Raw genomic sequence first — 115,253 nt, forward strand, 5'->3', positions numbered from 1 at the left:
TGTTGGATATATAAGTAATAATGAGATACCTTCAAAATCTATTTTAATAATGATAATTTACGCTATTATCTTTATATCTATTTCGCTTATTATATCTAAGAATAGAAAACAAGATATTGCTTAATTTTATAAATAATGAGTTAACTAAGTTCAATAAAGTATACTTTATTGAACTGTTTTTGGTTAGTGGTATAATAGGTATTGTAGGTGTTCAATAGACTTGTTCAAAAAAAGAGGTGGAAAATTGTTAGAAAATGAATATTTCGTGTTCACTGGAACACTCACCACAATGACGAGAAAACAGGCGCAAGCTATTATTTCAGGGCTAGAAGGTCATAATCAAAGTAGTGTCACGAAAAAAACCACACGGCTGGTGACAGGCTATTTCCCCATTGATTTAATCAAAGGCTATTCCCCTTCTCAAAAACTGACAGAAGCAGAACAAGCAATTGAATCCGGACAGCCTTTAATTATCATGAGCGAAAAAGAGTTTGTGGACTTTTTAGCACAATTTTTCCAATTACTCGCAAAAGGGCTATAAACAATCATAAAAGAAAGAGAGAAACTATAATGAAAAAAATAATCGCATTGAGTAGTATTGTTCTTCTAGCTATTTTTGGACTTGTAGCATGTGGTACGAACTCCCAAAAATTATCGAAAGAGAATATTGACCGTATTCATTTTACCATTACCAATGGGAGTAACTATCAATTTCAAGAAACGGATATGAATATCAAGGAAAAAGAAATGGTTTCATCAATTGTCGATTATCTTGATGAGTTGGATTTATCCAAAAAAAATGAGGTCAAAGATACTGGCGGTTTAGTCGGTGCTAGTACGTATACACTGGATTTGAACCGTGGAACAAAATTTGTCAGAAGATACATGATTTATGGCGATTACATCACCATTGGTAAGGATAAAAGACAGCAAGTGATTTATAAAGTGAAACATGATAAACTATCTGATTTACTTAAAACGTTGGACGATTTGGCAGAAGCCAATAATGATAAAGAGGGGGAGTAGAAAATGGCAAAAATAGGTTATGCTCGTGTTTCAAGCAAAGAACAGAACCTAGACCGCCAGTTAGAAGCCTTACAGGACGTTTCTAAGGTGTTTTCAGATAAGGCAAGCGGACAATCTACTGAACGTCCTCAATTACAAGCCATGCTGACTTATTTACATGAGGGTGATATTGTCGTGGTGACAGAATTAGACCGCTTAGGACGAAATAACAAAGAATTAACCGAACTGATGAACCAAATTCAACAAAAAGGCGCAACGCTGGAAGTCTTAAACTTGCCATCCATGACAGGGATTGAAGACGATAATTTAAGGCGTTTAATCAATAACTTAATGATTGAATTGTACAAATACCAAGCAGAAAGTGAACGAAAACGGATTAAAGAACGGCAAGCCCAAGGGATTGCCATTGCCAAACAACGCGGACGATTTAAAGGACGAAAAAAGAAATATTCTTTTAAAGATGAGGGATTGCAACATGCCTTTGACTTATACCAACAAGGATTAACAGAAAAAGAAATCGAGCGTAAAACTGGAATTAATCGAACGACTTTTCGACGTTACCGGCCGGTTCCGCGTGTCCGTGAATCAGCCGCTGGCTCCGCCGCGGTTGATGGTGGTTTCGATCTTCTCAAGCTTCCTGATCTTGACCTCGAGCTTTTTCTTCTTCATCGCCATCTCCTCGCTCTCGATCGCAAGCCCGACGGCTCCGAGAACAACCGGCACACGCGCCCGAATTGGACATGAGTCCCGCTCATCACCGCCTTACCAGCCGAGATCATCACATGCGGCGAGCATGGCGGTCAATGCGTACGCTCTCGTGGCCACCCAGCTGGAGATCACCGAACGGAACGGCCGGCCGGGCGTCCGGGACAGTCTCGTCCTCGCATGTGGTGAGCGTGTGGAGCCGTTGTGGAGTCCGCCGCGATCATTGGCCGGGAGGCGATCGCCTCCAGTCGAACGGAGGAACCTGTGGTCAGAATGAGCCTGCGCTATGCCAGGTACGCACTCAGCACCCTGACGACCGCACTGTTCCAACTGCCCTGCAGTTGATGGAACACGGTCGGCCGGTCTCCGGACCGGCCGACCGGCCGTTTCTGTGCCGTCAGATGAATTGAGGCCCCATGCTTGCCACAGCCGCTCGACAGCTCCGCTATGTCGCCACCGTGCTCCGCGGCGGCCGATTCGACGTGGACGCTCTGCGCAAAATGGTGACCGACCTCCGCCAGACGCTCGACGAGCTGGGCGAGCCAGGTGACGGCGCCGACGAGATGCTACCCGGCAGCGGTGTCGACGACCCGGAGATCCGCCGGGCGATGGCGGACCGGCGGCTGCGCCAGGCGATCCGCCAGGCCGCCGAGCACACCGCCTACTACCGGCTCTGGTTCGAGGAGCACGGCGTCGATCCGGCCCGGATCGGTCTCGATCAACTGCACCAGGTCGCCTCCACGCCCAAGTCGGCCCTGCGCGGCGCCGGGCCGGCGTTCATCTCCGACCGGAGCGAACCGGTCCTGATGGCACAGACCACCGGCACCACCGGGACGCCGACCGTCGTCTGGTTCTCGCGCTACGAGCTGGAGCTCTCGGCGGTGCTGTCGGCGATCTCGTACCTGATGGTCGGCGGCGTGCGCGAACACCACGTCAGCATGTCGTGTGTCAGCTCGCGGGCGACGGTGGGCCTGATCTCGGTGCAGCGGGCGCTGGGCCTCGTCGGCGCCGGTTTCGTCGCGCAGGGGCTGGTCGACCCGGGCATCGCGCTGGACCGGCTGGCCACGCCGCTGCACCTGCCGGGGAAGGCGCCGCACATCACCGACCTGTACACCGTTCCCTCCTACCTGGGGGCGCTCGTGCAGCGGGCCGAGCAGGACGGCTGGCAGGCCGGGGACTTCGGGCTGCGCCAGATCCTGACCGGAGCGGAGATCCTGACCGACGCGCTCCGCGAACGGGTGCGCGAGGTGTTCGACGTGCCGGTGTCCGATGTGTACGGAATGACGGAGCTGGTGCCGACCACCGGACTCGTATGCGCCCGGCAGCACCTACATCTGGCCTCCGAGCAGGCCCACTTCGAGGTGCTCGACCGCGCCGCCGACACCCCGGCGGCGGTGGGTGAGATCGGCGAGCTGGTGGCGACGCCGTACGCTCCCTACCGCGACACGACGCTGCTCGTCCGATACCGGACGGGCGATCTCGTCCGCCGGCTCCCGGACGAACCCTACGGCTGCGAGCTGGCCCAGTTGCCGGCCACCTCGCCGATCGTCGGGCGGGCCAAGCACTTCACCGGCGGGCCGACCGCCCGCGACATCCTGGAGGTGCTGCAGGGGGTGCGGGAGGTCCCCTTGCCGACCCGGTACGCGCTGAGCGGCGATCCGCTCAAGCCCGATCTTCACGTCGTCGCACCAGAGGGCGTTCTCGGCCGGATCGAGGACCTGGCGACGGCTCGTTCGCTCCAGGTCGCCGACATCGTGCTCGTCGATGAGGCCCGAGACCTTCCCGAGCCGTGCCGCGTACGCGCGGACCTGTACGAGCACAGCTTCGAGACGTCGCGTTCGTAGCGGCGATCACCCCCCTCGGCGGCCCGGAGACCCCATGTTCACCCTGCAGAACTTCGCGCTACTCGACCTTCTCATCGCTCTGACCGTGGTGCTCGGCCTCGGCTACGCGCACCGGTTCCGGCTGCCACGGCCGCCGGTGGGGCGTTCCACCGCCTCCGACGTGCTCATCATGAGCTGCCTGGTGGTCGTGATGCCCATCACCTACCTCGCCATGCCGGCTCCGGCCGTCTCCGCGGTGTTCGGCGTCATGATCTTCGTCAGCCTGCAACTGGCCCTCGGGCCGTTGGTGGGCGGACGGCCCGCCACGGCCGCCGCCGTCCTGCTCGTCGCCGCCACGGCCGGAGCCGCCATCGCCGGGTACGGCACCTTGGTGCTGGTGCTCAATTCGGCCCTCATCATGATCGTCGTGATCGGTGTGACGACTCTGTGGACGCAGACCGGGATGACCGCCGGCCACGTCGCCGCGTTCGCCGCCACGCTGGCGGTCTACGACCTGTTCGCGACCGGTCTCGGCGACATGACCGATCGATTCCTGGCCCAGGTGGAGGGTTATCCGTTCGCGCCGCTGCTGGCCGTGACGACCGGGGCCGTACCGGTCGCGGCGGGCCTCGGCGACTGCCTGATGCTCGCGTTGTGGCCGATGGTCGCGACCAAGGCGTACGGCAGGACCGCGGGATGGGTCGGGGCGGCCTGCGGCATCGGCCTGATCATCCTGGTGCAGGTCGGATTCGCCACCGGGGTGCTCCGCTCGGGCATGGCGTTCCTCACCGTGCTGGGGCCGGCGATCCTGGTTCAGTATCTGGTCTGGCGCGGGATCCACGGGGCGGAACGCCGTACGAGCCGATGGCTCGGCGGCCCGGCACCGGTGGTCGACACGTCCGGCCGGGTGGATCGGCTGTCGGCCGCCCTCCGCACCGCCCGTACCGCGACCGACCGGCCGGCCGACACCTGGGTGGCCGTCGACGACGACGCGGTCATCGCCCAGGGGCCGACGCCTGGGACGGCGCTGCGCGCCGCCCGCCGGGCCGGTTACCAAGGCGTCCCGTTCATCAGGCAGCTCTAGCGGCTAGGACGGATACAGCAATGCGAATGTCTCACTCTGTTCGGGTACGTCGGCTTTCGTGGCAATGGCGTGGGCGCGTCGCCAGGCCGATCGGGCAGCGTCCTCGCTCCCCGTATCCCGGAGCGCGTACCCCAGAGTGATCAGAGCCCTTGCCTGGGCGAGCCGCTGCCCCGTCCGGCGGAAGATCCGCAGCGCCTCCGTACAGTGCTCCTGGCAGGTGACCGGCTCGCCCAGGCCAAGGTAAGCGGCCGCGATGGCGCTGTGCGCCTTGCCCAGCGCCAGGGGAAATCCGTCGCCGGCCAGGCGCCGGGCGCCGTCGGCGTGGGCCAGCGCCTCCGCGTGCAGCCCCCGGGAGCGGGCCAGCTCCGAGCGCGCCAGCAACAGCTCCACCTGGTTCGGCCGGTGGCCGGTGTGCTCGGTGACGGCCGCGGCGGCGGCCAGATGGTCGTCGGCGTCTCCGGCGTTCCCGCTCCTGATCTTCGCCAGGGCCAGCCCGATCAGCGCGCGCACCTCGATGTCGTGGTTATCGACGCTCCTGGCCACGGAGATCGCCTCCGACAGGGTCCGGAGCGCGGACTCGTGGCGACCGGCGTCGCGGTGCACGCCGCCGAGGGATTCCAGCGCCATCGCCTCCACGTACGGGGAACCGATCTCGCGCCCGACCGACCATGATCCGTTGAGCGTGTCGAGAGCGTCCCCGAGCCGGCCCAGCTCCCGCTGAACCACTCCGAGGTTGGTGCGGACGACGGCCTCAAGCTGGCGCTTGCCGATCTCGATGGCCGCGTCCAGCGCCTGCCGGTGGCGCTCTTCCGCGTCTCGCAGGCGGCCGAGGTCGAGATACAGCGCCGCCAGGTTGCCGAGGCTGGACGTCTCGCCCGCGCGGTTGCCAAGCTCACGGTCGATGGCCAAGGCCCGCCGGAACCGGTTGACGGCCTGCTCGGGCGTCCCGGCCTGGGCGAGGGCCGCGCCACTGGCCCGCAGGGCGGCCGACTCTCCCGCGCGCCAGCCCGCGCGGCGCAGGAAGGGCAGCGCTTGGCGGTAGGCGTCGATGGCGGCGTCCAGGTCGGCGATCCGCCACCGTACGTATCCGACGGACATCAGCATCGCGCCTTGCCCCATGACGTCCTGCTCGGCGCGAGCGGCTTCGAGCCCGAGTTCGGCGATGCGCAGGCACTCGGCGATGGGTCGTTTCCAGGACATGACGTCTCTCAGAGCGTCGGCCAGCCGCCAGGCCATGGCGTGGGGGCCGCGCTCCGCCGCGCGTGCGATCATCGCGGCGATGGTGTCCCACTCCTGGTCGAGCCAGTTCGACGCGTCGGCCGCGGTGCCGAAGGAGAGGGGCGTCGCCTCCGCGGCCGGCCCGACCGGCACCGGCCCGCCCTCCGCCGGCCCGACCGGCGCCAGCCCGCCCTCCGCCGGCCCGACCGGCACCGGCCCGTCCGGCGCCGGTCCGACCACGCGCACATCGACGTGCTCGCCCGCGGAGACGATCGTCCGCAGGTAGAAGTCCAGGTACCGGTTTATTGCGGTTTCGCGCTCGGCGGGCGGGTCCTCCGCCTCGGTCCGTTCGGCGGCGTACGCGACCAGCAGGTCGTGGCAGGTGTAGCGGTCCTGTTCCGCGTTCATCAGGTGGACCCGCGCCAAGCCCTCCAGCAGCTCGGCCGTGCCGGCCGGAGAGTAGTCCGCCAGCGCCGCCGCGCCCGCGACGGTGATGCCGGTGTTCGGCACCAGCCCGATCAGCCGGAACAGCCGCCGTCCCGCCGGGGTCAGCGCCTCATACGATCGGCCGACCGCGCCACGCACCGCCGTACGCCGATCGCCTTCGACCTCCAGGTGGGAGAGCAGGTCGTGCTCGCCGAGCTCGGCCACGTAATGGGCAAGCGTCTTGTACGGGCCGCCTGCCACCCTGGCGCCCGCCACCCGCAGGGCCAGCGGCAGGCGCGCGCAGAGGTCGGCCAGGCGGGCGGCGGCGTGCGGTTCGCCGCGGATCCGGTCGGGTCCCACGGTGTCGGCGAGCAGATCGACGGCCGCGTCGGGGTCGAGCACGTCCAGCGTGATCCGCCCGGCGGACTCCAGCGCCACCAGACCGCTCAGCCGGTCCCGGCTGGTGACCAGAATCCGGGAACCGGTTTCCGGGGGGATGAGCGAACGGATCTGATCCGGCTCGGCGGCATTGTCCAGCACCACGAGAACGCGCTGTCCGGCCAGGATCGACCGGTAGAGGCCGAGCTGGACCTCCAGTTCGACGGGGATATCCTCCGCCGGCCAGCCGAGCCCCTGGATCAGGCGCGGCAACGCCTCGGCCGTGCTCATCGGCTGCGCCTGGTCGAACCCGCGCAGGTCGAGGAAGAGCTGCCCGTCGGGGAACCGTTCCGCCACGCGGTGCGCCCAGTGGACGGCGAGCGTGGTCTTGCCCACTCCAGCTCCCCCGACCACCAGGATGGTCCGCGCGACCGACAGTTCGTCCAGGTGTTTGAGCTCCGTGCGCCTGCCGATCAGCCGGCCCACCGCCGGCGGGAGCTGCCGGGGAACGAGGCGGCGTACGGTCTCGCGCTCGGGAGGGGTGGGCACCGCGTCGTTGCCCAGGATCGCGGCGCGCAGGCGCTGCAGCTCGGCGCCCGGTTCGACACCCAGCTCGCTCGCCAGCAGCGTTCGGACCTGGCTGAACATCTCCAGAGCCTCCGCCCGCCTGCCGGACCGGTGCAGTGCCAGGATGAGCTGCCGCCAGACGCCTTCGTTGAGCGGGTGGGCCTCGGCGAGCGCTCGCAGTTCGCCGATCAGCTCCTCGTGCCGGCCCAGCCGCAGGCGGACGTCGGTCCAGTCAGAGCGGGCCGAGAGCGCCAGCTCCTCCAGCAACGCGACGCGAGGCTCCACGGACGAGGTGAGCAGCGCGTCCTCGGCCGGCCGGCCGCGCCACAACGACAGGGCGGCCCGGTACGCGTCGCTCGCCGCGGCCAGGTCGCCGGCGTCCGCGTGGCCGCGGGCCCTGCTCAGGGTGTCCTCGAAGACGAGCAGGTCGAGCTGGGTCCGCTCCAGGTTCAGGAGATAGCGGTGGTCCTGGGTGACGAGGTGGGGGACGACCGTTCGCCGCAGGCGGGTGACGTAGCTGTGGATGTTCGACACCGCCGACGCGGGCGGCACCTCCCACAGGCAGTCGATCAGGCGCTCCAGGGAGACCGGCGTGTTGGGATAGAGCAGTAACACGCCCAGCACGGACCGCTGCTTCTCCGAGAGCCGCACAGGCTTGCCTCCGGCAAGAGCCTGAACGGAACCGAGAATCCCGAACACGGTCACAGTCGACTCCCGATTCATCACGGTGTGCTCCGGGCCACCGGGGCTGCCCGACTCGGGGTGACTGTAGTACTGACACGTCTTGGAGGGGCGGGATCATGAAAAATCCCGCCCCGGCCTGGACGGTCGGGCCCTGCGGCGACTGACGTGGATCGTCGTTTCCGGTGAGGTGTTGAAGCAGAAGCGGATTCCTGGGGGCTCAAGAACTCGAATCACTTCCGGCACAGAGCCCTTCGTCCGGCGAGCGGAAGGGCTCAGGGCACCGAACGGAGGGCAATTGAGTGCACACCTATTGCATTCATATCCATCTCCGTAAGACCTTCTTAGCCCGCCTGAACAGACGTCACGGGACGATGCTCGGCAGGTAGTGCTCATCGAGAATATGGGACACGAGCTGGCCTCGGCTGCGCACGCCGACCTTGGCGAAGATGGACTTGAGGTGGTCCTGCACCGTGCCGGTGGAGATGCTCAGATCGGTGGCGATTCCGGCGTACGTCGTACCGGCGATGACCCGCTGCAACACTTCCCGCTCGCGGGGGGTGAGGGCGTAGGCGAGCATCAGCAGTTGGGAGATCTCCGAGGCCGGGGCCGCCTGGATGACGACCGAGACCTCCGCCGCGTCGCCCCCGTCGAGCGGGGAGCCCCAGAGCGACAACCAGCGGCCGGTCCGCGTACGGACCCTGGCGTGGGCGCGGGAGCCGTGGCCGGCGCGGGCCGCCGCCGCCACCTCGTGCACGGCGATCCGGAGCGGCGACAGTTCCTCCAGATTGCGGCGGGCGATCTCGTTGGCGGCCAGCGTGCCCCCGCCTCCGTCCAGAATCAGGACCCCGGGACCGCCGGGATCGCCGCTCACCCCCGCCGCCGCGTCCCTGCGGCACGCGGCGGTCCTGAGCGCCACTGCGACGGGGGCGGAGATGGCCTGGAGCAGGTCGGCTTCACCGTCGGTGAAGTCGGCCCGTCCGCCGCCGCGGAACATGGACACCGTGCCCCAGCACCTGCCGTCGGCCACGAAGGCGGCCCGCATCTCGTGCCGCGCCTCAATGAGGGACAGCACCGAGCGGTACCGGTGGCTGGCGGCCAGGTCCCCGCCGGTGCTCTGACTGAGGATCGCCACCGTACGACGGGACCTGGCCAGGTCGGCGAACTTGCCGAAGTCCTCGACCAGGTACTCGTTGAACACGGCTGGGGCGACACCGCTGGCGGGTATCGCGTCGGACACCACGTCGATGCGCAGCAGCGTCCACGGATCGATCGTGCTGAAGCAGTACGCGTCCGTGGGAACGGCGCGCCGCAGCCGCTCGGCGATCCTGCCGCGCAGGGTTCGCGAGTCCAGGTCGAGCCGGCAGATCGCCGTGATGTCGCGAACGGCTTCGCGCTGTGTGACAGAGAGCCTCGTCATGGGCGGGCAGCCTATCGGCCAGAATCCGACAATCCCCTATTTCTGGGATACGCCCGTACGAGACCGCACCCGTATGGTGTCTGTCGATCGACGGCCGCCCACGACCGGCGGCCCGCCACGACAAGGGGGAGCGCCTCCTACCTCGGCCGGGCACGCGGCTGACCGTTCTCGCGCGATTCGAAAGTCTGGAGTTTCACGTTGGGCGGCCTGCCTTCCGGAACCAGAAAGTCCTCGGAGTCAGCCGGGTCTCCTGGCGCTGGGTGCTCGGCGGCCTCGGAGCCGGGCTGGGCGCGTTCCTGGTCGCCCGTCTGGCGGCGCCGTCGTCTTCGCCTTCGCGCACGGCATCAACGCGGTCCTCATCACTGCCCTCGTCGTCGGCCTGGTCGCCGGCGAACTGCGCCGCCACAGCGGATCGATCTGGCCCGGCGTGATGGTCCACATCGTGAACAACTCGCTGGTCGCGATCATCACTTTCGTCCTCGCACCCTCAAGCTGATCTTGAATGACCGCCTGGGGTAGCCTCGGGGAATGCAAGGTTCGCCCCGGTCATACCATTCGCCACGTCGCGAGAGGGATGCGCTGAGGACCCAACAGGAGATCTTGGAGAGCGCTCGCGACCTGTTCATCGCCCGTGGTTACGCCCGGGTGACGATGAACGACATCGCGCGCACCGCGGGAACGGCGTTGAAGACCGTGTACGCCAGCGTGGGCACCAAGACCGACATCCTGCACCGGCTCATCGAGATCGACATGGCCGACTCGATGTGCAAGAAGACCGTGGAAAACCTGCGGGACGCGGCCGACTTCGCAACGTCCATCGCTTTGGTGGCCCGCGGCACCCGTACCGACAACGAACGTTCCCGCTCCACGCTCGACCTGCTGGACGCGTCCGTGGCGAGCGACGACGGCGCGCGGCGGACGTGGGAGCACGTGGTCTCGGGGTACCGCGCCGGGCTGCGGGCGTCTGGGGAGGTCATGCTCGGGAAGGGCTTTCTCGACCCGCGTTACGACCTCGATGGCGTGACGGACCGGCTGTGGTTCTGCTTCGGGCTGAGCGCCTGGCGTACGCTCATCGTCGAGTGCGGATGGACCTACGACGAGGCCGAACGCACACTCGCACGCCAGGCCACCTTCATCTTCGAATGAAAGGCGCGCCCCCCGGCGTCGTCATGAGCCGACCGGCCGGATCGGGTGATTGGCCCTGATGATGTCCAGCGGGTCGTAGGTCTTCTTGACCTCCTGCAGCCTGCCGAGCACGTGCGCGGGCTCGAAGGCGAGCCCCTCGGCACGCCGTTCGGTGAAGTTCCGGTACGAGCTGGGCGCCCGCCAAGGCGTCATGGCCGTGGCAAGGGCGTCGAGGGTGGCGTGCACAACACCGGCGGCGCCGGCGTCAGGCGTGATCCCGGCGGAGAACACGGCGAAGGCGGAGTCCAGCGAGGGCACCGCGCCACCCTCGCTCGCGCCCGGGGCGAGAGCGCCGCCGAGATGCCGCGCCTCAAGGGTCAGCAGCGGGACGTCGCGACCGGGACCGGCCACCGCCAGCAGCGCGGCCAGGGCCTCATCGGGCAACCCGGTGACCTGGAACCCGTCCCCGGTCGCCGGGGTGGGACCGGGCGGGTCGAGATGGAGCAGGTGCAGGCCGGTGACGGGGGTGGGGGCGAAGGTGTCCAGCTCGGGGGCGAGTTCCCGTAGCGGGGCTAGCAGGTCGTCGGCCTGCCGCGGGTCGAGTTGCGCGACCGCTTCCACCGCGACCAGGGAACGACCGCGGAACGGCTGCGGGATCTCCTCCACCGGCGGGAAGCGGAGCAACCGGCCGAGCGAGGTGACCGAGTCCGGGACGGTCCTGGTCCAGTCGCGCCAGCGGGTCAGCACGGCCTCGGCCCGCTCCAGCGGCCAGTACATCGCGCCCGCGTGCACCTGGGAGATGGGGAACAGGCCGAACTCGAGCTCGGTGACCACCCCGAAGCTGCCGCCACCCCCGCGGATGGCCCAGAACAGCTCCGGCTCGTGTTCGGCGTCCACGTGCAGGACGCGGCCGTCGGCGGTCACCACCGTGGCGGCGGTGACGTGGTTGGCGGCCAGGCCGTGGGAGCGGGCGAACCAGGACAGGCCGCCGCCGAGGGTGTAGCCGACCACGCCGACGTCGGCCGCGGTGCCGCTCAGGCCGGCCAGCCCGTGCTCGGCGGCGGCTTCGGTGACCTCCGCCCACACCACGCCGGCACCCACACGCGCCCGACGCCGGCCGGCGTCGATGCGCACCTGTGCCATCTCGGACGTACGCAGCAGAATCGTGTCGTCAAGCGGGCCGAGCGGTGCGGCATTGTGCCCGCTGCCTTGCGGCGCCACCCGCAGCCCCAAGGTCCTGGCCGTGTCCAGCGTGACGGCCACGTCGGCGGCGGACCGGGCCAGCACCACCGCGGCCGGGCGCTGGTCCACGGCCAGTTGCCACGCGGACCGCCCGGCGTCCCAGCCCTGATCGCCGGGCAGGATCAGCACACCGTCGAGGTGCCGAGCCAGCTGTACCAACTCATGAGGGGAAGTGTCAGTCACGGTAATCGGACCTTCCGATCGGGTTCGTTGTCCCGATCAAGGGTGCCGAGGTACGTGAGCGGGCCCCATCCCACAAATGAGGGATGTGTCGCGTGCGTGCCGCGTGAGAACCTGGCGTGACCACGAGGCCGAATGCGACCCACAGCACTGCGGCCACGTCCCTGAAGCTATCGGTCATCCAACTGACGGCGCAGCGACGCTCGCCGCTGTGTGCGGGGGCTCCGGACATCCGTGCAGATGACTTCGGAAACCGACAGGCACCGTCTGCTCCGGAATCTCCATCCGCGACCGCGGCTGCTCGGTCATCCGCGTCCGTGGCCACGCGCAGGGCGGGAGTGCTCGGCGTCAGGCGTCGTGTGGCGGGAGACGGCGTTCGTTCCAGCGCGCCAGCGGCTGGAGGAGGGAGATCAGCTCTTCGGCTTCGGGTGTGAGGGTGTACGTGATCTGGACCGGTGTGCTGGGAATGACCGTGCGTTGGATGAGCCCGCGGCCCTGGAGCTGCTTGAGTCGCAGCGTCAGCTGGGGATCCGAGATGCCCGGAACCAAGGCACGGTACTCCTTGAAACGGCGAGCGCCTCTGGCCGCGGCGAGCAGGATCGGTCCGGTCCAGCGAACCCCGATGATCTCGATCGCACGCAAGATGCGGTGGCAGTTCTCCTCGTCGACAGGAGTGCCCGGCGGCATAGTCACTTATCTAGAGTAAGTAACTTTGGTGGCCTTTGCCAAGGCGGGCCGGTGAGCGGGAGGCTTTCTCTGACCGACGAGAGGGGCATCATGACCGTACAGACGGTGGACCGGCGGGTGGACCGGGTGCTCGACAAGGTGGACCTCGGTCCGACCCCCATGTCCGCTCACAGCGCGCTGATCATCGCACCCAGTAACGACGGCTGGACCGATCCGTTCCTGCTCATGGGAGAGGAACTGGTCAACCAGCCGGGGTTCGAGTGGCATCCGCACCGCGGGATGGAGACCGTGACCCTCATCCTGGACGGGGCACTGGAGCACGGCGACAGCATGGGTAACGCCGGTGTACTCGGGCCGGGAGACGTGCAGTGGATGACCGCGGGGCGGGGTGTCATCCATCGCGAGGTCGCTGCCCGTTCGGAGCACGCCCATGTGATCCAGATGTGGCTCAACCTTCCGTCGCATCAGAAGTCGGTGCCTACCGGCTATCAGGACCTGCGGGCCGGCAAGCACGCCGTGCACACCGAGCCGGGTGTGCTGGTCCAGGTGATCTCGGGCGAGACCGGGGCGGTACGCGGGCCGGCAGTCAACCATTGGCCGATCCTGGGCATGGTGATCACGCTCGATCCGAGGGCCGAGTACCGTCAGGTGCTCGACGGGAGCGAACGCGCTTTCGTGTACGTGATCGCGGGCCGGCTGATCGTCGGTGGCCGGACCGTGCGTGCCGGGCAGATCGCCTGGTCCGATCCCGTGTCCCGGCAGGGCGACCCGACCACGCTGACCTTGGTCGCCGCCGACGCCGACGAACAGGCTGTGGTGATGTTGTTCTCCGGCCGGCCCATCGGGGAGTCCGTTGTCGCCCACGGCCCGTTCGTGATGAACACCCGGGCCGAGATCGCGCAGGCGTACCGCGACTTTCACTCCGGCAGGTTCGGCAGCATCCCGCGACACACGCGCTTGCCCGCCGGGGCCTGATCCATCGAGGCCACGCCCACGTCTCGCGACGATGCTCCGGGCGATCGGCCATCCGCAAGCAAGTCAGACGAAGGAGTAACGGCAATGACGACAGTTCTGGTGGCGGGCGCGACCGGTAGCCTCGGCAGCCTGATCGTGAAGAACCTGCTGGATCGGGGCGCCGACGTGCGTGCGCTGGTCCGGAAATCCTCATTGGACAAGCTGACGGCGCACCCGAATCTGACGCCGTGCGTCGGCGACCTGACAGACGGTGCGGACGCGCTGCAGCACCACGTCGACGGCGTGGAGGTCGTCGTGTCCGCGGTCCAGGGCGGGCCGGAAGTGATCATCGACGGACAGCGGGAGCTGCTGCGGGCCGCGGAGCGGGCCGGCGTGCACCGGATGATCCCGTCGGACTTCTCGATCAACCTCTACGGCTACGGCTACGGTGTCAACATCTTGTCCGACCTCCGCCGCGTGTTCGCGGACTCGTTCGCCACATCGACGGTCGCACGCACGTCGGTGGCGATCGGCGCGTTCCCGGAATACTTCCTTGGCGCGGTCCACGAGGTGCTCGACCCGGCGGCCGGCACGTTCTCGGTGTGGGGTGAGGGCACGCGCCCGATCGACATCACCACCATCCCGGACACCGCCGCGTTCACGGCCGCGATCGCACTCGACCCGAGGACCGCGGGCCGCGACGTGCACGTGGTCGGCCGGCAACTGTCCATGCTGGAACTGCGAAACGAGGTCGAAGCCGCGTCCGGACGGCGGTGGGAACTGGTGCGCAAGGGCACGCTGCAGGACCTGCGTGCGGAAGTGGTGCGCCGACAGTTCACGGCGTCCAGCCCGCTCGGGTACGTGGCCCTGCAGTACCAGGTGGCCATGTTCGACGGAACGGCCTCGCTGCGGGACGTACGCAACGCGGACTACCCGGACGTGACGCCGACCTCGCTGGCGGATTATCTGGCGGGCCCTGGCGCGGCGCACTTCACAGCGCCCGAAACAGCGCGGCGCCCAGATGAGTGGCCGACAGCGGTTTGAGAGGGCTATAAGTGATCTTGTGTCGTGTCGGGGGGTGAGTGGCCCATGGTGGATGAGGTCGTGGCAGGACTGGCAGACACGAGGATCTCCCGGCGGTTCCCTTGTGCCCCGCTGCCATGGGCTGCGCGGTGCCGCGAAGAAGACGCCACCGCCGCCATAGATCTTCTTTCATCGCGTCCAGGGGATGGCCCGCCGCACTTCGATCTCGCCGCCGGCGGACGATGGCCGACGTTCCGTTGCGCATCCGCAAAGCCAGAAAAACGGACACCGTGTGTGAACCATCACATCGAGCACCATTCGCGGACACCGACTACAAGCCGGTGATAAGCATGATCGCGCACCACTGACCATCGAAAGGAACTCCGTGCGCACACGCAAGCTGGCGACCATCCTGGCCGGCGCTGCCCTGGCCTCCGCCACCACCCTGATGGCGGGCGCCACCCCGGCCAGCGCAGCCGGACCCTGCGGCAACAGCTACACCCGCGTCGGCGTCTACAAGATCGGCGTCGAGAAGTACGGCTACCAGACCGGCACCCTGGAGGTCTACTACAGCTCCAGCACCGGCAAGAACTGCGCCCTCACCTACGGCGCCGGCCCCTACGCCAACAAGACCAGTTGGAAGGGCGTCGTCATCTCGCGCGGCGACGGCAGCGGCAAGGACACCGACGCCGGCGACTTCAAGTACTACGCCGGCCCCGTCTACGTCTCGGCGCCCGGCCAGTGCATCGACGTCGAAGGCATCTCACCCTCTTGGACGAGCGTCAAGCTCAACAACGTCCACTGCGGCTGAACCTCCCCCGGCACCCACGGGCACCCGTGGGTGCCGGAGCCCTGACGCCGGGGCTATTTGCGTTTGTGCACGTCGCGGCGGGCTCGGTGGGGCTGCTCGTGCGCGTCGGCGGACGGCGTCGCCGATGACCCGGTCGACGCCGCGGCGTTTGGACACGTGGTCGATGACCATCCGGCCGATCACCCCTCCGGTGATCTTGAGCGGCGTGTCAGGGATGCCCAGGCTTTGGAGCGCCCACCAAAACCATTGGGCGCGCTCCCGCTTCTTCTCCGCTCCGGGGTGCCTGCGTTCGGCCTCCTCGTGCAGCGCTTTCACCCAGTCGCGCTGCCGCTGGAAAGCGGCGGCGCGGAGCATCTCCCAGCCACTCACAGCCCGGGACCGCACTCCCCGCCGCACCTCGGCGAGCGTGGTGCGGGCGAGATCGGCCCGTACGGTCCCTTCAATGTGGTCGTAGACGGCCGGTTGCACGCCCACGCCCACCGCTGCCCGCCGGATTCCGACGTCAGATCTGATAACCGGGGGTGAACTCGACCGGCAGTGCCTCCAGGCTGCGCATCTGAATCGACGACCGCCACTCCAGCGACTCCGGCGGCACCGCCAGCACCACGTCAGGCAGCCGGTCGAGCAGCGTTTCCACCGCGATGTGCGCGATGATCTCGGCGATCTCCGGCGCGGGATGCGGGCAGCCGTGCGCGCCGTACCCGAACGACATGTGCGCGTGGTTGCCCGCGGAGCCCTGGTGGAAGTCGGGGTGTACCTTCGGGTCGAGGTTGGCGGCTGCCAGGCCGGAGATGAGCAGGTCGCCGGCCCTGATGTGACGCCCGCCGACCTGGGTGTCCATGATCGGCCACCGTCCGATGGCGATCTGCCCCGGGGCTTCCTTCCACAGCACCTCGTTCAGCGCCTGACCGACGCTGCGCCGGCCGCCCGACAGGGTCATGGCGAACCGGTCGTCGGTCAGCATGAGCTGGAGCGTGTTGCTGATCCAGGTGGCCGTCGGGTCGTGGCCCGCGGTCATGGTCAGCAACAGGTCCTGGATGAGCTCCTCGTCGCTCAGCCCGGCGGGATGGGCCAGCAGCCGGGAGGGCAGGTCGGGGCCGGGGTTGTGCCGCTTGAGGTCGAGCAGGCCGGCCATGATGGCATGCACGCGGTGGTAGGCCTGCATGGCGGCCGGGCCACCGTTCAGCGTCGTGGCGACCTCGCCGACCAGGGCACGGGTGTCCGAGTCCGGCATGCCCAGCATGGAAGCGAGAACGAGCAGCGGAATCGGGTTCGCGTACTGGGCCGTCAGGTCCGCCCGGCCCGAGCCGATGAAGGTGTTGATCAGCCCCTCCGTGACCCGCTCGCAGTTCGCGCGCAGCTCGAACTGGTCGGCCGCCGCCAGCGCCTCGCTGACCGCCCCCGCCCGGCGATCGTGAGCCGCGCCCACCTCGAACAGCATGGAGGGCTGGTAGCCGACGTACGCCATGAGGGGCCAGTCGGGCGGGATGTTGTCCCACTGGTTCCAATGGCGGGAGTCCCGGACGAACAGCGTGGGGTTGCTGAGCACGTAGCGCAGTTCGCGGTACCCGAGCACCAGCCAGCCCGGGATGTCGCCTTCCAGCAGGACCGGCACCACGGGCCCATGCCGGCGCATCTCCTGGAAGGCGGCGGCGGGGTCCTGGTGGTAGGTCCTGCCGTACATGCGGAAGGCGCCGTTGAACTCGCTCCGTTCCGGCCCTGCTGCCGGTACGGCGAACCAGGAGGCGGCGTCGGAGGATTGCATGGAATCAGTCATGAGGTCACCTACCGGGCGGAGGACAGAGCGTAGAGGTGGTTGACGAGCGTGATCAGCACGGCCTTGCTGGATTCCCGCCGCCGCGCGTCACACTCGACGAGCGGCACATCGGAGGAGAGGTCGAGCGCGTCCCGTACCTGGTCGAGGGAGTGCGTGGGGTCGCCGAACCGGTTGTGGGCCACGACGAACGGCGTGCGGTGGTGTTCGAGCCGGTCGATGGCGTACCAGGAGTCGGCCAGGCGCCGCGTGTCCACCAGTACGACGGCGCCGAGCGTTCCGGTGAACAGGCGGTCCCACAGGAACCAGAACCGTTCCTGCCCCGGCGCCCCGAACAGGTAGAGCACCATCTCGGGGTTCAGACTGATCCGGCCGAAGTCGAACGCCACCGTGGTGGTGGACTTGCGCTCCACGCCGCGCGCGTCGTCGACCTGCTCCCCTGCCAGGGTCAGCGTCTCCTCGGTGCTCAGCGGACGGATCTCACTGACTGACTTGACCATGGTCGTCTTTCCCACACCGAACCCACCGACGATCACGATCTTGAGTCCGGTGGTCGTGGAACCCGCCAAGGGAGTCCGCGCGACCGGTTCAAAGCTGTTCGAGTCCAACGAGCACCTGTCTGAGAAGTTCGGGGTCGGGCAGACGCGATTCGGCCGGTGCCGGGCGCGGGCTCCTGGCGGTGATGCGTCCCATGTCGAGCAGGTCGCAGAGCAGTATGCGCACCACGCTGACCGGCAGCCGCAGCTCGGATGCGATCTCCACGATGGCCATCGGGCTCGTGCACAGCCGGAGGATCCGGACATGCTCGGACTGCATGCCCGGAGTCGGGTCGCACTCGCTCACGATGATCGTGACCAGGTCGAGGCCGTCGTCGGCCACGCTGCTGCGTCCACCGGTCACCATGTAGAGGCGGTCCGGGTTCTCGTCCTCCAGGCGCGGTGCCATCAGGGCCGGCTGCTCGTCTGTGGCGGACGAGGTGGCGCGGTCAGGTGTTCACCGATCTGCTCGACCAGTTCGTTCATGTTGTGGCCGATGACGCCCGGGTCGGCGTCGTCGCCGGCCACCACGGCGAGGTGCGCTCCCTCTCCCGCCTCCACGATGAACAGCAACCCGCCGTGGAACTCGGTCATGGACTGACGCAGGCCGCCCGTGCCGTCGCCGAACTCGACGGAGGCGCCGTACGACAGGCTCTGGATCCCGGAGGCGATCGCGGCGAGCTGGTCGGCGCGATCCACGGACAAAGCGGCGGTATGGGACAGCCGCAGACCGTCTCGCGACAACACCACCGCGTACCTGGCCTGCGGAGTCCTCTCCAGGAGGTTCTCGAGCAACCAGGCGAGTTCCTGATCCGATGTTCTCATCGAGTTTCTTCCTCACCCATCTGACGTGCTTCGCTCGACGGATTCTTTCGTGCCCTGCTTGCTTGGTGGAAGGCGCTGAACTTGCTTCCGGCGTCCGACGGCGTCCGCGTGAGCCTCGGTTCCGGCCCGGCCGCGGGCTGAGGCGGCGTCTGGGCGGAGGCGGTGGCCGCGAACGTCTGTCCCCGGCGGCGGCGCGGCAGGCCGTGCAACTCCCCGTCCCCGTCGGGGGTCACCCGCGCGGGGGCCTCCTGCCTGGCCGGGGTGGGCCTGGGAGATCGCGCCTGCGGCGGCACCGAGGCGTTCTGGCTGATGAGCCGCTGCGGGATCATGACCACCACGCCGGTGCCGCCACGGGAGGACGGGCGGAAGGACACGGTGAGCCCGTGCTTGCGGGCCAGACAGCCGACGACCGCCAGGCCGAGCCGGGAACCGGACAGGGTCGTGAAGTCGATCGGTTCGGCGGAGACGGCCTGTTCCGCCCGGGCCAGCGCGGCCGGGCTCATCACCAGCCCGCAGTCCTCGATCGTGATCACGACACCCGCGGTGATCTCCTCCACGTACACGTGGACCTCTTCGGTGGGCGGGGAGAAGCTGGTAGCGTTGTCCATCAACTCCGCGAGCGAGTGCATGACGCCCTCGGCGGCATGGCCCGCGATCGCGAAAGTGCTGGAGGAGTGGATGCGAACGCGCTGGTAGGCGCTGATCCGGCCGATCGCCCCGCGCAGGATGCTCTCCATCACGATCGGCTTGGTCCAGCGCCGTCCCGAGCGGGCCCCGGTCAGGACGGCGATGCTGTCGGCGAGCCGTCCGGCCTGGGCGGTCGTGTGGTCCAGCTTCAGCAGGTCGCCGAGGGTGATCCGGTCGTGCCGGTCCTCCATCTCGCGCAGATCGGCCAGCATGCTCGTGGCCAGGGCCTGCACCCGGCCGGCGGCGCTGGCACAGGCCGCGGTCGTGGCGGCGCGGATCCGCCCCTGCCTGCTGACCTCGCCGACGAAGGAGTACAGGATCTGCTGCTGAGCCTTGCCGGCGGGCCGTGGAACCTTGGCGAGGACCGACTCGGCCGACACCCCGTCGTGGATGAGCCGCACCGCTTCCTGCATCGTCTCTCCGGCCAGCCTGGTGAGCTCGGCGTCGCCGGCGGTGAGCCGGCCTCGCAACTGCTGGACCTGCTGCCTGTTCGACGCCGCGAACGTGAGCGCCCCGCACACCAGGACGGCCGCGACGCCGAGGGCCCAGGCCAGGATGGTCCGCGTGGCGGGCGGGGCGATGAGCACGGTCGTCAGCGCCGCGGCGCCCGTGACGGCGGCCGTGGCCGTCAGGACGATCAGGGGTTCGCTCAGCCGTGAGTGTGCCGCGCGATGGCGAGTACGTACCGATGCTGACATCTTGACTTCCTCGTCGGCGAGTGGATCACGGTCACCGCGCACGCCACAGGGCCGGACGCGTAGCGACGACCTGTTCTGGCCGATATCCATGATCGCGAAGCGGGTGACACCGGATCCTACGACATTTCACACGATGTAGTCATTAGGTTGCGCATACTCCTCGACATAGTGATCATCTCAAAGTACGGTCCCCTCTTGTCCTCTTTCAGGCGACTTGGGAGTCATCCTCAAATGGCAGGTTCTCTTCTTGATGGCAGAACGGCGCTGATCACGGGCGCGGCGTCGGGCATCGGAGCCGCGACGGCGCTGGTCCTGGCTCGGCACGGGGCCAAGGTCGTGATCGCCGACATCAACGAGGAAGGCGGCAGGCGTACGGTCGCCGCGGTGGAGAAGGCGGGCGGCGAGGCCGACTTCGTGTGGGCGGACGTACGGCAGGCCGACGCCGTCAGGGACATGGTCGCCTTCACGGTGCGGCGGTTCGGCCGCCTGGACTGCGCGGTCAACAACGCGGGCGTGGACACCGCGGGCGACGGCCGGTTCCACGAGGTGAGCGAGGAGTCGTGGGACGCCTCGTTCGAGGTCAACCTCAAGGGCGTCTGGTGGTGCATGAAGTACGAGCTCGCCCAGATGCTGGAGCAGGGCTCGGGCGCGATCGTCAACGTGGCTTCGGTGGCCGGACTGGTCGGCATCGAGGCGCCGCTCGTCTCGCCGTACATCGCGGCCAAGCACGGCGTGGTGGGGCTGACCAAGGCGGCCGCCCTCGAGTACGCCACCTCCGGGATCCGGGTGAACGCCGTGTGCCCGGGCGCGGTGCGTACCGAGATGGTCGACGGCCTCATCGCGCAGGGCATCATGACGCTGGAGCAGACGGCGGCGTACCACCCGCTCGGCCGGTACGCCAACCCCTCGGAGATCGGCGAGGCGATCGCCTGGCTCTGCTCCGACGCCGCGTCATTCGTGACCGGCCTGCCGATGGCGGTGGACGGCGCCATGACGGCACGCTGAGCGTCACGGGACGGTCTCAGTGATGGCCGAGCGGGACCACATCGCCGGCTCGCGACGTCGTCCACGACCCGACCAGAGAGCTCGGCGAAGCGGTTGAGCTCTTGGCGCGTCTGCCCGGGTGAAGACGTACAGGTAGGGGCTGCGGGGGCGGACCTCCGCCGCGGCCTTGGCCAGGGCGAGCGCGCCGTCGGCCGAGGTGCCCAGCGGCGGGACGAAGCAGGCGTCCGGCAGCAGGTCCCGCACGGTGCTCTGGAACGGCTCCAAGAGCGGTAGCCGCGTTGCCCATACATGTCGCCTCCTGGGCGGACGATGCCGTGTCAGCCGTCGTGTCAGTACGGCGACCATGCGCCTGATCGCCGTCCTTGAACGCCAACTCGGCGCTGACACCAGAGTGAGATTCGCACCCGAAGACCGGGCCCTTCTCGCCGCGCTCCTGACCTCACTGCCCCGCGAGGTCCTGCGCCGGCTGCGGCCAGCAGGAGGGTGCCGCACGCGATCCCGCCGCTTACCGCGCTGCTGCGCGAAGGGCTGGACGCGGGACAAGCGTACTTCGTCAGCGAGGAAGAGGTGACCAGGGCCGGCCCCCGCTGACGGTCGCCTACAACCGGACCAGGACGCGGACCGGACGGGTGGCGCTCTGGCTGAGCGTGCGCCGGGGCGCCGGCCGCGGCGCACGCTCCAGCGGCCTCGGATTCGATCTGCTCGATCAGTCGGGGGAGACCGAGCGCTTGGCCTCGTAGACGGCGAGTGCTCTGCGCAGGTCGCGGCGGCTTTCCGCGTTCAGGCCCGGGGCGGCGAGCCACGACTCCGCCAGTCGCGCGCCGCGCGGGTCGCCCTGCCTGGCGAGCATGGCGGCCGCGGTGCGGCGCCATTTCGGGAAGATCGCACGCGAGGTCAGGTCGGACAGCGCGTCGAGGCCGCGGGGGTCGCCGAGTTCGGCCAGGGATTCTGCGACGTAGCACCGGTCCCACTCGAACAGCCGGGAGTCGCAGGCCAAGGAGTACAGGACGTCGGCCCCGCGCGGGTCGCCGGTGCGCGCGAGCGCCTCCGCCACCAGGCGCCGCGGGTAGTGGTCCAGGTCGGGGTCGAGGGCCAGCAGGGCCAGGAAGGGGACGCCGCGCGGGTCGCCCAGCTCATGCAGGTCGCTCGCGGCGTCCTTGCGCTCGTACGGATCGCGCTGCGGGTCGGCGGCCCAGGCGGCCAGGAGTTCCACGCCGCGCGGATCGTCGTGCTCGGTGAGGGATTTGGCGAGTTCCCTGGAGGTGTGGGAGCCCTGCGCGCGCTCGGCCGCCCATTCGGCGAGCCGGTCGGTGCCGCGCGCGTCACCCAGGGCCGCGAGCCTGAGGGCGGCCGCCCTGCGGGTGTGGAAGGGGACGTGCTCGCCGGTCAGGGAGGCCATCAGCTCGGGCCCGCGCGCATCGCCGCGGTCGATGAGCCGGGCGGCGGCGAAGAAGTGGGCGTCGTCCCAGGACAGCGCGTTCTGCGGCCGGGCGAGCAGGATACGCAGGCCGGGCTCTCCCAGCCCGGCCAGGGCCGCGGCGGCGTTTGCGCGCACAAGCGTGCCCAGCGCCGGGTTGTCCAGCAGGGCGTCGAGGGTGGCCGTCGCCGTCCGGATGATCTCGGGGTTGAGCAGTACGGCGTCGGCGACGAGGTCGCCGATGAACCTGCACCCGTCCAGGGTCCTGGCAGCGCGGATCAACTGGCGATCCAGGTCCGGGCGGCCGTTGAGCGCGGCCGCGGCCAGGCGGCGGTAGTCGGTGGGGACGTACGCCGCCCAGGACCGCCAGCGGTCGGTCAAGGCGTGCACGAGCGCGGCGCCCGGCCGGTACGGCCGGTAAGGGGGCCAGTCCGGGTTGACCACGGTCAGTACGGCGGCCTTGGCCCGGCGCGGGTCGGCGATCACCGCCCGTACAGCGAAATACTCGCCGATGCTCTGGTGGATGAAGGCGAAGTCGCCGGCCCGCTCGAACATCAGCCCGCTGCGGCGCAGCGTCTCGCGCAGCAGCGACCGCCAGTGCTCGGGGGTGACCGGTTCGGGCCTGAGGTCCGCCGTCCAGCCAGCCAGGAGGTCGAGCACCGGTCTGTCGTCCTCCATGGTGGCCTTGACCAGGGCCAGCCGGTCCATCAGCCGCACCGTCTGCCCGGGCAGCCGGGCCACGGCCTCCTCCACGCGCTCGCCATACCGGTGCACGGACGCGCGGATCTGCTGGTAGACGCCGCCGGTCGTGTCGCTCTCCATGCGTTCGCGGAGCAGTCCGACAAATGCTTCGTAGACGGCGAAGCGGCCGCCCGGCAGCGGGCCGCTGGAGTCCTGGGCGAAGAGCTGGCACAGCATCGTCGCCATCAGCGGGTTGGCGGCCACCTCGATTGTGTTCGTCCGGTGGAGCACGTCGAGCAGGCGTGCGGCGCTCTCGGCCGGTTCGGGCAGCCCACGCCTGCCGAACCAGGCCAGGGCTAGCTCCTGGAGTTGACGGGTGTCCAGCCCCAGCAGGTCGTAGCGGGCCGGGTCGTCCTTCCTGTCAGTCAGTTCGGGGAGCGGGCGGGTGGCGATGAGCAGCCGATACGGAGCCGCCGGATCGTGCCGGAGGCCCACCAGCTTGTCCAGGACGGCCCGGCGGCGGCCGGGATCGACGATCTCATCCAGCCCGTCCACCATGAGCAGCCAGCGGACGCCAGGAAGGGGCGGGGCGCGGAAGAAGTCCGCGGGCCAGGACTCCATCACGCCCAGCCCGCCCAGCTCCGCGCCGACGCTGGCGGCCACCGCCTCTGGAATCGGCCGGGACGCCACCAGGTCGGCGGCGAGCACCCGCACCGGCACCACTGGGACCTGTTCGCCCCGTGCCCACCCGGCGGCCAGCGTGATCACGCCGGTTCGCAGCAGGCTGGACTTGCCGCTGCCCGGCCCCCCGACCACCATCGCGTCCGCCTCGCCGGCGAAGACCGTCTCTGCGGGGCACGGCTCCTGCTCCTTCTGCCCGACCTGCTGCCGCACGTACACCGCCGACAGCGAGGGCGGCTGGACCCCGGGCAGCACGCCCGGGTACGGATGCGACTCGGCGGCCCGGACCGCGGCCCGCAGGTAGGCCCGCAGCCGGGGTCCCGGATGCCGCCAGCCGCCGCGTCGCAGCTGGTCGTCGTCCAGCGTGTCCAGCCATCGGCGGTCCGCGGCGATCCGCGGGCATCGATCGACGATCGCGGAGGCGGAGATCAGGTGGGCGCTGCCCGCCTGATCGGAGGTGACCAGCATGCCGCAGACCGCCCCGGTGCGCCGGTTCACCACCGCGCTGCCGCTGAACCCGCCGCCCACGGGGGTGCCGCGCAGGCGGGGAAGCGGGAAGTCGTCGGTCTGGCTGCGCCGCGAGGCGCCCTCGTAGACGAACGTGGCGGGCTGGCCCGCGCGGAACGCGCCGTCGGGGTGGCCATACGTCCATAGCTCGTCACCGATCTCCGCCCGGTCGGACAGCAGGACGCTGGCGGGCGACGAGCCGCCCTCGTCCACGACCGTCAGCAGCGCGAGGTCCAGTCCGGTGTCCGGGTCGCGGAACCACAAGCCGGGGTCCAGCCGCAGCAGCAGGTCGCGGCCCTCGGCCACGAGTCGGGCCGACACCGTCGCGGGCAGCGCGTCCGCCCGCGACGCCGCCACGTGCGCGCAGGTCGCCACGATCCCGTCCGCGACGAAAAACCCGGTCCCCAGCATGGGGCCGCCGGGCGCGGACGTCTCCAGGGCCACCGTCGCGGCCCTGAGCAGCGCCTCCCAGCCGCCTAAGGTGCCGGCCTGCTCCATTCCAGCCCCACCTTGAACGTGGACTTCGCGCTCGCCTTTCCGATCACCGCGACGAACGATCCGGACTCCAGCGCAAACTCGCAGCCGAACTCCACAGTCACCTTGTCGGCCTCCGTCTTCCTGAGCTGCGCGCCCAGGGCCCTGGCGATCCCTGTCAGGCCGTCGAGCACCTGCTGCAGCGTCGGACGGCGCGCCGCGATCTCCTCTTCCTGCCCAGGACCGGCGAAACTGGACGCGGACCTGGCCGTGAGATAGACGAGTTGGCCGTCCACCGTCACGGGCACGAGGATCTCGCCGCCGTCCGCGGCGTCCCGGATCGTTCCGTCCATGGCCCCGTCTCTCTCCACGCGATTGTTTGGAGGATAGCGTGATCATGGCGGCGGGCAGAAGAGGACGGTGGTGGGCGTGACGAACGCCCGCCCACCGCACGCCCCTGGGTGGAAACAGTCCCCGGCCCGTAACCTGCTGGAACGCCTGCGGGATCGGGCTAATGAGGTGCTGCGCTTCGCCGACTTCCCCGGCTGGGTGCCGTTCACGAACAACACCGGGGAGCGCGCGCTACGCCCGGTCAAGACGCAGGTGAAGACCTCCGGCTGCCATCAGTCCGAAGACGGTGTCGCGCACTGGCTGACCGTCCGTTCCTACCTCGACAGCGCCCGCAAACAGGGACTGAGCGCCTTCGAGGCGATCCACCGCTCCTTCACCGGCAACCTCTGGATGCCGCCGGTCGCACGCGAGGCCTGATCAGCACCTATCACCCAGCGTCACAGACCCTTCTGATTGCTTACGCTTGATCGGGAATGTCGGTGGGTTGTCCTACGGTCCTGGCTATGACGAATGCCTGGGACGCGGTCCGCGCGGCGATCGACGCCGAGGACTTCTGCACCGTCGCGACCCTGCTGGCCGCCGCGTCCGCGCTGGGGCGGCCGCTGGGCGGCTGATTCAGCTTTGCCTCACATCTGCCCCATGCCGCCGACGAGCCTAACCGCGGCTGGAGTTTCCGCTGATGGAGAAGCGCCCGGCAGGATCCGAACCTGCGACCGTCGGATTAGAAGCGGCTTGAACTGCATGGATGGAGTTTCGGCGAGCGCAGGTCGGAAGCCGCAGACTCGGTAGGCGTGGAGCCTCCACGGCGATCCTTTCCGAGGAGGCTCTGACCACTGCTGGCGGATTTGGTCGGCTATCTCATAGGCGCGGGTCCTGCTGGACCTTCAGGGCGTTGAGGATCGGGTCGCGCTCGCCGATCTCGCGGTGAAGCTCGACCTTCAGATCGCCACCGGCGTGCTCGACAGTGACCGTGTTCACGTCCGCGGTCAGCGCACCCACCTTCGCTTGCACGTCGTGGTCGTGGAGCACGGGTTTGCCGTCGACCAGAACATCGAAGGCACGCTTGCCGATCTTGACCTTCTCGATCTCCGCAAAGTCGAGGCCGATTCGGTACGTCCCGGCGGGCGCGTTCTTGAACACGTAGGCGAACGTCTCGCCGGTCCGCTGGGTGCGGAACAGGTCGTCGTCCTCCGTGCCGCCAATGCCGGCCTTGGTGGCACGCGCCTTGCCGCCGACGTAGCCCCACGGCCGCGAGCCGAGTTTCTGGTCGGGCGACCAGACGAAGCCGTCGGCACCGACGTGCCCGGACCCGCCCGCGTCGACGCCCTTCCAGTAGGCCGAGGTCGCCAGGCGGACCCGCCTGAGCTGGGCTTCGCCCTTACCGGCGTTCGACGCCACGAGCACATCCCCGACGAGCACACCGGGCTCGACGGCGGCGTTGTCGGCCGTTGCCGTGACCGTGGTGGACTCGCCGGCCGCGAGCTTGACCGTGCCGGCCGCGGCCGCGCCCGTGAGGGTCAGCCACGGAAGGTCGGCGGCCTCGTGCCCGCCGTCGCTGGTGCGTTTCTGCTCGCTGAGCCGCACCTCGAGCGGGGCGGAGCCGGTGTTGGTCACGGTCACGTCGGCGGTCGCCTTCTGGTCCGGGCCGACGAGCCAGTCGAGGTCACCTCCCGTGACGGTTGTGACGCCCGTGGTCAACGCCGTGTCGACCACCTCGGCCTGATCCTTCTTGGCGATGGTCACGGGGCGGCCGGCCGTGACATAGTTCGGCGCCCAGACTTGCACGGTGTTCTCACCGACCAGCGCCTGGGCCTTCCACCGGCCCTTCTCGTCGGCGGTGATGACCCGCTCACCGCTCGGCCCCCCGAGCGTGACGATCGCGCCCGCGATCGGCTTGCCGTCGTTCGCGTCGGTGACCGTGCCCTCGATCGTGCCCGCAGCCGGGAGGGTGTACTCCAGCCCCAGACCGGCCGTCAGGATGGGCTGGTTGAAGGAGTACTGGCTCGCGGGGTTGCGCGTCAGGCTCTCCAGGCCGACCGTTGCCGACGACCCGCGGGTGAGGGGGTTGTCGCCGCCGATGCCGTCGCCGTACCCGATCTGGATGCGGCCGTCCGCGATCAGGGTGACAGAAAAGCTCACCCGGGCCGCCCTGTCGCTGTCGAAGGCGGCGTTGCGCCACTCGATGACCTCAGCGGCCAGGCCGTCCACCTCGGTGGTGCCGAAGTAGATGCCCGCCTGGTCGTCGACGACCAGGTCGTCCCAGAGCGGATAGATCGCATCGTACGCGTATGGCGACGGCAGCGCCGTGTTGTTCCTCACGGTGCCGGCCCGGTCGAAGATCAGCGCGCCGTTCGTCGTCACACACACGCCGTCCCAGGCCGTGTCGTAGAACGGGAACAGGAGGCTGGAGTCGAACCACAGCACGCCGCAGACGTCATCGCCGTGCCACCCGGACTCCTCCGTACCCTGGCGGTAGAGCCCGTCGGTCACCTTCATCGAGTACGAGCGACCGGCGGGGGCCACCGGCACGGGGCCCGGCTCCGGCTGCTCGGGCTGGGGCTCCGGCTCCGCCTTGTCTCCGCGCGGATCGAGCGTCACGCGCAGCGCCGCGATGCTCGGAGCCCGCAGGCCCTTCGAGCCCCGCAACTCCACGGTCAGCGGACCGCCGTCGTGCTGCACGACGGCGGTGTGCCAGTCGGCGGTGTTCGGGCCGACGGCTTTCGCGGCGTCGTAGGCGTACTGTGTCAGCTCGCCGTCGATGAGGACGTCGAACACCCGCTTGCCCCGGTGCACCCGCTCGATCTCCGCGAACCCGAGGTCGATGGCGTAGGTGCCCTTCGGCGCGTCGGGGAACCTGTAGAACAGGTCCTTGCCCTGCGTGGTGCGCTGGGACTGGAACAGGGCGTCGTCCTCGGTGCCCGCGATCGCGGCCCTCGTGGAGATCGTCCTGCCCTTTCCGGTATAGCCCCACGCCTTGTCACGGGCCGCCTGGTCGCCGGACCAGGTGAAGCCGGAGGCGTCGGTGAACGAGGGGCCGCCGGCGTTGACGCCGACCTGGTACTTCGTGGTCGTGAGCGTCACTGGGACGTAGGTCTTGGGCTGCCGTCCGGAGTCGGACAACACGACGATGTTCGCGCCGAGAGTGCCCGGGGCGGCGTCCTTCGAGGAGATCGAGACCTTGACCGTCGTCGACTCGCCCGGGGCGAGGGTGCCGCCGGTCGAGGAGAGCGACAGCCAGGGCAGGTCGGTGAGCAGGTCGTCCTCGACGTCGACCAGCACGACGTCATCGGCGATCTGGTCCGCCGCCCACAGCGCCCCGGTCGAGTCGGTCTCGAGGCCGCCGCCCTGGCCCACCTTCTGGCCCGGGAACCACCACGCGTTGACGAGCGAGCAGTCGTCGGGGTCGACCTGCAGCAGGCGGGTGGGCCTGTTCGAGGTGAGGTCGGTGTACCAGATGGTGTCGGAGGCCTGGTTGTAGGCCAGGCCCATCACCTCGGGCAGCGGCGGGGCGCAGAAGGACAGCAGCGCACCCGCGTTGTCGTGCGACGTCCCGGCGACGGTTCCGATCAGGCCGTTCTTCCGGCCGCCGATGTAGAACACGTCCTCGGCAGGGTTGTAGGCGAGTCCGGTCAGCTGCAGGGTGGACCAGTCACCCTTGATCTGCCGGGTTTCCTTCCCGGTCTCCCGGTCGAAGCAGTGGATGTAGCTGGCCGGGCTGTCCTCCATCTGGCACATGTCGCCGGTCTTGGTGTCGAGCGCCATGTCGAACGCCCGGTACTTGGGGTTCCACGAGGCGTCGAAGACCTTGCCGGTCGGCTTGCCCGTCACGGTGTAGGCGGTGTTGGTCCGCGCGGTGTAGTCGTGGACCCAGACGTTGCCGTCGTACCCGATGCCGGAGGGTTCCTTCTCCGCGATCGTGCCCGGGATGTCGATGCGGGTGATGACGTCGCCGCCGGAGGTCGTGCCGACCTTGCCGGCCGCCTGTGTTTCCGCGGCGCTCGCCGTCGCAGCCTTGCCGTCGACGTTCGACGGCTTCATGCCGCTCGCACCGGCCTTCCACGCGGTGAGGTCGATCGTGCTGTCCGCACCCGTCCCGGTGCGCGTGGTGGCGCCGGCGGCGTCGAGCTCGTGGTGGCGCGCGGCCTCGCCCAGCCCGTACGTGAGCGGGGCGGAACCGTTGTTGGTCAGCGTCAGCGAGCCCACACCATTCTGGTCGGTTCCCATCACGGCGTCGAGCCCGCTTGCCTTCAGGCCGGCGGCGCCCGTGGTGAGGCGCGCGTCGATCGTCGCCTTCGCGTAGAGCTTGTCGAGGGTGAAGTCGTACGACCCCGTCACGTAGCTCGGCGCCTCGACGGTCATCGTGTAGCCGGCGACCGGCAGCTGGCGATGCACGACGCCCGTCCCGTTGGTCGTGACGCTCTCGACGAGGCCGTTCTTGCCGGTGATCGAGACCTTGGCCCCGGACACCGGCAGCCCGTCGTTCTTGTCGACGACGGTCGCGTCGAGGTAGCCCCAGTCAGGAAGGTCGTAGGTGACGATCATCCCGTCGTGGAGCACCGGGACGTTGTCGGAGAACCGGATGCCGTCCACACCGGCCCAGCCCTGGATGCCGGTGATGGTGCGGGCGCCGCCGGTCACCGGGTCGTCGGTCCCGATGCCGTCACCGTACCCGAAGATCACCTTGCCCGAGCGGGTGAGCGTGGCCGAGAAGCTGACCGGCTCCGTGTACTCGGACCGGATCGGGTAGGCCCAGATCTTGGCGTCGCGGAACTCGATGACGAACGCGTCCTCGCCATCGACCTTGGTGGCCGTCGTGAAGACTCCCCCGCCGGGGGCGAACTCGACGGGGGACGGGACGTAGAACGGGAAGATGCCCGCACCGCCGGTGCCTGGTCCTGTGGAGGTGTCCGGGGAGATCACGCCGCGCCGGCTGATTCCGAGGGTGTCGTGGCTGCCGTTGTAGAGCGCGATCGGGAACGGCAGGTTCACCGTCGCCCACACGCCGCTCGTGAACGCGACCGGGTCGGTGCCGCGCAGGTACTCCCCCTCAGAGAGGGAGCAGCTGTAGCCGCCCTTGTCGACGACAAGCCCGATCGGGATCTCCAGCGACTTGTTCTCGGCACCGACGGTCAGCGGGACAAGCGTCGGCGAGAAGCAGGCGTTGGGCGTGACGGCGAGCCCGTACTGGCCCTCCGGCACACCGGCGATCGTGAACGCGCCGTTGGCGTCCGTGCGCACGGCGTCCAGCGGCGTGTCCTTGACGGAGACGTCGGCGTTCGGGACGGGCTGCCTCTTGTCGTCGATGACCCTGCCGCTGATGTCGTGGCGGGCGGCGGCGGTGAGGGAAACCTCAACCGAGGTGTCCTGACCGAGGGTGACCGTGGCGCTCGCGGTCGCCGTCAGGTACCCGAAGACCTTGGTGCTGATCTGATAGTCACCGACAGGGAGATTCACCGAGAACCGGCCGTCCTTGTCGGTCCCGATGGACCGGCTGAACGGTCCGCTGATCGTCACGTCGACGGCGGGGACCGGGGCGCCGTCGGCGGTGACGACACCGGTGAGGGTGCCGCCCTGCCGGGGTGCGAGCTCGAGCAGGCGGACGAGGTCGAGCCGGCCTTCGCCGTACTTGTTGTTGAAGTCGGCGGTGCCGCCGCACTCGGTGTCGTCGACGTCGACGGCCGATTCGGCCAACAGGCGGCGGGTCTCCTCGACCTGCCCGATGAGGGTCGGGTCGTAGCTCCACAGGCCGGCGACGGCGCCGGCGACGTGGGGAGCCGCCATCGAGGTGCCGGACATCTCGGTGTAATTGCCGTTCAGGTAGGACGAACGGACGGCAACGCCCGGAGCGGAGATCTCTGGCTTGATCCGGCCGCCTTCGCCCTCGCCCTTACGGGAGAATAACGCGAGCTTGCCGTCCGACGCGTAGGCGCCGACCGAGTAGGCACTCTCGGCGGAGCCGGGCGAGGAGACGGTGTCGCACGCCGCGTACGGCGTGGTGTTGCCCGATGACCAGACGCTGAAAATGCCCGCGGCGCTCCAGGCCTCGTCGATGGCCTGGAAGAAGTCGTCGAAATTGTGCTCGACGCTTTGGCCCCACGAGTTGTTGATGACATGGGGCCGCTTGGACGGGTCGGGGTTGTTGCCGTTGACGTCGGTCGGGGCCAGCAACCACCAGCCGGACTTGAGCAACGACTCGACGCCGGTGCTGTCGCAGCAGCCGTTCGTCCCGATCCACTTCGCGTCCGGGGCGACGCCGACGTGGTTGGTGCCATCGTCGCCGACCATGGTGCCCATGGTGTGCGTGCCGTGTCCGTCGTCGTCGCACGGTGCGCCGGTGCACGTACCCCGGGTGGCCATCCAGTTGTAGTTGTGATCGACGGTGCCGTCGGGCTTCGTGCCGCGGTACTGCTGTATCAGGGCGGGGTGGTCGAATTGAACGCCCGAGTCGAGGTTGGACACGGTGATGCCCGCACCGGTGGCCCCCATGGCCCAGGCTTTGGGGGCGTGAATGGCGTCCAGACCCCACGAGACGGTGCCATCCTCGGCGGGGGCGGCGGGGCGGACGGCCTGGTCGGCCGGCGTCTTCTCGTCCACGGGCTCGACCAGCGCGACCTGTGGCGACGCATGGATCTCGGCGACCTGCCCGACCGAGGCGACGTCGAGCGCGAGCTCCTGCGTGCCGCCCTTGACGAGCACGGCGTTGACCAGCGGGTAGGACGTGTACTTCACGCCCGCCGCGTCGAGCTCGGCGGAGACGGACGCCGCGGAGGCCTTGGCCGAGGCCCGCAGTGCGTCGTAGACGAACTGACCGCGAGCGGTCCAGTCGGCGATCTTCTTCGCCGGCGCGAGGTCGGCCTTGGTGTCGAACGTGATCCAGAAGTCGGAGACCGGCTCCGTGCGGAAGCGGCCCTTCAGGTCCGACGCGATCTTGTTGGCGGGCGCACCGGGATCCGGCTCATCGGCCGACGCCGGTGGTGGCGAGATCATGCTCAGGCCGACCGCTACGGCCAGCCCAGCGACGAGGGCTTTCAGTCTCACGTGGGGGGCTCCTCCGGCCTACAGGGGTTGGTAGGGATCGTGGCTCTCGTCATCGCCGTCATCGCCGTCATCGCGGGCGTCAGGGACGTCAGGGACGTCAGGGGTGCTGACGCGCGGCTCGCGCGACAGCTCAAGTGGTTGCTGGTGCTCGATGAGGGCGTCATCACGCGCGGTAGGTCGCTCAGGCATGCACTGCCCCAAGGCCATGGATCATGGAGTCATGCTCGGGGTGACGAGCGACCTTCGCTATCCGGCGGATACGTCAATTTTCACGACGGGTCGCCGAAGGAATCCTCTTCTGCGAACACTCCGGCCTCTACCGCCTTGACCGCGAGCGCGGTTCGGGAACTCACCTTCAACTTGCGCATGGCCGCACGCAGCTGTTGATCCACCGTGGCCGGTGACTTGGCCAGAATCTGGCTGATCTCCCGGTTCGTCTTGCCGGCGACAACCAGTCGGACCACGTCAAGCTCACGAGGTGAGAGCCGGTCGCCGTACCCCCGTCGACCGCCGCGCCACAATCGCGGAACCTCGGCGCCGTGTTCGCGAAGCCGCTGTGCAACACGATCCGCATCGCCGCGGGCTCCGAGCCTGAACAGTTGCTCATACTGTGCGGCCAGCAGCTCTCGGCCCTGTTCGATCTGGCCTTGCGCCATGAGCGCCTCGGCTTGACGCTCGCGGGCGAGCATGGCGTCGTAGGGGCGCGGCAACGCGTTCCAGGCGCGCGCCGCCCGATCGTACGCCCTCGCCGCGCGGGCGTGGTCTCCGGCGGCGGCGGCCAGCAGAGCACGGCATACGGTGAGGGCGGCGCGAGGCGCAGGCGCCGTACGGCCACGCAGTCCTCTGGCGAACCGGTCGCCCAGGCGTGTCGCAGCCTTCAGGTCTCCCGCGACGAGGTGCGCCTCGATCCGGGCGGGGACGAGATCCGTCGCCCAGACCCAGATGCCTTTTCTCTGGACTGTGTCCATCGGCTCGTTCGTGATCTGCAGCGCCCGGCCGCTGTTTCCGTCCGTCAGCCACAGTCTGGCCAGCGCAGCAGCGGCCTCCATCGTGTCGTCGGCTGCGCCGAGACGGGCAGACTCCTCAAGGACCAGCCGGAACTGCTCCCCCGCGGCGCGCCGCCGTCCGGCTGCGGCCGCCAGCCGGCCCGCGAGGCGAATGCTGCCGAGGTAGTACGCCGGCCGGTCCCGGTCGGCATCGGCGAGCGCCGCGCTTCTCTCCGCGAGACCCTCCCACCGGCCGGTGAACCACGCCAGGTTGGCCTGTTCGAGCCGGACGTTGTGCTGCAGCCGGGACGCTTGCTCGGCCTCGGCAAGGCGCATGGCCACGGCGAGGTGTTTCTCCGCGTCGGCGTACCGGCCCCAGATCAGTGCGCCGGTCCCGACATTTGCGTGGATGCGGGCCACGTCGAGACGCTCCGCCGGGGCCGCGCCGTCGATGGGCAGGTCAGCGACGACGGCCCATGCCTCCTCCTCGCCGAGCATGAGCAACGCAGCGGCTCGGTTGCCGGCCAGGTTCAGCCGCTCTGCGGGAGAATCGACTTCGGCGGTGAGCTCAGCCGCGCGATCCAGCCAACGCCGATGGGTCGACGCCGGCCACGGTCCCGCATAGGCCCATCCCAGATAGGTCATTGCCCGGGCCGCCTCGACCGGGTCATGGTCGAGGTTGGCCGCCGCTTGCTCGAGCTCGCTGAGCGCGGCCTGCGCCTCACCCCCGATGATCAGGAGCCGACCTAAGGGGTTACGGATCTCCGCCTGCTGGCGGGCGGAGAGACCGGGAGTCTCCAGCACCGAGCGCAAGGTACGGATCACGCGGTGGTAGACCTCGTCGACCGGTTCACGACGACCCAGCGCGGCTACTCCGGCGATGCGCGCGACCCGTGCCCGATCCGCCGGCGCCAGCTCGGACCACGACAACAGATCGACCAGCAAGTCGACCGCCTTGGTGTGGTCACCCGAGGCCATGGCCAGCTCAGCACCTTGCTCGGCGTACCGCGCCCAGGACCGCGTCTCGCCCGCCTCACGGAAGTGGTGGGCAAGGCGTGCGACAGGCAGCGGATGGATGTCCTCCAAGGCCCGGCCGGCCAGCAGGTGGAAGTGTCTGCGGTCGGTCAACGGGATCGCTTCGTAGACAGCCGTGGCGGCCAGCACGTGCCGGAATCGCCACTGGCCGCGGTCGTCTCCGTCCAGGAGGCCGGCGTCGGCCGCCTCCGCGATGGCGCCTCGGCACGCAGCTGGTGACAGACCGGCGGTCATGGCAATCGTGGCCACCGATGACCGCTCAGCCAACGTGGCCGCGGCTCGCAACACCTGCTGCGCCGTCGGCGACAGACGGCCCACCCGCTCCCGGGTGGAGTCGCGCACCGTTGGCGGCACCTGTAGCTTGCGCAGCTTCAGCCGGACCCACTGTCCGTCGCGGAAGACGAGGTCGGCACGGTCGCACATGAGGCGAACCGACTCCTCCAGCATCAGAGGAACGCCACCGGTCCGCTCGTGCATGAACGTCGTGAACTCCTGCGACATCGGGTTGCCGTCCAGCATCGAGGACACCAGCGCTGCCGTGTCGTTGGGTCGCATCGGCGCCAGGGCGATCCTCAGCTGGGTCACGCCGGCAGGTAACCGGGACGTCAGCCGCAGCAACAACGATCCGGCGTCCACCTCCTCCGGCCGATAGGAGATCACGAGGCTTGGCCCGTCCGATTGCTGTCGGGAGGCGACGAACAGCAGGAACTCCAAGGTCACCTCGTCGGCCCAGTGAGCGTCCTCGAGCACGAGAACGTCGACACGCAGAGCCCGCAGTAACTCGTCCAGGGCGCGGAACAGGCGATGCCGTGCCGCCTTCGCATCGCCCAAAGGCGGCAATGCGGGCGGCAGGTCCGAGGACCATTCAGGTAACAGGGGCCGTAACGCACCCGCAAGCTCGGTGAGCCGCAATCGCGACACCGGGCGGTCGATCCCACGGAACGCGTCGACGATCGGCCCCAACGTCAGCGACTCGCGAAGCGGTGGACACACCGAGACCAAGGCAGTGCGCTGGTCCGGCGCGACCAACCACTCTCGCAGCAGCCGGCTCTTCCCGATCCCCGCCTCGCCCTCAACCAGCACGATCGCCGGTGGCCGGGCCAAGGCGGCCCGAAGCGCCGCCATCTCCCGATCACGACCCACGAAATGCGGCGTAGAAACCGTCGGTGAGGTCCCATCGTCCTCGGGCAAGGGGTCGAGCATGCGTGATGATCTCGCTTTTCGATGCTCGGACGCAACTACCCGCCCGCCCGGGATCCCGGCCTCGGTGAGGATGTGGCGCTGCCGCAGCAAGGACTGGGTCACGGTAGAGACGCGGGAGTAGACGATCTGCACCGGGCACTCCTCGGGATGGGTTGGAGCCCCGAAAATCCTGTCGCCAATTCATGTGCGGACCCGGCCATCTGGCGTCACGGTTCGTCACTCGATGTCCGGTTTTCGGGAGGGCTGGCGAGGCCCGATCAGAGGGTGTCGTTAAATCTTCTATTCCCGACACCCCCTGACGGCCGCCACGATGGCGTATCGAAACAGGAGGTGGTCCAGGGCGACCGCTTCTGAGGAGGGCTCTGTTCTGCGCCTGCCGTTAGAGGTGCGGTGGATCGCCAACGCGACCACTCGCCGTGTAGTCACCCACCGCTGCCGCACCAATCCCACCACGGAACGGCCGCCAACCGCCGACCACCAGAGTCACCAGCGTTGCGCGTAGGGTCGTCTGCCCCATCAGTCGCTGCGCGCTGCTTCGCCGTCTGTCGGCGGTGGGGCGGCTTCGCGCCGCGCGACTTCCTGGTATGCCGCTTCGAGCCGTTCCAGGGGGCCGGGGCCGTCACGGATGATAGACGCGGCTCCGAGGTGGCGTACGCGTAGTTCGTCCATCAGATCCGCGATGAACGGCGGCCCCTCGGCCCGCATGAGCTCCTGGCGGGTGCGCAGTTCGGGGGTGCCCTCGCGCCAGTCCAGGCCCCAGTTGCCGAGCGCGAACAGGATCGGGAGGGTCTGGATGCCGGCCTCGGTGAGGCTGTAGCGGGCGCGCTGGCCGCGCACGACGTCCTCTTTGGTGAGGATGCCCGCGGCGACGAGCTTCTTCAGCCGGTCGCTGAGGATGTTGGACGCGATGCCCTCGATCGAGCCGGACAGCAGCTCCCGGAAGTGCCGGCGGTCGCCGAAGATCATGTCCCGCAGCACCAGGAACGACCAGTGGTCGCCCAGGGCCTCCACAGCCGCGTTGATCGCGCATCCGGACCTCAGGTCCGAGATAGCTCCTCGGGCCATCTCCGATCCCTCCTTGACGTCGCCGGGCACCGCAAATTACGGTAGTGATTGCATTTTACAATCACTTTGCAGGAGTGGCAATGGGACAGGTACGAGTCGATCTGACTATCTCCCTCGACGGCTACGGCACGACCACCGACCAGACCCCCGAAGACCCGTTCGGCCAGGACTGGAACCGCCTTCAAGGCGCGTACGTGGCGACGCGGACCTTCCGCGAGCGCGTACTCGGCCAGACCGGCAAGGGCACCACGGGCCTCGACAACGACTACGCCGCCGCCTACTTCGAGGGCATCGGCGCCGAGATCATGGGCGCGGGCAAGTTCGGGCTCCACGCCCACCCCGGCGATCCGGACTGGCGAGGCTGGTGGGGGTCGAACCCGCCGTTCCGATGCCCGGTGTACGTGCTCACCCATGAATCGCGGCCGTCGTTGGAGATGGAGGGCGGGACGACGTTCCACTTCGTCCAGACCTCCGCCGAGGAGACCCTTGAGCACGCCAGGCAGGCCGCAGGCGACCGCGACGTGCGCATCGGCGGCGGGGTCCGGGTCGTGCGGTCCTACCTGGCCGCGGGACTGGTCGACCGGCTCCACGTCGGCATCGTGCCGATCCTGCTCGGCCGCGGTGAAAACCTGTGGGCGGAACTGCGCGAACTCGAGCGCGGCTACAAGGTGACCAGCGAGATCGCCGAAAGCGGCACCATCCATGTCACCTTCTCCCGCTGAACCGCCGCAGGGACTGTACGGCTAAGGGCTGTCCCGTAATCGGCCGCGGCGTCTGGTGCAGGAGGTCGCAGGTCATTCCTGGCAGACTCTCGCTCGGATCTACTCTGTCAGGAGTGACATCGCGGCGAACATGTCCCGGGCCTGTAGCGCCCGAGACGGATGCCTCCAGAACGCACACCACATACCTGTCGCGGTCCACGCGCTCTTGGGCGGATCAGGGTGCAACCACAGGCCGTCGCCGCAGTCGCCAGGGAGGGCGCGGTCTCCCCCCAGAACCCTCGCGCCCACCCTCACCTCGCCGCTAACGGCATGGCGCCTGGGGACACGTTCGGGAGCAGAGGGCCGATCTCGAACGCACCGGTCGGCACGGCGGCTGGGCCGACAACCTCGTGACGGGTCTGTAGGCGCCTCTTGTTACCAGCAGCCCGACCTCGACCAGCCGCCGGCGGGGCGCGGCCAGCGCGGCGTCGCGACGGCGGGTGGTCACCAGCGTGGTGCCCACCGGGCAGGCGGGAGGCCACAGCCCTCGCAGGTCCTGCAGCTCGGACAGGTCGTCCAGGACCACCAGCCACGCCGTGGTGGTGTCGGCCCAGATCAGGAACTCCACCCCGGCGCGCTCCGGATCCTCCCGGCCGGACAGGCCGAGCCGCGCTCGGCGCCCGCTGCGGGACGTCAGGGACGGCGTCCGAGAAGATCCTGTGTTCCTGAAGGAGACGCCACCGCTCTCCGCGCCGACATGGTGGCGCGCAGGGCGGCAAATAATGCCTTATGGCAGATTGAGCTGCCAGGAGACGCCGAAACGGTCGTTCACCCAGCCGAACTTCGTGCTGAACCCGTAGGAGTTCAGCGGCATCAGCGCCTGCCCACCCTCAGCCAGCGCGTCGTACAGACGCTGGATCTGCTCCTCGCTGTCGCAATCGACGTACAGCGACAACGACGGCGTGAAAGTGAACGAGTGCTTGGGGACGCTGTCGATGCACATGTACTCCTGGCCCGCCAGCGAGAACGTGGCGTGCTCGACCGTGCCCTCCTCCCCCGCCTCACCGGGGCCGTAGCGCTTGACGGCGACCACCTTGCCGTCGTCGAACAGCGACACGTAGAAGTTCATCGCCTCCTCGGCGTCCTTGTTCTGGAACATGAGGAACGTGGTGATCCGCATCAGGAGTTCTCCTCCTCGAGAGCGTAGAAGTCGGTGTTCGCCGCGACGATGGCGGCGGACTGTTTGGGGGTGGCGCCCGCGGCCTGGTAGGCCGCCCCCGATGCCCGGGCACTGGCGACGATGAAGGCCCGGCCCTCCTCGGTCAGATGGCTGGTACTTCCCGCCCGGCCGGAGGTCGCCGGAGACGGGCAGGAACCAGCGGCTCAGCCGGTCACCGTCGGTGCAGGCCTGCCGCACGCTGGCGAAGCCGTTGTCGCGCCGATCCGCAAGTGCTGGGAGACGGCCGGTTGGGAGATCCCAGCTCGCGCTGGATGGTGGTGGCGACCTCACCGGACCTGCGCTCACCGCCTGCGAGCAGTTCCAGGATCCGACGGCGGACCGGATCGCCGAGAACGTCGAAGGCGTGCACACCCCGCAGTTTTGCAGGGACTGCTTATATAAGTCAAGGCTGAAATATTCAGTTGTCGAGCCCGCAGGACGACTACACCGAGCCGCCATGTGCGTGGGCTCAAAGGAGCGAGGCGAGCAGAGAAGTGGGCTCGCGTTCAGTGGACACCGTCACGCTGCGCCGGTTGTACGTCTTCTTCGTGGTCGAGGTCGGCACCAGGTTCGTGCACGTGCTCGGCGTGACCGCCCACCCTGATGGCCCGTGGGTTGCCCGGCAAACCCGTAACCTTCTCTCCGACTTGAAGGACCGGACCGGGACGTTCCGATTCCTAATACGGGATCGGGACGAGAAGTTCACCAGCACCTTCGATGAAGTGTTCACGAGCGACGACATCCACGTGTTGAAGATCCCGCCGCGAGCACCCCGCGCGAACGCGTTCGCCGAGCGATGGGTCCGCACGGCACGCACAGAATGCACCGATCGACTGCTGATCTTCGGTGAGCGACACCTTCGTACCGCGTTTGACGAATATACCGATCATTACAATCGCCACCGGCCGCATCGCTCCCTCGGCCTCCGAGCTCCCATCGACGACGGGGGTTCCTCCTGGATGGTGGTCAGCAGGGGGAAGTTCTTGGCCACGATCCGCTGCGTTTCGCCGACGAGGCGCATCCTGCTCGACTCCGTCGAGCAGGATGCGCCGCTTCTCGGCGAGCGCTGACCGACGCCTCAGCCTCCTCGCCGCAGGACGATGACCGCCCCAAGCGCACCGGTCCCCGGCTACTACGCCCGGTCCAGCCGCCCGTGCCGCTGTGGTGAAGGGCCGGGCCCCCGCGTCGCGGGGGTCCGGCCCTCTGTCCCGAGCCGGCGTCAGTAACCTTTCACCCACAGCTCGTGGGTACGCCACTCGCCCGGGCCGGCGACCGTGGTCCAGCAGGTGAAACTGCGCCAGGCCCCGCCGTGCACGCCGTCCCAGCCTGCGGCGTGGCACCTGCCGCAGGAGTCCGTTCCGACGAACGCGCCGGCGTAGACGTATCCCGAGCCGGGCGGAGAGCTGGAGCAGTTGGCCAGCAGGGCCAGGGACGTGCCCGCCTGCGGGGAGCCGGAGATCTCGGTTGGCGCGCTCTGCTTGGCCGTGGCGGGCGCGGCGCCCAGGCTCGCGCCGATCAGCATCAGCAGGCTCAGCGTCAGGATTCTGAGCCCGGTCAGCGTTCTCTTGGTCATGAGAGTCCTCTCATTCACCGGACGTCTTTGCAGGCGAGCCCGACCGACGGGCCCAGCGGGGCGTTCTCCAGATCCCACCCCTCCGCGCAGGCCTTGCCGGCTCCTCGGCCGAGAGTCGTCACGACGGGGTTGGAGCCGATGTCCGAGTAGCGGTTGACGCCGGGTCCCCAGATGTGGACGTGGCCGAAGAATCCGTGCCCGCTGCCTTTGATGGTGTATTTCGTGGCGTTTCCGGTGAGCGTGACACAGGTCTGGTAATTACACCCGTGAGCGTCCATCGCGACGGACATGCCTTCGGGAATGACGCGGATGCACACCTGGCCGCTGCAGGTGTATTCGGTGGACTGCTGCGCCAGCGCGGGGCTCGCGGTCGCGGCCCCTCCCGTGAGCAGCGCGAGAATCAGGCCCAGGACGACAAAGAGCGTCTTGCGCCGTGGCGGGATGAATTGTTTCATGGCACCAATGCCTCCTGGTCTGCGAATGTCCGTCCCTCTCACGGCCAGGCGCCGATCGAATATCTCGTGGGGCTGCCGAGGGCGTAGCTCTCGTCGGGGCCCAGTTCGATCCCGCCGGTGCAGTTGCTTCTGGCCGACAGCTTCTGCGGCCATGAGGTGCGGTTGTACGCCGAGCGATAGCCGGGAAGGATGGCTTTGCAGTCGCCCGGCTGGACGCGCAGAACGCGATACATGAGCCCGTCGAAATTCGGGCCCGTCCAGACGCACATATAGCCGCCTGGGCAGTCATTGAGGTCCTGTCGTCCGGCCGTTTCGGCCTGCGCCGCCGACGGGACCACCGCCGGTAATGCCAGTGCGGTGGCGAGCATGAACATCGCACGGATTTTTCTCATCCGCATACGCCTCCATGGGGTTTTTCCAACTTCTGAAGCCATCCACAAGGCTTACGCACCGGCACACGATCAACCAGGACAATCAACCGTCATATGCCGGACATTTCACGATCCTCGGCCGCTCGTACTGGTAGCGCGAATACGCCTCGACCGTGTCGTGCTCCACCGGGATCGGCCGCGGCATACGGGCAGGTCGGCGAGGCGACCGGGGCCGACATGGGGTCGGACCTGGTGTTCGTCAATCTGTTCCATCCCCGCTGGGCGAGCCGATGAAGTATGCCAAACACCTACGAGTTGTTCTGCCGTCTGGCCAGGCGGGCCGCGTTCGGGCCAGGCCGCACATGATGCGGCATAGCGCGATTACGAGGATGCGGCGGGCCAGGGTCGACCGCCGGGTGGTCCAGGAGATCGCCGGCCATGTCTCGGCCTCGTCACAGGACGTGTATTCCCACGTCACCGACTCCGACAAGCGCCAGGCCGTGGAGATGGTGGCCGCCGAGAGAGGGCAGGCGCGGTCGTGAACGGGCCGGACAGCGTGATCGACGGGATGGCGGGCGGCGTGGCCGGCAAGGTGATCGCTCTGCATCGCCCGGCCGGCGAGGGCGGGGCGGCCCCGAGGGCGTTGACGGCGGTGGAGGCCGCGACTTTCGGCCAGGTCCCGGTGGGGCCGTAGTCGATGATGCTGTTGTCCGCGGGCATCACGTGGTCTCCTTCGATCTTGGTTTGCGCCTTCGAAGGATCACGCGATGGCCGTCACCATTTCCTGGCGCCACGCCTGTGACCAGGTCAAACTCGTACACCACTCCCGTGGACGCAACCGTTGCGTCGAACGCTGCGCAAGCCGCCGCCCGCCGGCCCAATTGCCAAGGGGGCGATCAAGACGGCATGGCCACGCCGCCCGACGGCATGCACGGGGGGGCCGGGAGAGCTTCCATCTAATGCGGATGCCCGGCGTTTCTGGCACTGTCGTCAACCACAGGGCAACTGGAACGGTCAGGAAAGCGCACCTCCCCATCCACCGGAAGGGAAGGACCTTGTCCCCTCGTTCTCGCGGCGTACTGAGGATCGTCTTCACCTCCGAAGACCTCGCGCTCACCCGGCTGGTGACCCGGACCGACCTGCTGTGGGAGATGCTGGGCAGCCTGCACCGGCTGCAGGCCCGCGACGGCGGGCCGACCATGGCCGACTGGCGGCGGCAGGCCCGGGCCCGGCTGACCGAAGCCGGCCTTCTGTCGTCCGTCCGCTCGCTGCTGCTGCCGCTGGCGCCCAGGGGGCCGTACTTTCCCGACTTCCTCACCCCGATCGAAGCCCAGCTGGGCGACGAGCAGGCCCTGCGGGCGCTCGCGGACACGCCCGGCACACGGATACGGGCCGAGATGGAGCTGCTGCGCCGCACCGCCGGCCTGCCCTCCACAGAGCTGGCGGACGTCGCGCGCGGCAATCGGCAGGCCATCAAGCGGATCGAGCGGCTCGTGGCCGGCTACTGCGAAGCGGTGCTCACGCCGCACCGGCCGCAGGCCGAGCTCGCCCTCACCCGCGAGCGCGCCCTGCTGCAACGGCACCTCGTCACGGGCGGCGCCGAACAGATGCTCGCCCTCCTGTCGCCGGCGACGCGCTGGCGCCCTCCGGTGCTGGAGGTCGACTATCCGACCGGCCTGGACCGGGAGATCCCCCTGCGGGGGCGAGGGCTGACGGTGATCCCGTCCTACTTCTGCCGGGGCAACCCGGTGGCGCTGGTGGATCCGGCGCTGCCTCCCGTCCTGGCCTACCCGATCCGCCGCCCGGGCCAGCGCCGCGCTGCCGGGAGCGCTGCCGGGGGTGAGGCGCTGGCGGCGCTGCTGGGGCGCACCCGAGCCGAGATTCTGAGCTGCATCGTCCAGGCGCCTGGCTACAGCACCGGCGAGCTGGCCCACCGGGCGCGGGTCTCGCCGTCCACGGCCAGCGAGCACGTCCATGTGCTCCGCCAGGCCAATCTGATCGCCAGCGTCCGGCAGGTCAACCTGGTGCTGCACTACCCAACCGAACTGGGCGCCGACCTGCTCTCCGGGCGGCCGGTCCGCGGATCAGGGTCTTTCGGTGGACGCCGGGACACCCTCTCCCCCTGACGGCCGAGCGCCGATGGTGGAATCCGCCGGGCGCTTGCATGAGCCACGTAACAGGGCCGTGATGCTCGCGCCAACCTTACTTGGCTCACATGGCTGACTACCAAAGTCACGGGACGTGTTCCAGAGCTGGTTGACCTAACGCGGCACCCGCTGCAGCCTCCACTGCTGGTTGGGCGCTCTGTCGCAAGGGAAGATGGCGATGTCGGTGCCGCTGCTGCCGCCCGAAATTCCCATGCACTTCCCGATAGCGGCAAGATTCTGAAGCGCGAAGAACTCGGTTCCGCCACCGAAGGGCACGGCGCTCCAGTCCTGGGTTCCGCTGCCGGACGGATTGGCCAGGAAGACTCGCGTCCCGCTGGAGGTGCCGTTGTAGACGGTGCCAATGTTCTTCTTGGAGTCGTTGTGCTCGAAGGTGACGTAGCCCCGGTCAGGGACCGTATTGAAGTAGCGATTGCCACCGCCGTTCCCGTAAAGGCGGAGCCACGTTCCATCAGCCCCCAGGTACTTGCCATTGGCATTGATGAGGTAGAACGGCCCGTCCAGGAGCATGCGCTGCGATGACGCAGCATGTGCCGCGGTGGGCGCGACGGCCGCGCCCCCCAGGCCGAGCAGCACGGCAGCGCCGATCGCAGCGGCTCGGGATAGCTTAACTTGGGACGGCTTCATTCTCTGACTTCTCTCTGCAGATCAGGCTTCGCGGTTGCGTCCACAGAAGTGGTGTACGAGTTTGACCTGTTCGCTCTGGCGTGGTGTTGCTTCGGCCGTAAACGTTCATGCGATTCAAGGGCGGTAACGCTGCTGGGTAGCGGCGCGGGGCATGCCTCATCCGTGGATGTGGTGCCCGTTGTGACCCTTGGGAACAGGTGTAGTGGTGGCTTGGATTGTCAGGCACCCCCCGGGGTACGCACTCGCATGCTCGTCGCGGATCCCAGCATCGGCGCACGACCGCCGCACGGTAAGAGTGTTTCGCCGTCCGCCGAAAGACGCAGGTCCCAGGCTTCTTCAGATGGCCAGGCATGAGTGGTGACACCCTGTGGGTGCTCAGATATTGTGTCGCCTCATGCGACCTGGGCGTATTCGTGGAGGAGGCCGCCGCGCCGGTCTCGTCGGGAGACCTCGATGTCGGCGTCGACCGGATCGGGTAGCGCCCGCAGAGGGCTGGCTGCTTCAGGGCTCGGTGGACGGCGCGGTCCGGATGGAAACGGTGAGTAAACAGCGGCTGCCGTAGACCTGTCACGGTACAGCTGCTCGCCAGAACACCTCCGGCGAGCGCACTCCTCAAGGAATGGACAGAATTCTCATGAGGGCGTTGAAGAGCCGTCATATCCCAGCGCTGGTGGCGGCATTCGTGTCCGCCAGTGCGGCGACCTTCCTAATCGCTCCGGCCGCCAGTGCGGGAAGCACCTCGAACGCGACGATCCTGGCAGCTCAGCAGAGCGCCGCCGTCATCTGCCCGTACAAGACCACCAAGAAGACTCCGAAATACAAAGGTGCGGACAGCGACAAGCAAGCCGGAAGCTGGTCCAAGGGCGCCAGTATCAAGATCTATCAAGGGTCAGGAAAGAACGGCCGTCTCAAGACGACGACCTCCTGGCCCGAGGGCAATGGCAAATACTGGGCCGACGCGTCGGACATCACCGCCGATGGATCGTGCATGGGTTAGCACACCAGCAAGGGTGAACCCTTTCCCGCAGGTTTGAGCGACCAGAATTGTCAGCAGGTGGTCGACGGGATGCCGATCGGCCAGCCTGACGAAGCGCCAGTCCCCATCACCACGCTGCCGCATCCCCTGCTCCACCGCCTCGCGCAGCGCCCCGCCCAGCGGCGGCGCCTCCTCCGCCAGCAGGTCCAGCGTGACCAGGCAGCAGATTCGCGAGTCCACCTCGCAGGGATCCGTGAGCTGCGCCGCGATCACCTGCTCCAAGGCCGCGTACCAGACCTCAACGTCAAGCGCCGGCGCGGGTTCGGCCCGAACGGCACGCGAGCCCTCGATCGTGACCAGCCCTGCCGCCACCGCGGTCAGCCAAGCCCGCTGCAGCTCCGGCACATCGCTGAGGCGTCGGACCTTGACCGGACACGCCACACCGAGCGCCAGCGCGGCATCGGGCACCAGCGCCGGTTTGATCGCGATCGACGGCGTGACCGCCCGACCGCCCCCTACCCAGGAGGCCAGGGCGCGAGCGGCTGTGAACACCGGACTCTCGGCGACAGAGGGCATGGCCGCGAGCGTATCGCCTCGCCGATCTCAAGGTGCGAACCCGGGACACCCCGAAGGCGTAAGGTCAACGGGTGGCTGCCGAAAGCGCAGGATGCAGTCGGTGTGGACGCCCGGCCCGCATTTCTCTGAACACCGTGGGCATGCTCTGCGACGCCTGCTGGAACTCCTGGATGTCTGACCGTACGGGGCGTGATCCGCTACCGCCGCCTCCGCCACCGGAGAGGTTCATCGATCCGGACGGACGACCGCATGTCCTGGCCTACCGCCTCACTCACGGCGCCACCGGCATCGACGCCGAGCTCACGGAAGTCGACGTCGAGGAAGGGTATGCCTTCAGGACGCTCGCCGACCCTCACGCCGATCCGCAGCGCGCCCTTGACCACGTACGGGAGACCGCCCGCCGCGAGATCGGCAGACAATGCCTGAGGCGCAGCCCCTTCACCGGCGAGATGACCATCGCCGACCGCGAAGTACGTGGCAGGATCATCTGGCGCAGCCCGGATGAGATGGCCGTGGTCGTCGACGGCCGACAGCTGACCTGGAACGAACTCGGCCAGGCGATCCAGAACGAGGGCTGGAACTTCACGATCACTGTCGACGAGCCGGTCGGCCTGGTAGACGGCTACGACCCCGCGTTGATGTCAGAGAGCGGCTGAACGATAGCGGCCCAGACGGCGATCCCTTGCGCCCATCTCGTGTTCCCCCACGGAGATCAGACCCAACAGGGACCAACCGTATCTCTTCTGACCCGCCAAGACAGCGCCCGTAGTGGAGTCGGGCAGATGGCCGTGGCGGTGCCTCTACGCTCGTACGGGTGACGAGCGACAACCTGGTGAGCCAAGCCGACATCGACAGTCTGGGCATGGGCCGCTTCTCCGGGCCAGAGCGGGATGCGGCAGTGGCCCGAGTGCTGGCAGCCGTCGACGATCCCGCTCTGCGCGGTGAGGACTTCGATCGGCCGTACGCGCTGATGGTGGCCTGCGACTTCCTGGCGATGGACGGCGAGGTCGATCGGGCGACAGAGCTGCTACGCCGAGCGGACACCGAAGACATCCGGCGCGAAGGCATGGAGCCGTTGAGCCGCCTGGCCGCGCTCCTGCACGAACAAGGCCGGACCGAGGAGGCCTCCGCGATCTTCCGCCGCGTGGTCAAGGAGGGGCTGGCGGACTGGACCGACTATGACCTTTACGCTGACGCGCTCGGCGAGAGCGGCGATCAGGTCGGCGCCTTGCGGATCCTGGTCGGCGGCCAGGAGCGGCTGACCAGGCGAGGCAACGCGCTGTCCGCCGCTCAGCTGCAACGCTCGATCGACCGGTTCCGCCGCGATATGGGCTTCCCCGACGCGCCCGCGGCGCCGGACCCGGACGCCCACTGGCACGAAGAAGAGGGCGATCCGCGCACTCTGTTCTGGCCCCGTGAGGACTTCGACCGCCTCTCCCGGCGGTGGCCGCGGATCGCTGAAAAGTACGGAACTGACTGGGACAATCACCGCTCCCGCGTCGAGCTGGCCGGTCTCGAACTCGCCGGCGAGGGCTCCAAGCTGCATCTCCTGTACGCCGACTTCACCGCATTCGCCCAGCTCATGATTCAGCGCCCCGACCTTGCCGACCCGATCGACGAGTACTTCGAGGACCCGGCATTGGACACCACAGACTCGCCATGGCGAACGGAGCGGAACGCCCCATGCTGGTGCCGCTCGGGACGGAAGTACAAGCAGTGCTGCCGACGACTCGGTATGGGGAGCCAGTAACGCGGCGTGGTGCCTGACTCTCTTCCCGGGGATGGCACTACCTCCGGACTCCTCGGTGGTGCCGAGCTCGACCGAGCGTTGCGAAAGCACCCGGACGACCTCGACGCCTCGCTGAACTCCTGGAAGTCGCGGCTGCGCCCGTTCGCCACGAAGCACCAGCGCATCGCCCGGTTGAAAGAGTTGTCGCGGTTCGTATGGTCTGAAGGGGTGATGTGGTGTTAGAGGGTGTGGACGAGGTGCCGTGGGGGCGGCTCGGGTACTGGCCCGGAGGTTCGGTCGCAGTGCCCGGCCTGCTGCGAGAGCTCGCGGCGGCGCCGCCGGGTTCGTCGGAAAGGTCGCCGGTGTGGCGGCTGCGGCACGGACTGTTCCAAGGGATCAACGCGCGCGAGGTCTACGACGCGGCCCCGTACCTGGTGCCGTACCTGCTGGAGGTCGTGAGGATCGCACGGCAGCCCCACCGAGGACTGGTCGTGGACCTGATGACCGACATCGCGTTGGCGCAGCCGCACCGAGACATCTCCTGGGATCCCGCCGCCGGACCCGAGCCCGACCACGCGGCACTCGCGCGGGCGGCCATGACCGCCAACGTCGACCCGATCGCGCGGCTGCTGAACGATGTCTCCCCGACGGTCGTGGCGGGGGTAGCACGCCTGCTCGCTCTCTTGCCCGAGGCCGCGCCGAGCAGTTTGCCCGCGTTGCGCGCGCGGGCCGAGAAAGGGGTGAGGCCGGCGGCCGATGCCGGAGCGGTGGCCTGCGTGCTGACCGTGGCGTGGCTCGCGGCGGCCGATCACGCGGAGTGGTTCGCCAGTCTGCGCGATGCCGCCGCCGCGCACCGTGATCTGCGCGCCATGGCCGTGGTGGGGCTCGCGCTGGCCTCCCCCGCGGCGGAACCGGACAGTGACGCCGCGGTCGCGCTGCTGGCCGACGCGCAAGCCGACCCGGCATCAACGTTCGAGCGCGTCCACCGGCACGGCGACGGCATCATGCCCGTCGGTTCGGCTCTGCGGCGCGCCGAGCACTGGCAGCAGGCGGTAGCCCGCGATCTGCTGGCCCGTCCGCCCGGGTTCCGCAGTTCGTAGTCACACAAAGCGAGCGGGCTAGAAGAATGTGCAGGTAGAGGACGCGCAGAGGGCTGCGGGACACCACAAGGGGACGAGAGTGTAGTAACACGACTTCGAAGATTCCGGGCGCACAAGCTCGGGGTTCGTGGTTCTGTGTAGTCATGTACTTGCGGTTCACCCGGCGAACCAACGCTGACGGCAGCGTCGTCCGCTACGTCGCCCTGGCGCACAACCGGCGCGTGGACGGCAAGATCAAGCCGGATGTGCTGATGAACCTGGGCCGGGTCGACCGTCTGGACGTGAACGGCCTGCTCGGGCTAGCGGCCTCCATCCGCAGGCACTTCGGCGACGGCCCGGACGGTCGCGGCGAAGCCGATGACACCGTTGAGGTCGGGCAACATGCCGGTAGCGCCCCCATCGAAGTGGTCGACTCCCGTCCCATCGGCGGCATCTGGCTGCTGGAGGGCCTGTGGCAGCAGCTCACGGTCGCCTCGGCGATCAAGAAGGCGACCGACGGGCGGCGCTTCACCACGAACATGGAACGCGTGCTGTTCGCGCTGGTCGCCAACCGGGCGATCGCGCCGATGAGCAAGCTGTCGGCCGCCGAATGGGTTACCCAGGACGTGATCATCCCCGGCCTGGCCGTCATGGACGACGACCAGGCCTATCGGGCGATGGACCTGCTCGTGGAGGCCGACACCCAAGGCGAAGTCCAGGAAGCGGTCTTCTTCGCCGTCGCCCACCTGCTCAACCTCGAAGTCGACCTGCTGTTCTTCGACACCACCTCCACCTACTTCGAACGCGACGCCGAAGAGGACGGCGAGCAGGCGTTTCGCACCTACGGCAAGTCCAAGGACCATCGAGACGACCTGCCGCAGATCGTCATCGGACTGGCGGTCACCCGCGAGGGCATCCCGGTGCGGGTGTGGTGCTGGCCCGGCCACACCAGCGACCAGAGCGTGCTGGCCGAGGTCAAAGACGACATGCGCGCCTGGAAGCTCGGCCGCGTGATCACCGTGGTCGACCGCGGTTTCTCCTCCGCCGAGAACCTGGCCTATCTGCGCCGCGCGGGCGGCCACTACATCGCCGGGATGCGCATGCGCGACGGCGGCGCCCTGGTCGAGCAGGCACTGTCGCGCCAAGGCCGCTACCAGCAGGTGCGCGACAACCTGCGCCTCAAGGAAGTCCGCCTCGACGGCGCCGGCGACGTGCGGTTCATCATCTGCCACAACCCCGACCAAGAACAGCGCGACCGGCAGCACCGCGAGCAGGCCATCGCCCGGATCGAGGCCGAACTGGAGCGGATCAAGGCCCAGCGCGAACGGGAGGCCAAGCGGGAGCTAAGCGCCACGGCCCGCGACAGGGCCGAGGCCGCCCACGTCCGGGCCGAGTGCGCGCTGCGCGACCATCCCACCCTCAAGCGGTGGATCCGCCAGCAGAAGAACGGACGGCTGGTGATCGACCGGGCCAAGGTCAAGGCCGAAGAACGACTGGACGGCAAGTACCTGCTGGCCACCAGCGATCCCGACATCAGTACCGAAGACGCCGCACTCGGGTACAAAAACCTCCTCGAAGCGGAGCGAGGCTTCCGGGACATGAAGTCCGAACTCCTGCTGCGCCCGGTCTTCCACCGGCTCGAACACCGCATCCGCGCGCACGTGCTGATCTGCTGGCTCGCGCTGCTGCTGACCCGCGTCGCCGAACGCCGATGTGAGCAAAGATGGCCCCGGATCAACCGCGAACTGTCCCGTCTGTCCCAGGTCACCCTCGCCGGACCGGCCGGAACCGTCGTCCACACCACCCCGCTACGACCAGCACAACGAGCCATCTACCAGGCACTTTCCATCACACCACCGGCACGGGTCTCCGTCTTCGAACCCGCCTGACCGATCAGCAACCAGCCGCAGAGGGCGTAGGCACACGACCCTCCCCGGCCCTACACGCGTTCCCCCAGGCCAACACCCAAATCCGGGCTCACGTGTGACTACCAACTGCGGAACCCGGGGTCCGGGACTGCAGAGAATCGTCCGGCAAGAACACCGGCGCCGGCGGCACCGCGCTGGTCAACACCTACGCGGGCAACCTCAACTGGTCCTACAACGCGCTGTCCAACCCCTCACGCGGGCCGCAGACGTTCGTCCGCACCACCTACAACAGCCTCGACACCGCCTCCAGTTCGATGGGGTACGGCTGGTCCTTGCAGACCTCGACGCTGAACCGGCTCGGAACGGCTCTGTCGTTCGAGCCGCGCCGCGAGACCTGGCCGAACAAGGTACGGCTGACCGACGGCGACGGCACCACGCACGTGTGGACGCTGGACAAGCACGGCAACTCCACGTGCAACCCGCAGGTATGTGACTACGTGCATCCCAAGGGCGTGCACCTATACCTGCAGCGGGTGGCCCATCCGGACAACCCGACCCGGATCTCGACCGATCCGCTGCGCCGGTGGGTGTTCACCAAGCCCGACCGCACCCAGTTCTTCTTCGACGAAGAGGGCTACCAGTCGGCGGTCGTGGACGCCAACGGCAACACCATGACCTTCACCTACGAGCGCCGCAACGAGTGCTTCGGCAAGGTGACAAAGTTCCTGCAGCACATCACCGACGCCACTGGCCGCCGCACCCTGAGCCTGGACTACTACAAGAAGGGCCAGGACTACACCTACATCGACGGCAACGGCCAGGAAGTGTCCGGCCGCAAACTGTCTAACAAGCACCTCATCGACCAGGTCGAATCCGCCACTGACATCTCGGGCCGTAAAGTCAGCTTCACCTACACGTCCAAGGGCCTGATGGCGCGCATGGTCGACGGCGCCGGGGACACGGCCGCCAAGACGTTCAAGTTTGGCTACGACGCCGGCTGGGGCAACCAGAACACCAAGCTCACCGACGTCACCGACCCGCGCGGCAACACCACCACCTTCACCTACCACCGGACCCCGGCGCTGTTCTGGTGCAAGCTGCGCGTGGAAAGCATCAAGGACCGGCTCGGCGGCGTGACCCGCTTCGACTACAACGACGGTCCGTTCACCAAGTACGTCCGCACCACGGTCACCGACCCGCTGAACAACGCCACCAAGTACGTGCTGGATGGCTACGGCAGGCCAGAGCAGATCATCAACGCCAAGACCGAGACCACGGCGCTGCAGTGGGACGACGACCACAACGTGGTCAAGCTCACCGAGCCCAGCAACGCCTACGCGACGTGGAAGTACGACCCCAAAACCGGCTACCCCCTCGAACTGCGCGACGCCGAGGCCAACGCCAACGGCACCCCGGCGACCACCCTCGTCTACCAGACCGGTCTCAACGGCTATGTCGCCGACCTGGTCGAGAAGACCTCACCCGAGGGCCGTAAATGGGCCTTCGGCTACAGCCCCCAGGGCAACCTACTGTCGGTCACCGACCCGCTAGGCGTCGCCTCCACCACGGCGGGCGACTACACCACGAAGTACGCGTACAACGGCCACGGCCAGCTCACCACGAGCACCGACGCCAACGGCAACCCCACCGGCTACGGCGACTACGACCCGTCCGGCTACCCCAAGACCATCACCGACGCCAACGGCAAGGTGACCGCCACCGCCTATGACGTGCGCGGCAACGTGCTGTCAGTCACCGACGCGCTCGGCAAGAAGACCACCCAGACCTACGACCTGTTCAAACGGCCGCTGGAGTCGAAGGTCCCCAAGGACCAGGACGCGGGCGTGTTCATCACCACCCCGGCCTCGATCTATGACGCCAACGACAACATCACCAAGGTGACCGCGCCCAACGGCACCGTCTCGACCGCCGTCTACGACAAGGCCGACCAACTGATCGAGTCGCTGCTGCCTAAGGACACCGCCGACTCGCCCGAGCGCAAGGCCACCAACACCTACGATGCGGCCGGCAACATCAAGACGCAGACCGAGCCAAAGGGCAACCTCACCACCACCATCGGTGACTACACCACGGCCTACGTCTACGACCCGATCTACCAACTGACCGACGTCGTCAACGCCGCCCAGCAGAAGATCACCTACAGCTACGACAACGTCGGCAACGTCACCAAGATCGTCGACCCCCGCAAGAACGCCACTTCGGATGCGGCCGACTACACCGCCTCCTACACCTACGACCGCAACCACCAGGTCAAAACCGTCAAGGACGCGGCCGGCCACCAGTCGGCCACCGACTACGACCGCGACGGCCTGCCCGTCAGCCAGACCGACCAGGAGGGCAACAAGACGATCACCGTCTACGACAAGCGCGGCAGCGCGATCGAGACCAAGGCGCCACACTCGGAAACCGACGGCGTGATCAAGTACGTCACCACCCAGTACGCCTACGACCAGGTCGGCAACCAGACCAAGGCCATCACCCCGCGCGGCGTCGAAACCACCGACGACCGCGGCGACTTCCTCACCGAGACGAAGTACGACAAGTTGAACCGGCCGATCGAGGAGGTCTACCCCTACGACAAGGACGACCCCACCTACAACCAACCCGACTCCGTCAAGTACGTCTACGACGAGTTGTCCAGGCTGAAGGAGATCAGCGCCCCGCCGTCGCACGGCCAGACCGTCCGCAACGTCAGCACGATGACGTACTGGGACACCGGATGGAACAAGACCAGCACCGACGCGTGGGGTATCCAGACCAGCTACGACTACAACACGCTCGGCCTGCAGACCAACCGCACCGTCACCTCGGCAGGCGGCTCCTCACAGCGGGCCATGGACTGGTCCTACTACCCTGACGGGAAACTCAAGACCCACTCCGACAACGGCGTCCCGCTCGACATCGACGTCGTACTCGCCGACAACAGCGACATCGGACAGGGCCAGGCGACCGGCACCTTCACCGCCCGGACACCGGCAACCGCACCAGCCGCTACCGGCCCGAGCACCAAGATCCCCGTTACCGGCTACGACTTTGCTGCCGCCCCCGCGGGCGAGGGCAAGTCCGCCTTCACCTGGACCGTGACGCCCAATACCACCGGCACCTACCAGGTCTGGGCAACCTACCCGGCCGGCGCCACCGCCACCAACGCCACCTACACCATCGACGGCGACGACAAAAAGACGGTGGACCAGACCAAACACGCCGGCGAGTGGGTGAAGCTGGGCAGCCACGCCTTCACCGCCGGCAAGCCCGCCACCATCACCCTGACCGACCAGGCGAACGGCACTGTCGCCGCCGACGCGATCAAACTGGTCCGCGACACCGGAGCCGCCGACGTCGAAAAGAAGGACTTCGGCTACGTCTACGACCCCAACGCCAACCTCACCCAAATCCTCGACAACACCACGACAGCCAAGATCGACGACTGGGCGGTCACTTACACCGGCCTGAACCAGATCGACAAGATCGTCGAGAGATTGGACGGGATCCTCAAGAACACCACCACCTACAGCTATAACGAGAACAGCGCCGTCACCGAGCGCACCCACGACAAGACTCGCGCCACCTACACCTACGACGTGCGCGACCTGATCGACTCCGTCACCAACCGCAAATCCGCCACCGACACCAACCCCAAGACCACCCAGTACACTCACACGCCACGCCGCGAACGGCTGAAGGAAACCAAGGCCAACGGCAACACCGTTGACTACGACTACTTCCTGACCGGCCTGCTCCGCCACTCGATCGAAAAGAAGAGCAACGGCACGATCGTCACCGAGCACACCCTCGGCTACCAGGGCAACCTGCAAAAGGCCAGCGACCACGCCAAAATCCAGAACGCCGACAACAACAGCACCTACCTAGAACACAACTACGGCTACACCTACGACCCCCGCGATCGCATCGCCAAGACCGTCAAAACCCCCACCAGCGGCGGCACCGCGGAAACCGAAACCTACAAGCACGACGCCAACAACAATGTCTACAACCAGACCGTCGACGGCAGGCAAACCGCCTTCACCTACGATCGCAACCGCCTGCTGACCTCCACCGCAGGTGGGGCCACAACCAGCCACGCCTACGACCCCTACGGCCGTCTCCGCACCGTGACCGGTGGCGGGACGACCTTGGAGAAGTACACCTACGACGGCTTCGACCATGTCACCAAACACGAAAGACTCGGGGCCGACGGCATCACCACAGTCACTGCCTACACTTTCGATCCGCTTGATCGCACCACGTCGAAGACCGAAAAGGAAGGAACCGCAAGAGCCAAAACCACCGCATACTCGTATCTGGGCCTGTCTGCCGAGGTTCTGGACGAGGAGGTGGCCGGCAAGCTCACCAAGTCCTTCCAGTACAGCGCATGGGGTGAGCGACTGTCGCAGGCGAAGATCAACCCTGACAGTACGGAGGAGAACTCCTACTACGGGGACAACTCCCACACCGACGTCGAGCAGATCACTAGCGAAACCGGTGACACGAGAGCCACGTATGGCTATACCGCGTACGGCAAGAATGACGACAAGCTCTTCACCGGCGTCGACAAGCCCGACCCCGCCGACCCCACCGCCAAGGAGGAGTACAACCCCTACCGCTTCAACGCCAAGCGCTGGGACAACTCCACCGGCATGTACGACATGGGGTTCCGTGACTACAGCCCCACTCTGAACCGCTTCCTCAACCTCGACAGCTACAAGGGTGCTCTTGCCGACCTCGCGCTGAGCCTCGATCCCTGGACCGCCAACCGCTATGCGTTCGCGGGTGGCAACCCAATCGGTCTGATCGAGATCGACGGTCACGAACCACGCCCTTGGCACAACCCCAAGTACGACGGATCGCAGTGCAAGAACAATTTCGGTAAGGAGTGCGACCCATCGGGAGCGAAGGCGGCGGCCGCAGGCAAGCAAACCCTTGTCGTCGCACCGGTGAAGCCTTTCGCACCGCCTGTCGTCCCACAGGGAAAGACATCTACCGGTGGAGGCCGCTTAGCGGGGCTTCTCGGACTGCTGCTGATGTTGTCGGGCGACACAGCGACCGAGGGGGAACCGATCGACCACGAGAAACTCCTGAAGTCGCTCGAAGACGATGGGCGCAGGTGCGACGAGGGAGGGCAGTACGCGCCCAACGAGATCCAGTACCTCCCGCTGGACACTACTGCTCCGCACACTGGTGGCAGGCCCACGGGCGCCATGGCGTGCCTACGCAGCAAACCGGCGATGCCGGACAACTCGACTCGAGTGACGCCAGCCGGATTCGGGCTCTACACCGGTGTCGACAGAACCCACCTCATCGCCCGGGAATTCGGTGGCAGCAATACCGACTCCAGGAACATGACTATCCTTTATGCCAGAGCCAATCAACAGAAGATGCGTGACGTCGAGCGAGAAGTCGGACGTCGTATTGATGCCAAAGAAGCAGTCTTCTATGCTGTCGTACCGGACTACTTCGGCTCTCGGGGCAACTACTTGCCTGCGCGCATGTGGTTGTACGTGTACAGTCGGAGCGGCGGAGGAAAGGCGTACATAGTTCAAAACCATCCGTAACAGTCTCGCCCGGGTCCGCGCTCCGTATCGCCGGCGGCGCGGACCCGGGCAGCACCCCGCACGTTCAGGCACGCCAGGATCGCAGAAACACTCAAGAGGTGCGAGATGCCTATTTCACCAGCAGACTTTTCGGCGATTTTTAAGGAAGGAGCACGCTACCAGTGGCCTAGCGGGGATATTCTCCGAATCGAACTCCGCGAGGCCGGCAAACTTCAACTTCCGACCGGATACCTGGTGGCACGCGATAATAGCACCAGCGTCATCGAGCCGTCCGACGTAACGCAGGCATTCGTTGATCGGGTGAGCAGCGGGGGCTACCCAGTAGTTCTCGCAATCGCGAACTTCGAGAAGCCAGTATACGGTGCGCGCCCCAGAGTCGCCGCTGCGAAGGTAGTGATATCTCAGGCCGTAACAGTCTCCTGGGAGCCAGCGCTGCGGCCAAGTCAGAAAGTTGCCGATCTTGCTCCAGATTCGTTCTATGGGTTCCCCGTAGATAGTGGCCAAGGATGCTATCTGGACGTGTCCCTCCTTCCGTTTTTGCAAGCTGCCCAGCGCGATGAGACACAACTCGATATAGCCCGTGACGAGGTGATGGAGAACTGTCATGCCGAATTGACCGACCCACAGACCGGCGGAAACGTTCTACTCTTTGACTGCGGCATGGGTGATGGCCTCTACCCCACATGGACCGGTCGGGCAGCAGACGGAAGCATTACATGTTTCGCCACTGACCTCGAGCTTCTGTCGCATAGCTCCGGCTCTCTCCCTTAATCCTGTCCCGCTCGGAAATAGAGTTTCGGGCTGTGAGCTGGGATTTCGCTGCGAGGTCAGGGGGCGACTGCCACCATCGCGATGTGGTGTTGTCGCTTGTTTATCGGTTACTGAGGTGCTTGTTCGGCCTGCTGACGGTGCTGGTGCGCGCTGATCTCTCCAAGGACGCCGAGCTGCTGGTGCTTCGTCAGGAGAACCAAGTGCTCCGCCGTCAGCTCGGTGGCCGGCCGCGCTGGGGGCATGTCGACCGGCTCTGGCTCGCGGCGTTGTCCCGGCTGATCAGCCGCTGCCGATGGCCGGAGGTGTTCCCGGTCCCCCCGGCGACGCTCTTACGCTGGCATCGCACCCTGGTGAGGCGTAAGGCGACCTTCACCGACAGACGACACCCGGGACGCCCTTCCACTCGCCGGCCGGTCAAGACACTGATCGTGCGGATGGCGCAGCAGAACCCGACCTGGGGACACCGGAGAATCCAGGGTGAGTTGGCTCGCCTGGGCTACTCAATAGCGGCCTCCACGCTGTGGGAGATCCTGCATGCGACGGCTATCGATCCGGCGCCTCGCCGGGCCGGGCCGACCTAGCGGCAGTTCCTGACCTGTGCGGTGCCAAAAACTCGTCCATGGCATCTGACCTGGCCTTCTATCCTCAGCACTCGTGTTCCTACGCCTGCTGTATCTGCTGATGGTCCGGTTGTTCGGCTGGTTGACGCTACTCGCGCGAGGCGACACCTCCAAGGACGTGGAGATATTGGTGCTGCGTCATGAGGTCGCCGTCCTGCGTCGTCAGGTTTCCCGGCCTCAACCGGACTGGGCCGACCGGGCGCTGCTGGCCGCATTGGCGCGGCTGCTTCCCGCACGACTTCGCCTCCATCGGATCGTGACGCCGGGCACCTTGCTGTCCTGGCACCGCCGGCTGGTCAGCCAACGCTGGACGTACCCGAACGCGGCCGGGCGTCCACCGATCCCAGACGAGCTGCGTGAGCTGGTGATCCGGCTGTGCGCCTGCCGATAATTACATCCGTCCAGGTCTTGGCTCTGCGAGGGCTTCGCGTGGCGTACGCGAGCTCCGGTCACCCGAGAGACGGAAGCGCGTACGGCAGGATGATCCGCTGTGCTCCTTCGCCTGGCCTACCTGACCGTCACGAACGCCTTCGCCGCGCTGCGACTGCTGCCCATGAGCGATCGGGATAAGGACGTGGAGATTCTCGTCCTGCGTCACCAGATCGCCGTCCTTGAACGCCAACTCGGTGCTGACACCCGAGTGAGATTCGCACCCGAGGACCGAGCCTTTCTCACCGCGCTCCTGGCCTCGCTGCCGCGCGAGGTCCTACGCCGGCTGCGGCTCCTCGTCCGGCCCGACACCGCCCTGCGCTGGCACCGCGATCTGATGCAACGGCGCCATGCCCGCACCTGCCGACCGAAGCGGCCTGGGCGCCCGCCCACCGTCCGCTCTATCCGCGCTCTCATTCTGCGCCTGGTTCGGGAGAACCCCGGCTGGGGTTATCGGCGAGTGCATGGTGAACTCACCACGCTCGGCATCACGGTCGCGCCGTCCACGGTCTGGGAGATCCTCAAACAGCCGGGCCTTGACCCAGCGGCCGAACGGGCCTCCACCACGTGGGCCGACTTCCTGCGCTCCCAAGCCGACGCTCTGCTGGCCTGTGATTTCATCGAGACCGTCATCTTGAACGGGCAACGCCAGTACATCCTGACCGTCATCGAGCACGCCGACAGGCGCGTCCGCATGCTGGGCACCACCACCCACCCGACCGCCGACTGGGTCATCCAGGCGATCAGGAATCTGATGATGGATCTGGAAAATGCGGGCCGCCGGGCACGCTTTCTGATCCGAGACAGGAACGGCAAGTTCCCCGCCCTCATGGACGAGATCCTCGCCCAAGCCGGCATCAAGACCGTGCTCACCGGTATCCGGATGCCGCGAATGAACTCGATCATGGAAAGGTGGGTGCAGTCCTGCCGCCACGAACTCCTGGACCGCTGCCTCATCTGGAACGAACGCCACCTACGGCACGCTCCACGCGAGTACGAACACTTCTACAACCACCACCGAGCCCACCAAGCCCTGAACCAAGCCGCCCCGCTGCGTCCCGTCCCGGACCCGATCGCAGACCCCGAACGAATCATCGACCCGAACATACGCCAACGAGACCGACTCGGCGGAGTCCTCCACGAATACTCACATGCCGCTTGACCTGCATGGATGGAGTTTTCGGCAGGCGCAGTGCGAGCACGCACCGAGCACGGCCGCCGCCCTATTCGGCCGTCGCATCATGGCTTCGCGGAGCGGATCTCGCCTTTCAGCCATGCAGGCACTGCCCATAGAGGTCGCGCGCAGTGCTCGGCATGCGCTCCAACCCGTACACAGCTCCTTTGGACACAGCCAGCCGCATAGGCGATTTTCCGACAGATGGCGATCATGTATGCCGATAGAGCATGGGTCCGCAGGTCAGGGCAGCTCCGAGGCCGATAATCGGCGTGGCACACCAGCGCGTCGCGAAAGGCACCCCCACGTATGCCATTGCCGAAACTCGTTTCCACGTTCGCCGCGGCGACGACCTTCTGCGCAGCCGTCCACGCGCCGCCCACCGCCGCCAGTGACCTGAGCGACCTCGACATCATCAAGAAGGCCGTCAGCACCGGGTTGCTCGACCGGGCCACCGCCGCGCTCTGGGTGAAGGACCCCAAGCTCAGACGGCAGATCCCGGTGCGCGGCCGCACCGAGATCTCCAAAGACCGGCTCGCGGGCTCGCGAACCGTCCAGACCAAGCAGGTCACCCGTTACTTCGAGAACTGGCTCGGCAACCGCATACTGAGCAACACGCTGACCAAGCGCTGGTGCTACGACGGCGTCAAGGTCTGCGGCGACATCTCCTCGTCGGTGTCGAGATGGAAGGCCGGCTGGGCGCTGACCTGGACCTGGCACCGCGTGGACCCCGACGACAAGCAGGACTACTACTACACCTACCAGGACCGCGCGAACGGTGGCCACAAGACCCGGCGAGTGGCCGTCTGGCACGCGTTCGGAACACCGGACGCGGCGTGCGTACAGCTCCACATCTGGTCCCACTACGACGGCACCTCCACGCCCACCGGCAGCAGCTCGAACTGCTGACGCCGGTGACGAACCACGAAAGACGAGATGCGATGAGCATGCAGCGGAAAGTCATCATCGGGGCAGTGATAGCGCTGGCGGTCATCTTCACCGTCCTCGTCCTCCTCGGCCACATAGGCGGTCGCTGGACAACGGGGTGAAGGCCGCCCCGTGAGCACGCGTACCCCGGCTCGATCGTCCGGAGCCAGGGTACGCGTGTCAGCCTTCAGACGAGGCCGACGCGTCCGCCAACATCGAGCCTGCCGATAACCACATCTACCCAGGTCATGACTCTGCGAGGGCATCACGTGGCGTACGCGAGCTCCGGTTTCCGGGAGACGGGAGCGGCGCACGGCAGGATGATCCGCTGCGCTCCTTCGCTTGGCTCACCTGACCGTCACAAACGCATTCGCCCCACTGCGGTTGCTCCCCATGGGCGATCGGGGTAAGGACGTGGAGATACTTGCTCTGCGTCACCAGATCACCGTCCTTGAACGCCAACTCGGCCCCGACACCAGAGTGAGATGCGCGCCCGAGGACCGAGCCTTCCTCGAAATACGTCAGGCAACGGATGAGGAGGGAAACGCCGCCGACCCCTATTCGTGGTCGTTCTCGACCGGGTAAGGGCACCTACGGCCTGTACGCCTCCTCTGAGGTCAACGCCCCTGCAGGCGCTGGCCTGCTGCAAGGCCCGGTGCGGACGATGTCCATTGAAGCCCGCTGCGCACCGTCCCCGATCCGATCATGGATCCAGAACGAATCATCGACCTGAATGTACGCCGAAGCGACCGGCTCGGCGGCGTCCTCCACGAATACTCACAAGCGGCTTGACCTGCATGGATGGAATTTTCGGCAGGCGCACAGCCGGCCACGACCATGCTTATCGCTTATCGCTGTTCGGCTGTACCGAGGCTGAGGTTCTGCTGTCCTGACGTTGTCAGGCGTCGGAACTGCCTTCATTCATCCAGCCAGGTGATGCGCACGATGAGCACAAGGCGTAGGTGATCGGCGACGATGAAGTGGAGGAAACCCCGCCCACCAAACAGATCGAGCGTTCGTAGCCCTCCCCCGTACAGGGGGCCTCGGCCTGCGCCGGCCGCGTCCCGTCCAAGGATCGCGAGTTGTCCAGCGAGCCGCTCCACCTCCGCGATGACCATAATGGGCAGCCCTGCAGCAACGTGCTCGTCGTCCGGGTCGTACTCCCAAGTCCAGGCGTCACTCACCGGCGGCGTCACGGCGCGCTGCGTCGGTCAGTTCTCTGATGTCCGCCATGACCGCTTTCAACGTCTCCCGATCCGTGGCCTCCGCCACCTGCCGCTCTAGCTCTTGCATGCGCGCGGCTCTGGCGGGATGGCGGTGGATCGCGACGAACTCGCCCCATTGAGCCAGGAACCCTTGCAACGGCGCCACGGTGCTTTGCCGCGCGGCCTGCTCGGTTGCCTGGTCGAGATGGTCGACGAACTGGCCAAGGTAGGCGGGCGCTATCTGAGCCACCGCAGCCCGCAGAGCAGCCGTTGTCAGCGGTGGACGAGGAATCAGCGCCTCGCCATCGTAGTGCGGTGTGGACACCGGCGACCTCCAACCTGTTAAGCACCCACGGTATCGCCAGCCGCCCACGCCTTCCACACGACCGACCGAGGAACGCCGTACCACCCTCAACCCAGACTTCAGGGACACCGGCCCGGAACTTGGCCACCACCCGCTTCCTCGCCGAGGCCAGCCACCCGCAAGTGCAGGTCGTCCTCGCGGGATGGCGAGCCGAGTCTCATCGGTCCCTGACCCACGTCGCCCCCACGCGCCCCCACATGCAACTGGCGCTGACGGCGGCGTCCTCCACGAATACTCACATGCCGCTTGACCTGCACGGATGGAATTATCGGCAGGCGCAGACTCGTCGGCGTAGATGCGGGCGAACGGGTCGGCATCCGCGGGATCGGCCGCCGCCTTGCCGTGCCGGAGGTGGTCGCCCAGCACCGGCATGCGCCCGGCGGCGCCGGTGACCATGTGCGTCACGAAACCGCCGATATATTTACGGCTACGCCGGTCGACAAAGGGAACAATCTCGTGGGGAACGGCGTACGCGCCATTCTGGCGCCTTTCCACGAGCCCTGCGGCACATAACAGGATCAGCAGGCGCCGGAGCGTTTCCGCGTCCAGCCCGAGAGATTTCGCGATCTCTTCTGTGGTCGCCGCGCCATCAATCAGCGCGGTGAATATCTCATGCTTGTCCGCCATATGCAGGGCATATGTGGTATGAATTCCGTATACGGCTTGTTCCAGGGCAGACGGAAGCATTCCCACTATCCCTCGGCCGGTAAGAACCGCAGCTGAGCCGGTTCGCCACCGCCCTGTCAGGCGATTATCCCGGCCTCTCTCATATGCAGTTCCAGCCTAACCGAGGACAACCCTTTCGATCAACATGAATGTCAGCTTTTTCACCCCCTAATCTACTATGGACCCCCCTTTTTCGGACATTTGGTCAATCGCTGAGCCCGCGGTACCGCCGAATCGCGAGCGGAACAAAGATCACGACCAGCACGAGCGGCCATACCACGGCCATCAGCGTGGCGTGCTCGGCGATCCAGGAAGTGTCGCCCGCCGCCCCCGGATTGCCGAACAGCTGGCGGGTCGCGCTCACCGTGGACGACAACGGGTTCCACGCGGCGATCGCGCCCAGCCAGTCCGGCAGTTGCTGCGGCGACACGAAGGTGTTGGAGATCATGGTCAGCGGGTAGACCGGCGCCAGGACGACCGCGACCGACTCGGGGCTCGGCAGGATCAGCCCGAGATAGATGCCGACCCAGACCAGCGCGAACCGCAGCAGCAGCAACAGGCCCACCGCCGCGGCCGCGTCGATGAGGCTGCCGTGCCACCGCCAGCCGACCAGCAGCCCGCAAGCGATCAGCACGACCAGGTCGACCACCGAGTTGACCATGTCGGCCAGGCACCGGCCGGTGACCACCGCCGAGCGGGCCATCGGCAGGGAGCGGAACCGGTCGGTGATGCCGCGCGCCGCGTCGGCCGTCACCGCGGTCACGGTCGTCGCGATGCCCATCGCCATGGTCATCACGAACAGGCCGGGCATCAGGAACTCGCGGTAGTCGCCACCGCCCGGCACCACCATCGCGCTGCCGAAGACGTATCCGAACAGCAGCACCATCATCCCGGGGAAGACCAGGCTGGCGACGATCCGCCCTGGCTCGGCGACCCAGTGCGTCAGATAGCGGCGGCCGATGGTGAGGCCGTCGGACAGTTCCCAGCGCAGTCGCTCGGCGGCGTTGCGCGGCCGTGACGGCATGGAGAGGGTCACTCGCTCACCTCGTCGTGTCGGCGGCTGGTCAGCCGCAGGAAGACCTCGTCCAGAGTGGGCCGGCGCAGCGCGATGTCCTCGACCTCGAGGTCGGCGTCGGACAGCGCGCGTACCAGGTCGGTCAGGGCGGCCATCCGCCGCTGCACGGGCGCGCTCACCCGCAGCACCGTCGCGTCGATGTCCGGCTCCGTCCCGGTCACCCGGGCGACCAGCGCGGCCGCCTCGGCCAGCCGTTCCGGGCCCGGCAGCACCACGTCGATCCTGTCGCCGCCGAGCCGGCCCTTCAGCTCGGCGGGTGTGCCCTCGGCGACGACCCGGCCGGAGTCGATCACCGCGATCCGGCCGGCCAGCCGGTCGGCCTCCTCCAGGTACTGGGTGGTCAGCAGCACGGTGGAGCCGCCGTCGGCGAGCTGCCTGATCGCCGCCCACACCTCGTTGCGGTTGCGCGGGTCGAGCCCGGTGGTCGGCTCGTCCAGGAACAGCACCTGCGGCGCGAGGATCAGGCCGGCCGCCAGGTCGAGCCGGCGCTTCATCCCGCCGGAGTACGTCCTGGCCGGTTTGCCCGCCGCCTCGGTGAGGGCGAACTGCTCGAGCAGCTCCCCCGCGCGGCGGCGGGCCGAGGCCGCGTCCAGGTGGAACAGCCGGCCGAACATCTCGAGGTTCTGCCGGCCGGTGAGCGCGTCGTCGATCGCGGCGAACTGGCCGCTCAGGCCGATCCGGTAGCGGACCTCGTCGGAGTGGCGGGTCACGTCGAAGCCGGCCACCTCGGCGTGGCCGCCGTCGGGCCGGGTCAGGGTCGCGAAGATGCGGACCGCGGTGGTCTTGCCGGCGCCGTTCGGGCCGAGCAGGCCGTACACCATGCCGGCCGGCACCTCGAGGTCGAGCCCGTCCAGGGCGGTGGTCTCGCCGAAGGTCTTGCGGAGTTGCTCGGCGCGGATCGCGAGTTCTGCCGGGCTCATGCGCCCCCTCCTGTCGATCGGGGCTCGTCGCCCTCTGTCAGTGCGCGCAGCACCTGGGCCTGCTCGACGTCGGTGCCCTCGGCCCGCATCCGGGCCGCCTCGGCGGCCGTGAAGCCGGCGCCGCTCCACGCCGCGACCTCGTCGATCGGCACCCCGGCGCGCCAGAAGTCCGTCATCAGCGCGATCGCGTCGCCGCCTCCGGCGAGGATCCGGCCGGCCTCCCTGGCGGACAGGCCCAGCGCCTGGAAGACGCGGGCCTGGCCGGGCTCGACGGACCGCTTGGCCCACTCCAGCGCGTCGGCGCCGGCCCAGCCGGCCTCGACGTACCCGCGGGCCCGGTCTGCCGGGATGCCGGCCCGGAGCAGTTCCCGCATGCTGCTGGACCGCTTCTCGTCGGCGAACGCCGCGCCCGGCTGCTCGCCGCGGTGCAGCAGCCGCCACAGCCAGCCGCGCGGGTGCGGGCGCTCGCCGGCGAGATGCCTGTCGGCGGCCTCCCCGGGCGAGTAGCCGAGCTCGCGCCAGCGCACCGCGTCGCGCGGGGTCATGCCGGCCCGCAGCCACAGGTCCACCGTGTACGGGGTGGCGCCCGCGGTGCGCCACGGCCGGGCGTCCGCCGCCGTGTAGACACCTGATTTGCGCCACCGCTTCGCGTCGGCGACGGTGAACCCGTCGTCGATCCACTGCCGCGCCTCTGCCACGGAGAACCCGTGCTGCTGCCACTCGTGCAGCGGCTCGGGGCGCGGCTCGTCGGCGAAGTCAGCCGTCGTCATGACTCTCCTCTCCCCCTCGCCCCCGACAGCGCATCGGCCGGGATGCGCGCCACGGAGGCCCAGTCGGGTGCGTGCCCGCCGTCGCCGATGAGGCAGACCACCACGTGCGCGGGGGGCCGCTGCTCGGGCCACGGGGTCTCGCCGTCGGTCAGCACGATCACCAGGTCGGGCCGGGGCCGCAGCGCCAGCGCGGCGTCCACGCCGGCCCGCATGTCGGTGCCGCCGCCGCCGACCAGTTCGATGTCACTCGCCCGGCGCACCACCTGTACGGGGTGCGGGGCGACGTCGCAGCAGAAGGCCCGCAGCCGGCGGGCGGGCCCGGCGACCCCGTCGATGATGCCGGTCACCTCGGCCAGCAGCCGCCGCAGCAGCTCGTTGGTGACGCTGCCGGAGGTGTCGATGACCAGCACCGTGTCGGGCACCGGCCGCACCATCGACGGAGGGATGATGCCGTCGTAAGCCCCTGCCCGCCGCGACGGCTTGTGGTAGCTGAAGTCGACCTGCCCGGCCACGGTGCTCATGCCGCGCCGGATCAGCGCGCCGAGGCGGGCCCGCCAGTTGACCGAGGGGCGCAGGCGTTCCTCGGCCCAGCGCCGCCACCCGGACGGGACCTCACTGCGGGCGCTGATCCGGTCCTGGATGCCGGCCGCGATGCTGCGTTCGAGGAGTTCCCGGTCGAGCGTGGTGAGGCCGTCGCCGGAGCCGCTGTCCTCGTACGTGCGGTCCACGCCGTCCACCGCGCTGCCGCAGTCGATCGACTCGGCGAGAGCCTTGCCGCCGCGGCCGAGGGCGTCGGCCAGCACGTCCAGCATCGGCAGGTACTCCTCGGCGGTGCGGTTGACCGGCAGGCCCAGCTCGGCCGGTGACACCACCCCGGCGGGTCCGTGCAGTTCCTCGGCCTCCAGGTCGTCGTTGATCTCGGCGTCGGCGGCCTGGTTCCAGCGGTGGGCCGCCTCGTCGCGGATCGTGCCGGCGGCGTGGCTCACCTGCTCGCCGGGTCCTGGCCGTACCGGTGAGCGGCCCGCGTGGCCGCGCACCAGATGGCCGACCTGGTGCAGCATCCACCAGCCGATCTCCTCGATCGGGGTGGCCAGCGCGGTGCCCGGCTCGACGTGCAGGTTCCAGCGGGTGTCCGCCGGGAACGCCCGGAAGTCGGGGTCGGCGACCGGCTCGCCGGCGTCGTCGTCGTCGCCGATCGCCGCCTCGAGGATCACCGGACGCAGCGCGAACACCGCCGAGGCCAGGTACGGCGCCTGGTGCGCCGCCCACAGCCGGGCGGCGGCAACGCGCCGGAGCACCGCCTCGTCGGCAGGCGTCGTGCCGCCCGGCCCGGTGGTGGTCATCGCAGCAGCCCTGCCGCCCGCAGCACCGGGGCGAGTTCCAGCATCGTCTTGGGCAGGGTCGCCCCTTCGGGCCGGGACTTGGCGAGCGAGCGGGCCGCGGTGGCGGCGACGTCGGGTGCGGTCTTCGCGACGCGGGCGACGACCGTCCAGGCCTGTTCCCAGGTGGCTGTGGTGCCGTCCGCCCGTACGTGCGACACCACCGCGCCGAGCAGTGCGTGGAGCCGGTCGAGCCGCTCCGGCAGGCGGGCGTTGGGGTCGGCGAGCAGGGTGGCCGGGTCGGGCAGGTCCAGGTTGCGGCGCCAGGACAGCAGCTCGAACCCGGCGGCCTCGCCGACCGCGCCGAGCACCAGCTCGGCGAGTACCGCTTCCTCGGCGTGTACGTGGTCGCACGCCGCGAGCGCGCGGGCCGCCATCTCCCAGCTGCGCGGGCTGGGCCAGCCGCGACCGGCCCGGTCGGTGCTGTCGGGGACCGCGAGCACGAGCTCGGGCCGTACCCGCAGGAACGCGCCGACCAGCGCGCGGGCTCCGGCGACCGCGGCCGGGCCGGCGGTGTCCTTCAGGTCGAACTCCGGGGTCTCGAAGCCGCTGGCGAAGCCCTCGGCGACGTCCTCGGCGCTGATCTGCCAGTTCAGGTGGATCAGCCGGTTGGCCAGCGGCGCGGACAGGTCCCAGCCGTCGGCGGCCTGGTCGGGCGGGTTGGCGGCGGCGACGATGCGTACCGCCTCCGGCAGCACCAGGTCGCCCACCGCGCGCTCCAGCACCACGCGCAGCATGGCGGCCTGCACGGCCGGCGGGGCGGTGGTCAGCTCGTCGAGGAAGAGCAGGCCGTTGCCCTCGGCGGCGAGCCGTTCCGCCCATCGCGGCGGGGCGAACCAGGTGCCGTTGTCGCGCAGCACCGGCAGCCCGGAGAAGTCGCTGGGTTCCCTGATCGAGCCGACCACCACTTCGACCGGCAGGCCGGCCGCGGCGCCGAGCGCCGCGACCGCGGACGTCTTGCCGGTGCCCGGCGCGCCCCACAATATGACCGGCAGGTTGGCCGTCACCGCGACCGCGAGAGCCTCTCGCGTCACCGATGGCACCGCCATCATCGCCCCCTTCGTCCTGCCGCCCGGGCGTTTCCGGGCGGCAGGCATCGGACGCCGGGCCTGTACGGCCGGCGCCTGGTGTGCACTGAGCTGTCTACTTCTGATTGCGGAACAGGCCGCTGCCGCCGTGTTTCTTGTGCACCGCCTGCTTGGAGATGCCCAGCACCGCGGCGATCTCGGTCCACGTGCGGCCCTGGGTGCGGGCGCGACGCACCAGCACCGCCTCCCGCCGCTCCATCTCGCGGCGCAACTCGGCCAGGGCGGCGAGCGAGGCGACGGGGTCGTCGCCGCTCACGGCCTGTGCCAGTACGGCAATGCGGTCGGCCTCCATATCGTCATCCTATGTTGACGACGCACCGGGCGTCAACCTCAATTGACTTCGGCTGCGCGGCGCGGGGCCAGGGGGAAGCCCGCGCGCCGCGGCCTGCTCAGGATCCGTCGCCCTCCATCGCCTTGATCAGGCTCAGCGGGCGCATGTCGGTCCAGTTCTTCTCGATGTACTCCAGGCACGCCTCCCGGGAGTCCTCCTCGTGCGCCACGGTCCAGCCGTCGGGCACGTCGGCGAAGACGGGCCACAGTGAGTGCTGGTTCTCGTCGTTGACCAGCACGAGGTAGCGGCCGTCGGGGTCCTCGAACGGGTTCGTCATCGCAGGTCGTCCTTTCCAATGAGGGGTTCGCCCCCGGATCGCCGGATCCGTTCCGCGAGGATCGGGCCCAGCTCCCGCAGCGGGCCGGGTTGCATCATCTGGTGATGCATGGCGTCGATCTGATGGGTCTCGATGTGGCCGTCGACGTGGCCGGCCCACATGTCCGGTGAGATCACGTATTCGCCGTTGCCGGTCGCGGTGAACAGCAGCAGGTCGGCGCCGACCCGGCGGTGGGTGTACCGGCCGGCGATCGCCACGTTGTTGCGCAGCAGTTCCATGGTGCGCATCGCCCGGGCCTCGTCCACCCCGGCCAGGGCGGTGTTGCCGGCCTGGCGCAGCAGCCGCATCACCTCGTCGTAGGTGAGCGCCTCGTCGCTCTCCGGGGCGGCCACGTCGAACGCCTCGAGCATGCCCCGGTAGATGTTGTCCAGTTCCAGCGCGGCGAACTGTTCCTCGGCCTCGGCCGGCAGCGGGCGGGCCGGGGCGGAGTCCACGATGACCAGCGTCGCCACCCGTTCGCCCAGCTCCTCCAGCCGGGCCGCGAGGGCGTGCACCGCGATGCCGCCGAACGACCAGCCGAGCAGGTGATAGGGCCCGTCCGGCTGCACGCCGCGGATCTGGGCCAGGTAGTCCTCCACCATCTCCTCGAGCGAGCCGGCCGGCCGCTCACCGCCGGACAGGCCGCGCGCCTGCAGGCCGTAGACCGGGACGTCGGCGTCGAGGTGCCGCAGCAGACCGGCGTACGGCCAGCTGAGCCCGCCCGCCGGGTGGACGCAGAACAGCGGGGCCCTGCTGCCGTGCGGGCGCAGCGGCAGCAGCACCCCGAACGGGTCCTCCCGTACGTCGGTGTCGAGCTGCCGGGCCAGCCCGGCCACGGTCGGTTCCTCGAACAGGGCGCGGATCGGCACCTCCGCGCCGAGCACCGTGCGGATCCGGTCGATCATCCGCGTGGCCAGCAGCGAGTGGCCGCCGAGGTCGAAGAAGTTGTCGTCGACACCGACCCTGGGCACCCGCAGCACCTCGGCGAACAGCTCGCACAGCATCTCCTCGCGGGGGGTGCTGGGACCGCAGCCAGAGCCGGTCAGCTCCGGGTCGGGCAGAGCGCGCCGGTCGACCTTGCCGTGCGCGGTGAGCGGCAGCTCGGGCAGGGTCACCACGGCGGCGGGCACCATGTACTCGGGCAGCCGTCGCGCGGCAAATTCGCGGGCGCCGCCGGCGTCGCCGGTCACGTACGCCACCACCCGGCCGCCGCGGGAGGTCACCACGGCATCGGTGACGCCGGGCAGCTCCCGCAGCGTGGCCTCGATCTCGGCCGGTTCGATGCGGAAGCCGCGCACCTTGATCTGGTCGTCGGCCCTGCCGTGGAACTCCAGCTCGCCGCGGGCGGTCCACCGGGCCAGGTCGCCGGTGCGGTACATCCGGCCGCCGCGGCCGTCAGGGTCGGCCACGAACCGTTCCGCGGTCAGCACCGGGCGGCCGAGGTAACCGCGCGCCACGCCCGCGCCCGCCACGTACAGCTCGCCGATGACGCCGGGCGGCACCTCGCGCAGCCGCTCGTCGCGCACCGACAGGCGCATGTTGTCCATCGGCCGCCCGATCGGCACCACCGCGCCGACCGGCCCCGTCACCGGGTGCCGGGCGGCGAACGTGGTGGTCTCCGTCGGCCCGTAGCCGTTGACGACGCTGATGCCGGGGACGGCGGCGCGCACCCGTTCCACCGCGGCGGGTGAGACCACGTCGCCGCCTGTCCACACGTGCCGCACGCCGGCGAGCGCCGCCGCGTGGTGCTCGGCGACCACGGCGAACAGGCCGGCGGTCAGCCACAGCGCCGTCACCTCCTGCTCCCCGACGGTGCGCAGCAGCGCCTCGACGTCGCGGGAGTCGTCGGGGGCGACCACCACGGCGCCGCCGTGCAGCAGCGGCGCCCACAGCTCGTACGTGGACGCGTCGAACACCTGCGGCGAGTGCAGCAGCACCCGTTCGTGGCCCTGCTTCCAGCACCGGTCGAGGGCGAGCGCCACGACGTCCGCGTGGGTGACCTGCACGCCCTTGGGGACGCCGGTCGAGCCCGAGGTGTACATGACGTACGCGCAGCCGCCGGCGTGGCCGGCCGGCGGGTCGGTGTCCGGCAGCCCGCCGGTGTCCACCACCGCGTCCAGGACCAGCACAGGGGCGGCGTCGGCGAGCATGAACTCGCGGCGCGCGGCCGGGTAGCCGGGATCCACCGGCACGTACGCGGCGCCGGTCTTGAGCACCGCGAGGATCGCCACGACCAGCTCGGCCGAGCGCGGCAGGACCAGCGCCACCCGCTCTTCCGGCCCCGCGCTGCGGGCGATGAGCCAGTGCGCCAGCCGGTTGGCGCGCCGGTTCAGCTCACCGTAGGAGATCCTCTCGCCGCCGGCGATGACCGCGATCGCCTCCGGGTCCTGCCGCCGCACCAGCTCGGGGAGGGTGGCGGCGGGCAGCGGGTGCGCCGTGTCGTTCCACTCCCGCAGCTGCTCGCGCTCGGCCGCGGTCAGCAGGCCGGCGGCACCGATCGGCCGGCGCGGGTGGGTGACCAGCTCTGTGCCTGCCGATAATTACATCCGCCCAGGTCGTGGTCCTGCGAGGGCCTTGTGTGGAGTACGCGAGCTCCGGGTCCCTCGGGAGACGGGAGCGCGTACGGCAGGATGATCGGCTGTGCTCCTTCGCCTGGCCTACCTGACCGTCACGAACACTTTCGCCGCGCTGCGGTTGCTGCCCATGGGCGATCGAGACAAGGACATGGAGATCCTCGCCCTGCGTCACCAGATCACCGTCCTTGAACGCCAACTCAGCGCCGACGCCCAAGTGCGATTCGCACCCGAAGACCGAGCCTTCCTGTCCGCGCTCCTGACCCCGCTGCCCCGCAAGGTCCTGCGCCGGCTGCGGCTGCTCATCCAACCGGATACCGTGCTGCGCTGGCACCGCGATCTGATGAGACGGCGTCATGCCCGTACCTGCCGACCGAAGCGACGGGGGCGCCCGCCCACGGTCCACTCCATCCGCGCTCTTATCCTGCGCCTGGTTCGGGAGAACCCGAGCTGGGGCTATCGGCGGGTGCATGGTGAACTCACCACGCTCGGCATCAAGGTCGCTCCGTCCACAGTGTGGGAGATCCTCAAACAGGAAGGTCTCGATCCGGCGCCCGAACGGGCTTCCACCACCTGGGCCGACTTCCTGCGCTCCCAAGCCGACGCCCTGCTGGCCGCCGATTTCATCGAGACCATCACCCTGAACGGGCAGCGCCAGTACATCCTGACCGTCATCGAGCACGCCACCAGGCGCGTCCGTGTGCTCGGCACCACCGCGCACCCGAGCGCGAGCTGGGTCATCCAAGCGATCAGGAATCTCGTGATGGATCTAAACGATGCGGACTGCCGGGCGCGCTTTCTGATCCGAGATCGGGACGGGAAGTTCCCAGCCCTCATGGACGAGATCCTCGCCGAGGCCGGCATCAAGACCGTGCTCACCGGCACCCGGATGCCGCGAATGAACTCGATCATGGAGCGATGGGTGCAGTCCTGCCGACACGAGCTTCTCGACCGCTGCCTGCTCTGGAACGAACACCACCTGCGGCACGCCCTCCGCGAATACGAAGGCTTGTCGGGTAGCGGGAGAGCATTGCTGCGCTCCCGCCCCCTAAGAACCGTGCTTGCCCGTCGTCCGAGCACACGGCTCAAGCAGCCCGCATGGGCGGTGCTGGCGCCTTCACATGCTGGTCCGGGTCGTGCGCACGTCGTCGTGGTCGCGGCGGGCGCAGTGGGCGTGTACGAGGCGGGTGGTCGTCCGGGTGCTGTCGTGCGGGGTGATGGCCTGGTGGGTCATCGCCTTGCGGAGACCGGCGTACCAGGTTTCCCACTGGCGGGGGGAATCCGGCGGTCGGTCGGTGTGCAACAGCAGTTCCCCGCACAGCGGGCATTGCCCGTTCTGGTAACGCAAAAGGCGTTCCACGGACGGCGCCAACTGCGGGGGGCGGTGTCGACGTCGCCGCCCTGGCCCAGTACTGGGCCAGGGCGGGGTCATCGGGTGAGTTCCTGCCGGTGACCGGGACGTGCCGGACGATTGTTGTCCAGGCGTAGCGGTGGAGCCAGGCGCCGCTGTCGTGGTCGCCGAAGACCCACCGGTCACTCCTGGTGGGGCAGAACGCTCCGAAGTATCGGGCGCTCACCCAGGTTCGACTCTTGCGGGAGTGCCTGCGGCGTGCCCACATGTACAGGCGCCTCCACAGGTGGTGGTCCAAGGCTTTGTAGGCCTTCTTGGACGCACCGGTTCGGTAGTAGTTCGCCTGTCCCTTGATGATCGGATTCATGATCCGGATCACTTCGGCCGGGCTGGCGCCGCGTAAGGTGCGTAACTCTTCGGCGTTTCTCCGCCGTATCCTTTTCATCGCGTCGCGGCTGGGTTTGGTCAGTGTCTTTGTTCCACCATGGACCTGGAACCGGCGGATCGTGAAGGCCAGAAAGTCGAACCCGTCCGCCACACGAGAAATTCGCGTCTTGGCCGGGTTCAGCGACAGCCCTCTGGTCTTCAGCCACGCACCGAGCCGTTGCGCCACGTCCTGCGCCTGTTCGCGGCTGTGACACAGGGCCACGAAATCGTCGGCGTAGGTGATGACGGTCGGGCATCCGGGTTTCACATGGCCGCGGGAATCGTATCTGACCCCGGCGGCTTCTTCCATTCCCTGCAATGCGATATTCAAAAGCAGCGGCGAGAGGACTCCACCTTGCGGGGTTCCCTCATCGGTGGGAGAATACCGGCCCCGATCGACCACTCCTGCTTTCAGCCAGGCCCGGATCTGTTCCCTGGCGGGGAACCCTTCGAGCTGCTTGAGAAGGAAGTTATGGTCGATTCTGTCGAACGCGGATTTCAGGTCGGCGTCGAGAACCCAGTCGCGTTTCGCGTTTGGCGCCGCGATAGCTTTATGGATCATTTCGATCGCATCGTGGCATCCGCGGCCCGGCCGGAACCCATACTGCTTCGGGTCCAGCCGCGCCTCCCATTCGGGTTCCAACGCGTTACGCACCCTGTTCTGCTGGGCGCGATCGGCGATGCACGGGATCCCGAGCGGGCGTTTCCCGTCCTTCTTGGGGATGTACACCCGTCTCACCGGCAGCACCTGATGGGCCTTGGCCCGGTGATGCAGGTGCATCGCCAGGCCGGCCCGGCCGGGGGACGTCAACGCCACCCGCCCGTCGATGCCGGCGGTATGACGTCCGGTGTTGCGCTCGGTCACCTGACGCACGCTGACCAGCGTGTTCGCCCGACTACGCAACATCAGTTTCTGAAGGTTGCGGACCTGTTTGAAGTCCGCTGCCTGCGCCGCCTTGAAGATCCGTTGCCGTAGACGCTGTACCTGCCTCTCCTGATGACGCCAATCTATGGCGTCCCAGTCGAGCAGTTCCTGTGGTCCGTTCACCACGACGGGCCCAGTGAGATCGGCCACCGTAGTGGTCCTCACCTCCCCTGTCGTGGCGCCTAACTTGCCCATACGGTTCCAGCGTTTCCTTGGCTCAGACTCTGCAAAGGGCCACCCGGCTCACGTCAGCTCCCTTTCGGGCCCAGACACTCCTGATCTGGTATGCGGCCAGTTATAGCGGACCTCCGTGTCTGGAGGGCACGGTCATACTCGTCCACGTTTCCTGTCACCTTTCGGCGTACCGCCATTCGCTTCTTGGCCGTCCTGTTCCCGCCACGGATCTCCGCGTCCCTCACGGTTGGCCTACCGGTGGCTGGTCATCTCCACCGGACCTGACGGGGTTCCCATGTTCCGCATTGGTGAGATACGACCGGGCTCGGGCGCCCTCTTATACCCCGGGACCGTGGTGCTCCCATGACCGACTTGTAGACTTCGGCCATCACTGCCGCCATCCCAGACGGCCGGTCCTGTCCTCCGGCGAAACATCCCATCCTCCGAAGTTGTGCCTGACGAGGCTTACGAGAGTTCACTTCATTCGCCCCTCCGGTCTTCCCCTGGCCTGTAACCCGTGGATGGAACACCGGCCCTTGGGCTTTCTCCCGGGCTTCACACCCCACCGTCACCAGTGACGCATGCCAGGAGCGGGGACGGGCGTTGAGCACTCACCCGGAGCTAACCATCGACCATAATCGACCCTCCATATCGGCTACCTCACTCACACAATGCGACATCACGTCGCACCTACAACCAGCACCGCGCCCATCAAGCCCTGAACCAAGCAGCCCCGCTGCGCACCGTCCCCGATCCGATCACGGATCCAGAGCGAATCATCAACCTGAACGTACGCCGACGAGACCGGCTCGGCGGCGTCCTCCACGAGTACTCACATGCGGCTTGAACTGCATGGATGGAATTTTCGGCAGGCGCACCGCCGCGCCTCGCCGGCCTCTCTCCGCAGCGCCTCGTCGGCCAGCAGGACTTCGCGCAGCCGTCGTACGGCGTGCTCGGGGTCGTCCCACAGGCCCGCCAGCACCACGTCGGGATCGGCCCGGCAGGGTACGGCCAGGGCCGTCGCCAGTTCACGCATCGGCTGTTGCGACGGGGTGAGGATGAGGGACGGCCACTGTCGTACGGACTGCATCGACGCGATGAGTCCCGCGCCGAGCCCCGGCAGGAGCCCGGCCCGCAGCAGCGAGGACTTCCCCGCTCCTGAGGCGCCGGTCACGACGATCAGCCCCGGATGCTCCACCCGCGTGGCCACCATCGCCGCGAGCCGCCCCGTCGCCCGTCCCCGCCCGTAGAACACGCCGGCCTGTTCCGCACCGTACGGCACCAGCCCCTGGTACGGGCACTCGCCCGTCCACGGCTCGCGCCCCACGCCGTCGGGGTCCCATTCGAGCGGGGCCACGTGCCTGAGGGCGACCGTCACCGACTCCCGCAACGACATCACCATGGCCATCAGCCGCTCGTCACGATTGCGGTCGTGACGCTGCTCCGCGTCCTGCCGGTAGAGCCGCCGCTCGATCCGCTCGGCGGCGGCCCCCAGCTGCTCCAGCAGCGGCATGAAGGCGCTGAACCGTTCGCCGAGCTGGTCGCCGAGCTCGGCGAAGCCGGCGACCAGCTCCTGCAGCAGCAGCTCGTCGCCCCGCTCCACCGCCTCGGCCACCACCATCCGCACGACGCCGGATTCGTGCATGAGGCCCGACATCGTCGCCGCCAGGTCGCGGGCCCGCTGGTCGCCTGCCTGTAGGGCTTCCTCCAGCAACGGGGCCAGCTCCCGCGACACCGCCGAGTCCGATAGCGGCTCCGCATCGCCCCGCCGGCGCGCCGCCACCAGCGCCTTGCTGATCACCTCGCTCAGCAGGTTGGCGCCCACCGAGCCGGCCGCACCGGCGCCCGCGACCAGCAGCGGCAGCTCCAGGCCCGCCACGGCCACCGGCGCGAGCATGCTCGCGCACAGGCCGACGAGCGCCACGCGCGGCGCCGCCCGTACCGCGGCCCGGCCGGATCGACGCGCGAAACCGGCCACCCAGGCACGGGCTCCACGACGCGCGTGCTCCCGGACCAGCCGCGCCCGCTCCTCGACCTCGACTGCCCCGGCCGCCTCGACGCCCTCGGCCTCCTCGGTGGAACGCGCCCCATCGTCGGGCCCCGTACTCGACCTGCTGTTCTCCTCGGCGTTCTGTTCGCTCGGCACGCTGCTCCACCGGTTGCTCGGCCGTGAACCTCCGCTCTGTCCATCGCGCCGGGCACGTCCCCCGCTACAGAACCGTGAGCGGAACGCGTGGCGCGTGGCCAAGCCGCTCGCCGCGATGGTGGAGCTGACGAAGCTGATCGAGCCGGCCGATCTCGTCGGACCGGATCACGGCTTCGACTGGCTGCCGATGCCGTACGGCTCGGGCCGGCGGCTGCCGCACGCGGCCACCGACCCCGGCCCGACCAGCCACGGTTGGCGATAGCGAGCGACGGGACCTGGTAGCGAGGGATGCTCCACGAAGATGGGGACGGCCGCGTAGACAGCACCCGGGCCCTAGTCTCCGAGCGCGAGCCGGATTCCGAAGGCGGCGATCACGGTCCCGGCGACCCGGTCCAGCAGCCGCCTGGCCCGCTCCTTACGGAGCCATCCGCGCAGTCCGCGGGCGAAGGCGACCAGGGCCGTCGACCAGAGCAGCCCGAGCGCGACGTGCACCGAGGCGAGCAGGATCCCCATCGCCAGATGGCTGGTCTGTGCCGGGATGAACTGCGGCAGCACGGCGACGTAGAAGACGCCCACCTTCGGGTTGAGCAGGTTCGTCGTCAGGCCCTGCCGGAAGCCGCGGAGCATCGTGTCCGTTCCCGAGGTGACCGGGTGGCCGTCCATAGGGGTGGCCGGCTCTCCGTCGGCCGCCTTCCTGCGGAAGGTGCCGGCCAGCATCCGGGCGCCCATCCAGACCAGGTACGCCGCGCCGGCCCAGCGCAGCGCCTCGTACGCGATGTGCGAGGCGGTGAGCAGGGCCGTCACGCCGAGCGAGGTGAGCGCACCCCACATCAGGGTGCCGGTCTGGATCCCCAGGACCACGCCCCACGCGCTGCGGTGGCGTCCGAGGCCGCGGTCCTGAGGATCAGGGTGGTGTCCAGCCCCGGGATGAGGGTGAGAAGCCCGACAATGAGCGCGAATTGCCATATGGAGGTGGTAACTGCCACGGCAGGCACCTTACCCGGGGGCGGCGGTGTCACGCGTACAGCAGAGAGACGTCGATGCTGGAGATGTAGTTGATCGCCATGTAGACGGCCCAGTTGCAACCGGCGGTCCCGGTTCCGGTGGACGACTGGCCCTTGTAGATGCCGTAGGCCCGGTTGGCGTTGAACCAGGGGCCCCCGCTGTCACCCGGGTAGCACTTCAGGTTGGCACCGGACACCCGGATCCAGGTGGCCGCGCAGGTGGGGCCGTCGCAGGCGTTGCGCCAGGTCGGGCGGTAGGAGATGGTGCTGACCCGGCCACAGCTGTAGCCGGTGGACTTCCCCCGGTGACAGACGTAGTCGCCGTTCTGGCCGCTCCGCACCACGCGCCCGGTGACCGGCCGCGTCGCCTCGGTGCTGGCAGCATGGAACCTCGCGTAGGCGACCATGTTGGGACGGGTGTGCCACTGCACGTCGCTGGTGGCGTTGCGTTCCTGCCTCCGGAAGGAGGTCGTCACCCAGGTGCTGGAACCGTAGAGGCGGTACCGCTGCGTGTTGCCGCAGTGCCCGGCGGTGAGGATGCCTTTCTCACCTGCGCCGTTCCTGACGGAGAATCCGCTGGTGCACGTGTCCATCCGCAGTCCGCCCCGCTGGCCGTCGCCGGCGGACTGCGGCGTGAGCCTGATCTCGGCGGAGCGGATCTCCGCGGGCAGGGAGGCGGGCAGCGTCGCCCGCAGCGAGGTGATCACCTCCTCCCGCGAGCGGTCGCCGGTGGCCGCGCCGACCATGTCCAGCACGAATCGCTCGTTGGTCGAGTCGTAGAAGACGCCGTCGACCGCGCCGTGCGTGTCGAGGGTGTTCCCCGTCGAGTCGATGATCTTCTCGGCTTGGGCGAGGCTGTATCGCGCACCCGCTTGGAGGGTGACCCCCGGCACGCCCTTCACGATCTGCGCGGCCTGCTCGGGGACCGTGTCACCGGTGAAACGGACGCGCAGGCCGAAGTCGCCCTCGTGTTCGACCGTCGATCCGGCGAACGTGTCGGGATGGGCCGCTTCGATCTCCTCCACCAGGGCGCCGAAGTCGTTCTGCGCCGTGAGCCTGGCCCGCGCCTGCTCTGTCGTGACCCCGAACTCCTTGGCGTAGGACTCGGCGTCCACGGCGAGACCGTCCTCGGTCCCACCGGCCTCGGGGTCGAGGTCCCCGGGGTCGTCGTCGACCACGGCGACGGACGCCGCCTGCACCGGGACCGGCGCCAGTAGTCCGCCCATGGATAAGAGGAGTACGGCCAGCACTCCCGGCACCCGCTTGCTGATCCCCATCTTCGTCCCTTCCTCGTCCGCCTATAATGGTGATCATCGGCGGACTGGATTAATGATCGTTGCACGCGTCGGCAGCAGCGTGGAATACGTCGGGAATACGCCCGGTCTATCCGGCATCGAGAGATGACTTCGGGCGGAGCCCCTTTGCCGGGGGCGCCTGTCTTTGCAGTGACCCTTTTTCATCCTCAGGCCGCCTGGGCGACGCGGTGATTCTGGAGGACGGCGATGGCCTTGCAGAGGTGGCCGGCCTTGGACAGGCTGCAGCGTAGACGTCTCGGCGTAGGGCTTGGGTGAGCAGGGCGACCGCTCTGCCGCCCGCCGAGGCTCACCGAGAGTCTCACCATTCGAACGCAGGTTGATCATCAGGCAGATCCTCCCTAGGGTCCGGGGCCAGTCAGGCCATCTCTTGCTGGAGGACTGTTGAAGACCCATATTCTGAGCGCCGCGCTGGCCATCGCAACATTGAGTGGACTGCTGGTGGCAAGCCCGGCGCAGGCGAGGGACGGAGTGTCTTCCGGCCGTACGAACCGCCCGAGCGGCGGCGACGGGTACGCCCAGGTAACCGTCGACTTCGTCAGCCGGACGAAGGTCGTCTTTCGGAAACTCAAGGTGCGCGACCTCTGTCCCGGTGACAACCTTCCGGTGAAGGCCCGGATCGTATACAAACACACCACCGGAAGCTGGCGCACACTCCCCTGGAAGAAGGACACCAACGGCTGCGCCGACAAGGGCAGCAACTTCGGAAACGTCACCCTCTCCCGCTCCCAGTCCATATCGGCGGTCACCCTGGAGCTGTGCGTCTACAACAGAAAGTCTGACTTTCACTGCGTCAACACCACGACTCGCTACAACCAGTACGTACACCCGGGCCGCTGACGCTCAGGCAGGTCACAGCATGTTCCCGATCGGCCCGGACATCTCAGGGACGGGCTGATCGAGCAGTTCGTCCACCTCCGCGCGGGTCAGGAGGCGCGCCTCCAGCAGAGTCGTGAAGCGGTCCCGCCAGATCCTGCGCACCTCGGTGGGCCGGCCCAGCTCGTGCAGGGTCTGGCCGTACCACCAGCGATCCTGGCCAGCAGCGTGACGGCATCGCGGTTGCCGAGCCCGGCCGGATGCAGGTGGCGGGCTCGGTCGAGAGTGCTCAGAGCGTCGCGGGAGATGACGAGGGCCCGGCAGTCGGCGCCCGCCGGGATGAGCGGGCGCACCTGGCCGGCGTCGAGCGCGTTGTCGAGGATGACGAGCAGGTTGCTCGCCGCGGTGAGCGACCGGCCGGCCGAGTTGGCCAGCTTCGCAGCAATCGGGCCGCATGGGCGAGAGTGGGGCTTTTCCAACCTGATCGCGCAGGTCAGCAAGGACGGCGCCGGGACCGGTGGACATGAGAAGAGGCTCCCGGTAAGACAGCAGTCGACCAAGATCCGATGCCTCTACCGGAGAGCCTCGTTGCTGTCATACCGTGCCGCGATTCCGCTGTCCAATCACACCCTGATCCGCCTGGCAGCGCTGATCCGCGCCCGGCGCGCCGCGCGCCGCTGCCGATGGCGACGCCTGGACCCATCCTGTGGGGCTCAAGAACTCGAATCACTGCCATCCCTGAGCCCTTCGTCCAGTGAGCGGAAGGGCTCAGGGGCCGCCGAATGGCTGGTCCGGGCCACCTGGGACCATGTTTCGTGATCTTGTCTACGATGTACGCCGTCACCCGGCGTCTGTTGTCTTTGCCTGCGCTGCTGCTACGGCGCGAGGTCTCCAAGGAGGCGGAACTGCTGGTGCTTCGGCATCAGAACGCGGTCCTGCGCCATCAGGTCCCGCGGGTGCGGTACGAGCCGGCCGATCGCCTGTGGTTCGCGGCGCTCTCACACCTGATACCCCGCTCTCGATGGGCGGAAATCTTCCCGATAGCCCCGGCCACGTTGCTGGCCTGGCACCGCACACTCGTGGCCAAGAAGTGGGACTACAGCAACCGTCGCCGCCCCGGACGACCACCCACCGCTGCCGCGGTCAAGACCCTCATCCTGCGCATGGCCGCAGAGAACCCAAGGTGGGGCCACCGGCGCATCCACGGTGAACTGACCCGCATCGGCCACAAGATCGCCGCCTCTACCGTGTGGAACATCCTCAACCGGGCCGGGATCGACCCCGCTCCGCGCCGCAACGGACCGACATGGAAGCAGTTCCTGACAGCCCAGGCCGAGCACATCGTCGCCGTCGACTTCCTCCATGTGGACACCATCAACCTCACACGCCTATACGCCCTGATCATGCTCGAACACAGCAGCCGCCGCGCCCACCTGCTCGGCGTCACCACCAACCCCACCGGCCCATGGACCACCCAGGCCGCCCGCAACTTCCTGATGAACACCGACACCGGCACCGACATGACGAAGCTGAAGTTCCTGATCCGCGACCGCGGCGGCCAGTTCACCGATCCCTTCGACGCGGTCTTCGCCGACGCCGGCCTGCGCGTCCTCAAGAGCCCACCGCAGGCCCCGAAAGCGAACGCACACTGCGAAAGACTCATCGGCACCCCACGCCGCGAACTCCTAGACAGCATGCTCATCCCCAACGAGCAGCATCTGCGCCGAACCCTCATCCGCTACCTGGAGCACTACAACACGGCCCGGCCTCACCGAAGCATGGATCAGTTGGCCCCAGCGCAAGCCGAAACAGGACCGGCAACACCCATCGACCTGGCCGACCACCGAGTACACCGCACAGCCATCCTCGGCGGCCTCATCAACGAGTACCGGATCGCCAGCTAATCCAATGGCCAGCTGACACCACCCGAGAACCGGCAGGTCAAACACCGCACCCTATTTATGAGCCCCACAAGGGCGACCCGATGAACGTGCAGGGCCTGGTGCCAGTGGCCGTGGACGCGGAGGAAGCCGAGCATCGCGGCGGGAATGGCAACCGCGTGTTCAAACCAGCCGTGCGACACGGCATGGTCGACGACGGCATGGAGATTGAGCCGTTCGGTTTCCATCCAGGCGACGGCTCGCTCCCAGGTCGAGAGGTCCGGTAGCCACGCTGGCCAAACGGCGCTCACTTCCGGCACGCCCAACTGACCGAGGAGCTGCGGGCGCGTTCTGCAAATCGCCTGACCGGCGCGAGGGCGACCTGATCGCGGTCTACATCGCTGGGCACGGCGAAGTCCTCGACAGCAGCGGCGAGGCTTCGAGCAGCGACGAGGGGGAGCGGTCGGGTTGGGGCGCCGTCGACTTCAGGTTTCGTCCGGGATGCGGTAGAGAGTGCGGGAGGTGCCGAACCATTCGTGGTCGATGTAGCGGCCGGTGACCAGTCCGATCAGATGGAGGTAGTCGTTGAGTTCGTCCTCCTCGTCGGCGAAGCCGGCCGTAGCGGTCGATTCGAGGTCGTACTCTCCGAGCAACGGCTCCAGCTCTCCGAGGAAGTTGGAGTCGCGCCCGCACTGACCTCTATTCTGGCCGTCACGCCAGTAGGAGAGGCCGTGCACTCCGCCTTCCCCGTTGTCGTATTCCAGGTAGAACAGCCGGCGGCCGCTCCCGCTGATGGGACAGGGGGCGACGGGCCCGCCACTGAGACTGATGATGTGCAACCATCCGGGCGCGTGCGGACCTACCCAGATGATCTCCTCAGGAGAGTACGGGTCGTACCACCGCATGGCGGTCGGAAGATCGCAGACCAGCCGGCTGTCCAGGTCGGCGCCAAGCTGCTGGGCCACGGACTCGGGGTCGTCTCCTTCCACCCAGGTGCCTGCGAAGCGCTCCGAGAAGCCGTGCGAGGATAGGAGGCCCCATTGGTCTTCGGCGGGACGTGGATGAGCTTCGTTCGGCACTTGGTTCCTCTCGTTACGCGACTCGCCGCCGCTCGGTCGAGCAGCGGCGAGTCATTCGTCCGGTTCCGCGCTGGAGATCAGGGATCGATCATGACCCAGAACGGGTCTCCGGGATTCACCACCCGGTATTTCGTGTAGAAGGAGTTCAGGGCCGAGCCCTGTAGTCCGTTGTGCTGTTTGCCGAGCGCTCTGAGTGAATAATCGTAGGATTCGCTATTCGCACCCTGCGCAGTTGAGGCGAAGGGAAACTCATCGCATTGCAGCTCTTGGTATTTCGGGTCGACCAATCTGATATAGCCTGGGTCGTTGTATCGATCCTCATAGTAGTACCTGCAGTAGTTTCTGGTGTACTGCTGGCCGTCCACGGTGAAGGTACTGTGGTTGAAGATGCCGCGATTGTCCGCCTTCTCGTCCTTCGTCGCTCGCGTCAGCGGATTCCCGGCGATGGTGTTGGCTGGCGCGGCCCAGTTCCCGGGAATCTTCTTCGGCTGCTCGGTGCCCGTCCAATCCCGCAGCGGTGGGTCTTCCATGTCGTTCGGTCGCACGGCCGGGTGCGTCCTGGCGTTGGCAGTGGTGTTCAACGCCGTCTCGATGTGGTCGATCACCTGCCGATACCTGGCATCGCGGGACTTGGACATCCGGAATACCTTGTGCCCGCGCGTGTTGACGCAACCTCCCGTGTTGTCGGGGACGACATTTTGCGGATCGTCCTCCTGGCCGCCGGTCAACCAGTCACAGCGGACGTGCGGCGCGTAGAAGTTGTCGGTGGCACGACCGCCTCCCACCCGGATGATGCCCATCTTCTGGCCTTTTTCGGTGAGGTACTCCTGTGACCACAGCCGGCCAGCGCCGTTCAGGGACACGTCGCCGATGCTGATCCACATGGGCTTGATGGTGCAGACCGAGGTCGTCTGGATCCCGCTCTTGTCGGCATCGATGATGAAGGTGGCGTCACGGTTGGCCTGCCACTGCGCGATGGTTCTGTTCTGTGCCTGCCCCGACTGGATCCGGCACGGGGTGGCGGTGCTGGACGCCAGCTCGACATTGAGCCCCACGCGCAGTCCCTCCAGAGCCTCATCCGACCAGGTGAGCCGCCGCCCACGGTCGAACAGGGCCAGGTCCTCCAGCCTGGCGAAGAGCTTGACGTCCTGTGGCTCCAGGCCGCTGCCCGCTCCGCCGACGACACCGTCGCCGACCGCGTTGCCGAGGTAGGAGTGTGTGACCCAGGTGACCCGCATGCGGAACATGAGCTCGGGGCTCAAGTTGTCGAACTCCTCCTGCAGCACTCTCAGCAGTGCGCGATCCTGGTGGTTAATTGTCAGGCTGCCAGGGAGAGTCCGAGGCGGGCGAGGTGGCTTGTTCTGGTGCGGTCGAGTGGGTGGTCGTTCCACCAGGCGTTGAGGCGGATCAGGTTGAGGGCGACGGCGCTGAAGGCGTGGTCGAGGTGGGTTTTGGTGATGCCGCGGTAGCGGGCGCGGCGTAGTCCGGTGACGTCGGTGGCTTGGCGGATGGTGCCTTCCACTCCGGCCCGTAGCGCGTAGTCGGTGTTCCAGTCCTGGGTTTGCTGCTGGGCGCGGGAGGCGCGTAGTGCCTCGGTCATCTCCTGTGGATGTAGGGAGAGCTGCCGGCGGTGGCGGGAGGTGGTGCACTGCTCGCGGACCGGGCAGGGGATGCAGTCGGCGGCGGCGAAGGAGACCACGGTTTTGGGGACGCCTTCTTGCGCGACGGGGTTCCAGGTGACGCTGGTCTTGCCGGCCGGGCAGGTCGCCTGTTCGGCGTTCCAGTCGATGGCGAAGTCGTGGGCGGCGAAGCCCTGCTTGGCCTTGGCCTGGCGGGAGGTGTCCAGCAGGACCGGAGTGATCAAAGCGATGCCGTAGGTCTTCACCGACCCGACGATCAGTTCGGCGCTGGGGTAGCCCGAGTCCAGGTAATGCTCGTGCGGGGTCAGGCCGCGTGCGGCCAGTGCGCGATGGATGCCTTCCAGCGCTTTGCTGTCGGGCAGCGTGGAAGGCGTGGTCGCGACATTGGTGATCAGGTTGGGGCGCTCAGCGCGGTGGCGGTCTGCGGCCGGGCCGGCGGCCTGGCAGGTCTCACTGATGTGGAGCTTGAACCCGTTCCAGAAGGTGTCGCGCTTGGCCGACCAGCGGGCATCGGTGTCGTAAGGGGAGGTCAAGCGCAGATGGCCGGGCGGGAGACCGTCCCCGCCGTCTGACTCCTTCTCCCGCCGTTTGATCACCTCCCGGCCGCTCGCGGTGACCGTCCGGGTGTAGTTCTGCAGCAACACCCGTCGCAGGATCTGCACCGCGGGCACCTCACACAGCCGGGCGGGAGAAGCCGGCGCGTACACCGCTGCAAGGAGCGCGTACCCGTCCCTGGCGTAGTCGAGCGCGAGCCGCCGGTCCTTCTTGGTCTTGGAGGTCGGCAGACGCCAGGTGTCGATCCGCTGGGAGTACCGGCGGCTCCATGACGGCACATCGATGACCTGGGCCACCCAGTCCGGCGCCGTAGCGGACAGCGCTTCCAGCGCCGCGCGCACGGACTCCCCGGCCAACTCCAGGCGATTGAGATCCCGTACCGCGGAGACAATGTGCGTGGAATCGGTGCGCTGCTTGCCCCCGCCCGCCAGCAGGCCCTCCTCGACCAGCGCGGCCAGCAGCAGATCCAGCGCCCGTTCCTCCAAGCGGTGCTCCACCACCCGGGTACGGAACTCCGATAACACCGTGTGGTCAAAGCCGGGATCAGCCAGTTCCAGCCCGAGCGCATACTTCCATGCCAGATTCTCCCGTACCTGGTCGGCGGCTTGGCGATCGGTCAGGTTCTCCACCTTCTGCAGGACCGTCACCAGCGCCAGCCGGCCCGGGGACCAGCCTGGTCTACCGCGCTGCCCGAACGCGACCGCGAACTCGGAGTCGGCAAACAGTTCCCCGAGTTGGTCACGGACCCGCACCGCGAGCGGGACCTCCCGCCCACGCCCGTACATCGCCTTGATCGCGGCAGCAACCTCCGCGGACGGCTCCGGCCAAGGCCGCGGCTGCACCGACACCACGCACTCCCTCCAACCGGCAGACACCATAGGACTGACGCAGCACCATGATCCACAAACAAGCCGACGGGCGCACTCCGACCCTCCGGAATTAACCACCAGGATCGCGCACTCCTCCCGGAGATCTCCGCCGACCTCGACATCACCGATGCCCAAGCCGGCCTGTTCATCACCCTCTTCGCGATAGGAATGATCATCGGGGCGCCTGCGATGGCGATCCTGACCATCCGCCTCCCCCGGCGGCTGACGCTCGTTCTCGCACTCATCGTCTTCGCCGCAGGGCACCTGCTCATCGCGCTCACCTCCGTCTTCACCGTCGCACTGATGGCGCGGCTGATGGCAGCGGTCGCGACCGGCGCGTTCTGGGCGGTGGCTATGGGGGTGGCAACCCAGGCAGCCGGTGTCCAAGCACGCGCCAAAGCTCTCGGCATCGTCGTCGGTGGAGGTACCCTGGCCAACATCGCGGGCGTACCGTTGGGCGCCTTCCTGGGTCAGGTCGGGGGCTGGCGTGGACCGTTCTGGGCACTGACCGTGCTCGCTCTCCTGGCCGCCGTGGTCATCGCCCGTCAGGTTTCCCAGGACGAAGACCGCGCCGGGAGCACCTCGCTGCGTCGCGAGTTCGCGGCACTGCGATCCGGCCGCCTGTGGCTCGCGCTGGCCGCCTCCGCAGGAATCATGGGCGGAGTCCTGGGCGCCTACACCTTCATCACTCCGCTGCAAACCGAGCGCGCCGGCGTGCCGGCGCGCTCATCCCCGTGGTGCTCATCATCTTCGGAGCCGGAGCACTGCTCGGTGTCACCTTCGGTGGACGCTTCGGAGACACCTACCCTACCGCACCGCCGTGGGCGCCGCCACGGTCACCACCCTGGCCCTGGTACTCCTGGTCGTTTTCTCCAGGTACGCCGTGCCCGCTGTGGCGTTCATCAGCATCGCAGCCCTGACCGGGTTCGCCGTCAACCCCGTTGCGATCTCGCTGGCCGTGAAGTTCGCGAAAGACGCACCTACCCTGGCCACCGCCTTCAGCGCTTCCTCCTTCAACGTCGGAATCGCCGTCAGCTCTGCCCTGGCCAGCGTCGCGCTCGACTCCTCACTCGGGCTCCAAGGACCCGCGATCGTGGGGGCGTTCTTCGCAGCGATCACACTGGTCCCGTTGCTCAGCCTGGCCGTCATGCACTTCGAACAAGGGCGGCGAACTCCTTCCGGCATCAGGCAGCCGCGTGCTCACGAGAACTGTTCGTGATCGCTCACCGCTCGCACGCTGGCGCACCCAGCGCAGTACGCACGGGCGGGGCCCCGAGGTATACGCGCGGACCTCGGCGATCGCCCATGATTGCCACTCATGAATCTGAGGGTTCAGGTAACCGGGAATCGACCCACTCGAAACAACCACGCACGAATCTGCAAGGCAGCTCACCGCTTACTTTGTGGCTCGCCATAGCTTCGGGTGCCCTGCGCCTAGAAGGGTTCCCGCCCGCATCCAGCCCCTCCACCAGCCGATCATCGGTCGCCACGATGTCCCATTCGCCCGGGGGGACCACACCCACCACCATCACCACGCGTCATGTAACAGATCGTCCCAGAACGGCACCAGCCATCCGCCGCACCTTCACCCATCGAGACCGGGGCCGACCTCCCACACCATGAACATTTATCACGCCATCCGTCTGTGCGATGGAACAGAATCCGGCAGCAATTACGTCCCAAAGACCGCAACGGCAGGGGCTCACTGACCTGGGAGAACTCCGTTAACGCCGGATTCCGTTCCAAATCTCTCTGACCCCCGCGCCAGGGCCTGACGATCCGCTGCCTGTGAACCCCGGCCGCCGATCAGCCGAGGGTGGCCGGCACCTCGCTGCGCGCCTCGGCCGAGGCGGCGGTCATCCAGAACGGCCTGATCAGCGAGGCCGGCGCGGCCAGCCCGTACCCGCCCATCCCGAGAAAGAAGACCACCACCACGACGATCACGACGCTCTGCACGAGGGCATCTCCGGGTCCGACGGGAATCGAGGCAGCCCAGCCTGCCCGCACCACAGGGTCGGCGCTTCCATCGACCTGCCGCCGCCGGCGCGGGTCGGCGTCGGACTTCGGCCCCTTGACCGCTTCTCTCGAGCAGGCAGAGGGCAAGCGCCTGCAGGAGGTTGTCGAGCAGGTGCAGGAGAATGGTGGCCACCGCACGACTCACCTGTCTCTGGCAGAGTTCCGCCTGTGCGAGGATGAAGATCACGAGGGACGTACGGTGGCGAGTTGGGGGGCGGCGATGAGCTCGGATGCCGTGGACCGGCTGCGGGCCGCAGCCTCACCCGACGACTACACGTCGATGGCCCGGCTGGCACGGGCGCTCTACGAGATCGGGCTCTGCCCACGCGACGTGCTACGGGAATGCTATGGCGTCACATTCCCCGAGGAGCTCTTCGTCATCGCCGATGGCGGCGGGCTGAAACAGCTCGGCCAGACGATCAGCTGCACGTATCAGCCGTGGAAGCTGGCCGTCCCGCCCGACCGGGGAAGTCCGGCGGCCATGCCGAACAGCATGGCCGACATCGAACTGCGGCTCCGGGCCGTGGACCCCGATCTGATGCCACTCGCTGTCATCCCCCCTGCTGTGTTCGGGGCACATCAGTGGTTCGTGTGCTACCGGCTCAGCGCGCTCCGAGCGGGCCGTTCAACGGTCTTCCGCCTCTTCGGAACATCCGATCCTGGTGCGGCTCTCGCCTGCGGGGATTCCCTGCTGGAGCTGTTGCACCGGGAACATGCGAAGGTTGTCCATCAGTTGGAGAAGGAGCTGCGCAAGCCCTATAACTGGGGCGCCGGTTCGGTGGATGACGAGGATGTGGAACGCGCGTACGAGTCTCTGGAACGCATTGAAGAGCTGCAGCGGCAAGCGTCCGAGCGGCAGAATGCACGGCTCAGGGTGACCGTACGGCATGCAGAGGCAGCAGGAGCATGACGCCGAGAAGGCGGCCCAGTCGCGTGAGCGGTCACCCTGAAAACGGCCTCTGTTACCGGGTGGTATAAGAGTCAGTGGCTCTTGTGGCGGATGCTACGCAAGGTGCCCAACGCGTCGCTCCGTACAGAAATGTCGCTTGGTGTTTCGGGGTGCCGTTAGCCGAAGAGCAACCATCGAGCAACCGACGGCGTGATTGCCCGGCGTTGACCATTCCGATTTGATCGGATCTGGGGTATCGAGGCCGCGGCCCAGAACTCCACCGCGATGGGTTCGGGGCGATAACCACGAACCGGTCGGGCATCGGCAGCGGCCCCTGAAGCGCGGCCAGGCGTTCGGTCTCCTTCGGCAGCGCCTCCGGATCGTCCAGGTGGTCGCTCTGCCAGGAGGCGACATGGGGAGCATGTTCGACGCCGCCGAGCAGCACGAGCCCATTCTGCTGGCGGCCGCGTCCTCAATGCTCCTCTTTCCGGCCTTCATCCTGTTCGTCGGCTGGAACGGTGCGCAGTGCCCGGTTCCGGGCGCGGAGCTTCTCCAGTACGAGGCTGATGACGATCGCCAGGCCGAGTCCGATCGCCACGCCCATGATCGGGTTGTCTTGTGCCGCCAGGCCGCCCAGGTAGCCGAGCAGGATACCGATCGGGGCCGAGACGAGGGCGGCGAGCGCCTTGTAGAAGACGAAGGGACGTTGCGGGAAGCCGACGGCGCCGGCGGTCAGGGTGGTGACGTTCCTGAGCCCGGGCAGGAAGCGAGTGAGGATGAGGATGACGCCGCCGCGCCGCTCCAGCGCCTGGGCCGCCCGGTCCATAGCGGCGCGGCGGCGGGTACCGGGTTTCATCCGGCGATACATCCCCGCGCCTATCGTGCGGCCGATCCAGTAGGAAACGTAGTCGCCCGCCAGCGCACCCAGGGCGATGGCCGCGATGGCGGCGATCAGGTGAGGTTCGCCACCCGCGGCATAGGCCCCGACGACTATCACGACGCTTTCGCTGGGAACCAGCGGCAGGACGGCGTCCAGGGCGGTGACCACGAAGAGGATCACGTAGATCCAGGGCGATTGCATGAGGTCACGTACGAGGTCGAGAAGTTCTGTTGCCATCCACACTCCTTGTGAGACTAGTATCAATTTATACACGTCTCATTTGAGTGAGGCGCCGCAAGAAGGGGAAGCACGGATGCCTGAGACTTTGTCGCAGTGGGACGGGCGAGTCAGCCCGGCGCAGTTCGAGGACTACGCCAGGAAGTACGAGGACTTCTTCGCCATGACCCGCAAGGACGGGATCATCGAGCTACGCATGCACACCGACGGTGGGCCGTTCCGGCACAGCTGGGCGGGTCACAACGCATGGGGGCAGGCGTGGCTGGAAGTGGGCAGCGACCCGGAGAACGAGGTGCTCATCATCACCGGGACGGGCGAGCGGTGGCACACCGGAGACCCGGGCGAGCTGTGGCACACGCCGTTCGCACAGTGGTCCGGCGACAGCCAGCTCAAGATGTACTACGACATGGCCAAACTTCTGGAGAATCTGATCTTTTCGGTGGACATACCGACCATCGCGGCGGTCAACGGGCCGGGCACACACTGCGAGTTCGCGACCGCGTGCGACATCACCCTGTGCGTCGAGGACGCCGACTTCTTCGACCCGCACTTCCTCGGCGGCGGCGTGCCAGGGGACGGGATGGGACTCACCCTGCAGCGGACCATCGGCATCAAGCGGGCGTCGTACTACATGTACACCGGAGCCAAGATCGACGGCCGAACGGCACTGGAGCTGGGGCTGGTCAACGAGGTGCTGCCACGAGAGCAGCTACTGCCTCGCGCCTGGGAGATCGCTGAGATGATCATGCAGCGCCCGCGGGCGGCGCGTCGGTTGACGCACGCCATCGCCTCGCGGCCGTGGAAGCAGGCATTTGTCGACGACTTGGGTTTCCACGCCGCCCACCAGCTGTGGGGAATGACCATGGGGCAGGCCGGACGGCTGGATATGCTGCGCCAGATGTCCGGACGATTCCAGGACGCCGGGCCGCAGCCGACCGAAGAGGAACAGACATGAGCACCGGCGGGCCGGAGGCATCCCTGCGTGCCCGGAAGAAGGCCAAGACCAAATCCGCGATCCAGCGGGAGGCTCTGCGCCTGTTCGACGAGCAGGGCTACGAGGCCACCACCGTCGAGGAGATCGTCGACGCGGTCGACGTGTCCCGGGCGACCTTCTTCCGCTATTTCCCGACGAAGGCCGACATCGTCCTGCACGATGTCGGCGACCTCCTGGTCGTCCAGGCCATGAAGAGGCTGCCCGCGAGCGGCCACCCCATCGACTCGCTCAGGCTCTCGATCCAGCGGTTGTTCGATGAGGCGTCGGAGGCGGGGCTGTCGCTCAACCGCCGGCGTGAGGAGTTGCTGCGCCGCGTGCCCGAACTCCGGGCCAGGGTGCCCGGCCACATGGCCCAGGCGATCCCGTTGCTCGCGACCGCTCTGGCGGCCCACTCAGGACGTTCCGCGGACGACGTCGACGTGCTCACCATGTCCGGAGCGATCATCGGCGTGGCGATCGCCATCTGGACCGCCACCGCTGACGACGTCTCCGACGGCTTCGTCCACCGCCACCTGACCTTGCTCGACCTCGGCCTCGCCCGCCTGCGGGGCGAACTCCTCCCGGCACCGGCCCACGATGCCCCAACCGGACGGGCCACAGGCCACCACTGACGGTTGTACGCACGCGGCCAAGCCGAGATGAGCGATGCCGGCGCTTGCTTCGCTCCAGTTGGTCAGGTCAGACCCGCGTCGTGGGCGAGGATCGCGATCTGGGTACGGTTGTCCATGCCGAGCTTGGTGAGGATGCTGGAGACGTGCGCCTTCACGGTCGTGATGCCCATGGCCAGGGCGCCGCCGACGTCGGACGGAAGCGGCATCCGGTCGATGCGTCCGCCCTTGCCCCGAACCGTCAGCTCACCGCCGCGCCAGTCGATGTCTTCCAGGCGCAGCCGTGCGACCTCCACCGCCCGCAGCCCCAGCATGGCCATCAGCAGCAGAATCGCGAAATCCCGCCGCCCGGCCGCCGTCGACTGGTCGCACGACGCCAGCAGTGTGGTGACCGCCTCGTCATCCGCGCCGACCGGAATCCCGCTCAGCTGCCAGCCGGCAACCGACGGCACCACCGGCGACAGATCACGGTCGAGGTCGCCTGCCGCGAACAAGAACCGCAGCAACGAGCGCAGACCCGAGGTCAACGGCTTCATCGAGCCGGTCGCGTAGTGCTGCGACATCTCCAGCACGAACGCCGTCACCGCCTGCGGCCCGATCCGGTCCAGTTCCAGCCGTCCGCCTTCGACCTGCGTGCTCAGGAACTTGACGGCCCAGTCCATGCGCAAACTCACCGTCTGCTCGCCAAGCCGACGCTCACGCTCCAGCCAGCGGCGATATCTCTCCAGCACCGCATCGATCGGGCCCACGGAGTGCGCTTCCCCGGCCGGGACCAGCCCAAGCCCGCGCAGATAGCCCAGCATCGGCTGCAGCGAACGAACCGTCCGCCACCGGCGACAGCCGCCGGCCCGCCGGGCCGCGACAAACGCGGCGATCCGATCGACGCCCAGCTCGGTGGGAACCGCTCCTTCCTGCTCCAGCCAGCGGCTCAGATGCGCCAGCACATACGCGTGCCCGTCAGCGGTCCGCTCCGCGAACCCCCGACGGATCAGCTCCAGCCGAAACTCGTGCACCAGCCCTGCCAACGGTCCCGACACGTTGACCGGGTAGCGGCCGTCCGTCGCAGCCTTGACCATCGTCATCACCTCCATCGACAGCCTCTCGATGAAGGAGACGGTGAACTTCCCGGCGTTATGAGGTCAATTCACCGGTCGCACCACCCACAGCCAGCACTGATCCACCCGGCCCGGCATAACATCCAGCCCCAGATAATTGGCCGCGTCCCGGCCGGTCGTGGTGGCGGGCACTCCGGCCGCGGCGCGCACGCTCTGGGTGTCGAGCACCACCAGGCTCGGGTCAGCTAATCGCCCCTGCTTTTCCCGCACCTGGAAGCGCAGCAGGTCGTGGATAGCCTGGTCGGTGCCGTCCTTACGCCAGGCGGTGTAGTAGTACATGACCGCGCTGCGCGGCGGCAGGTCATGGGGCAGCAAGCTCCACTGGCAGCCGGTCCGGCTCTGGTACAGCAGCGCGTTAACGATCTCGCGCATCTGGTAGTTGCCCTGGTGGCCGCTGACCGAGGGGTGGGCGGCCTTCCACGCCGTGATCACCGGCTCGATCAGGGCCCACCGCTCATCGGATAAGTCCGTCGCGTACGGCTTGCGTTCACTCACCTGGCTATCTCAACACGTCCACGCCCACCAGCTAGGCATAACGCTACAGATTCACTCAATCACACTATGACATCAGGGGCATAAGCCCACAGACCGCCCTCTGAGGGGGCGGCGGCACGGCAACGTGCCGCCGCTACCCGACAGTGCCTGGGCTGGGCTTTGTAGACATGACTGTTTGATCCGGGAACCGCCTTTTCCTGTGCAGACCCGTGAGGCGGTGGTGACGATGAGCTCGTTGCTCGAGGAACCGGCACGGCGCGAAGCCGCTGCCCGCCGGCGGATCGAGGAGATCCGCGCGCAGATCGCCGCGCGCCGCCGGCACAGCCGCCGGTGCTGGATGTGGTGACGGTGGCCAAGAATGGCCGAGGCTGGATCGGCCGCAGGCAGCCGGCCGCACGCCCCCTGGATGTGGAGGCATGGCGCCGGGACGGCTCGCCGACCGAATGGGAGATGAGAAAGGACGGCGGCGTCTACTCGACCTCGCCCGGGGACGGCACGTTCACTCGGCTCAAGGGGGAGCAGAAGCTCTACTGGAGTGCCATGCCCCTGACCCTGAAGGAGATCGAGGCGCTGCCCGCCGACCCAGAAGCGCTGAAGAAACGGGCCGCTGAGGCTATCCGCAGCGATCAGGACTTCGCCGGTTCGGTGGAGGACGGCCTGCCGCCCACCTTGGCATCACTCCTGTACGAGCTGCCCGCCTCCCCACAAGTGCGCAGCGCCGCCGGGCTGGCCAGCCGCGGCGCGAGCCCGCCGGTCACCGCGCCGCCACCGAAGACGGGCTACCGGACCAGAGCCTGCCAGGAGGGCGGCATGTTGCGACTGACCTCGATCCCCGAGAAGACCGACGGCTCCTGCGGCCCCTGCTTCCTGGCCCAGGCGGCCATCTGCGCCAGCCCTTCGGCCAGCGGCACCGAGTCCGCGCCGACCCCCAGGATCTGCCTGGCCTTGTCATGCGCGGAGAAGGCGTGCACCACCTCGTGCCTGGCCTCGAGATGCCGCACTCGCAGTGGTGCGCCCATCGCCACCGCCACCGCCTGGGCCAGCTCGTTCACGGTGTACGGCGTGTCGCCGCCGATGTTGAAGACCTCTCCGTAGGCGCGCGAGTTGGCGATCGAACGGGCGATCGGCAGAGCCACGTCGTCGATGTGGCTGAATGCCCGGGTCTGTTCGCCGTCGCCGAAGACGGTGCACTCCTCGCCTCGGAGGATCTGGTTCATGAAGATCCCGATGACGTTGCGGTAGCGGTCGCCGATGTTCTGCCGTTCGCCGTAGACGTTGTGCGGCCGGAAGATGATGTACGGCAGCCCGAACATCTCGTGGCTGACCTTCAACTCCTGCTCGACGGCGAACTTCGCGATGCCGTACGGGTCCACGGGCGACGGCGTCAGCTCCTCGGTCATGGGCGGGCTGGCGTGGCCGTATACGGCGATGGAGGAGGTGAAGACGAAGCACCGCACGGACCCGGCGTTGACCGAGGCGTTGACCAGGTTCACGCTGCCGATCACGTTGTTGGTGTAGTTGTAGCGCTTGATGAAGTGGCTGAGCCCTTCTGCGGCGTACGCGGCCAGGTGGAAGACGTAGTCGAAGCGGTAGGCGCCGAACAGCCCGTCCACCGTCTCCGGATCGCACACGCTGCCCTCGTGGAAGACGGCGCCGTCGGGCACGTTGGCCGCGTCCCCGCCCGACAGGTCGTCGAGCACGACGACCCGATGCCCGGCACGCAGCAGGTCGGCCGCCACGTGGGAGCCGATGAACCCGGCGCCCCCGGTGACGAGTGAGGTGGAGGTCATGAAAGTCGGTCCTTTCCGCTGGTGGTGATGGCGTGGTGGGGCGTGGGCCCGGAGGCCGCCCCGGCGGGGTGGAAGAGCTTGAGCGCGCGCAGCGCGGGCACGGCCATGACGGTGGTGACCAGCGCCATCACCACGAGCATGGAGAAGGCGCCGTCGCTGATGACGCCGGCGCTCAGACCGGTGCTGAGCACGACGATCTCGGTGACTCCGCGGGCGTTCATGAGCACGCCGAGACCGAGCGCGAGCCGGCCGGGCATGCCTCCGGCGAGCGCGACCACGGAGGCGGTGCCGAGCTTGCCGAGCACGGCGACCACGAGCAGCACCACCCCGCCGATCAGCACGGACGGATGGCCGAGAGCCAGCCGGATGTCGGTCTGCAGCCCGATCGAGGCGAAGAACACCGGCAGCAGCATGGCCCGGTTGAGCGTCCCGAGGCGCTCGGGGACGGTGCCGAGCGCGGCGGTGCCGCGCGGCAGCACGATTCCGGCCAGGAAGGCGCCGAAGATCGCGTGTACGCCGATGGCGTCCGTGGCCGCGGCCAGCGCGAAGATCAGCCCGAGGACGATTGCCAGGCCGGCGGGCATGGGCAGCCCGGTTCGCCCGTGGCGGGCGGCGAGGGCGCGCAGTGCCGGACGCAGGACGAGCAGCAGAACCAGCACGAGCCCGGCGGTCAGCGCGACCGCGGTCATCACCCCGGCCGGGCTGCGCGCCTGGGTGATCGCCAGCACCACGGCCAGCGCGCACCAGGCCAGTACGTCTGCCACACCCGCGCAGACCATGGCGAGCGAGCCCAGCCTGGTGCCGGACAACCCCGACTCCTGCACGATCCTGGCGAGCACGGGGAAGGCGGTCACGCTGAGCGCCGTGCCGATGAACAGCACGTACGCGGTGGTCCCGGCCGACGGCCCGGCCATCGTGGCGGTGAAGGGGATCGCCGCAACGGCGCCGAGCGCGAACGGCACCGCCATCATGGCCAGGCTGGCCGCCCCGATCACGCTCCGCTGACGGCCGAGCACCTGAGGGTCGAACTCCATGCCCACGGTGAACATGAAGATCGCCAAGGAGGCCTGGGCGATCAGGTTCAGGTCGGGCGCGACCCAGGCCGGTATGATCAGTTCCATCGCGCCGGGCGCCAGCGCGCCCAGGGCGGACGGTCCCAGCAGCAGCCCGGCCACCATCTGGCCCACCACGGTCGGCTGGCCGAGCCGGCGGGCCAGCATGCCGCCGAGCGAGGCCAGCCCGCTGATCAGGCCTACCGCGACGAAGAGCCTCAGCGCGAACTCGGCCGGCGTCGCCTGGTTGCTGCCCGCGTGCGCCGCCACCTGCTGGGAGCCGTCCATGCCGCCGCTGAACACGACCAGGGTCAGCGCCGCGGCGGCACCGGTCAGCACGAGGGCGAGGATCAGGCCGCGCGCGGGCGCGGGCAGCAGCCGCTGCTCGGTCTCCCTGAGCGGATCGGTTCCCTTGAGCGGATCGGTTCCCTTGAGTGGATCGGTCTCCCTGAGTGGATCGGCGTTCTCGGACGGGCCGGTTCTGCCGGGCGGGCCGGTTTTCTCACGAGAACTTTCGGCACCCATCTCTACACCCCCATGAGTTGACGGGTTCGCGGTCGCAGCCAGCGCAGGATCGCCCCGGCGTGGATCAGTTCACCGAACGCGATCAGGGCCACCGCCCCGAGCGCCCCCGTCCAGGGCACGACGACCAGGGCCAGCGCCCCGACCACCGCCAGCGCCACGGCCGCTCCGGCGGCGGTGGCGTTGAGTGCCTGGCGGGTGGCGTTCTCCATCAGGTAGTTGGCGCTGCCGACGGCGAAGATGACCGGGACGCAGGCGACGTACAGGATCACCACCCCCACGTCCCCGTACGGCCGCAACATGGCCAGCGTGACCGCCAGCGCGACCAGCACGTACGGCGTGCCGGCCAGCATGAGCAGCCGCAACCAGTGCGACATCCGCTCATAGGCCGTGCTCAGGTCCCGCTGGTGCAGCGCCCTGGACACCTCCGGCTGCAGGATGCGCAGCAGGTAGGAGAAGGCGTTGAGCAGGATCGAGGAGGCGGTGGCCGCCATGTAGAGCCCGGTGCTCTCCGCCTGCGCGCCCGCCACGGACAGCGCCAGGAACATCAGGCTCATCGTCAGCCCGCCCGCCAGGTCGGGCACGGCCATCCGCAGCGACGTGCCGACGGCGACCCTCGTGAGGGTGCCACGGCGCAGCCCACCGAAGTCGGGCCGCATCCCGGCCAGCAGCGCCAGGTTGAGCACGGCCAGTGTGCCGGCGTACAACGCCAGGAACGTCACCGGCGTGATTCCCAGCAGCAGCGCCGCCCCCGTCCAGCAGGCCAGCGCCGCCGACAGCACGAGGTGGTTGGCCACGTCGCGGCCCGGCTTGCCGATGGCCCTGGCCAGGCCGAGCAGCACCTGGTTGAGCCCCAGGCAGATGCTGCTCAGCCCGGCGAGCGTGACCAGCGGCCACGGTCCGCCGCTGCCGAGCGCCAGCATGCCGCCCAGAACGGCGAGCGCCACCACGAGCAGCGCTCCGGCGAGCGTCACGAAGATGCCGACGAGCATGGGCACGGTGTGACGCAGCCGGGGGATCAGCTTGAGCGCGCACTTCTCGATCCCGGTGGCGGCGATCGCGGACAGGACGGCCGCGCTGCCCATGGCCTGCGCGTATCCCGCGTACTCCGGCTGTCCCCAGGCGGCCAGCAGTGCCAGGTTGGCCAGCAGCAGTGTCGCACGGAAGGCCGCCCGCCCGCCGACCAGCGCTGCCAGCCGCTTGACCGTGGCCGCCGAGGGGCGTCTCATGCGGAGGGCCCGACGAGGTCGGAGGTGACGAACCGGCCCTTGCCGCCCTGGGTGATCCGCACCGAGTCCGCCCGTACCACCTCCAGCGGAAACTCCCCGCCCGCGAGCGTGAAAAGCTTCTCGCGCGCGGTCGTGAACACCTGCTCGCTGGCCGTGTCGTCGCTCGGCACGATGTGCAGGCGCACCAGGCCGCCGGCCTCCTGGTGGACGAAGCACTCGCTGATGCCCGGATGGGTGGCGGCCAGGTGCAGGAACGCGTCCGGGTAGAGCCGTTCCCCGGAGGGCAGGGTGACGTAGTCGTTGCTGCGTCCTGCGGTCAGGCGCAGGGTGCGGAAGCGGCGTCCGCAAGGGCATCTGCCCGGCTCGATGCGGCCGATGTCGCCCAGGCTGTAGCGCAGCAGCGGCATGGCCCGCTCCAGGAACGCGGTGACCACCACCTGGCCCTGCTCGCCGTCCGGCACCGGCCGGCCGCGCTCGTCCACGATCTCGCAGTAGACGCGATCCTCGCCGAGGTGGGCGCGGCCGTGGCGGCAGTCGTAGGTCACGTTGAGCACCTCGAACGCCGAGTACTCGTCGAAGACCGGCGCCGCGAACTGACTGGCGAACGTGGTGCGATGTTCGGGCAGCAGCAGCTCCGACTCGGTCATCACGATCCGCAGCGTGCGCCGCAGCCGTGCCAGCTCAGCCGGAGTGAGCTCCCGCAGCAGGGCCCGCAGGTGGACCGGGTAGCCGATCAGCACCTTGGGCCGGTTGGCCAGCAACTCCGCCTTGATCTCCGCCATGGGACGGTGCGAGAGGATCACCTGGCGCCGGAAAAGGCCGAACCGCTCGAACATGCGGGCGGGTGGCGCGAACGGCCGGATGTGGCTGAGCCGGTCGGTGGGCAGATAGCGGCCGGTGGCCAGGAATCTGCGCACGCAGGCCGCCATGTGGTAATCGTGGCTGTCCTGGTCGTGCAGGATTCTGACGCGCCGCCCGGTGCTGCCGCTGGTCTGGAACGACAGGCACTGCTGCGGGTCCACGCCGTCGGCGAGCATGCGTTCCAGCGGCTGCTCGCGCAGCACCTGCTTGTCCAGGACCGGCAGCTCGGCCAGGTCGGCCAGGCCGAGCAGCGGCCCCCGCGCGTAGCGGGGGTCGTCGCGGTAGTACGGCACCCGGGTACAGGCCAGCTCCAGCAGCCGGTTGACCCCGCGAAGCTGGCGGCGGCGCAGCCCGGCCACGCCGCCGTACTGGCGCGCGATGGTGAGCGGCACGTACGCCGCCTCGCGTACCAGCATCGCTACGCGCTCTCCGTCCGCGTCCGCACGAACCGCACCTTGAGCGCGTCCCACCAGCGCTGCGGGCTGAAGAACACCGCCAGCGCGAGCACCACGTGCACCAGGATGAACATGTACGCCTCGATCTTGGTGGGCGGGTGCCCGAGGAACACGGTCATGTGCGAGGCCCAGTCCCACACCTCGGGGATGGTGGCGTAGGCCGGGTCGGTGTGGTCGTTGACGGTGAGGAAGGCCAGATCCTCCAGGCCCGACAACATCAGCAGCAACATCCCGTACGACAGCCTGCGCACCAGCGACGCCGTGCCGCCCCCCAGCCGGTAGGCGACCACCATGGCCAGGATGAGGAACGGCGTCACCGTCAGGACGTGGTAATACAGCCCGTAGAACGCCTCGGCGGTGCCGGACTCCACGCCGCCGAAGAAGAAGATCTTCGGCACGAAGTACAGGAAATACAGCAGGAACGCGGCCGGCACCAGCACCAGCACGACTCTGAGCCGTTTGGCCCACTCCACGTCGAGCCTGGCCACGGCCTCGGTGGCGAAGACGAACGGCAGCAGCTTCACCAGGAAGATGCCCAGCGACTCCACCTCCCGATCATGGGGCAGGCCGAACCAGACGAATGCCGCGGAGGCGACTGCCAGCGCCGCGAATATCAGGAAGCCGAGGGGCTTGGGGGGGAACATGAACTACCTTTCGCATCGGGCTCGATCTCGAATCGGAGAGTGCGCAGGGCCCGGTCGAGCGCCTCTTCCAGCAGGTCCCGCGTGTCGGCGACCAGGACCAGGTAGCCGAGCTTGTGCCCGGCCTGCGTGTAGGCGCGTACGTGGTCGCCCGGCGCCTTGAACACCTGTACGTCCACCACCTCGGGCATGCGCCGCAGCTCGTCGAGCCCTTCGACGGCCGTGAGCACACCGTCGGCCTCGGCGGTCAGGATGCGCAGCGCGGCGGTTCGCCGGAGGGCGACGTCGACGGTCAGCGGTTCGCCCAGGGCCAGCCGGATGGCCGCCTCGACCGTGTTCAGCCCGAAGGCGTGCCGCACCATCAGCGGCATGCCGTTGCCGCCCAACCTGGCGCCCATCTCGATGAAGCACAGGTCGCCGCCGGGGGTGAGCACGAAGTCGAAGTTGACCGGGCCCTGCCGGTGCCCGACCTCGGCGCAGATGGCGGTGACCGCCTCGGTCAGCCGCGCGTACACCGACGGGTCGAGGGCGGCCGGCACGACATGGGCCAGGCTGATCATCGCAGGCCGGCCGGTGATGACGCGGTCGGTGACGGCCATGAACGCCAGCTGCCCGTCGGCGAAGAACGACTCCACCGCGCCGTGGCTGCCCTCGATCAGCTGCTCCAGGATCACCTGGCGGGAGAAGGAGTTCTTGCGGGCGTGCTCGATCGCGCCCGGCAGGTCGGCCGGCCCGTCGAGCACGGTGATGCCCTTGCTTCCCGACGAGTCGGCCGGCTTGACGATCAGGGGGTAGCCCAGATCCGCCGCTGCCCTGGTCAGCTCCTCGACGTCGTCGGCCTGCGCGTACCGGTACGCGGGCAGCCCCAGCCGGTCGATCACCTGCCTGAAGAAGCCCTTGTCGACGGTGCACCGCAGCGCGCCGGGCGCGGTCTGGTGCGGGGTGCGGTAGATCCGGCTCAGCTCGGCCACCGCCTCCTGGGCCGCGTCACTGGCCGGGGAGATGACGGCCGCGACATTGATGGGGCCCAGGGCGCGGGCGATCCCTTCCGGATCCCTGCTGGTCATGCAGAGGAACTGGTCGGCTTCGGCCTTGCCGAGCGCGTCGGGGCGCTGGTCCACGCCGATCACCCGGTAGCCGAGCCTGCGGCCCTCGCGGTAGGCGGGGAGCTGGTCCTCACCTCCGCCGAGCACGATGAGGTTTCTCAACTGACGTTCTCCCAGACCTCGGCGACTACATAGGGGGTTTCATGGCCGTACAGGGCCTCATCCGCCCGGATCGGGATGTTGGCCTCCCGGATCTGGTAACGCGGCACGCCGATCGCTTGCACGCGCATCACCCGTACGAGGTAACGCGCGACCATGGTGAGCAGCATGAGCGTGACCAGGGAGGTGACCAGGGCGGCCAGGCCGACCGCGAGCTGGCTGAGCTGCCCGGCCAGCGCCAGCACGGAGATCACCGCGCCCCCGGCCACAGCGGCGACGGCCAGGCCGATCAGCCAGGCCAGCGGACGGAACGAGAAACCGACGAACAGCTCGATGGCGTGCGGGAACAGCTTGCGCAGATTCCACTTGCCGACGCCGTCCACCCGCGGGTGGTGCTCGGTGGGCAGCGTGGTGTAGCGGGCGCCGATCAGCGGGGCGGTGGCAATGAAGTACGGCGTCGACAGCCGGCTGTCCACCACCTTGCGCGCCACGCTGGTCCGCACGATGCGGAACACCGACGCACCCTGCGGCAGCTCGATGCCGAGCCAGCGCCGGGCGATCGTCTGGTGCGCCCATGTGCCGAGCTTGCGGTACCAGGGGTCCTGGCGGTTCTCGCGCACGGCGAAGACCACGTCGTAGCCCTCCAGCGCCTTGGCCACGAGCCGGTGCATCTCGTGCGGGGGCGACTGCAGGTCCGCGTCGAACTGCACGGTCCACGCCTTGGAGGCGTACTTGAACCCGGCGGAGAAGGCCGCCTCCAGCCCGAAGTTCCTGGCGAAGGAGACGTACTTCACGTGGGGATCGGCGGCGGCGAAGCCTTTGATCGCGTCGAGAGTGCCGTCGGTGCTGCCGTCGTCTATGAACAGCAGCTCGACGTTGTCATAGGCGCAGAGCTCCGTCTGGATCTCCCGGTAGGCGCGCTCGACGCAGTCGATCTCGTTGTAGCACGGGATCATCGCGGTGATGCCGGGGGGCGGCATGCGGGCGTCCTTCGTGCCCGCATGCGCCCCTGTCTTATGGATGAGGTCGGTCATCTGTCAGTCGAACATCGCGTGCATGGTCTCGTGGCTGGCTTCCTTCTTCGCGTCCGACTCGCTGCCCCAGCAGGTGTTGAGGATGATGCGGGTCCTGTCGGCGTTCAGCGGGATCGTGCGGTGCAGGGTGGTGTCGGAGCGCAGGAAATACAGGTCGCCGGTGGCGTGGCCCCAGGTCTTGATCGGGTGGGCCTGGAGGTACTCCTCCACGCGCGGGTCCTGCTTGTTCCAGTCGGTGTGCGGGACGGTCTGGAGCTGGCCGCCGTACTTGGCCTCCGGGGCCTCGATGATCCAGATCACGGTGAAGCTGAAGTCGCCCCAGTGCCAGCCGTGCGTGTCACCCTGCTTGTGCTGGCGGATGGCGATGTACTTCTCCTCGTCCCAGGGGCACGGGACGACCGGCTGCGCCGCCAGCCGGCTCAGGAAGCCCATGAGCGCCTCCGACTCGTAGATCGCCGGGATCAGCTCACTGTCCTTGGCGATCGCCTGCTGGCTGATCGTGCTCATGTAGCGCGGGGAGTTGCCGGTCTCGGCCAGGTGAATGTCGATCCGCTTCTCGTGCAGGTCGAGCAGGCGGTGAACCTCGTCGGATGCCTCGGTGAACAGCGACTGCGGGACCAGGCCGGGCAGCTTCACATAGCCCTCGCGGCGGAAGTGCTGCGAGAGCTTGCGGACGGCGTGATCATCGGTGTAGGTGGTCTTCAGGTGCTCGGTGATGCGCTGGTCGATCGTTTCTTTCAGCGACATGTGACACGTGACCTTTCTGTGGAGCGGACTGATCATCTGCAAGCGCACGATCTTCGAGCACTTTGATGATTTTGATCTTTCCGTTGGCTTCTGGGGTGATCCGGGTGGCCGTCCGCACGATGACGTCCAGGCCCGGCGACCTGTGGCGCAGCGCCCGCGCGACGTCGCCGGCGAGCCCGTCGCGGGCGCCCGTGACGGGCACGATCACCACCTCGACGGCTCCCGGCCGGCGCTGGAGCACCTGCATCCGGGTCACCTCGGGGAAGTCCTGCACGACGTAGGTGAGGAAGTCCCCGTAGTAGCGGCGGCCGTCGTGCCCGGCGATGCGGTCCTGGCTGCGGCCCAGCACCTCGCGCACGATGGGCGTGGCGTCCCGCGTGCAGCGGCAGTCGTCCGGGACGATGTGCACCCGGTCGCCGAGCCGGTAGCGGATGAGGGGCATGGCACGGCCGCGCAGGCGGGTGAGCAGGATCTCACCCAGGCCGTGCTCGACCGAGACCGAGCCGTCCTCGTGCTCGACCTCGACGACCAGGTCGGAGGTGCGCAGGTGCAGGTTGCCGCGCGGGCAGGCGCGGGCGATGGTGAACGCCTCGACGCAGGCGTACACCTCGTGGTGCCGCGCGCCGAAGTAGTCCAGGACGTGCGCGCGGACGGCCGGGGTGAGCCGCTCGCCGCTGAACAGCACCGACCTGACACCGTCGTACGCGATGCCGCGGCGCCGCAGCTCGTCCACCACGCTGGCGATGACGTTGGGGAACCCGATGAGGAATGTGGGCCTGGCCGCCAGGAACGCCGCCACCTGATCGTCCAGCGGCCGGTCGGTGCCGATGTGGAAGTTCCGCAGCACCCCCACACGTTCGAGCGGGTGACGCAGGAAGGGGTTGACCCGGAAATAGGCGATCCTGTCGGTGGGACGCAGCCCGCCGGCCACCAGGTCCTGCAGATAGGTGGCGCGCAGGTAGCCCAGGTCGCGTTCCGAGCTGCGGACGGTGACCGGGACGCCGGAGGAGCCGCTGGTCGTGGCCGCACGAGTGCCGGCTTCCGTGTACCCGGCCGCGAGCAGGCCGGCGCCCGCTCGGTGCAGGTCCGTACGGTCCAGCACCGGAAAACCGGCCAGGTCGCCCGCGTCGCGCAGCCCCTCGACCCGGGCGCGGGCGAACGCGCGCCGGTAGTGAGGGACGTTGGCGTAGGCGTGCCGGACGAGCTCGCGCAGCCGCCGGTCCTGGACCCGCCGCTGCTCGGTGTGGCCGAGCCGTTCTCTGCGGCGGATCCCGGCCAGGTGGTAGGCGACGGGCGCGAGGCTGAAGGTGGACCCGCTCACGAAGCCGTCCGGGACGCGGTCAGCACGGGGGTGCCGTGCTCGCGGCAGAGCTCCACGGCGAGGGGCGCGATGCCGGGCACGCTGATGCCCACCAAGGTCGGCCGGCGCCGCCGCAGCAGGGTGAACAGCGGTCCCTCCGGAGTCTCGCGGACGTGGACGCGCCGCCAGTTCAGGTGGATCCGCCGGCAGCCCCGGTGATGGCCGCCGAGATAACCGAGGAGCCGGTCGTGCAGCACATGACCGTGCGCGTCCAGGCCGGCCAGGGGAATGCGCAGGAACCGGCGGGGCCGGCCCGGATGCTCGGGCGAGTCTGTGAGCTGGCCGGGGTCACCCAGCAGGGCGGGCTCCGGCTCGGCGCGGAAGGCGCGCAGCCCGGCCTCCCGCACCCCGGGATCGGCGACCTCGGCGTCCGCGTCGAGCAACACGTGGTAGCGCGCCCGGCCGAGCCGCCGCCAGTCCAGCAGCGCCCCGCGCACCTCGAACAGCGGCCGCTCGCCCCGGTAGGCACCGGTCAGCCGCAGCGCCTCCAGCAACTCGGCCGGCTCGCCGATCCAGGGGGGCTCCTCCCGGCGGCGATCGTAGGGCGCGCCCAGCGGATGCAGCCGGCCCAGCAGCGCCTCCAGCCGGGTAGCCGGCGTCGGCGCCGGCTCCTGCTTCCGCGCGCCCGCCTCGGCCCACATCTCGCGGTAGTGCGGCACGGTGCCGAACGCCCGCGCCACCGCGGTGCGGTAGCCCCGTTCCCAGGCCCGCTGGGAGAATGCCCGTCCAATCATGTCAGCAGAAGGTGTTCTGGTCGTGGATGAGCAGCCACCGCTCGCCGGCCCGGACGAAGTACAGGGTCAGGTAGTAGACCTTCTGGTACGGCTTGCCCTCCGGGTCCAGGTCGTCGTACACCACCGACAGCAGCGCGAAGGCGCCGTCCCCGGCCGATTCCACCCGCACGGTCTCGGCCCGCAGCGACCAGTCGGGGTCGGAGAACCAGGCGGTGTGGTATTTGGCAATCTCCTCCGTGCCCCGCAGCAGCTTGCCGTTCGGCAGGATGAGTGTGGCGTCCTGGTGGACGGTCGCCAGATACCCCTCCAGGTCACGTGCCTCGATCGCCTTCAGATGCGCGTCGAGCGCAGGTTGGAACTCCATGGTCGTTTGCCTTTCGAAATAGCGGACGGTCACCACGCGGCCGGCACGGCCGTCTGGGGAATCAGCTCGCACCCGAACCGCTGCTTGAGCTCGGCCATCCCCTTGCCGAACTCACAACCCTCGCGGCGGTGCTCGATCATGTAGTCGATCTCGCGTAAATACAGGTCGAAGTAGAGGTTGCGACGTCCGCCGTCGCGTATCTCCAGCGCGCCGGTCACCGTGGTGACCAGCCGCCTTCCGTCGTCGAAGGCCAGATCGAAGGAGATCAGCCGGTCCCCGTCCAGGTGCCCGAAGTACCGCACGCCCTCCTCGCCGCAGAGGACGTGGAAGTAGCGCGCGGGCAGAGGCGCGTCGGAGCTCCCGTGTTTGTGCAGCGTGGCCTCGGCCAGCGCCGCGGCCTGCACCGGGTCGATCTCTCCCGCGCCGGTCAGCGGTCGCGTGCCCTCGGCGGCCTCCTCGTGGATCCGGCGCAGCCGGCGCCGCCGGTCCCGCGGCAGGTCCGCGAAGTACGCCTCCATGTCGGGCCAGCGGTTGCGCAGCAGCGTGTTGGGCGCGGTCCTGACGCGGGGCCGGTGACGGCGCGCCACCACCGGCAGCATGTCGTCGGTGACCTGCCGGTAGACGATGCCCAGGCAACCGCGGCCCAGCCGGCGCCGCAGCGCCTTCTCGAACGCGGCCAGCACGACGGCCCTGTCCCGCTCCGGTAACTCGGCGGCGAACACGAAACCACTGGTGAAGCCGATGAGCATGCGGCAGTTGAACCAGCCGGCCCGCGGCAGCGCGCCAGGCTCGGCGTACCTGCCCCTGCGCGGCGTCAGCCCGATCACCTCGCCGCTGAACACGGCCGCCACCTGGCCGCCATCGCGGACGATCCCCAGCCGGATCGGCCGGGTGGAGCACCAGGCGACCGCGGTGAGCGCGTCCGCCTGCCAAGCCGCGATCAGACCCTCCTGCTTGCGGAAGAGCTCCCAGTCCGCGGGTATCGACTGGGCCGTGGGGTCGATGATCTCAACCTGCATCGCCATCACCCGGCCTGAGCTGGGCCAGCACCCGGTCACGCAGAGGGCGCTCGCCGCGGTCGGCGTGGGCGCGCACGGCGGCGACGAGCTCGTCCCGCCCGAAGACCTCCGTCAGCCGCCGCAGCGGCGGCCCCGACTCGGTGCCGAACAAGGTCAGGTAGAGGGTCCGGTACGTGGCCCGCGTCCACCGCCCCGGCAGGTCACCATCGACGAGCAGGCTCCCGGGCACATCCTCGACCGTCCGGTCGATCCAGCAGTCGTCGTGGCCGCCCAGCCAGGCGCCGGCGTGCCGGACCCGCTCGCCGGCGGCCGGCCCCAGCAGGGCGATGACGCGGTCCGCGTCGTAGCAGTACGACTGGAGCAGCCCGAGCACCCGCCGCATCCCCGGCAACGGGCCGGTTTCGTCGTTCTCGCCGGCGATGAGGTCATGCAGCGCCGCGGCCCGCCGCTCGCCCGACCGCACCCGGGCCAGGAAACGGTCGTAGGCGTCGTAGACGGCGACGAACGGGGCGAAGTCCAAGCCGATCCGGAAGTCGGACAGGCAGTTGGGCCTGCCGTACAGGAAGAGGATCAGCCGCCCCGGCATCACCCGCATGAGGTCCCCGAGCGTCATCCCGCCGCCGCGCGACCCCGACACCTTGCCGGCGTCGGCGGACTGACGGACCAGGCCGTAGGGCACGATCACCGGCTGGTGCGCGCGCAGGTACTCGCGGTAGATGGCGCGGGTGCGGTCCATCGTGCTGCCCGCACTGCAGTGGTCCTGGCCCGCGGGCTCGCAGTCGATGCGCTCGTGCGTGACCCGCAGCGTCCAGTCGAGCGTCCACGCGGGCTTGACGAGTTCGACGCGCTGGGTGGTGGAGAGGGCGCCGCAGGAGTCGCAGGCGTAGCGCACCCCGTCGCGGCGGAGCTTGAGCGTACGCGTGCCGCCCCGGCCGCACTGCTCGCAGTAGACGCTGAACAGGTGCTCGGGCGCCTGCCCGAGGAGCTTGCCGAGCTTGCCGGCGCCGCGCAGGTAGCGGCGCTGCAGCGGTAGGTAGGTGCCGGCGAGGTAGCGTTCGTGCTGGTAGTGGGTCTGCCAGTCGGACTCCGCCGGGGTACGCCCGTCGGCGTCGGCCTCCGGCGGGCAGATGCCCATCCGCTTCAGCTCCGCGACGTAGCGGCGGCAGATCCGCGTGCTGCGCTCGGTGGCGGCGCCCAGCGGGCGTGCGCCGTACCCGGCCAGCTCGGGATCGCGAGCGGCCTGGCTGGGCCGGATGGGGTCGTAGTCGTCGAAGCTGAGCAGGATCAGCGAATCCCGGCCAAGGCGTCGCAGCGCCCGATGGACCAGATATGCGCAGGCGGTGTCTCGGAAGTTGCCGACGTGGAACCATCCGCTGGGCGACATGCTGGTCTGGATCACCACCCGCCGCTGCGGACCGTGCCGTTCGATCAGGCGCTGGGCGTAGTGATAGGCCCAGTGCGGATGAGTACGGTCCTGTTTGAACAGGTCGGCATACCCGACCTCGGCAGTCGTGCTCATGCGTGCTTCGTCCTAGGAGCTCGTGCGTGCCAGGTTGCCCGCCGTCCAGAGCCGTGGATGCTCCTGGAACCAGGCGATGGTGTGCCGCAGCCCGTCCTCGATGGGAATCTTGGGCGTCCAGCCCAGGCGGGCCTGGGCGAGCGTGATGTCGGGACGGCGGATCTTGGGATCGTCCTGCGGTCGCGGCACGAACGCGATCTCCGACTCGGAGCCGGTCAGCTCCTTGATCCACTGGGCCAGCGCGAGCATGGAGATCTCGTGCGGGTTGCCCAGGTTGATCGGTCCGTCGAGGTCCGAGTTGAGCATCCGGAAGATGCCTTCGACCAGGTCGTCCACGTAGCAGATCGACCGGGTCTGCAGTCCGTCGCCGGACACGGTAATCGGCTCGCCGAGCAGGGCCTGCCTGATGAACGTCGGGATCGCGCGGCCGTCGAACGGCCGCATCCTGGGACCGAAGGTGTTGAAGATGCGCAGGATCGCGGTGTCGACGCCGCACGCTCTTCTGAAAGCCGTGGTCATCGCCTCGGCGAAGCGTTTGGCCTCGTCGTAGACGCCGCGCGGGCCGACCGGGTTCACGTTGCCCCAGTACGTCTCCGGCTGCGGGTGCACCAGCGGGTCGCCGTACGTCTCCGAGGTGGACGCGAGGACGAACCGGGCGCCCTTCTCCTTCGCCAGCTCCAGGGCGTTGAAGGTGCCGCTTGAACCGACCCGTAACGTGTCGATGGGAAGGCGCAGGTAGTCGGTGGGAGACGCCGGCGAGGCGAAGTGCAGTACGGCGTCCACGACGTCCGGGAGGACCAAGTGCTGGGACACGTCCGCCCGGATCAGCCGGAAGTGGTCGTTGGCCATCAGGTGCTCGACGTTGGCGACTGCTCCGGTGAGGAAGTTGTCGACACAGTAGATGTTGTAACCCTCGGCCAGAAACCGCTCACAAAGATGGGACCCGAGGAATCCGGCACCGCCGGTAATGGCCACTGCCGGCCATCTCATTGGGCCTTCTCGCATTTGGCCGGTCGTTTTACGGCAGCACAATAAATGGTCACACGTTCCCCCGTTGTGAATCTCAGGAGGGCTCCCCTAAGCGCCCCGAAGATCGCTCGCTTGCATCGGCAGGCTACGATGATCAGATCGCCAGCGTCAATGATGACACTGGGAGATATACGGGAATATATCGGACATAGCATGACTAAAGATGCGTGGTTTAATTGTTGACTGGTTAGCAGACCAAGCGTTATGACCTGGCGTTTTGCCATACGGTCAACACTTAAAGTATCCGGAAAACCACCCATCGTGATGACGTGCCGCTCGATATTGAGTTAGGTGGTCTGAACTGCGGTTAAGCGGCGTGGTGGTATTCGTTGATCGCGCCTGCGACGACGGGTTTTCGGTGGATGGATCGTAGGTCGTTGATGCCTGTCACGTCGCGGGGTAAGCATTCAGAAGTGTGATCACGCTGGTGTGAGCGGCATCCGCTGGATGGGATGATCGTCGGGTGCCGAGAACCCCGGATCGCCCGTAACGCTCCAGAATGGCTGCACAGCTCCTGACCTGGGACGACGCTTCCCCGCACCGATACGACATCATCGGTCCTTGTGCTCGTGCGACTCCTCTACCTGATCGCCACACGGATCTTCGCGTGGCTCGTCCTGCTGTCTCGTTCCTCAGCGGCCAAAGACGTAGAAATATTGATCCTGCGGCACGAGGTAGCGGTGCTGCGCCGACAAGGCACCGCGCCAAGGCCCACCTGGCCGGACCGCGCCCTATTCGCCGCCCTCGCTCGACTACTCCCCCGTGTACTGCGCAGCCACCGGATCGTCTCCCCACGCACCCTCCTTGCCTGGCACCGGCGGCTCGTCCAGAAGAAGTGGGCACAACCGCCGTCCGCAGGACGGCCTCCAGTTCCAGAGGTACTGCGCGACCTGATCACCCGACTCGGCACCGAGAACCCGCGCTGGGGCTTTCGAAGAGTGCATGGCGAACTGCGCCGCCTCGGACACAAAGTCAGCCCGGCCACCGTCGGGCCCTCATGCGCGCCGCCGGCCTGGGTCCCGCTCCGCGACGTCATCCACCGCGGGGCGAGTGGACCAGCTTCCTCAAAGCCCAAGCCGACGGCCTACTCGCCACCGACCTGTTCCACGTCGACACGATCGCACTGCAACGGCTCTACGCCCTGTTCGTGATGGAGGTACGCACCCGCACGGTCCACATCCTCGGCGTCACCGCCCACCCCACCGCAGCCTGTGCCACCCAGCAGGCCCGACAACTGCTCTGGCACCTCGGAGAGCACTCCGCCGACTACACCCACCTCATCCGCGACCGAGACGCGAAGTTCACCGCCGCCTTCGACACCGCCTTCGCCAGTGAAGGCATCACCGTGGTCAAGATCCCCCCGCGTAGCCCCAACTGCAACCCGCACGCCGAGCGCTTCATCCGTTCGGTACGCGAGGAGTGCACGGACCGGATCCTGCTGTTCGGCCGCGGTCACGCCGAAAGGATCCTCCACAGCTACGCCCACCACTTCAACGAGCATCGCCCTCACCAAGGCCGCCAACAGCTTGCGCCGCTAGACGACCCCGAGGTCGTACTGCTGCCAGCAGCCCGGATCAAACGCCGGAAAGCCGTCGCAGGCCTCATCAATGAGTACCGCCGAGCTAGCTGACCAAGCGACAAAACCCCAGCTCACAGCCGGTGAAGCCATTAAGGAGCGGTACGGGTAGCGCCACCGGCACCCTGCGCGCCACCCGACCGACGTCCTCAGTCGCGCCCCGGCGAGTCACGTCGTCTCCATGGCGAGGCCGATTCCGGCCAGTGCACCATGCCTGCTTCTACCCTCGGTGATCGCCTCTACCTGGAAGACGCTGACCGAGGTGGGCGCGTAACCGATCAGCTCGATCGCGCGACTGATCCGCTCGGAGCCTGACATATCCTCCGCCGAGTCCCACAAGTAGACCGCACCCCAGAAGCGACCGTTCAGACTGGAATACCACGTCTTCAGGCGCATTCCCTCAAGGCCGGAGTACGCCTCGACCGCGTAGTCGCGCAGATAGTCGCGGAGTTCCCGCATCATGATCGAAGACCTGGTCAGGTCCCACTCGACAATGGTCAGATACATGATCACCCGCCTGTTTCTCGCGCGTACCGGTGGAGTAAGGGAGGAGCCTGGTAGCGACCGGCCACGGGTTTGTCCAGGAGGCAGGCGTCAAGCAGTGTCTCAATCGCCGGCCCGATCACGGTTGGAGCGAGTTCGGCGGCCTTCGCCAGATCGGCCGCGGTGAAGGGCGTTTCAGGCAGCGCGCCAACCGCCAGGAAGGCACGCCGCGCCGTTCTGCCGAGGCGGCGGACAGACGAGCTGAACACCTCGCTCAGGCTTGGCCCGCCGTACATCGGTGAGGCAGTCAGAAGGTGTTCATGCACCTCGGCGATGGATCCGCCGCGACGCATCCGCTCGGCCGCGATGGCGACGGCCAGCGGTAGCCCTCCGCATGCCGACAGTACGTCATCCGGTTCGAGGCCGGGATCTGTACCCGACCAAGCGCGGAACATGGCACGGGCGTCGTTCGCGGGCAGGGCCTTGAGTTGGACACTGTGATCGGCCGCCAGCGGTAACGGGCGGCGGCTCGTGACGATCACAGCGCTCGGCCCCGATCCAGGGAGCAGCCAACCTGCCTGCCTAGCGGTCGGCACATCATCGAGAATGACCACCGCCTGGCGGGCGGCCATCTCCGCCCGCCACAAAGCGGCCCTCATTTCCATACCCGAGGGGATCTCGTCGACCGGCACGTCCACCGCCTTCAGCAGGACCGCCAGGGCCTCGTACGGCCGAACGCCTCCGGGCGCGTGCCCGCGCAGGTCGACGAAGATCTCACCGTTGGGATAACGATTCGCGACCTGGGCGGCGACCTGCCGGGCCAGGGTCGTCTTGCCGACGCCCGGCATGCCGTAGAGATTTATGACCGTCCCGTCATGGTCCGCTCCCGACAACATCGCGGTCAGAGAGTCGATCTCCGTGCTCCTGAATTTGAGTGGGAGCGGCGCGGCCAGCCGTCCACCCGGAGGGGAAAGCGCCGCGGCCGTGACCACGGGGGTCGGCGATGGATCCTCACTCTCGATCCGCCTGGCCAGTTCACGCAGGTCAGACCCTGGCGGCAAGCCGAGCTCGGCGAGGAAGTGACGATGGACCTCGCGGTAGGTGAGCAACGCCTCAGCCCGTCGCCCGCCGCGGTACAGTGCCAGGATGAGCCGGCTCCAGAGGGTCTCGACGAACGGGAAGCGGCCCACGAGGTCGCGCAGGTGGTGGCTGACCTCGGAGTACCGTCCCAGCTTGAGATCATGAGAGACGAGCCGATCCACGGCCTGGAGCCATTGCTCCTCCAGAACCGGGCAGATCCGTCGCTGGAGCGCTGGGGAGGGGATGTCGACGAGGGGTTCACCCTGCCACAGTGCGATCGCCTGGAGCAGTAGTCCCTGCTCCACGGCGTCGTCTCGATGGGAGGCCGCCTGCGCCAGCAGGTCGTGGAAGAGATGCACGTCCACGGTGCTCCGGTCGACCTGGAGCGTGTACCCGCTTTGCCCCGTCGACAACCGCCTGCCCTCCGGATCGCCCAGAGAGTTCCGCAGCCGCATGACGTAGACGTTCAAGCTCGCTTTGGGGCGTGCCGGCATGCTGCCGCCCCACACGCAGTCGATCAGTTCATCACTGGAGACCTCGCGCGCGGCGGACAGTAGCAGGGTTGCCAGCAAGGCTCGCTGACGTCCCTTCGGCACCGGGCGAGACTCCCCATCCATGATCACCTGCAGGCGTCCGAGCAGGGTGAACCTCTCGAACACAGGTCCGGTCATGTCACGTCACGGCGACGGAACACCGCTAGAGAGACCAGCAGTGGAATCACGATCCAGCAGGCCAGGACGGTTATGGCCACTGCAGGACTGGAGATCGCCGCCACTCCCGGAGCCCCATCCTCCGGTGTCATCGCCGCAGCCAGCGATCCCGCCGAGGGACTGAGCAGCGCGGCGCGCAGCGGGGTGAGCGGCTCGAAGGCGCCGGCCAGCATAGCGAGCACGTTCTCCGCGCCGGGCGTCCAGAGCAGGCCGATGCCGATCGCCGCGGGCAAGCTCCTGGTCACCACGCCCATGCTGTAGCCCAGGGCGGCGAAGGCGGTCATGACCAGCCAGACGGCGGCGAACCCGCGCAGCCAGGCCACCGGACCGGGCCAGTGGGCCGGCTCGCCCGCCATCAGGGAGATCACGAAGCTGCTCGCGGCGGTCACGACGAGCGTCAGGACCGCGTACCCGGCCGTGATCGCAACGAGCGCGGCGAACCTGCCGAGCATGAACCATGTGCGATCGGGGAAGCGGGGCAGCAGCGTGACCAGGCTGCCGGTACGGAAATCCGTACCGGAGGCCAAGGCCCCCAGAATGACGAGGACGGGACCGCCCCAGAGCGGCAGCGATCCCACGATGTAGTCGGCCGACCGCGCGGGCAGCAGGCTCGGCAGCAGGTTCCCCGACTCGGCACCGGCGGTTTGGTACAACACGTACGACAGCAGGTAGGCGAAGCCGACAACCTGCGCCAGCCACACGGCCGCCAGGATCCGCACGGCCGGCCGCCTGCGCAGCGTGAACAACCCGCCGGAAACAGCGGGGACGGCGAGGACCGGGACGCTCACGAGGCCGCCTCCAGTTCCGCCTCGACCGGACGCGTCGAAGTGAGGCCCAAGAACGCCTCTTCCAGTGATCCTCTCACCGTACGCAACTCGCTGACCTCGACCTGATTGCTGACGAGCAGCCGGTTCAGCGTCCTGGGCGGCGCGTCGGCGGAGGTCAGCTCGATCCGGTCGCCCTCCGTACGGAGTATTGTGACGCCGGGCACACTCGACAAGCAGGCGAGCGCAGCCTCGGCCGAGTCCACCTCGATGACCACCCGGCTGCCTCCCACGGAGTTCCGTATGTCCTCAACTGTCCCTTCGGCGACGAGCCGCCCCGTGTGGACGACGGCCACCCGGTCGCAGACCTGCTCCACTTCGCCGAGCAAGTGGCTGGAGAGGACGACCGTGCGACCCGCCGCCCCGAGCGAGCGGATCAACCCCCGAATCCCTGCCATCCCCTCGGGGTCGAGGCCGTTCGTCGGCTCGTCGAGGACCAGCAGTTCCGGATCGCCCAGCAGAGCCGCGGCCACACCGAGTCGCTGCTTCATGCCCAGCGAGTACGTACGGAACCGCGCGTGGGCTTTGCCATCCAATTCCACCCTTTCCAAGGCCACCGTCGCCAGCTTTTCCGACAGATTCGAGTATCTGGCCACCAGCGCGAGATTCTCTCTGCCGCTCAGCCATGGGTAGAAGGCGGGCTGTTCGACCAGCGCGCCGATTCTCCCGGTCAGCGACCGGTGCCCGGGAGGGTGGCCGAGCACGCGTGCCTCACCAGAGCTCGGCCGCGCCAGACCCAGCAACATCCGCATCACCGTGGTTTTTCCCGCGCCATTGAGCCCGAGCAGGCCGTATATCTGCCCGGTACCGATTCTCAGATCCAGGTCGTGTACGGCGCTGACCTCGCCATATGACTTGGAGAGCCTGGTCGTGAGGATTGCTGTCACGTTACCCCCATCAGATGCGGGATCCTGCGTGGCCTACGGACTCGCTGCCACGATTACATATGTTCTCCCCGACAGGGAATGGCCGGCAGGAAGTATCGCGCGCAGTTAGTGCGATGAGATCGTGGTGTAATTCGCAATTCGCAGCCGTGTTAGCACGCCCCGTCATATTGGAGCTCGATGCCCCGCGAATGACGAGGAGTGCTTCATGGCCGACACCGGCATATTCGTCACCCGGCCGCGGATACGCAATGACGTGGTGTTCGCCGAAACCGACGGCGGCGTGCTGTTCCGGCACGCGGACGACGCCTTCGTGCTGTCGGGCAAGACCGCCTATCGCGTGGTCTCGGCCGTGCTGCCGCTGCTGAGCGGCAGGCACACGGTGGATGAGTTATGCGAAGGGCTGGGCGAGCCCCAGCGTGCCATGGTCGCCGGCGTGGTCGAGGCCCTTTTCGCCCGGGGCTTCGCCAGGGACGCCGACCCTGCCGACTGGGACGTCGCGCCGGAGGGATTCGCGACGCAGATCCGCTTCATCGAGCACTACGCCGATCAGGCCGTCGCCAGGTTCGTCCGCTTCCGTGACGCGAAGGTGGCCGTCTACGGCACGAGCGAGATCGCCCGCGCCGCCGCCCGAGGGCTTCTGCACAACGGCCTGAGCGCGCTGGACATGGTGGCGGATGCGGGCAACGCCCAGGAGTACGCCGCGGAGTTGGACGACACGCTGGGCGGGTCGGCGCTTGTGCGGGCCGTGGATCCCATGCAGATGGTGGTCGGCGACTATGACGTGATCATTGTGGACGGTGACGAAGCGGGTGTGGAGACGGTCGTCGAGCTGGGGCTCGCTCTGCCCGCCGGAACCATTGTCATCCCCGTGGTGGCGCTGGGCGACAAGGGCGTGCTCGGCCCAGCTATGCGAGCCGACGGTCAGCCTTGCTGGATGTGTGCGCTGCTCCGGCTCAGCGCCAACCTTGATCCGCTCAGGACGGCCGAATCGTGGCGGCGGCTTGCCCTCGCCCGTGGGCCGCGCCAGGCCCGGGAAATGTCGCCGCCCTTGGCCAGGATGCTCGGTTCCGCGCTGGCGTTCGACGCGTTCCGGCTGCTCACAGATTGTTTCCCGGCCGAGTCGGAGTCCGCGGTCCTCGTGATGGACCTCGGGACAGGAGAAGCACGGCGGGAGCGCCTACGTACACATCCGCTTTGTCCTGAGTGCGTGGACGTCGAGGAGATCACCGCCACGCCGGAATTCTGGGAGGACGCCGGCGACCCGCGGCTGCCGGACAAAGCCCTGTTCGAGCGCTACGAACACCTTGTGGCCGAGCACGCCGGCATCCTGCGGAGTTTCGACGACGACTCACTCTCCCAGGCTCCGGTCAAGTCGGGGCGCGTGGTCCTGGGCCCGGCCAAAGATCTGGGTCGCGGCTCGCGCAAGATCATCGGCTTCGATGCGGCCACCGTCTACGGAGCGCGCAACCGCGCCATCGAGGCCGCCGCCCTGGCCTACGTCGAAGCGGTGGGCAACCGCGGGCTGGCCCACAACGCCACGCCGAGAAGGCTGCGTGAGCGTGGGTGCTTCTTCCTTCCGCCGCATGCGATCACCACCTGGACGGGCGTGCCAGCGGACGAGAACCAGCCGATCGGCTGGCGCTACGCTCGATCGCTGGTCACGGGACGCCTGGTCGAACTGCCCGCCGCGAGCGTCCACCCGTCGGATCAGGCGGGCGCTCTGATCGAGCCGGGCGGCGCAGGCGCGGGCTGCGGTCCCACCTTCTCCATCGCCGTACGGCGCGGCCTGCATTCCGCGCTCGCCCATCTGGCGCTGCGAACGGCGCTCACGGGCGTCCCCGCCTGGGAGCTCGACCCGGGCCGCCACGACGACCCCGAGATCACCATGCTGGCCCGAGCTGCCGGGTATCTCGGCCACGACCTCAGACTGATCGGGCTCCCGGCCCGCGGGCTGAGCGCGGTGACGCTCGCCACCGTCGCCGGGTCGCCCTGGTGGACGGTGGCCTCGTCACTCACCGCGTCGGCCGCGGCCAAAGCCGCGCTCGTCGACCTCATTGGGCTGCTGCGCCTGGACGGTGCGCCGTACGACCTGGGTGACCGGATCATGGGCGACTTCGACCCCCGTTTCCTGCACACCGACCGCTCGGAACCACAGCAGCCGGACCTGCCCGGCACCGACGCCGAGCTCGTGCGGGACCTGCCCCAGGCCGGGCTGGACGCGTTCGTCGTCGACACCACCCCGCCCGACCTGCGTGACGTGCTGAGCACCGTAAAGGTCGTGCTCAGCAGGTGAACAGAGCGGAGAGGAGGTGAACCACATGAAGGCGCTGATCGGTGATCTACGCGAGTTGGAGGGCGAGATCTTCGAGATCCGTGACCTCGCAGAGATCGCGGAGGACCTGGGCGCGGGCAGCACGAGTTGCTGTAGCTGCAGTACCTCGAGCACCTGCGCGTGCAGTTGCAGTTGCGGCAGCTCCAGCAGCACCACGAGTTGCAGCAGCGGAAGCACCAGTAGCTGCGCGTGATCGCTGAGCGGAGGAAGAGCGTCAATGCTCCGCTCCTATGGAGCTATCACCCAGTCGCGAAAGCACTGGGCACGGCTCGAAAGCCGAACAGCACGAGGAGGTTTGACGCGGATGAGGGTGACCGACCTGGCGCGCGAGATCGTAGCGCTGGAAGGCGAGACCTTCGAGATCCACGTCCTGAGCGACCTCGGCGAGGACGCCATGGACGCCACCTCGAGCAGTTGCAGCACCTCAAGCTGCTGCAGTTGCAGCACCTCCGGCACCTGCAGCACCAGTTGCAGTTGCGGAAGCACCAGTGGATAGCCGAACAGGACCGGCCGAACAGCACAAGGAGGTTTTGCGCACATGACAGTAAAAGACCT

102 protein-coding genes and 4 pseudogenes are annotated in these 115,253 nt (G+C 67.9%); 41 read left to right on the forward strand and 65 right to left on the reverse strand.

The features are described from left to right. Positions 1–244: 244 nt before the first annotated feature. From AB0I81_RS17190 to AB0I81_RS17210, 5 genes and pseudogenes are all read left to right on the forward strand, one after another. Positions 245–541, forward strand: a complete 297-nt coding sequence (locus tag AB0I81_RS17190; protein WP_014011546.1) for a BRCT domain-containing protein — start codon at positions 245–247, stop codon at positions 539–541. Between the two features lie 29 nt (positions 542–570). Next, entirely contained in the window at positions 571–1,026 is a 456-nt protein-coding gene (locus tag AB0I81_RS17195) for a hypothetical protein (RefSeq protein WP_351502956.1), read from the forward strand. 3 nt (positions 1,027–1,029) lie between these two features. Beyond that, positions 1,030–1,590: pseudogene (locus tag AB0I81_RS17200) on the forward strand (recombinase family protein); the annotation flags it as partial. 557 nt (positions 1,591–2,147) lie between these two features. Next, a complete protein-coding gene (locus AB0I81_RS17205; protein WP_360657225.1) occupies positions 2,148–3,575 on the forward strand; it encodes an AMP-binding protein in 1,428 nt (475 codons plus the stop codon). Positions 3,576–3,609: 34 nt separating this feature from the next. Next, positions 3,610–4,638, forward strand: a complete 1,029-nt coding sequence (locus AB0I81_RS17210; protein ID WP_360657227.1) for a hypothetical protein — start codon at positions 3,610–3,612, stop codon at positions 4,636–4,638. Between the two features lie 3 nt (positions 4,639–4,641). Here the strand turns inward: AB0I81_RS17210 and AB0I81_RS17215 are convergent, their stop codons facing one another. Beyond that, the gene (locus AB0I81_RS17215; RefSeq protein WP_360658593.1) at positions 4,642–7,950 is read right to left on the reverse strand and encodes a BTAD domain-containing putative transcriptional regulator; all 3,309 of its coding nucleotides are present in this window, start codon (positions 7,948–7,950) and stop codon (positions 4,642–4,644) included. A 322-nt stretch (positions 7,951–8,272) separates the two neighbouring features. Beyond that, positions 8,273–9,328, reverse strand: a complete 1,056-nt coding sequence (locus AB0I81_RS17220; protein ID WP_360657230.1) for a LuxR C-terminal-related transcriptional regulator — start codon at positions 9,326–9,328, stop codon at positions 8,273–8,275. 73 nt (positions 9,329–9,401) lie between these two features. Between AB0I81_RS17220 and AB0I81_RS17225 the strand changes: the two genes are divergently transcribed. Then, positions 9,402–9,824 (forward strand): CPBP family intramembrane glutamic endopeptidase, encoded by a 423-nt coding sequence (locus tag AB0I81_RS17225; protein WP_360658595.1) that lies wholly within the window; start codon positions 9,402–9,404, stop codon positions 9,822–9,824. A gap of 104 nt (positions 9,825–9,928) precedes the next feature. Then, positions 9,929–10,474, forward strand: a complete 546-nt coding sequence (locus AB0I81_RS17230; protein WP_360657232.1) for a helix-turn-helix domain-containing protein — start codon at positions 9,929–9,931, stop codon at positions 10,472–10,474. 21 nt (positions 10,475–10,495) lie between these two features. Here AB0I81_RS17230 and AB0I81_RS17235 read toward each other — a convergent pair whose 3' ends face one another. Both AB0I81_RS17235 and AB0I81_RS17240 read right to left on the reverse strand, forming a co-directional pair. Continuing rightward, positions 10,496–11,854, reverse strand: a complete 1,359-nt coding sequence (locus tag AB0I81_RS17235) for an FAD-binding protein (protein ID WP_360657235.1) — start codon at positions 11,852–11,854, stop codon at positions 10,496–10,498. A gap of 369 nt (positions 11,855–12,223) precedes the next feature. After that, the gene (locus tag AB0I81_RS17240; protein ID WP_360657238.1) at positions 12,224–12,562 is read right to left on the reverse strand and encodes a helix-turn-helix domain-containing protein; all 339 of its coding nucleotides are present in this window, start codon (positions 12,560–12,562) and stop codon (positions 12,224–12,226) included. A gap of 90 nt (positions 12,563–12,652) precedes the next feature. Between AB0I81_RS17240 and AB0I81_RS17245 the strand changes: the two genes are divergently transcribed. The 3 genes from AB0I81_RS17245 to AB0I81_RS17255 all read left to right on the forward strand — a co-directional run bounded on the left by AB0I81_RS17245 (position 12,653) and on the right by AB0I81_RS17255 (position 15,350). Next, positions 12,653–13,537 (forward strand): pirin family protein, encoded by an 885-nt coding sequence (locus AB0I81_RS17245; protein ID WP_360657241.1) that lies wholly within the window; start codon positions 12,653–12,655, stop codon positions 13,535–13,537. An 84-nt stretch (positions 13,538–13,621) separates the two neighbouring features. Continuing rightward, positions 13,622–14,560: an NmrA family NAD(P)-binding protein gene (locus tag AB0I81_RS17250; protein ID WP_360657244.1), complete on the forward strand. Its 939-nt coding sequence runs from the start codon at positions 13,622–13,624 to the stop codon at positions 14,558–14,560. 364 nt (positions 14,561–14,924) lie between these two features. After that, entirely contained in the window at positions 14,925–15,350 is a 426-nt protein-coding gene (locus tag AB0I81_RS17255) for a spore-associated protein A (protein WP_360657246.1), read from the forward strand. A gap of 502 nt (positions 15,351–15,852) precedes the next feature. Here AB0I81_RS17255 and AB0I81_RS17260 read toward each other — a convergent pair. The 5 genes from AB0I81_RS17260 to AB0I81_RS17280 are packed head-to-tail and all read right to left on the reverse strand — an operon-like array spanning position 15,853 to position 19,870. Next, positions 15,853–17,127: a cytochrome P450 gene (locus AB0I81_RS17260; protein WP_360657249.1), complete on the reverse strand. Its 1,275-nt coding sequence runs from the start codon at positions 17,125–17,127 to the stop codon at positions 15,853–15,855. 8 nt (positions 17,128–17,135) lie between these two features. Then, entirely contained in the window at positions 17,136–17,693 is a 558-nt protein-coding gene (locus tag AB0I81_RS17265; protein ID WP_360657252.1) for an ATP/GTP-binding protein, read from the reverse strand. Positions 17,694–17,712: 19 nt separating this feature from the next. Beyond that, positions 17,713–18,069 carry a DUF742 domain-containing protein gene (locus AB0I81_RS17270; RefSeq protein WP_360657255.1) on the reverse strand — a complete coding sequence of 119 codons (357 nt, stop codon included), beginning with the start codon at positions 18,067–18,069 and terminating at the stop codon, positions 17,713–17,715. Further along, positions 18,069–18,485 carry a roadblock/LC7 domain-containing protein gene (locus tag AB0I81_RS17275; protein WP_360657258.1) on the reverse strand — a complete coding sequence of 139 codons (417 nt, stop codon included), beginning with the start codon at positions 18,483–18,485 and terminating at the stop codon, positions 18,069–18,071. Before AB0I81_RS17275 ends, AB0I81_RS17270 begins: the two co-directional genes overlap by 1 nt. Next, positions 18,482–19,870 (reverse strand): ATP-binding protein, encoded by a 1,389-nt coding sequence (locus tag AB0I81_RS17280; protein ID WP_360657261.1) that lies wholly within the window; start codon positions 19,868–19,870, stop codon positions 18,482–18,484. Before AB0I81_RS17280 ends, AB0I81_RS17275 begins: the two co-directional genes overlap by 4 nt. 231 nt (positions 19,871–20,101) lie before the next feature. On the opposite strand from AB0I81_RS17280, the gene AB0I81_RS17285 reads away from it, so the two are divergent. Beyond that, a complete protein-coding gene (locus AB0I81_RS17285; protein ID WP_360657264.1) occupies positions 20,102–20,875 on the forward strand; it encodes a glucose 1-dehydrogenase in 774 nt (257 codons plus the stop codon). Positions 20,876–20,878: 3 nt separating this feature from the next. On the opposite strand, the gene AB0I81_RS17290 is transcribed toward AB0I81_RS17285, so the two are convergent. From AB0I81_RS17290 to AB0I81_RS17300, 3 genes are all read right to left on the reverse strand, one after another. Further along, positions 20,879–21,139, reverse strand: a complete 261-nt coding sequence (locus AB0I81_RS17290; protein ID WP_360657267.1) for a hypothetical protein — start codon at positions 21,137–21,139, stop codon at positions 20,879–20,881. Between the two features lie 442 nt (positions 21,140–21,581). Continuing rightward, positions 21,582–24,659 (reverse strand): trypsin-like peptidase domain-containing protein, encoded by a 3,078-nt coding sequence (locus AB0I81_RS17295; protein ID WP_360657270.1) that lies wholly within the window; start codon positions 24,657–24,659, stop codon positions 21,582–21,584. Next, complete coding sequence (locus tag AB0I81_RS17300) at positions 24,638–24,988, reverse strand: CU044_2847 family protein (protein ID WP_360657272.1); 351 nt, start codon at positions 24,986–24,988, stop codon at positions 24,638–24,640. Before AB0I81_RS17300 ends, AB0I81_RS17295 begins: the two co-directional genes overlap by 22 nt. 76 nt (positions 24,989–25,064) lie before the next feature. On the opposite strand from AB0I81_RS17300, the gene AB0I81_RS17305 reads away from it, so the two are divergent. Further along, positions 25,065–25,403 (forward strand): transposase, encoded by a 339-nt coding sequence (locus AB0I81_RS17305; RefSeq protein WP_360657275.1) that lies wholly within the window; start codon positions 25,065–25,067, stop codon positions 25,401–25,403. A gap of 441 nt (positions 25,404–25,844) precedes the next feature. On the opposite strand, the gene AB0I81_RS17310 is transcribed toward AB0I81_RS17305, so the two are convergent. The 4 genes from AB0I81_RS17310 to AB0I81_RS17325 all read right to left on the reverse strand — a co-directional run bounded on the left by AB0I81_RS17310 (position 25,845) and on the right by AB0I81_RS17325 (position 36,313). Next, the gene (locus AB0I81_RS17310) at positions 25,845–32,024 is read right to left on the reverse strand and encodes a S8 family serine peptidase (RefSeq protein ID WP_360657278.1); all 6,180 of its coding nucleotides are present in this window, start codon (positions 32,022–32,024) and stop codon (positions 25,845–25,847) included. An 18-nt stretch (positions 32,025–32,042) separates the two neighbouring features. Continuing rightward, positions 32,043–32,213 (reverse strand): hypothetical protein, encoded by a 171-nt coding sequence (locus tag AB0I81_RS17315; RefSeq protein ID WP_360657281.1) that lies wholly within the window; start codon positions 32,211–32,213, stop codon positions 32,043–32,045. An 80-nt stretch (positions 32,214–32,293) separates the two neighbouring features. Continuing rightward, complete coding sequence (locus AB0I81_RS17320; protein ID WP_360657284.1) at positions 32,294–35,380, reverse strand: AAA family ATPase; 3,087 nt, start codon at positions 35,378–35,380, stop codon at positions 32,294–32,296. Between the two features lie 384 nt (positions 35,381–35,764). Then, a complete protein-coding gene (locus AB0I81_RS17325) occupies positions 35,765–36,313 on the reverse strand; it encodes a helix-turn-helix domain-containing protein (RefSeq protein WP_360657287.1) in 549 nt (182 codons plus the stop codon). An 80-nt stretch (positions 36,314–36,393) separates the two neighbouring features. Between AB0I81_RS17325 and AB0I81_RS17330 the strand changes: the two genes are divergently transcribed. Next, on the forward strand, positions 36,394–37,035 hold the full coding sequence (locus AB0I81_RS17330) for a dihydrofolate reductase family protein (RefSeq protein WP_360657290.1): 642 nt from the start codon (positions 36,394–36,396) through the stop codon (positions 37,033–37,035). Between the two features lie 301 nt (positions 37,036–37,336). Here the strand turns inward: AB0I81_RS17330 and AB0I81_RS17335 are convergent, their stop codons facing one another. Together AB0I81_RS17335 and AB0I81_RS17340 are read right to left on the reverse strand one after the other, a co-directional pair. Then, positions 37,337–37,642, reverse strand: coding sequence for a hypothetical protein (locus AB0I81_RS17335; RefSeq protein ID WP_360657293.1), 306 nt, complete (start codon positions 37,640–37,642; stop codon positions 37,337–37,339). A gap of 159 nt (positions 37,643–37,801) precedes the next feature. Further along, entirely contained in the window at positions 37,802–38,194 is a 393-nt protein-coding gene (locus AB0I81_RS17340) for a VOC family protein (RefSeq protein WP_360657296.1), read from the reverse strand. 548 nt (positions 38,195–38,742) lie between these two features. On the opposite strand from AB0I81_RS17340, the gene AB0I81_RS17345 reads away from it, so the two are divergent. Then, entirely contained in the window at positions 38,743–39,303 is a 561-nt protein-coding gene (locus tag AB0I81_RS17345; protein ID WP_360657299.1) for an integrase core domain-containing protein, read from the forward strand. 149 nt (positions 39,304–39,452) lie between these two features. Here AB0I81_RS17345 and AB0I81_RS17350 read toward each other — a convergent pair whose 3' ends face one another. The 3 genes from AB0I81_RS17350 to AB0I81_RS17360 are packed head-to-tail and all read right to left on the reverse strand — an operon-like array spanning position 39,453 to position 40,635. Next, a complete protein-coding gene (locus AB0I81_RS17350) occupies positions 39,453–39,806 on the reverse strand; it encodes a hypothetical protein (RefSeq protein WP_360657302.1) in 354 nt (117 codons plus the stop codon). Between the two features lie 14 nt (positions 39,807–39,820). Beyond that, positions 39,821–40,261, reverse strand: coding sequence for a hypothetical protein (locus tag AB0I81_RS17355; RefSeq protein WP_360657305.1), 441 nt, complete (start codon positions 40,259–40,261; stop codon positions 39,821–39,823). Positions 40,262–40,299: 38 nt separating this feature from the next. Next, a complete protein-coding gene (locus AB0I81_RS17360) occupies positions 40,300–40,635 on the reverse strand; it encodes a peptidase inhibitor family I36 protein (RefSeq protein ID WP_360657308.1) in 336 nt (111 codons plus the stop codon). A gap of 287 nt (positions 40,636–40,922) precedes the next feature. Between AB0I81_RS17360 and AB0I81_RS17365 the strand changes: the two genes are divergently transcribed. From AB0I81_RS17365 to AB0I81_RS17375, 3 genes are all read left to right on the forward strand, one after another. Beyond that, on the forward strand, positions 40,923–41,174 hold the full coding sequence (locus AB0I81_RS17365) for a tyrosine-type recombinase/integrase (protein WP_360657311.1): 252 nt from the start codon (positions 40,923–40,925) through the stop codon (positions 41,172–41,174). Further along, the gene (locus AB0I81_RS17370) at positions 41,171–41,326 is read left to right on the forward strand and encodes a hypothetical protein (protein WP_360657314.1); all 156 of its coding nucleotides are present in this window, start codon (positions 41,171–41,173) and stop codon (positions 41,324–41,326) included. The genes AB0I81_RS17365 and AB0I81_RS17370 overlap by 4 nt, the downstream gene beginning before the upstream one ends. Positions 41,327–41,687: 361 nt before the next feature. Next, positions 41,688–42,758, forward strand: coding sequence for a winged helix-turn-helix domain-containing protein (locus AB0I81_RS17375; RefSeq protein ID WP_360657317.1), 1,071 nt, complete (start codon positions 41,688–41,690; stop codon positions 42,756–42,758). Positions 42,759–42,893: 135 nt separating this feature from the next. Here AB0I81_RS17375 and AB0I81_RS17380 read toward each other — a convergent pair whose 3' ends face one another. Both AB0I81_RS17380 and AB0I81_RS17385 read right to left on the reverse strand, forming a co-directional pair. Continuing rightward, positions 42,894–43,424: an RICIN domain-containing protein gene (locus AB0I81_RS17380; protein ID WP_360657320.1), complete on the reverse strand. Its 531-nt coding sequence runs from the start codon at positions 43,422–43,424 to the stop codon at positions 42,894–42,896. 889 nt (positions 43,425–44,313) lie between these two features. Then, positions 44,314–44,976 (reverse strand): hypothetical protein, encoded by a 663-nt coding sequence (locus AB0I81_RS17385; protein ID WP_360657323.1) that lies wholly within the window; start codon positions 44,974–44,976, stop codon positions 44,314–44,316. 170 nt (positions 44,977–45,146) lie between these two features. Between AB0I81_RS17385 and AB0I81_RS17390 the strand changes: the two genes are divergently transcribed. The 10 genes from AB0I81_RS17390 (at position 45,147) to AB0I81_RS17435 (ending at position 59,128) form a co-directional block, all read left to right on the forward strand. Beyond that, positions 45,147–45,632, forward strand: coding sequence for a hypothetical protein (locus AB0I81_RS17390; RefSeq protein ID WP_360657326.1), 486 nt, complete (start codon positions 45,147–45,149; stop codon positions 45,630–45,632). A gap of 158 nt (positions 45,633–45,790) precedes the next feature. After that, complete coding sequence (locus AB0I81_RS17395) at positions 45,791–46,726, forward strand: SEC-C domain-containing protein (RefSeq protein ID WP_360657329.1); 936 nt, start codon at positions 45,791–45,793, stop codon at positions 46,724–46,726. A 215-nt stretch (positions 46,727–46,941) separates the two neighbouring features. After that, positions 46,942–47,805, forward strand: coding sequence for a hypothetical protein (locus AB0I81_RS17400; protein WP_360657332.1), 864 nt, complete (start codon positions 46,942–46,944; stop codon positions 47,803–47,805). Between the two features lie 143 nt (positions 47,806–47,948). After that, positions 47,949–49,673 (forward strand): IS1634 family transposase, encoded by a 1,725-nt coding sequence (locus tag AB0I81_RS17405; protein WP_360657335.1) that lies wholly within the window; start codon positions 47,949–47,951, stop codon positions 49,671–49,673. Positions 49,674–49,984: 311 nt separating this feature from the next. After that, the gene (locus AB0I81_RS17410) at positions 49,985–55,225 is read left to right on the forward strand and encodes an RHS repeat-associated core domain-containing protein (RefSeq protein ID WP_360657338.1); all 5,241 of its coding nucleotides are present in this window, start codon (positions 49,985–49,987) and stop codon (positions 55,223–55,225) included. A 105-nt stretch (positions 55,226–55,330) separates the two neighbouring features. Beyond that, positions 55,331–55,996 (forward strand): DUF4241 domain-containing protein, encoded by a 666-nt coding sequence (locus AB0I81_RS17415; protein ID WP_360657341.1) that lies wholly within the window; start codon positions 55,331–55,333, stop codon positions 55,994–55,996. A gap of 119 nt (positions 55,997–56,115) precedes the next feature. Further along, positions 56,116–56,577, forward strand: coding sequence for a helix-turn-helix domain-containing protein (locus tag AB0I81_RS17420; RefSeq protein WP_360657344.1), 462 nt, complete (start codon positions 56,116–56,118; stop codon positions 56,575–56,577). Positions 56,578–56,650: 73 nt separating this feature from the next. Next, complete coding sequence (locus tag AB0I81_RS17425; RefSeq protein ID WP_360657347.1) at positions 56,651–57,007, forward strand: hypothetical protein; 357 nt, start codon at positions 56,651–56,653, stop codon at positions 57,005–57,007. Positions 57,008–57,106: 99 nt separating this feature from the next. Continuing rightward, positions 57,107–58,207, forward strand: coding sequence for an integrase core domain-containing protein (locus AB0I81_RS17430; protein ID WP_360657350.1), 1,101 nt, complete (start codon positions 57,107–57,109; stop codon positions 58,205–58,207). A 327-nt stretch (positions 58,208–58,534) separates the two neighbouring features. Beyond that, positions 58,535–59,128 (forward strand): hypothetical protein, encoded by a 594-nt coding sequence (locus AB0I81_RS17435; protein ID WP_360657353.1) that lies wholly within the window; start codon positions 58,535–58,537, stop codon positions 59,126–59,128. Between the two features lie 935 nt (positions 59,129–60,063). Here AB0I81_RS17435 and AB0I81_RS17440 read toward each other — a convergent pair. The 10 genes from AB0I81_RS17440 to AB0I81_RS17485 form a co-directional block, all read right to left on the reverse strand. Beyond that, on the reverse strand, positions 60,064–60,342 hold the full coding sequence (locus tag AB0I81_RS17440; RefSeq protein ID WP_360657356.1) for a hypothetical protein: 279 nt from the start codon (positions 60,340–60,342) through the stop codon (positions 60,064–60,066). Further along, complete coding sequence (locus AB0I81_RS17445; protein ID WP_360657359.1) at positions 60,323–60,676, reverse strand: hypothetical protein; 354 nt, start codon at positions 60,674–60,676, stop codon at positions 60,323–60,325. Before AB0I81_RS17445 ends, AB0I81_RS17440 begins: the two co-directional genes overlap by 20 nt. A 910-nt stretch (positions 60,677–61,586) precedes the next feature. After that, entirely contained in the window at positions 61,587–62,405 is an 819-nt protein-coding gene (locus AB0I81_RS17450; RefSeq protein WP_360658597.1) for an ABC transporter permease, read from the reverse strand. A gap of 8 nt (positions 62,406–62,413) precedes the next feature. Then, on the reverse strand, positions 62,414–63,376 hold the full coding sequence (locus AB0I81_RS17455) for an ATP-binding cassette domain-containing protein (RefSeq protein WP_360657362.1): 963 nt from the start codon (positions 63,374–63,376) through the stop codon (positions 62,414–62,416). After that, on the reverse strand, positions 63,373–64,146 hold the full coding sequence (locus tag AB0I81_RS17460) for a hypothetical protein (RefSeq protein WP_360657365.1): 774 nt from the start codon (positions 64,144–64,146) through the stop codon (positions 63,373–63,375). The genes AB0I81_RS17455 and AB0I81_RS17460 overlap by 4 nt, the downstream gene beginning before the upstream one ends. Further along, positions 64,143–65,489 carry a VWA-like domain-containing protein gene (locus tag AB0I81_RS17465; RefSeq protein ID WP_360657368.1) on the reverse strand — a complete coding sequence of 449 codons (1,347 nt, stop codon included), beginning with the start codon at positions 65,487–65,489 and terminating at the stop codon, positions 64,143–64,145. Before AB0I81_RS17465 ends, AB0I81_RS17460 begins: the two co-directional genes overlap by 4 nt. Next, positions 65,486–66,559, reverse strand: a complete 1,074-nt coding sequence (locus AB0I81_RS17470) for an AAA family ATPase (protein WP_360657370.1) — start codon at positions 66,557–66,559, stop codon at positions 65,486–65,488. The genes AB0I81_RS17465 and AB0I81_RS17470 overlap by 4 nt, the downstream gene beginning before the upstream one ends. Before the next feature lie 109 nt (positions 66,560–66,668). Further along, positions 66,669–66,905 (reverse strand): hypothetical protein, encoded by a 237-nt coding sequence (locus tag AB0I81_RS17475; RefSeq protein WP_360657373.1) that lies wholly within the window; start codon positions 66,903–66,905, stop codon positions 66,669–66,671. Between the two features lie 97 nt (positions 66,906–67,002). Further along, the gene (locus tag AB0I81_RS17480) at positions 67,003–67,221 is read right to left on the reverse strand and encodes an MbtH family protein (protein WP_360657376.1); all 219 of its coding nucleotides are present in this window, start codon (positions 67,219–67,221) and stop codon (positions 67,003–67,005) included. Next, positions 67,218–69,659, reverse strand: coding sequence for an amino acid adenylation domain-containing protein (locus tag AB0I81_RS17485; RefSeq protein WP_360657379.1), 2,442 nt, complete (start codon positions 69,657–69,659; stop codon positions 67,218–67,220). The genes AB0I81_RS17480 and AB0I81_RS17485 overlap by 4 nt, the downstream gene beginning before the upstream one ends. A gap of 241 nt (positions 69,660–69,900) precedes the next feature. Here AB0I81_RS17485 and AB0I81_RS17490 point away from each other — a divergent pair, with 241 nt between their 5' ends. Further along, a complete protein-coding gene (locus tag AB0I81_RS17490; RefSeq protein ID WP_360658626.1) occupies positions 69,901–71,286 on the forward strand; it encodes a hypothetical protein in 1,386 nt (461 codons plus the stop codon). A gap of 118 nt (positions 71,287–71,404) precedes the next feature. Here AB0I81_RS17490 and ltrA read toward each other — a convergent pair. Together ltrA and AB0I81_RS17500 are read right to left on the reverse strand one after the other, a co-directional pair. Continuing rightward, positions 71,405–72,730: pseudogene (gene ltrA, locus AB0I81_RS17495) on the reverse strand (group II intron reverse transcriptase/maturase); the annotation flags it as partial. A gap of 811 nt (positions 72,731–73,541) precedes the next feature. Further along, a complete protein-coding gene (locus tag AB0I81_RS17500) occupies positions 73,542–74,855 on the reverse strand; it encodes a hypothetical protein (RefSeq protein WP_360657382.1) in 1,314 nt (437 codons plus the stop codon). A 94-nt stretch (positions 74,856–74,949) separates the two neighbouring features. On the opposite strand from AB0I81_RS17500, the gene AB0I81_RS17505 reads away from it, so the two are divergent. Next, positions 74,950–75,117, forward strand: coding sequence for a hypothetical protein (locus AB0I81_RS17505; RefSeq protein ID WP_360657385.1), 168 nt, complete (start codon positions 74,950–74,952; stop codon positions 75,115–75,117). A gap of 71 nt (positions 75,118–75,188) precedes the next feature. On the opposite strand, the gene AB0I81_RS17510 is transcribed toward AB0I81_RS17505, so the two are convergent. Both AB0I81_RS17510 and AB0I81_RS17515 read right to left on the reverse strand, forming a co-directional pair. Continuing rightward, positions 75,189–75,716 carry a LysE family translocator gene (locus AB0I81_RS17510; RefSeq protein ID WP_360657388.1) on the reverse strand — a complete coding sequence of 176 codons (528 nt, stop codon included), beginning with the start codon at positions 75,714–75,716 and terminating at the stop codon, positions 75,189–75,191. Positions 75,717–75,870: 154 nt separating this feature from the next. Then, positions 75,871–77,136: a S1 family peptidase gene (locus tag AB0I81_RS17515; protein WP_355047060.1), complete on the reverse strand. Its 1,266-nt coding sequence runs from the start codon at positions 77,134–77,136 to the stop codon at positions 75,871–75,873. Between the two features lie 420 nt (positions 77,137–77,556). On the opposite strand from AB0I81_RS17515, the gene AB0I81_RS17520 reads away from it, so the two are divergent. After that, positions 77,557–78,012 carry a hypothetical protein gene (locus tag AB0I81_RS17520; protein ID WP_360657392.1) on the forward strand — a complete coding sequence of 152 codons (456 nt, stop codon included), beginning with the start codon at positions 77,557–77,559 and terminating at the stop codon, positions 78,010–78,012. 12 nt (positions 78,013–78,024) lie between these two features. Here AB0I81_RS17520 and AB0I81_RS17525 read toward each other — a convergent pair whose 3' ends face one another. After that, on the reverse strand, positions 78,025–78,153 hold the full coding sequence (locus tag AB0I81_RS17525; RefSeq protein ID WP_360657395.1) for a hypothetical protein: 129 nt from the start codon (positions 78,151–78,153) through the stop codon (positions 78,025–78,027). Next, on the reverse strand, positions 78,099–78,467 hold the full coding sequence (locus AB0I81_RS17530) for a hypothetical protein (protein ID WP_360658628.1): 369 nt from the start codon (positions 78,465–78,467) through the stop codon (positions 78,099–78,101). The genes AB0I81_RS17525 and AB0I81_RS17530 overlap by 55 nt, the downstream gene beginning before the upstream one ends. 109 nt (positions 78,468–78,576) lie before the next feature. On the opposite strand from AB0I81_RS17530, the pseudogene AB0I81_RS17535 reads away from it, so the two are divergent. The 3 genes and pseudogenes from AB0I81_RS17535 to AB0I81_RS17545 all read left to right on the forward strand — a co-directional run. Then, a pseudogene (locus tag AB0I81_RS17535) lies at positions 78,577–78,693 on the forward strand (IS5/IS1182 family transposase); the annotation flags it as partial. A 125-nt stretch (positions 78,694–78,818) separates the two neighbouring features. Continuing rightward, a complete protein-coding gene (locus AB0I81_RS17540) occupies positions 78,819–79,892 on the forward strand; it encodes an integrase core domain-containing protein (protein WP_360657398.1) in 1,074 nt (357 codons plus the stop codon). Between the two features lie 80 nt (positions 79,893–79,972). Beyond that, positions 79,973–80,155, forward strand: a complete 183-nt coding sequence (locus AB0I81_RS17545; protein ID WP_360657401.1) for a hypothetical protein — start codon at positions 79,973–79,975, stop codon at positions 80,153–80,155. Between the two features lie 198 nt (positions 80,156–80,353). Here the strand turns inward: AB0I81_RS17545 and AB0I81_RS17550 are convergent, their stop codons facing one another. The 3 genes from AB0I81_RS17550 to AB0I81_RS17560 form a co-directional block, all read right to left on the reverse strand. Continuing rightward, the gene (locus tag AB0I81_RS17550; protein ID WP_360657404.1) at positions 80,354–80,833 is read right to left on the reverse strand and encodes a hypothetical protein; all 480 of its coding nucleotides are present in this window, start codon (positions 80,831–80,833) and stop codon (positions 80,354–80,356) included. Positions 80,834–81,024: 191 nt separating this feature from the next. Further along, positions 81,025–82,233, reverse strand: coding sequence for a hypothetical protein (locus AB0I81_RS17555; RefSeq protein WP_360657407.1), 1,209 nt, complete (start codon positions 82,231–82,233; stop codon positions 81,025–81,027). A gap of 32 nt (positions 82,234–82,265) precedes the next feature. Continuing rightward, a complete protein-coding gene (locus AB0I81_RS17560) occupies positions 82,266–83,990 on the reverse strand; it encodes an IS1182 family transposase (protein ID WP_360657410.1) in 1,725 nt (574 codons plus the stop codon). A gap of 123 nt (positions 83,991–84,113) precedes the next feature. Between AB0I81_RS17560 and AB0I81_RS17565 the strand changes: the two are divergent. After that, a pseudogene (locus tag AB0I81_RS17565) lies at positions 84,114–84,719 on the forward strand (MFS transporter); the annotation flags it as partial. A 112-nt stretch (positions 84,720–84,831) separates the two neighbouring features. Further along, complete coding sequence (locus AB0I81_RS17570; protein WP_360657413.1) at positions 84,832–85,230, forward strand: hypothetical protein; 399 nt, start codon at positions 84,832–84,834, stop codon at positions 85,228–85,230. 587 nt (positions 85,231–85,817) lie between these two features. Here the strand turns inward: AB0I81_RS17570 and AB0I81_RS17575 are convergent. After that, positions 85,818–85,967: a hypothetical protein gene (locus tag AB0I81_RS17575; protein WP_360657416.1), complete on the reverse strand. Its 150-nt coding sequence runs from the start codon at positions 85,965–85,967 to the stop codon at positions 85,818–85,820. A 115-nt stretch (positions 85,968–86,082) separates the two neighbouring features. On the opposite strand from AB0I81_RS17575, the gene AB0I81_RS17580 reads away from it, so the two are divergent. Further along, positions 86,083–86,937: a hypothetical protein gene (locus AB0I81_RS17580; protein ID WP_360657419.1), complete on the forward strand. Its 855-nt coding sequence runs from the start codon at positions 86,083–86,085 to the stop codon at positions 86,935–86,937. A gap of 451 nt (positions 86,938–87,388) precedes the next feature. On the opposite strand, the gene AB0I81_RS17585 is transcribed toward AB0I81_RS17580, so the two are convergent. Beyond that, positions 87,389–88,033, reverse strand: a complete 645-nt coding sequence (locus tag AB0I81_RS17585; protein WP_360658599.1) for a VTT domain-containing protein — start codon at positions 88,031–88,033, stop codon at positions 87,389–87,391. A gap of 76 nt (positions 88,034–88,109) precedes the next feature. Here AB0I81_RS17585 and AB0I81_RS17590 point away from each other — a divergent pair, with 76 nt between their 5' ends. Together AB0I81_RS17590 and AB0I81_RS17595 are read left to right on the forward strand one after the other, a co-directional pair. After that, positions 88,110–88,988: an enoyl-CoA hydratase/isomerase family protein gene (locus AB0I81_RS17590; protein WP_360657422.1), complete on the forward strand. Its 879-nt coding sequence runs from the start codon at positions 88,110–88,112 to the stop codon at positions 88,986–88,988. Then, the gene (locus AB0I81_RS17595) at positions 88,985–89,638 is read left to right on the forward strand and encodes a TetR family transcriptional regulator (protein ID WP_360657425.1); all 654 of its coding nucleotides are present in this window, start codon (positions 88,985–88,987) and stop codon (positions 89,636–89,638) included. The genes AB0I81_RS17590 and AB0I81_RS17595 overlap by 4 nt, the downstream gene beginning before the upstream one ends. Before the next feature lie 62 nt (positions 89,639–89,700). Here the strand turns inward: AB0I81_RS17595 and AB0I81_RS17600 are convergent, their stop codons facing one another. From AB0I81_RS17600 to AB0I81_RS17675, 16 genes are all read right to left on the reverse strand, one after another. Then, positions 89,701–90,726: a tyrosine-type recombinase/integrase gene (locus AB0I81_RS17600; RefSeq protein ID WP_360657428.1), complete on the reverse strand. Its 1,026-nt coding sequence runs from the start codon at positions 90,724–90,726 to the stop codon at positions 89,701–89,703. Positions 90,727–90,774: 48 nt separating this feature from the next. After that, positions 90,775–91,245, reverse strand: coding sequence for a transposase (locus AB0I81_RS17605; RefSeq protein WP_360657431.1), 471 nt, complete (start codon positions 91,243–91,245; stop codon positions 90,775–90,777). 779 nt (positions 91,246–92,024) lie between these two features. Beyond that, positions 92,025–93,035: an NAD-dependent epimerase/dehydratase family protein gene (locus tag AB0I81_RS17610; RefSeq protein ID WP_360657434.1), complete on the reverse strand. Its 1,011-nt coding sequence runs from the start codon at positions 93,033–93,035 to the stop codon at positions 92,025–92,027. Next, positions 93,032–94,612 (reverse strand): cation:proton antiporter, encoded by a 1,581-nt coding sequence (locus AB0I81_RS17615; RefSeq protein ID WP_360657437.1) that lies wholly within the window; start codon positions 94,610–94,612, stop codon positions 93,032–93,034. The genes AB0I81_RS17610 and AB0I81_RS17615 overlap by 4 nt, the downstream gene beginning before the upstream one ends. Positions 94,613–94,614: 2 nt before the next feature. Then, entirely contained in the window at positions 94,615–95,838 is a 1,224-nt protein-coding gene (locus AB0I81_RS17620; RefSeq protein WP_360657440.1) for a hypothetical protein, read from the reverse strand. Then, positions 95,835–97,115, reverse strand: coding sequence for an AMP-binding protein (locus tag AB0I81_RS17625; RefSeq protein WP_360657443.1), 1,281 nt, complete (start codon positions 97,113–97,115; stop codon positions 95,835–95,837). The genes AB0I81_RS17620 and AB0I81_RS17625 overlap by 4 nt, the downstream gene beginning before the upstream one ends. A 2-nt stretch (positions 97,116–97,117) precedes the next feature. Beyond that, entirely contained in the window at positions 97,118–97,798 is a 681-nt protein-coding gene (locus AB0I81_RS17630; RefSeq protein WP_360657446.1) for a hypothetical protein, read from the reverse strand. Continuing rightward, positions 97,768–99,003, reverse strand: a complete 1,236-nt coding sequence (locus tag AB0I81_RS17635; protein ID WP_360657449.1) for an ATP-grasp domain-containing protein — start codon at positions 99,001–99,003, stop codon at positions 97,768–97,770. Before AB0I81_RS17635 ends, AB0I81_RS17630 begins: the two co-directional genes overlap by 31 nt. Beyond that, the gene (locus AB0I81_RS17640) at positions 99,000–99,980 is read right to left on the reverse strand and encodes a glycosyltransferase family 2 protein (RefSeq protein ID WP_360657452.1); all 981 of its coding nucleotides are present in this window, start codon (positions 99,978–99,980) and stop codon (positions 99,000–99,002) included. Before AB0I81_RS17640 ends, AB0I81_RS17635 begins: the two co-directional genes overlap by 4 nt. Before the next feature lie 57 nt (positions 99,981–100,037). Further along, entirely contained in the window at positions 100,038–100,781 is a 744-nt protein-coding gene (locus tag AB0I81_RS17645; RefSeq protein WP_360657455.1) for a hypothetical protein, read from the reverse strand. Then, complete coding sequence (locus AB0I81_RS17650) at positions 100,717–102,102, reverse strand: hypothetical protein (protein ID WP_360657458.1); 1,386 nt, start codon at positions 102,100–102,102, stop codon at positions 100,717–100,719. Before AB0I81_RS17650 ends, AB0I81_RS17645 begins: the two co-directional genes overlap by 65 nt. Further along, the gene (locus tag AB0I81_RS17655; RefSeq protein WP_360657461.1) at positions 102,099–102,875 is read right to left on the reverse strand and encodes a hypothetical protein; all 777 of its coding nucleotides are present in this window, start codon (positions 102,873–102,875) and stop codon (positions 102,099–102,101) included. Before AB0I81_RS17655 ends, AB0I81_RS17650 begins: the two co-directional genes overlap by 4 nt. Before the next feature lies 1 nt (position 102,876). Continuing rightward, positions 102,877–103,239 (reverse strand): SgcJ/EcaC family oxidoreductase, encoded by a 363-nt coding sequence (locus tag AB0I81_RS17660; protein WP_360657464.1) that lies wholly within the window; start codon positions 103,237–103,239, stop codon positions 102,877–102,879. A 29-nt stretch (positions 103,240–103,268) separates the two neighbouring features. Next, a complete protein-coding gene (locus AB0I81_RS17665) occupies positions 103,269–104,258 on the reverse strand; it encodes a hypothetical protein (protein WP_360657467.1) in 990 nt (329 codons plus the stop codon). After that, positions 104,248–105,777, reverse strand: coding sequence for a hypothetical protein (locus AB0I81_RS17670; RefSeq protein WP_360657470.1), 1,530 nt, complete (start codon positions 105,775–105,777; stop codon positions 104,248–104,250). The genes AB0I81_RS17665 and AB0I81_RS17670 overlap by 11 nt, the downstream gene beginning before the upstream one ends. 12 nt (positions 105,778–105,789) lie before the next feature. After that, entirely contained in the window at positions 105,790–106,767 is a 978-nt protein-coding gene (locus AB0I81_RS17675) for a UDP-glucuronic acid decarboxylase family protein (protein ID WP_360657473.1), read from the reverse strand. A gap of 1,036 nt (positions 106,768–107,803) precedes the next feature. Between AB0I81_RS17675 and AB0I81_RS17680 the strand changes: the two genes are divergently transcribed. Continuing rightward, on the forward strand, positions 107,804–108,436 hold the full coding sequence (locus AB0I81_RS17680; protein WP_360657476.1) for an integrase core domain-containing protein: 633 nt from the start codon (positions 107,804–107,806) through the stop codon (positions 108,434–108,436). 114 nt (positions 108,437–108,550) lie between these two features. On the opposite strand, the gene AB0I81_RS17685 is transcribed toward AB0I81_RS17680, so the two are convergent. Genes AB0I81_RS17685 through AB0I81_RS17700 form a run of 4 tightly spaced genes read right to left on the reverse strand, consistent with a single transcriptional unit; the run spans position 108,551 to position 112,366 of the window. Continuing rightward, on the reverse strand, positions 108,551–108,889 hold the full coding sequence (locus tag AB0I81_RS17685) for a hypothetical protein (protein ID WP_360658601.1): 339 nt from the start codon (positions 108,887–108,889) through the stop codon (positions 108,551–108,553). A 2-nt stretch (positions 108,890–108,891) separates the two neighbouring features. Next, positions 108,892–110,604, reverse strand: coding sequence for a BTAD domain-containing putative transcriptional regulator (locus AB0I81_RS17690; protein WP_360657479.1), 1,713 nt, complete (start codon positions 110,602–110,604; stop codon positions 108,892–108,894). 8 nt (positions 110,605–110,612) lie between these two features. Next, on the reverse strand, positions 110,613–111,443 hold the full coding sequence (locus AB0I81_RS17695) for a hypothetical protein (protein ID WP_360657481.1): 831 nt from the start codon (positions 111,441–111,443) through the stop codon (positions 110,613–110,615). Next, a complete protein-coding gene (locus tag AB0I81_RS17700) occupies positions 111,440–112,366 on the reverse strand; it encodes an ABC transporter ATP-binding protein (protein WP_360657484.1) in 927 nt (308 codons plus the stop codon). Before AB0I81_RS17700 ends, AB0I81_RS17695 begins: the two co-directional genes overlap by 4 nt. A gap of 205 nt (positions 112,367–112,571) precedes the next feature. Here AB0I81_RS17700 and AB0I81_RS17705 point away from each other — a divergent pair, with 205 nt between their 5' ends. After that, positions 112,572–114,659, forward strand: a complete 2,088-nt coding sequence (locus AB0I81_RS17705; protein WP_360657486.1) for a TOMM precursor leader peptide-binding protein — start codon at positions 112,572–112,574, stop codon at positions 114,657–114,659. 25 nt (positions 114,660–114,684) lie between these two features. Then, the gene (locus AB0I81_RS17710) at positions 114,685–114,891 is read left to right on the forward strand and encodes a thiazolylpeptide-type bacteriocin (RefSeq protein ID WP_360657489.1); all 207 of its coding nucleotides are present in this window, start codon (positions 114,685–114,687) and stop codon (positions 114,889–114,891) included. 35 nt (positions 114,892–114,926) lie between these two features. Here the strand turns inward: AB0I81_RS17710 and AB0I81_RS17715 are convergent. After that, positions 114,927–115,253, reverse strand: a 327-nt coding sequence (locus AB0I81_RS17715; protein WP_360657492.1) for a hypothetical protein, incomplete at its 5' end; no start/stop codon positions are given.

It is taken from the genome of Nonomuraea sp. NPDC050404 (genome assembly GCF_040655495.1).
In the GTDB taxonomy this organism is placed as follows: Bacteria; Actinomycetota; Actinomycetes; order Streptosporangiales; family Streptosporangiaceae; genus Nonomuraea.

What these genes read in the sequence shown, in the direction of transcription:
- AB0I81_RS17195 (WP_351502956.1), top strand. Translation starts at nt 571, where the DNA reads ATGAAAAAAATAATCGCATTGAGTAGTATTGTTCTTCTAGCTATTTTT.
- AB0I81_RS17205 (WP_360657225.1), top strand. Translation starts at nt 2,148, where the DNA reads ATGCTTGCCACAGCCGCTCGACAGCTCCGCTATGTCGCCACCGTGCTC.
- AB0I81_RS17210 (WP_360657227.1), top strand. Translation starts at nt 3,610, where the DNA reads ATGTTCACCCTGCAGAACTTCGCGCTACTCGACCTTCTCATCGCTCTG.
- AB0I81_RS17215 (WP_360658593.1), bottom strand. Translation starts at nt 7,950, where the DNA reads ATGAATCGGGAGTCGACTGTGACCGTGTTCGGGATTCTCGGTTCCGTT.
- AB0I81_RS17220 (WP_360657230.1), bottom strand. Translation starts at nt 9,328, where the DNA reads ATGACGAGGCTCTCTGTCACACAGCGCGAAGCCGTTCGCGACATCACG.
- AB0I81_RS17225 (WP_360658595.1), top strand. Translation starts at nt 9,402, where the DNA reads ATGGTGTCTGTCGATCGACGGCCGCCCACGACCGGCGGCCCGCCACGA.
- AB0I81_RS17240 (WP_360657238.1), bottom strand. Translation starts at nt 12,562, where the DNA reads ATGCCGCCGGGCACTCCTGTCGACGAGGAGAACTGCCACCGCATCTTG.
- AB0I81_RS17245 (WP_360657241.1), top strand. Translation starts at nt 12,653, where the DNA reads ATGACCGTACAGACGGTGGACCGGCGGGTGGACCGGGTGCTCGACAAG.
- AB0I81_RS17250 (WP_360657244.1), top strand. Translation starts at nt 13,622, where the DNA reads ATGACGACAGTTCTGGTGGCGGGCGCGACCGGTAGCCTCGGCAGCCTG.
- AB0I81_RS17260 (WP_360657249.1), bottom strand. Translation starts at nt 17,127, where the DNA reads ATGACTGATTCCATGCAATCCTCCGACGCCGCCTCCTGGTTCGCCGTA.
- AB0I81_RS17270 (WP_360657255.1), bottom strand. Translation starts at nt 18,069, where the DNA reads ATGGCACCGCGCCTGGAGGACGAGAACCCGGACCGCCTCTACATGGTG.
- AB0I81_RS17275 (WP_360657258.1), bottom strand. Translation starts at nt 18,485, where the DNA reads ATGAGAACATCGGATCAGGAACTCGCCTGGTTGCTCGAGAACCTCCTG.
- AB0I81_RS17280 (WP_360657261.1), bottom strand. Translation starts at nt 19,870, where the DNA reads ATGTCAGCATCGGTACGTACTCGCCATCGCGCGGCACACTCACGGCTG.
- AB0I81_RS17285 (WP_360657264.1), top strand. Translation starts at nt 20,102, where the DNA reads ATGGCAGGTTCTCTTCTTGATGGCAGAACGGCGCTGATCACGGGCGCG.
- AB0I81_RS17295 (WP_360657270.1), bottom strand. Translation starts at nt 24,659, where the DNA reads ATGGAGCAGGCCGGCACCTTAGGCGGCTGGGAGGCGCTGCTCAGGGCC.
- AB0I81_RS17300 (WP_360657272.1), bottom strand. Translation starts at nt 24,988, where the DNA reads ATGGACGGAACGATCCGGGACGCCGCGGACGGCGGCGAGATCCTCGTG.
- AB0I81_RS17315 (WP_360657281.1), bottom strand. Translation starts at nt 32,213, where the DNA reads ATGCCTGAGCGACCTACCGCGCGTGATGACGCCCTCATCGAGCACCAG.
- AB0I81_RS17325 (WP_360657287.1), bottom strand. Translation starts at nt 36,313, where the DNA reads ATGGCCCGAGGAGCTATCTCGGACCTGAGGTCCGGATGCGCGATCAAC.
- AB0I81_RS17330 (WP_360657290.1), top strand. Translation starts at nt 36,394, where the DNA reads ATGGGACAGGTACGAGTCGATCTGACTATCTCCCTCGACGGCTACGGC.
- AB0I81_RS17340 (WP_360657296.1), bottom strand. Translation starts at nt 38,194, where the DNA reads ATGCGGATCACCACGTTCCTCATGTTCCAGAACAAGGACGCCGAGGAG.
- AB0I81_RS17350 (WP_360657302.1), bottom strand. Translation starts at nt 39,806, where the DNA reads ATGACCAAGAGAACGCTGACCGGGCTCAGAATCCTGACGCTGAGCCTG.
- AB0I81_RS17355 (WP_360657305.1), bottom strand. Translation starts at nt 40,261, where the DNA reads ATGAAACAATTCATCCCGCCACGGCGCAAGACGCTCTTTGTCGTCCTG.
- AB0I81_RS17360 (WP_360657308.1), bottom strand. Translation starts at nt 40,635, where the DNA reads ATGTTCATGCTCGCCACCGCACTGGCATTACCGGCGGTGGTCCCGTCG.
- AB0I81_RS17365 (WP_360657311.1), top strand. Translation starts at nt 40,923, where the DNA reads ATGAAGTATGCCAAACACCTACGAGTTGTTCTGCCGTCTGGCCAGGCG.
- AB0I81_RS17380 (WP_360657320.1), bottom strand. Translation starts at nt 43,424, where the DNA reads ATGAAGCCGTCCCAAGTTAAGCTATCCCGAGCCGCTGCGATCGGCGCT.
- AB0I81_RS17385 (WP_360657323.1), bottom strand. Translation starts at nt 44,976, where the DNA reads ATGCCCTCTGTCGCCGAGAGTCCGGTGTTCACAGCCGCTCGCGCCCTG.
- AB0I81_RS17390 (WP_360657326.1), top strand. Translation starts at nt 45,147, where the DNA reads ATGTCTGACCGTACGGGGCGTGATCCGCTACCGCCGCCTCCGCCACCG.
- AB0I81_RS17405 (WP_360657335.1), top strand. Translation starts at nt 47,949, where the DNA reads ATGTACTTGCGGTTCACCCGGCGAACCAACGCTGACGGCAGCGTCGTC.
- AB0I81_RS17415 (WP_360657341.1), top strand. Translation starts at nt 55,331, where the DNA reads ATGCCTATTTCACCAGCAGACTTTTCGGCGATTTTTAAGGAAGGAGCA.
- AB0I81_RS17450 (WP_360658597.1), bottom strand. Translation starts at nt 62,405, where the DNA reads ATGCCGTCACGGCCGCGCAACGCCGCCGAGCGACTGCGCTGGGAACTG.
- AB0I81_RS17455 (WP_360657362.1), bottom strand. Translation starts at nt 63,376, where the DNA reads ATGAGCCCGGCAGAACTCGCGATCCGCGCCGAGCAACTCCGCAAGACC.
- AB0I81_RS17460 (WP_360657365.1), bottom strand. Translation starts at nt 64,146, where the DNA reads ATGACGACGGCTGACTTCGCCGACGAGCCGCGCCCCGAGCCGCTGCAC.
- AB0I81_RS17465 (WP_360657368.1), bottom strand. Translation starts at nt 65,489, where the DNA reads ATGACCACCACCGGGCCGGGCGGCACGACGCCTGCCGACGAGGCGGTG.
- AB0I81_RS17475 (WP_360657373.1), bottom strand. Translation starts at nt 66,905, where the DNA reads ATGGAGGCCGACCGCATTGCCGTACTGGCACAGGCCGTGAGCGGCGAC.
- AB0I81_RS17480 (WP_360657376.1), bottom strand. Translation starts at nt 67,221, where the DNA reads ATGACGAACCCGTTCGAGGACCCCGACGGCCGCTACCTCGTGCTGGTC.
- AB0I81_RS17515 (WP_355047060.1), bottom strand. Translation starts at nt 77,136, where the DNA reads ATGGGGATCAGCAAGCGGGTGCCGGGAGTGCTGGCCGTACTCCTCTTA.
- AB0I81_RS17540 (WP_360657398.1), top strand. Translation starts at nt 78,819, where the DNA reads ATGTACGCCGTCACCCGGCGTCTGTTGTCTTTGCCTGCGCTGCTGCTA.
- AB0I81_RS17545 (WP_360657401.1), top strand. Translation starts at nt 79,973, where the DNA reads ATGAACGTGCAGGGCCTGGTGCCAGTGGCCGTGGACGCGGAGGAAGCC.
- AB0I81_RS17585 (WP_360658599.1), bottom strand. Translation starts at nt 88,033, where the DNA reads ATGGCAACAGAACTTCTCGACCTCGTACGTGACCTCATGCAATCGCCC.
- AB0I81_RS17590 (WP_360657422.1), top strand. Translation starts at nt 88,110, where the DNA reads ATGCCTGAGACTTTGTCGCAGTGGGACGGGCGAGTCAGCCCGGCGCAG.
- AB0I81_RS17595 (WP_360657425.1), top strand. Translation starts at nt 88,985, where the DNA reads ATGAGCACCGGCGGGCCGGAGGCATCCCTGCGTGCCCGGAAGAAGGCC.
- AB0I81_RS17600 (WP_360657428.1), bottom strand. Translation starts at nt 90,726, where the DNA reads ATGGAGGTGATGACGATGGTCAAGGCTGCGACGGACGGCCGCTACCCG.
- AB0I81_RS17610 (WP_360657434.1), bottom strand. Translation starts at nt 93,035, where the DNA reads ATGACCTCCACCTCACTCGTCACCGGGGGCGCCGGGTTCATCGGCTCC.
- AB0I81_RS17615 (WP_360657437.1), bottom strand. Translation starts at nt 94,612, where the DNA reads ATGGGTGCCGAAAGTTCTCGTGAGAAAACCGGCCCGCCCGGCAGAACC.
- AB0I81_RS17620 (WP_360657440.1), bottom strand. Translation starts at nt 95,838, where the DNA reads ATGAGACGCCCCTCGGCGGCCACGGTCAAGCGGCTGGCAGCGCTGGTC.
- AB0I81_RS17625 (WP_360657443.1), bottom strand. Translation starts at nt 97,115, where the DNA reads ATGCTGGTACGCGAGGCGGCGTACGTGCCGCTCACCATCGCGCGCCAG.
- AB0I81_RS17630 (WP_360657446.1), bottom strand. Translation starts at nt 97,798, where the DNA reads ATGTTCCCCCCCAAGCCCCTCGGCTTCCTGATATTCGCGGCGCTGGCA.
- AB0I81_RS17640 (WP_360657452.1), bottom strand. Translation starts at nt 99,980, where the DNA reads ATGCCGCCCCCCGGCATCACCGCGATGATCCCGTGCTACAACGAGATC.
- AB0I81_RS17645 (WP_360657455.1), bottom strand. Translation starts at nt 100,781, where the DNA reads ATGTCGCTGAAAGAAACGATCGACCAGCGCATCACCGAGCACCTGAAG.
- AB0I81_RS17655 (WP_360657461.1), bottom strand. Translation starts at nt 102,875, where the DNA reads ATGATTGGACGGGCATTCTCCCAGCGGGCCTGGGAACGGGGCTACCGC.
- AB0I81_RS17660 (WP_360657464.1), bottom strand. Translation starts at nt 103,239, where the DNA reads ATGGAGTTCCAACCTGCGCTCGACGCGCATCTGAAGGCGATCGAGGCA.
- AB0I81_RS17665 (WP_360657467.1), bottom strand. Translation starts at nt 104,258, where the DNA reads ATGCAGGTTGAGATCATCGACCCCACGGCCCAGTCGATACCCGCGGAC.
- AB0I81_RS17670 (WP_360657470.1), bottom strand. Translation starts at nt 105,777, where the DNA reads ATGAGCACGACTGCCGAGGTCGGGTATGCCGACCTGTTCAAACAGGAC.
- AB0I81_RS17675 (WP_360657473.1), bottom strand. Translation starts at nt 106,767, where the DNA reads ATGAGATGGCCGGCAGTGGCCATTACCGGCGGTGCCGGATTCCTCGGG.
- AB0I81_RS17680 (WP_360657476.1), top strand. Translation starts at nt 107,804, where the DNA reads ATGCGCGCCGCCGGCCTGGGTCCCGCTCCGCGACGTCATCCACCGCGG.
- AB0I81_RS17685 (WP_360658601.1), bottom strand. Translation starts at nt 108,889, where the DNA reads ATGTATCTGACCATTGTCGAGTGGGACCTGACCAGGTCTTCGATCATG.
- AB0I81_RS17705 (WP_360657486.1), top strand. Translation starts at nt 112,572, where the DNA reads ATGGCCGACACCGGCATATTCGTCACCCGGCCGCGGATACGCAATGAC.
- AB0I81_RS17710 (WP_360657489.1), top strand. Translation starts at nt 114,685, where the DNA reads ATGAAGGCGCTGATCGGTGATCTACGCGAGTTGGAGGGCGAGATCTTC.